This window comes from Nitrospirota bacterium (assembly GCA_040752355.1).
Taxonomy (GTDB): Bacteria; Nitrospirota; Thermodesulfovibrionia; order Thermodesulfovibrionales; family Dissulfurispiraceae; genus JBFMCP01.
Window position 1 is genome coordinate 56,113 of the sequence record JBFMHE010000007.1, and the last position, 95,072, is coordinate 151,184.

A 95,072-nucleotide genomic window follows, 5' to 3' on the forward strand; every position below is an offset into this window, starting at 1 on the left:
CGTTGCTCGGGTCTGCAGGGACATCCACGAAAACCCCGAGCACGTCTATCGCTATACGATAAAAGGAAACTCGGTCGCCGTCATCACCGACGGCACCGCAGTGCTCGGCCTCGGCGACATCGGTCCTGAGGCGGCAATGCCGGTGATGGAAGGCAAGGCGATGATCTTCAAGGAGTTCGCCGGCATCGACGCCTTCCCTATCGCCCTCAAGACGAAGGACACCGAGGAGATCATCTCGATCGTCAAGAACATCTCGACGCCCTTCGGCGGGGTCAACCTCGAAGACATCTCCGCGCCCCGCTGCTTCGAGATCGAGACACGGCTCAGGAAGCTCTGCGATATCCCGATCATCCACGACGACCAGCACGGCACCGCTGTCGTCGTTCTCGCTGCGCTCATCAATGTTGCGAGATTGATAAAGAGGGACATAAAAAAATTCAGGATCGTCATCTCCGGCGCCGGCGCAGCGGGCATGGCGAACGCCCTGATGCTTGCGAAATACGGAATCAGGGATATCGTCGTCTGCGACCGAGCGGGCGCTCTTTACGAAGGAAGGAAGGCGGACATGAATCCGTATAAGAAGGCCCTCGCGAAGATGACGAACCCGAGAAAGCTCAAAGGCAGCGTTGCCGATGCCCTGAAGGGCGCGGATGTCTTCCTCGGCCTCTCGGTCCCCAACGTCATTGCTCCCGACGACATACGGAAAATGGCGAAGGAGCCGATCGTCTTCGCCCTCGCCAACCCCGAGCCCGAGGTATCTCCCGAGGAAGCGCTGCCCCTCGTGCGGGTGCTCGCAACAGGCCGCTCCGACTATCCGAACCAGATAAACAATATGCTCAGCTACCCGGGCATCTTCAGGGGCCTGCTCGATGTGAAGGCGAAAGGCGTGAACGAAGAAATCAAGTTCGCCGCAGCCCAGGCGATCGCCCACATGGTGAAGGACGACGAGCTGCACGAGGACTACATCATCCCGAGCATCTTCGACCGCAAGGTAATCCCCGCCGTCGCCCATGCCGTTGCCGAGACGGCAAAGAGGACAGGCCTGGCGCGGCATTAAACCTTACTCCATAGAAAATCAAACGCCCGGAAGAGACGATGCTCTTTCGGGCGTTTCGATTGACGCGTTCACCCTGCTGTTTCTCGGGAGTAGGTTTAAAGAGTTTTACGACTTGCCGGTAGAACTTCGCACCATGGAGGGTATTGTCATTCCCTTCACTCTTCCTTCTTTAAAAGGCGCAAGGTTTCTTCATAGATGCGCTCTCGCGGGCCGCATCAAGCCACCCACGGCTGGCGCCCGGCGCTGCTATCGGGGAGGACGGGAGGGACGCATTGCCGGCTGATTTCGAGGGGATTGATGCCATATCACCAACGGAGGCGCCGCACGTATATCTTGGTCAGCACCCCGACAGCGTCCCCCCTTATAGTTACGACGCCCTCCTGCTCTGCAAGGCATCGTTCACCGCGCTCCTGACCTCCTCTATACGGAAAGGTTTCCCGATGAATCTGAACACGTTATACCCCGATGCTTTCTCGAGAATATCGCGGCGCACATGCGATGAAATGACGATTACCGGGATGTCCAGTCCTTCCTCCCGTACTCTCCTTAAGAGCTCCAGGCCCTCGGCATCGGGGAGGCTCCAATCGGTAATGATCACGTCGTACGTGTGGTTCGCAACCTTGTGCAGCGCCTCGTGCATCGCAAACGCCGTGCACACGGCATGCTGCTCACTGCGCTCGAAAGCCCGCTTCAAAGCAACGCACACCAGCTCCTCATCATCAACAACCAGAAGTTTTACCGTATCGCCGTCCACAACGCGCTCATCCTGATCCTTATGCGTATAGCCATCTCAAGCTGAGACATGATACGCATTTGCTCGCTCCTGATGCAAGGGCTCTCCCCTCTCTTATCGGGGAAAATCACGATTTGGTGAGAGGCGTCACATAGTCCACCGTACTGCCCGCCTTTTCCCGCCTCCCCCTCTTCAGAAATCTTCCCAGCGTCTCCCATGCCGCCGGGTTCGCGCAATGAAGAGGGTCGCCGGTGAAGATACCGACCCCCGGATACTCCGAGTAGTAGTTCCAGAAGGTCCAGTGCAGGCCCTCGCGCTCCATGATTTCCAAAAAATCGGTGAGGTAGTTGACAATACTCTCGAGTGAAGGGTTGGCATGGGCGGTGAATTCTCCCACAAAGAGCGGCGCCTTATGCCGGGTCTTGAAGTCGAGGGCATAGGCGAGCTGCCGCTCTATCTCTTGCCGGTCGATACGGGCGACCACCTCCCGCTCATGCCACGCCAGAACGATTCGCATATCGTCGTCGGCCCCTTCGGCGCGATACCACGCCGCAAGCTCGTAGGAGCCGCGCTTCACCGGCATAGGGCTGCTCCGGGCAGCGGCGCTGCCTGCGCACCGGTAAAAGGAGAGCGCATATGCGCCCGTGCGGGCCGGTCCGCGCTCCACAGAAATGCAGGAGCCCTGCAGGGTCCAGTGAAAGCCGGGGTAGTCTATCTCGAACGAACCGTTCGCCACCAGGGGCGCAGGCAGCTCTGCAGGCACGCCGTTGACGAGGAGCTCCACGTCATCGACCAGGACCGTTCCGCTGCCGCCCGGGGACTCGATGCTCACCACAACGATGTCCGCTCCTTCGGGGGGCGTGGCCGTGAGGCGGAGCTGCCGCCACTCGCCGCGTTCCCTCTCGCTCCTGCCGGGAGGGAGCGGTGAGGAGCGGGCCTCGCCTATTTTCTTCCCTGCACTGACCATCTCGCCGGGGTAGCGGGAGACGGGCCGGTCGGTGGTGGTGATATAGAAAGCGAAACGGGGCGGATAGAAGAAGTGGATGCTATAGAGGATATTCGGGTCGTCGAGACCGACAAGCTCCTTGCGCCACCCCTCGAGTATGGCCTCTTCGACGATGAGCATATGTCTTTTGTCGAGCCTGCGGATGCGCTCGGCAGCCGTACCGATAATGCGCCGGTAGTCCTCGGCAGAGGGAGGTGTACCCTCGTTCAGGAGATCGTAGCCCGCGACGACAGTCCGCCCGGCATACCTCCGCGCGATCTCCTCCCAGAGGGCGTAGAAGCGCTCCTGATATGCCTCCGAGCTCCAAAAGGAGGCCCTCCCTTCCCGGTGAACGACGAAGTCATGGGTATTCTGCATGCCCGGCGCAAGATGCATATCGAGAATCGCATAAAGCCCGTGGCGTTCACACCAGCCGAGGACCCTGTCGAGGAGCGCGAAGCTGCGCGCGTCGTAGCTGAAAGGCGCCGGCTCGAACTGCCGGTAGTCGAGGACGAGGCGGAGGCAGTTCGCTCCTGCCGCCGCCATCTTCCTTATATCGTTTTCACCGAGAACGCTCCAGGAGGGGGCGAAGTGCTTCAGCTCCACGTTGAAACCGCGCAGCATCACCGCCGCCCCACCGGCATCGACCACCCGTCCGCCCTCGATGCGCAGAAACCCTCCAGCCGCTTGCGCTAGCCCGGGGGCTGGAGGAAAGAGGAGCAGAACGATGCAGAGAAGTATGGAAATGAGGGACACATCCCCCATTTCCTGACGTGGCGCATTGATGGCACGATTAGAAAATGTTCCCATGTGCTCATAAATCCCTTTGCCGCCTTTCGTATGACGGGCAATATGGCCCAGTTGGCCCGTATATGGCCCCTTTCCCTTTGACCCCTTTATGGCCCTTCGTATCGAGTTTGTCGGGTTTATGTCGGGTTTACCCATTGCCATTTTCATGTCGGGTTTATGTCCAGTTTAAGGATTTCCTGAACTCAGGTCCCCTTCTTATACTTTCTCGATTTCCTCTTAGTAGGTTTTGCCCCATCTACTTTTTTCAATGGTATATTTGGCGCGTTTATGGCACGATTGGCAGTTGAATCCCCTGTTGTCTGATGAGCCCTTTGAGCCCTTTGTGAGCCCTTTTCATTCGGGATAGTTGATGAGCCCTTTGAGCCCTTTATGAGCCCTTTACGAGAGATGATGTAGTACGTACCCTTGCCGGTAGTTCCAATTTTACTCAACACGCCTTTCCTGACCATGTCTTCCAAATCCCTCGATGCGGTCGGTTTCGAGACGTCAAAGGCTTTTTGATAATCAAGGTTGCTCAGACGGCCGCTCGTCTTGGCAAGAATTACTGCGTGTTTTTGCCTAACATTAAGTCCAAGCGATTCGATAACCTTATCGGTCAGCCAGTCGCGCCAGACTGTGCTGGTAAACTCTCCGCCTCGCTGCACGAAATCAGGCTCAGCCAGTGCATGGGCAAGGCTCTCCCGGATCATCATAAGAGTGCCGGTGCCGTATTTCTCGATATAGCGGGCGAGAAAGAGAGCCTCGCAGATACGGGGATTTCGGGCTATGGAGCCGTGGGGCTGCCGAAGACTTTCCGGGGTGAGCGGCGGCGTCAGCGTACCGGGGTTCCATACTTCCACGCGGTCGGCAAAGACGGAAACCTGTACTGCTCCAGCCGAGACATAGTCGCGGTGAGCAATGGCGTTGACGATGGCCTCGCGGATCACATCGTGTGGTATTTCATAACGGACAGGGGCCTGAGTACTTTCAGCCCGCGTACCAACACTGCGATTGAGCTTCGACATGACAAAGTCCACTGCCATATCCACTTGCTCAAAGAGCGCGCCCTTGAAGATACGATAAAACGGTACGGGCCGCTGAATCTCAGTACCGTGGAAGTGCATACAGCGTACCTCAGAGGGCGGAAGAAAGCGCTGGGGGTCCCGGCCAAAAAGGAGTATGGCGGCGTTGGTCGGCTGATCACCACAGAGAAGATGCAGGTGCGCAAGCACTTCAGCCACGGGCGTCTTGACCGGCAGCGGAAACTGGCGCTCAAGCCTGGCCAGGCGCACAAACTCCTCAACAGCATGAGCGTCCACATCGCTGAGGGCAGCATCCTGACACGGTCTATCTTCGAAGTGTCGGGCCTGAATGATGCCGCACACCTCAAGATAATCCACAAGGCTTGAATAGAGAGCCGTAGTCAATTCGGTAATACCGGCAGATGAGCTGTTTGCCGGCTTTTGCGATCAGCACGCGCATCTTTGGATGACGATCCGCATCATGCGCGCCCTTAACGAAAACAAGCCGAACCTTGCCCTGAGCAGAAGCAAGGTCAAATTCGCGCTCTGTAGGAGAAATACCCTCGGCATCCTCTGATCCATACTCGTTTCCGAAAAGGCCGACGTACACATCGCAGTGTTCGACTTCCTCAAGGTACACGTCGTCTGCCTTCCGATCACTGGCGGGGAGGTCTTCAAACAGGAACACATCGAAATAGCGCCTGAGCAGAGCGTCGCCTTGAACAAACTCCTTCAAGGCCCGCCTTTCCTGCTGCATTTCCTTCTGAACGCTGCTTATGAAAATATTCTTATGACTGGCAGTCTGCTTCTTCATTGGTCCCTTTTCCCGTACAGCGCTTTATCCTCTTTCACCTGCATCGGCTGTTTCATGGCATTTATGGAGAGTGCGCCGATGAGCATTTGACCTTCTTTATTCAGATAACTCTCTGTCATTGAGTTTACCCATTTATATTTGAATATCATACAAGATTACCTGAGATAAATCATATTCCGTTGAGCGAATCACTAAGAAACAGCTCCAAAAAGTTCCTTGGCTGATCGCTCTCAAATTTCAGGAGTCTTACTGCAGTAAAATCGTAGTAGAACGTAGCGAAAAGGGCAGAAAATACGGGGAAAAGCAGCAAAGGCCGGAATGATAAAATCTGCCGTTATTCTCCTCACGATGAACAGCGGTGCGACGCTCTAGCGCTGCGGCGCTGCTCCCCGCTTCTGCGCCTTACTGGAGTTTTTTGAGATTCTTGAGCTGGGCCTTTGCAGTGCCGAGGGCATTCTTCACTTCGGCGTTGCCGGGGTCGAAGGCGAGGACCTTTTCCCATACGGCGATCGCTGCGTCGAGCTTGCCCTCGCGGTACTTCACCAGTCCGTTCTTGGTGAGGATCCGTGCACAGGTCCTGATCCTGCCCTTCAGGTAGTCCATGCCGAAAGAAAGCTCTCCCGCAAAACCGGCGGTATGAAAGTCGCCCTTCAGGAGCGCCGCATAGAGCGCGCCTGCCGCCTGATAGCGCTGGGTGGCGAAGACAGCATCCGCCTCTTTCCGCGTCTGCTCGACGGCCCTGATATAAGCGCTCCGCAGGGGAGCGTTTTCGGGGTGCTCCTTATAGGCGCCGTGGAGCAGCTCCAGGGCCTTCTGGTGGTTGGCGGAGGAGATCGAGCGCTGGGCAAGCGCAACGGTCTTCTGCACATCAGGCGGGTCGTCTGCAGCCGGCCCCTTGCGCATGGCGGAGCAGGAGAGCATCGACAGCGATACTGCCACGCCGAGCACGGCAGCAGCCCGGGACCGACGCCTAGTCATACAGCCCCCTGACAGCCAAGGGCTGCTCGAAGGGCGCCTCTATGGCATCAATTACACGCAGAAAGATCCTGACGAGCTCGGGATCGAACTGCTTGCCTGCCTGGAGGGCGATCTCCTCGACGGCATACTCCTTCGAGAAGCGGTTCCGGTAGGGCCTGGTGGAGGTCATGGCATCGAAGGCGTCGGCGACGGCTATGAGCGCGGCGGAACGGGGAATCTCCTTTCCTCTGAGCCGGTCGGGATATCCCGAGCCGCTGTACCACTCGTGATGGTGCCTGACCGCGGGTATATACTTGTGAAGCGACGGCGCCCTGCTCAGGATATCGACCCCGTCCTCGGGATGGCGCAGCATCTCGCGGTACTCTTCTTCACTGTGCTCGCCCTTCTTGAGGAGGATATCGTCGGGAGTTTTCAGCTTTCCGATATCGTGGAGGAGCGCGGCGATCTCGAGGTCTTCGAGCTCCTCCTGCTGCAGCCCGAGAGCGGCCCCCATCTTCACGGCGAGCCTCGCGACCCGCGTCGAATGCCCGTGCGTATAGGGATCGCGGGCATCGATCGCCGCTGCGAGCACCTTTATGGTCGACACGTACGCTTCTTCGAGGTCCTCCGCATACGCGCCGAGCCGCGCCTTCTGCTCGGTAATGAGCGCCGCCATCTCGTTGAAATTCTCGGTGAGCCTGCCGAGCTCATCCTGTGAGTACACCCTGAGCGGTTTTGCCCCTGCGCCCGTTTTAAGCTCCTCTACGCCGGAGGCGAGCTCCTTGATAGGCCGGGTAATGAACGACGAAAGAAAGAAGATGCCGATCACGCCGAGCAGCAGCGCCGCAGCCAGGCCCGCCGCAATCTTTTGATGCACATCCGCCCGCGTCTGGCGAAGGGCGGACTTATCGATACAGGTGACAACGGCGCCGATCTGCTTCCCGTTGAAGGCAACGGGGGTGACGACATCGAGGAGACTTTCGGACGAGCCGCTCACCCCGTAGACCAGCGTCCCGTCCCCCTCTCTCCTCATAACCGGCCCGCGGTTCGGCGCTGTGTAAACCTGTCCCCGCTTCTCGAGGGAGCTGTGGGCGACGATCCGCTGGTCCCGTCCGACCACAGCCACGTACGCGATATCGGGATTCGTCATCTTCACTCTCGAAACAATATGATCGACACCGAGCAGGTCCCGGGAAAGCATGCTGTAGGCGGCGAGCGCCGCGGTGCTCCTGTTCAGGGATACCGCTCTTTTGAGGAGCTCGTTTTCTATGTGCCGGTTCATACGCTGTACCGTGATGAACGAAAAGACCAGCGTCGTAAGCGCCAGCAGCGTTACAATCAGCAGCGAGAACTTGAACCGTATGTTTCCTGCGACCATGGTCCCCTTGCACCCCCTTCAGAAATAAGCGGTGCCGATCAACTTCAAACACAATAGTGTACCATGTTCCTCCGGTAAAGAGGAGGGGCAAATTACCCGTTGAGAGGAAAATGACAGGGGGGGAGATACGCGGGCGGAGGCGCCCGGCACGGCCCCGGGCAAGCGGGTGCGCGTCAGCGCTGCTTTGTCCCGAACACGAGGGTCCAGTACGTCCTGAGGCTGCTGCTCCTTGCCGAGGCGGCTCCCGCCTCTCTGAATTCGGGGCTCATGATATTCCTGCAGTGGCGCTCGCTCTCGAGCCACATGCGGACCGTCTCTTCCGGGGTCTTCGGCCCCTGCCCGACGTTTTCGCCGACAGCCGACCACCGATAGCCGAGTTGGGCGACCCGGTCGCCGGCAGACCTGCCGTCCGGCCCCTTGTGCCCGAGAAAGCCGTGCTTCGCCATGCTGCGCGAGTGCTCGAGAGCCGCACGGGCGAGCCTCTCGTCCCACCGGAGCGGCGGCGCCGGCCGGTACTGCACAGCCCCGCACTTCCGCCCCTTGCTTCGGGCGTCGTTGACCAACTCCACGACGCGCTGTTCAACGGCATCAGGCCTCGGCAGGGTCTTTACTCCACCTCCTGTGGCATCGCCCCCGACAGTGCCGCAGCCAGGGACCAAGGCGAGCATCATGACCACCCAGAAAGCGGGAATAAGGGTACGCACGCCACCGGACATATGCACCTCCTCCTTCTGCAGTCCTCGCTCCTTCATATTGTAAAGGATTTCAGCTCAGCTGAAAAGTGCTGACCGATATGATAAAATTTGTTCAACAAACCGCACACCCGGAGAGGACAATGACCGCACCTGCTGCAAGAGCTGCAGCCACGAGAGAGTGGGGGCACTATAAGACCATCGAGCTCTTCTTTCCTGTTTCGGATTTCCGCGCCTATGTTGTCGTCGATAATGTCGCACTCGGCCCGGCTATCGGGGGCGTGAGGGTCGCCCCTGATGTGACCCTCGACGAGGTAAAACGCCTCGCCAGGACCATGACCCTGAAGAACTCCATTGCCGGCCTCCCCCACGGAGGCGCGAAAGCGGGCATTATAATGGACCCCCGGAGCCCCCGGAAGGAGCACTGCTTCAGAATCTTCGCCCGGGCCATCGAGGATCTGCGCGAATATATTCCCGGCCCCGACCTGGGGAGCAACGAGGCGTGCATGGCATGGATCCATGACGAGACCGGAAGGGCATCGGGGCTTCCCGAGGAGATCGGCGGTCTCCCCCTCGACCGGCTCGGCGCCACGGGGTTCGGCCTCGCCGCCTGCGCGGAGGTAGCCTGTATCCACCTCAGGATGAATCTCAACGGCGCGAAGGTCGCTATAGAGGGCTTCGGCAGCGTGGGCAGGATGGCGGCACGGTTCCTTTCCGAGCGGGGGGCCGTCATTGTCGCTGTCAGCGATACCAAAGGAACGGTAGCCGATCCCTTCGGTATCGACATCACGAGGCTCATGGAGGTCAAGGACGCGACCGGGAGCGTCGTCAGCTACAAGCCCGCTGCGGTCAAAGAAGTGAATGCGCTGTTTGCGGAACAGTGCGACATCCTCATCCCCGCAGCCCGGCCCGATGTGATCAACAGCAGCAATGTCGACCTTATCAAGGCGAAGCTGATCCTGCAGGGTGCCAATATCCCGGCGACGAGGGAGGCGGAAGATATCCTCCATAAGCGCGGGACTCTCTCGGTACCCGACTTCATCGCCAATGCAGGCGGCGTCATCATGGCAGCCATGGAATATGCAGGGAAGACGGAGCAGGAGGCCTTCGCCGCCATCGCGGAACGCATAAAAAAGAATACCCGGCTCATCCTCGAAAGGGCCTCGCGCGAGAATGTCCCTCCCCGCGATGCGGCAGAGGCCATTGCAGGAGAACGGGTGCGGACAGCCATGGCCTACCGCAGGATCTCATAGAGGGGCGGCGCTCATGCGCCGTGAAGCATGCTCTTGATCGTGCGCATGAGCAGTTTCGTATCCAGGGGCTTCGGCATGAAGTGCAGCCCTTCTTCGCATATGCCGCGAGACGTGAGCATATCCTGCGGGTAACCGCTTACGAAGATCGCCTTGACCGCAGGATTAATCGCCCTGAGGCGCTCGTAGGCCTCTTTCCCGCTCTGCCGGGGCATGACGATATCGAAGATGACCATAACGATGCGTCCCCCCTGCTCCTCGTATTTCCTGACGGCATCCACGCCGTTCGCTGCCGTCATGACGGTGTAGCCGCATCCCTCGAGCGTCTCCTTCAGGAATTCCCGTACGGTTTCGTCGTCTTCGGCGACGAGAATGGTCTCGTCTCCCCTGACGTCCGTCTCGTCTCCCGCTGCCTCGACAGCGCACCCCGCTCCCTCACCGTCGCCCTCTGTCGCGGGCAGGCTTATTCTGAAGGTGGTCCCCCTTCCCTTCTCGCTGCTGATGGCGACCGCTCCGCCGTGCTGGTTGACGATACCGTACACCATGGCGAGCCCGAGACCGGTCCCCTTATCCTTTCCTTTCGTGGTGAAGAAGGGCTCGAAAACGTGCGGCAGATCCGCCCGGTCTATGCCGACGCCGGTATCGCTTATTGAAAGCACCATATACCGGCCGGTACGCACCCCGTGCTTCATCGCGAAATCGTCATCGATCGTTTCCGCTGCGGTCGCTATCGCCAGGACGCCTCCGGTGGGCATCGCGTCACGCGCATTGGTGATCAGGTTCATCAGCACCTGCTCGATCTGGTGGGGGTCGGCAAAGACGGGGAACTCCTCTTCCGAGTAGGAAATGGCAAGCTCGATGTCCTCGCCGATAAGGCTCTTGAAAAGGCCGGCAATCTCTTTTATTACCTGGTTGAGACTGATGACAGCGGGCTTCATGATCTGTTTGCGGCTGAAGGCCAGGAGGCTCGAGGTGAGCCGCTGCGCCCGCTCCGAAGCGTTCAGCACATGCCGGACATACCGGCCCGTCTTTTCATCACTGTTCCCGAGCATCCCGCTCAGGAGGGAAGCGTACCCGGTGATCGCTGTCAGGAGGTTGTTGAAGTCGTGGGCGATGCCCCCGGCGAGGAGGCCGAGCGACTCCATCTTCTGCGACTGCACCAGCTGCTCCTCGAGCCGCTTGCTGTCGGAGACGTCCCGATTGCTGACGCTCCTGCCCAAAAAGACGCCGTCCGCATAGATCGGGGCACAGACGTGCGAGAGCCACTTCACCTGTCCGTCCTTGGTTATGATGCGGAACTCGATCTCCTCATGCTCCGCTGCATGGAAGTCGTCCATATGCGCCCGGTAAACACCCCCGTCGTCGGGATGAACGATGTCGCAGAGGAGCGCGGGGTTGCCGATGAACTCCTCCTGGGTGTAGCCGGTAATGCGCTCGCAGGATGGGGACATGTAGACGATCTCCCGGTTCCCCTTGATCCAGTACTCCCAGTCGGTCGAGAATTCGGAGAGGGTCCTGAACTTCCATTCGCTCTCCGCGATCTTTCTCTGTGTCTTATGAATACTGCCCGAAAACCTGAGGATGCCGACCACCCCTGCAACGAGCAGGAGCAGGTGCGTAACGAGGACCGTCTTGCGCGTCCGTGCAAGCCCCTCGTAGTACGGCTGCATCGGCACCGCGATGCTCATCCCCCCGCGGATATCGCCGACCTTGTATCCCTGGTACCCGTGGCACTTCAGACAGCCCTCGACCGTCAGGTAGGGCCTCATGATCCTCATGTAGGGATGGTCGTTGATCGTGGTGATCTCGCTCACCTCATCCCTGCCCTGCTCGAACGCGGTAATCCCCTTCTGCTCCCACGCATCGGCCATGTTTTCGGGGTTGAGGGGACTTTTGCTGACCGTCCGGTTTATCGCCGGATGGGGCGACTGCTTCAGCAGGAGATCATACGCCTGCGTGGTCATCCGGAAGGGGTTGATCAAGGTGAGCCTGGCGCCGCTCGTAGTAACGATATCCCTGCTGACGTCGGCAATATAGGGGTTGGGCCGGTTTATATCACTGACCGGGGCATAGATACCGCCGAGCATGGTGTTCCACCGGCGGTAGGCAATATTATGTTCAAAAATCGTCCGCGCCTCGACACGAGCCCTTTCTATCGCCTCTTCCCTTATCTGGTAGATGTTCCACACGGCAGACACGGCCACCAGTGCTGTCCATACGCCGATAAGGCAGAGAGAGTATTTCTGGGGAAGTCCGGTCAGACTGTTTTTGAAATTCATGTCCCTAGCCGGCCCGCCCGAGTATGCTCCTGACCTTTTTCATCATCGGCCCGATCTCGAAAGGCTTTGAAATGAACTCCAGTCCCCCCTCGTAGACTCCTCTCGACGTGAGGATGTCCTGGGTATAGCCGCTCATGAAGAGCACTTTGACCGCCGGGTCGCTCGCTCTCATATGGTCGAAGACCTCTTTTCCGTTCCGGCCCGGCATAACGACATCGAGGATGACCATATCGATGCGATCCTTCTGCTCGTCATAAAGCCTGATCGCTTCGACGCCGTCCGCTGCGCATAGGACGCTATAGCCGAATCCCTGGAGGACGTCTTTAAAAAATTCACGCACCGCTTCTTCGTCTTCGGCTATCAGGATCGTCTCGGTGCCCCTGAGATCGGCTTCGGGCTCCGTCTTCTTCGCCACCGCGCTCCCCCTGCCGCCCTCCCCTTCGTATACGGGGAGATACACCTTGAAGGTCGTCCCCCATCCCTCTTCACTGTACACGCCGACAAAGCCGCCGTGCTGCTGCACGATCCCGTATACCATGGAAAGGCCGAGCCCGGTCCCCTTGTCTTTTTCCTTGGTAGTGAAGAAAGGCTCAAAGACATAGGGGATATCTTCCTTCCGGATACCCTTCCCCGTGTCGGTCACCGAAAGCACCACGTAATTCCCGGGCTTTACCCCGTGCATGCCTGCCACGGCGCCGCCGATGAACCCCGGGGCGGAAAGTTCGATAACGAGCTTTCCGCCGCCGGGCATGGCATCGCGGGCATTGGTGGCGAGATTCATCACCACCTGCTCGATCTGGTGGGGGTCGGCAAAGACGGGAGCGGTCTCCGGGCAGTTCAATATGAGCTCGACATCCTCGCCCAGTATTCGCTTCAGCAGGCCGGAGAGGTTCTGCAGCACGCCATCGAGGGCCACGACCGAAGGCTTCATGATCTGTTTGCGGCTGAAGGCCAGAAGGCTCGAGGTGAGCCGCTGCGCCCGCTCCGAGGCGCCGAGCACATGCTGAATATAGTGCCGTGTCTTCTCATCTCCCGCAGCAGGCGTCTGCTGCAGCATGGAGGCATAGCCGATGATCGCCGTCAGGAGGTTGTTGAAGTCGTGGGCGATGCCCCCGGCGAGGAGGCCGAGCGACTCCATCTTCTGCGACTGCGCCAGCTGCTCCTCGAGCCGCTTCCTGTCGGAGATGTCCCTGTTGCTGACGCGCCTGCCCAGGAAGCGGTCGTCAGCATAGATCGGGCCGCAGACATGCGACAGCCACTTCACCTGCCCGTCCTTCGTTATGATGCGGAACTCCATTTCTTCGTGCAGCGGTCCGGCAAAACTGTTCATATGCGCTTCACACATTACCCGGTCTTCCGGATGGACGATATCGCAGAGGAGGCGGTCATTCCGCATGAACTCCTCCTGGGTGTAGCCGGTAATGCGCTCGCAGGACGCGGACATGAAGATGATCTCCTTGTTCTCGCCGATCCAGTACTCCCAGTCGTAGGCGAACTCCGAGAGAGTCCTGAATTTCCACTCGCTCTCGGCGATTTCCTTCTGCTGCTTCTGCATGCGTTCATAGCCGTCGCGGAGCGCCTCGCTCATGGAGTTGAAGTGCTGCGCCAGCTCGCCGAACTCGGTCTTGTCCTGATAGGGTATGGTATGTCCCAGGTTGCCGGCCGTGATCATCCTTGTCGCGTTCACCAGCTCTCCCACGGGGCGCGTCACCTGCCTGATGAGATACCAGGAAACCGCCAGGGCAAAGGCCAGCGCGAGCAGGAGGGTGGCGAAGAGGATGACCCTCGCCTCATTGATCCGCACCAGCGCATTGCTCGTCATGGTATTGAGCCGCTGGTTTGCCGTGACCGTCATCCCGTACGCCGTGCCGATCAGCCGGTTGCCGATCGCCGCGGCATCCTGCTTGAGCTGCTCTATGTACTGCGTATCGGCTGCCGACGTGATGTAGTAGCTCAGCGTCCGCTTGTACTCGACTACCGCCTGCTGCAGCTCGGAGATGCGCAGGGCCACCTCGGCCTTGTGGTGGCAGGAGTTGCATCTGTTCACCGCTGCGTCAAGGGTAGACACATTCTGAACCGTGGCATCGAGATGCCGCCCCAGAGGGGTCTGATACGTATACAGGTCCGCCTGAACGGTCTGGATGTAGATCACCAGGTTCTGCCTGAGGTGCTCCACCTGGTAGAGCTCGACCAGGCGGTTGAGGGTATTGGTCGTGTTCGTTATATAGAACAGCGCCGCCGCCGCGCCTGCGGAGAAGAGAACGAACACGCCGAGGAGCGACAGAATGATCCTTTTTTTCATTTGTTGAGGTACTGATAGTTCTTCATATCGATACCCGCCTTCTCCGCAATATCGAAGACCGGTTTATAGTCTTCCCGTGCAGCGGGAACAAACCGCAGGGCGCTGAACTGGGCAAGCACGGCCCTGCCCTCGGGATCCTCGTTCATGCCGAGGAGCGCCTCCCTGAGCAGCCTCTTGGTCTCGGCATCCATATCCTTCCGCACGCAGAGGCCGTTCGACGGGACCGCCGGCGACGTGGCCACTATGCGCAAATCCCTCGTTATTCTCGGGTCGCTGCGCGCCAGCATGTCGAAGATGGAGTGTTTGGCGCAGCCGACATCGGCCTTCCGGTCGAGCACCGCGTAAATGGCCGCATCATGGCTCCCCGCAAAGTAGTGCCTCCTGAAGTAGCTATTGATATCGGCAATGCCGTGCTGCCGCAAAAAGGCGATCGGGTAGACATAGCCAGCGGTAGTCGCCCTCTCCACAAAGACGATGGTCCTGCCCCGCATATTGTCGACGGTCTTTATGCCGCTGTCCTTTCGGACGAAAATATAGCCGCGGTAGGTCGCCGGGCCATCGAGGTTCGCCGGGCGGGCCAGCGGCTCAACGCCGAGCTTCTGGATGGCCAGGGCGCCGGTAAAGCTCCCGAAGAAAGCACCGTCCATCCGTTCGGAGGTAAACCGGTCGATAATATTACCGTACCGGGACAGCATGGTGAACTTCACCTTTATTCCTGTTTTTTTCTCGAGGTACTCACCGAGAGGGGTGAACCGCTCGACTTGCTTGAAGACATTCTGTTCAGGGATAAGACCGATGGTAAGCGTTTTTGCATGGGAGAGACCTGGAAGCGCCGAGAGAATGAGCGCCAGGATTACAGCTGTTATCATATGCATAGACACCTCGCCGGGAAACTTTGCAAGAATCGTGCCGCATTGCGCCCCTGCTGCCGGTCACAAGACCTGCACATAACTATACTTGTTATTTGTCCTTCAGTTCAAGGGCAATTCAAGGGTTCAGCCCTTTTCATCTATTATCGTCCGTTTTCTTTATATTTTTATATAGAGCCTTGTCGCGGCTAAGGGGTATGCCGGCTCCTGCGCAGAAGGCGAAGAAGGTTGCGCAGCGCTCCTCACCGCATCGGCGGTCTCCCTTGCGAGGATTTTCGTCTATTTATTCAATGATAAAAGAGATGATCGCCTCGAAGGGGGCCTGCTGCCTTTATGGAGGCCCTCGCAGGGAAGCGGGTCTTCAGGAATGGTTCACTCAGGACGTTCAGATTCTACGCCGCCGCTGCTATCGTCGTGCTCCGCGTGCTCCTGGCCATCGGCATCCTCCGGGGGAGATTCTTCCGGGAGGGACTCATCCCTATCATCAGGAGCATAGCTGCCCTCGGGAGGGGTCTCGCCATCCCAACCGCTGTCCTGCACCGGCGCTTCCGCGTGCACCGCGACCGGCACTGACCCCACCGCCTCCTCAGCGGACTCCCCCGCACTCCGGGCCACAGCTTCGTGCTGGACAGACTCCTGTGCGTCATATGCCTCTCCGGCCTGTTCCGCTTCCGCAGGCGACACGGACGGCTCATCGGTCTGCTGCATGATCCAGATCGTGCCGAAGTCCCGGTCCTGGTATCCTCTCACCAGCTTGAGCCGCAAAAGCTCGAGCAGGGCGAGGAAGGTGACGATGATCTGGACCTTGGTCCTGTCCTCCGCGAAGAGCTCGTCGAAACGGATCGTCTGCTCCGTCTCCATCCGCTCCAGGATCAGGGCGATCTTGTCCTTGACCGTCAGGGTCTCCTTCGTGATCCTGATCGCCTCGGGAGGGGCCTTCTTGATGATCTTCTGGAGCGCGCCGAGGAGGTCGAAGATATTCAGATCGAAGAGATAGAGCTCCTCCTCGTTCTTGAGCTCCTTCTCGTCCAGGGGGGGGCGGGAAAAGACATTCGTCCAGACCTCCTCGCGCTCCCGCAGAGGGCCCGAGGCCTCTTTGAAGGCCTGGTACTCGAGGAGCTTCTGCACGAGCCCGGCCCGCGGGTCCTCCTGGTCGTCAGGGGCGATGGTCTCGTCCGGCGGCAGCAGCATGCGGGACTTGATATAGATGAGCGTCGCCGCCATCACGAGGAACTCGGAGGCGATCTCGAGGTTCAGCTCCTTCATTATTTCGAGGTATTCGAGGTACTGGCCCGTGATCTGGGAGATGGGGATATCGTAAATGTCGATCTTGTTCTGCTTGATGAGATGGAGAAGGAGATCGAGAGGGCCTTCGAATACAGGGACCTTTACACTATATGCGTTCGTTGCGTCCATCGTGTTCACAGCGTTATAGCGTTTATTGCGCTATAGCGCACGACAGCTTCCTTCCTCTGACGCTATAACGCCGTACGCACAACGCCATAAAGAGCCTCTTTCGCCATAACGCTGTACGCTCAACGCTATACCGCTTATGGTATCACCTTGTTCAGGGGGTATTCGACGATACCCGAGGCGCCGGCGCTCTTCAGCTTCGGGATGAGGTCCCGGACGGTCTTCTCGGCAATCACCACATCGATGGCATACCACCCCTGATCCGAGAGCGAGGAGACCGTGGGAGAATGCATGGCGGAGAGGAGGCTCAGCACTTTCTTGAAAGAATGCTCGGGCACGTTCATCTTGAGCCCCACCTTCTCCTCTGCAGCGAGCGCTCCCCTCAGGAGCAGCGCGATGTTCTCCATCTTCTGCCGCTTCCATTTGTCCTGCCAGGCCCTTTTATGCGCGATAAAGCGCGTGGTGGACTCGACCATCGTCTCGACAATGCGGAGGTTATTCGCGCGCAGGGAGGTCCCGGTCTCGGTCAGCTCCACGATCGCATCCGCCAGGTGCGGCGGCTTCACCTCGGTCGCGCCCCAGGAGAAATCGACCTCCGCCTTGATGCCCTTCCCCCTGAGATACCGTTTGGTATAGCCGACCAGCTCGGTGGCGACACGCTTGCCCTGCAGGTCCTTTATCGTCTTTATCTTCGAATCAGCGGGCACGGCGATCACCCACCGTACCGGTCTGAATCCCTCTTTGGCGTACCGCAGCTCCGCGACCTCGACGACATCGGCGTTCTGCTCGAGGATCCAGTCCTTGCCGGTCAGGCCGCAGTCGAGATGCCCGTCCTCGACATACCGCGCCATCTCCTGGGCCCTGATGAGCATGGAACCGATTTCAGGGTCATCGAAGACAGGATAGTAGGAGCGAGAGGATACGCTGATATGGTATCCCGCTTTCCTGAAGAGCTTCAGGGTAGACTCCTGCAGGCTGCCCTTGGGCAGGCCGAGCTTGAGCACCTTATCCGTGTTATTCATGATCGGTTTCCCCTCGCTTCGCTGCACTGGAATAATCGCATCCGCTACGAAGCTCCTATTTTAAAGGTTTGTAAAATAGCGTGTCAAATCCGGAAAAACAAATCCCGAGCTCCAAATTCCAAATCTCAAATGAATTCCGACTGCTGAAATTCCAAACCTGTTCTGGATCGTTCGAACGTTGAATCTTGTCCGGGACTTGGTGTTTGGAGCTTGGAATTTGTCTTCATTTTCTGTGGTCAATAACTCCCGGATGCTATAATATGGTGTCGTGACCGGAAAAGACCTCACAATCAAAGAGCAGTATCCCCTCGGCGGGTTGACGACCTTCGGCATCGGCGGTCCGGCGCGGTATTTTGCGGTCGTTACCAGCGAGGAAGAGGCGCGGGAGGCGCTCGCTTTTGCGAGACACAAGGGCATCGAGACCTTTGTCCTCGGCGGCGGCAGCAATATTCTCATCAGCGACCAGGGCTTTCCCGGGCTCGTGATACTGAACGGCATAAAGGGATTTACGAGCAGGCCGGCAGCCGGAGAGGATGATGAGGTGCTGGTTACCGCAGGCGCCGGCGAGGACTGGGATGGGTTCACGCGGCGCTGTATCGAGAGCAATCTGCAGGGCATCGAGTGCCTTTCGGGAGTGCCGGGAACCGTCGGCGCTGCCCCGGTGCAGAACATCGGGGCCTATGGCCAGAGCGCCGACAGCGTCGTCGAACAGGTGCGGGCTCTCGAGGTCGCTGCCGGAAGGGCTGTTATCTTTACCAACCAGGAGTGCTCTTTCGGCTACCGGAAGAGCCTCTTCAATTCTATCGCTGCCGGACGCTACCTGATCGTGGAGGCGACGTTCAAGCTGAAACAGAACGGCGCCCCTTCGGTTACCTACCATGACCTGAAGGCCGCCCTCTCCGGCCTGCCCGACCCTACCCTCCAGCAGGTGCGCGAGGCGGTGTTGAAAATAAGGGAGGGCAAGGGGCTGCTCGCCCTCGACGGCTATGAGCGTTTCAAGAGCGCGGGCTCCTTCTTCAAAAACCCGGTGGTCTCGGCAGAGCATTTCACCGGGGTGGAAGAGGCGGTCCGGAAAGCGGGAGGCTGCGCCAACTGGTCCTGGCCGCAGAGGTCGGGAGAGGTCAAGGTCTCTGCCGCATGCCTGATTCAGAGCGCGGGCTTTGTACGGGGCTTCAGAAAAGGGAACGTCGGCATCTCCCCGCGCCATACTCTTGCGGTAATTAATTACGGCGACGCAACCGCTGGGGAGGTGGCCGCCTTCGCCCGGCAGGTGCAGGAAGCGGTGCTCCGGCAGTTCGGCGTCGTCCTCAAACCGGAGGTCCAGTTCGTGGGCTTCACCCCTGATCTGCTCTGACGATTACCCGCCTGCAGCAAGCAGTTTCACATGGACGACATGTCGCAATCTATGTTATTCTGAGATGATATACCACAAACAAACCACGCTGGAGAGGCGGATTCATATGAGGCTGGCAACGGTTATAAAGGTCATAGGTGCGCCTTGCTCTTTTCACTCCCTCGTTGTATGCGTCGGACATTCGTTCCCTCCGTGCCGTTCCCTTCTGTTTGCGAACGAACATTTACCCCATTAAGGAGGCATGTATGTATAAAATCCTGGAAAAACAGGTTCTGAGCGATGTCACCAAGCTCATGGTGATCGAGGCCCCTCATGTAGCGCAGAAGGCGAAGGCAGGCCAGTTCATCATCGTCCGCATCGACGAAAACGGCGAGCGGATCCCCCTGACCATCGCGGACTTCGACCGCAAGGCCGGCACCATTACCATCATCTTTCAGGAGGTGGGCAAGTCCACCCTGCAGCTCGGCGCCATGAAGGCCGGCGATTCTGTCTCGACCTTTGTCGGCCCTCTCGGCCATCCCACCGAGATCGAGAACTTCGGGACCGTCGTCTGCATGGGCGGCGGCGTGGGTATCGCCCCGATCTATCCCATTGCCCGGGCACTGAAGGAGGGAGGGAACAAGGTCATCTCGATCATCGGCGCCCGCACCAAAGACCTGCTCTTCTGGGAGGACAAGATGAAGGCGGTTTCCGACGAGCTCCATATCTGCACCGATGACGGCTCCCATGGCCGCAAGGCGCTGGTCACCGAGCCGCTCAAGGAGGTCCTCGAAGATAAAAGCCGTGCCGTGGCAAAGGTCTGGGCCATCGGTCCGGCCGTTATGATGAAATTCGTCTCGCAGACTACCAAGCCCTTCGGCGTGCCGACCATCGTCAGCCTCAACACCATCATGATCGACGGCACCGGCATGTGCGGCGGCTGCCGCGTGCTCCTCGAAGACGGCGCGCAGTTCGTCTGCGTCGACGGTCCCGAGTTCGACGGCCACAAGGTGGACTGGGGCAATCTCCTTTCGCGGCTCTCCTTCTATAAGGAAGAGGAGAAGGCCGCAGTCGACCACTACAAGAATCATATCTGCAATCTCGATAAAGCAGTTGCTGAGGGAGGGAAATAAATGGCTGAGCTCGATACCAAACAGAGAATGAAAATTCCGAGGCAGCCCATGTTGCACCAGGACGAACACGTGCGCAGGGCCAACTTCGATGAGGTCGCCCTGGGCTATACCGAAGAGACCGCCAAGAAGGAGGCGGAGCGCTGCCTGCAGTGCAAAAAGCCGCTCTGTTCCGAAGGCTGTCCCGTCGGCGTCCTCATTCCCCAGTTCATAAAGGCGCTTCGCGAAGGCGATATGCCGAAGGCGGTCGAGGCGATGAAGGTAAAGAACAACCTCCCCGCGATCTGCGGCAGGGTCTGCCCCCAGGAGAGCCAGTGCGAAGGGAAGTGCATCCTCGGCAAGAAGGGCGAGCCCGTTGCCATCGGCCGGCTCGAGCGGTTCGTCGGAGACTATGAGCTGGCGCATCGCACCTGCCCGCTGAACGCCGCCCCCCCTACCGGCAAGAAAGTGGCGGTCGTCGGCACCGGCCCTGCCGGACTCACCTGCGCCGTCGATGTGGCGCGGGAGGGACATACCGTGACCATGTTCGAATCGCTCCATGGCCCGGGCGGCGTGCTGATCTACGGCATTCCCGAATTCCGGCTGCCGAAGAGCGTTGTCCACGGCGAGATCGACTATGCGGCAAAGTGTCTGGGCATCGAGATCCGGAGCGACCACGTCATCGGCCGCACCATCACCCTCGATGAGCTGCTCGCGGAATACGATGCGGTGTTCCTCGGCACCGGCGCAGGGCTGCCGTCGTTCATGCGTATCCCCGGCATCAACCTGAACGGCGTCATGTCGGCCAACGAGTTCCTCACCCGCGTCAACCTGATGAAAGGCTACCTCTTCCCGAACTACGATACGCCGGTAAAGGCAGGAAGGAAGGTCGCCGTGATCGGCGCAGGAAACGTCGCCATGGACGCCGCCCGCTGCAGCGCCCGCATACAGCACCTGCACGCACAACAGAACGGCACGCAGCCGGGCGAGGTGCATATCGTGTACCGCCGGTCGAAGGAAGAGATCCCCGCCCGTGCAGAGGAAGTGCACCATGCGATGGAAGAAGGCATCATCTTCGACCTCCTCACCAACCCGATCGAGATCATGGGCGACAGCACCGGCAAGGTCGTCGGCATGCGCTGCATCAGGATGGAGCTGGGCGAGCCCGACGCCTCGGGCAGGAGGAAGCCCGTTCCGATCGCCGGATCGGAGTTCGAGATGGAAGTGGATACGGTCATCATGGCGCTCGGCACCAACCCGAACCCGATCGTCTTCGTCGATGCAGAGGGGCTCGAGCGGACAAAGTACGGCACGGCGGTTGCGGATAACGATACGGGGAGGACGAAGAAGCAGCGCGTCTGGGCAGGCGGCGATGTCGTCACCGGCGCCGCCACCGTCATCAGCGCCATGGGCGCCGGCAAACGGGCTGCAGCGGATATCAACAAATTCCTCAAGGGTGAAGCGGCCTGGTAAGAAACAGCTTGCGCTACTCGTAGCGAAGGAAGGCCGCCACTGCACCGTGGCGGCCTTTCATTTTTGCGGCGAACCTGTACGTAATCGTCGGCCGCCTCTTATCGCGCTGCAGGAAACCTCCCTAGCGCGATCATCTTCCATAGCGCTGAACGACATCTTTCAGTTTCCCCGACGACTCCTTCAACCCCCGCACCCTCTCCATCTCTTCCATATCCTTTCGCCACTTGCACCAGCTCGCGTGCCCCTCGAGGCGTCCGCCGATTTCGTCCTCGGTTTTTTTGCAATACACACAGACCTGCCTGCCCTCAACAGTCTCCTTGAGGTATTCATTATGCTCTTCATGTCCGGCCATGACAGTCTCCTTTTCTATCTTCCCGCATAACTCGATTCTTTTACAAATGATACCACGTATCCATGTCTAATCCCACCGGGCCTAATCCCACAAGCCTGCACTCGGGGTAATCTGCCGCAAGCAAAAAAAGGCCCCGGCCCCTGTACAAGGGGCGGGGCGAGAGTTTATGGCAACGGTCAGGATGCCCTAGGTGATGCCGATGCTACACTACTGCCGCTATGCTGCTGCCGGAGCGACTGGCGAGGTCGCTGCGGGTGAGACCTTTGCTTCCTTGAGCCAGAGGAGCCTCGAACCGTTGATTACCGCGGCGTTGATCGACTCGATCAGCTCTCCCGGGTCGGCGTCGAATCCCTCTCTCCTGGCAAAGGGACTGAGCTCTACCTTGATCTTGGCAGCGCTCACGAGCTTTTTGGTATCGCTCTCCTTCGCTTCCTTCAGCTTGCTCCCCATCACTTTCGCGAGGGCTGCGAAAATATCACGATGCGTCTTCGCCTCTCCCGCGGGAGAGACGGCCGCGGCCACATACTTCAACCTGCCCGCATAATCGACCATGGTCCCTTCGGCTTCGAGCAGCGCTGCGGCGGGAAGGACAACGTCAGCCTGTTTCGCGAGGTCGGTCATATGGGAAGCCTGGACTACGAGGAAATCCCCTTTCGCCTTTTTCACCAGGGGAACCTCGCCGACGGCATAGAGGAATCCGTTTCCTCCGGACGCCATCTCCTTACAGGATTTCCCTTCCGGCGCCAGACCCATCATCAGTACGCCTTTTGCATTGCTCTCGACCGGGATCGATACGGCCGTGCCTTTTATCAGGCTTATGTTTGCCGCAGCAGGATAGAGCGCGGGCGAGGTGAGCACTACAGGGTTCTTTGCATCGGCGACCATGGCCGCCGCCGCTTCCACTGCTTCGCTCACCGCTGCCTTGGCAACGGCCTCTCCCAGCTTTTTGTCACTCGAGAGGCCTTTGGCGAGCAGCGCCTTGGCGAGCGACATGAGCGCCGCAGCCTCATCCTCCACCAGGCTCACTGCGGCGACAGAGGCTATCGAAGGCTCTGCTGCAGTAATGGTGATCAGCTTCGCCCCTCCCTGCACTCTCCTGCGGATTACCGCATCGAGGGCGGGCAGCACCCGCGTATACTGGCTGGGATTAAGGCCCACGAGCACGAAAAGATCAGCGGTATCCATATCGGCGCTCCCGGAGAGCAACGTTGCTGCATCGCCGTAGAGGCTTACCGTCGTATCCACATTCCTGGTCTTGACGACCTCCGCCGCGAACTGCTTGAGCGTGAGCGCGTCCTCGTTGAGCAGGCCGCCTGTCGCGACGAACCCGGCGTTCTTGCCCGCCTTCTTCAGCTCGGCGGCGACAAGGTCGAGGGCGTCCTTCCAGGTCGTCTCGACCAGGGCGCCGCCCACGCGCTTCATCGGCGACGTCACCCTGCTGTCCGCCGCTATGCAATCGAAGCCGAACCGGCCGTATGCGCAGATGAACCGCTCGGAGGAACCGTCGGCAGCTCCGGACTTAACCTTGGCGACCGAGCCCTCCTTCGTGCTGACGGTGATATCGCAGCCGTTGCCGCAGAGGAGGCAGACCGAGCTCACCTTCTCGTACTCCCATTCCCTGCCTTTGCGCGTCCGGTCGGCCTCGAGCAGGGCGTTGACCGGGCAGGCGTCGACACAGCTGCCGCAGAAGGTGCAGCCCGACTCCTGGAGCGGCTTGTCGTTGGCCGTCGCCACTTTCGAGCCCACTCCCCTTCCCATGAACTCGAGCACATTCGTCCCCTGGTTCTTGCAGACCCGGACGCATCTGCCGCAGAGCACGCAGTAGTCGGGATCGCGCTTGATGAAGGGGTTCGCCTCGTCAACGGCAAAGCCGAACTTCTTCCTGGTGAAGCTCGATTCCTTTATCCCGAAATCGTAGGCATACTGCTGGAGCGTGCAGACGCCCGCCTTGGTGCAGGTCATGCAGTCGAGCGGGTGCATCGAGAGGATGAGATCGACGACGAACTTCCTTATCTCCTGCACCTTCTCCGTATTCGTATTGACCGACATGCCCTCTTTGACCTTCGTGGTGCAGGCGATCATGGGGGCCTTCATGCCCTCGACCTCGACGAGGCACATGCGGCAGGCGCCGATGCCTTTCATCCCCTTGAGGTAGCAGAGATTGGGGATATTGATGCCGCCCCGTGCTGCGGCATCAATGAGATTTGAGCCCTCGGGGGCCGTTACCCTCTTTCCATCTATCGTAACCGTTACCATGTTCGCCATCTAACCTCTCCTCCTTAAATATGCTCGCTAACGCAGCGCCTTATACTGCTGCCGGCTCGCCCGCACCCACGGTGCCCTTGACGATCGCTCCTGTCGGGCATACCGTAATGCATTCGCCGCAGCGGGTGCACCGCTTCTGCCGTATCTCGTAGGCCGGATAATTGTTGAAATAGGGCTTCCTCTTCTCTCCGACGATAGCGCTGTATTTACAGACCTCTTTGCAGGCATTGCACATGATGCAGTCGTCCGGGGCCACGCGGTACTCTACGAGGACCGAGCATTCTCCGGCGCTGCACCGCCCCGCACCATGCTCCGCAAAGGCGCCTTTCTCCATCCACTCGAGGATGAACTTGGCCGTATCCTTGCCCTTCTTGCACATGGACGCCTCGGCCATGTCGGCGGCGATCCGCTTGAGCGCGGCGAGGTCTTCCTCGGAGCCCCGGCCCTCGGCGATCTGCTGCAGCCGGATTCTCGCCTCGTAGCTTCCGAACGCGCAGGGAAAGCACCTGCCGCACATCGGCCCGGCGAGAAAGCCGGTGATGTAGGCGAGCGCCTTCTGCACGGCGCAACTCCTCGCTTCGGCCGCGTTTTTTATATCCTCTACCTTCAGCTCTTTCTCTTCAGTCATAATACCGTCCTTCTAGTACATGTCTTCTGCCATGTAGACAATCTCGGGGAGCACGTAGGAGACCAGGTCCCGGTAGGTGATCATGCCGAGTATCCGGTCGCCGTCGACCACCGGCAGGTGCCGTCTCTTCTTGTTCGCGATGACCGATATGGCGGCGCTGATCTCTGTCGAGGCGTCGAAGGTGATGAGATCGCGGCTCATGACCTCCTCGATGGGCCGGTTGGCGAAGGACATATCCTTGCTGAAGTGGCGCACCACGTCTCTCTCGGTGAACATGCCGACGAGCCGGTTGGATTTATCGACCACCATTACGGCGCTCACGTTCCTGTCCTGCATGATCCTGATCGCGTCGGCAACCTTATGATCCTGCGTAATGGCGAATATCTCATAGGGCTTGGATGCTAAAATATCTCCCAGGGTCATCTTTGCTCTCCTCTCTATGATGTCTATGCTCTCGGGAGGTATCTTGAACTCCTCCTCGAGCTTCAGGTGGCGCTCCTTCCGGATCTTCACCGCGCCGATCGGGCACGCGTTGTAGCAGGCCTTGCACTTCGTGCAGTACGCGTGATCGATGAAGTACTTATCCCGCGTCTCCTTGACCGCATCGAAGGCGCAAGCCTCTTTGCAGAGCCCGCATCTGAAGCACTCGGCGAGATTAATGACGAAGACCCCCATGCCGCTGCAGACATTCGCCCTGCAGTAATTGTCATAGAGGTGCTCTTCGTACTCCTCGCGAAAATACTTGATGGTGCTCAACACTGGGTTGGGAGCGCTCTGGCCGAGGCCGCAGAGCGAACCTTCCTGTATGTGCTTGCCGAGATGAATCAACCGCTCGATATCGCCGTGCCGGCCCTCTCCCCTGGTAAGCCGTTCCATGATCTGGAGCATCTGGTAGGTGCCGATCCTGCAGGGCGGGCACTTGCCGCACGATTCCGAGTAGGTGAAGGAGAGGAAGTATTTCGCTACATCGACCATGCAGGTGTCCTCGTCCATGACCACCATGCCGCCCGAGCCCATCATCGAGCCCACTTTGGAGAGCGAGTCGAAATCGACCGGCAGATCGAGATGACTCGCCGGGATGCAGCCGCCGGAGGGGCCGCCGGTCTGGACCGCCTTGAACGCCCTGCCCTCGAGAATCCCGCCGCCGATATCGAAGATGATCTCCCGCAGGGTCATGCCCATGGGGACCTCCACGAGACCGGTGTTCCTGACCTTGCCCGTAAGTGCGAAGACCTTCGTGCCCGGCGAGGTTGCCGTGCCGATGCTCCGGAACCAGTCCGCGCCCTTTTCGATGATAGGGGGAACGCAGGCATAGGTCTCTATATTGTTCAGGTTGCTCGGGTAGCCCCATACACCGCCTCCGGGCTCGGAGAGGCGCGGCGGACGCGGCCTCGGGAACCCCCGCTCGCCCTCGATCGAGGCGACGAGCGCCGTGGACTCGCCACAGACAAAGGCCCCTGCGCCCTCGCGCACATCGAGGTGGAAGCTGAAGCCCGTGCCGAGAATATTCTGCCCGAGGAGCCCCAGCTCCCCGGCTTGACGAATTGCGTGCTTGAGGTTCTTGACTGCAAGGGGATACTCGTGCCGCACATAGACGAAGCCGTACTGCGCACCCATGGCATAGGCGCAGAGGAGCATGCCCTCGAAGAGGCTGTGGGGATCGCCTTCCATGATCGAGCGGTCCATGAACGCTCCCGGGTCCCCCTCGTCGCCGTTGGCGATGACGAACTTCACGCTGCCCGGCGCGCCCTTCGAGTGTTTCCATTTCTTACCGGCCGGGAAGCCTGCACCGCCTCTTCCCCTGAGGTTCGCCCTATCGACCTCTTCCAGCACCTCATCGGGGCTCATCCCGGAAAGCGCCTTTTCGAGGCCCTTGTAGCCGCCGACCGCGATATAGTGATAGATGTTCGTCGGGTCGATCTTGTCGTTGTTCCTGAGGGCGATGCGGACCTGTTTCTTGTAGAACGGAAGGTCCATCATCTCCAGGGTGGGGTCGGATTGAATGTCCTCCCGGTAGAGCGCCTGCCGGAAGGGTATCCCGTGGAGGAAGGTATGGCTCAGGAGACCCGAAGCATGCTCGGGCTTCACCCGCTGGTAGAAGATGTCCTGCGGCTCCGCCTTCATCACCGGGCCCTTCTGGCACATGCCCTGGCAGCCGGTCTTGACGATCTCGATAGCAGCGCCCCGCGCCTTTGCCTCGTTTTCGAGGGCGCTGATCACTTTGTGCGAGCCGGAGGCGGTGCAGGCAGTCCCACAGCATACCCGCGCCCGCGCCCGATCCGGTAAGAACAGTTCAGAAGCAAGCCTCTCCCTAAGCTTTTTCAAATCACCGATACTCGTCAACCGTTCCATCCCGACCCCGCTTACTGCTTCACCCTGTTGATGATCTCATCCACTTTCTGGGAGCCTACCTCGCCGAGCACCTCTTCGTTCACGGTAACCACCGGGGCCAGCCCGCAGCATCCCACGCATCCGACCGTCTCCAGGGTCATCGAGCGATCGGCTGTCGTTTCTCCCTCTTTTACCCCGAACTCTTCCTCGAGCGCCTTGAGGACCTTGGAGGCGCCTCGCACATGGCAGGCCGTGCCCACGCAGACACAGACGATATTCTTTCCCCTCGGCTTGAAATAGAAATGTTTATAGAACGATGCCGCGCTGTACACCTCGGCCAGAGGGATGTCCAGGTTCTTCGAAAGCTCCTTCAGCTTCTCTTCAGGGAGGTAGTTGTGCTCTTTCTGTATCTGCTGAAAGGCATGGATAAGCAAGCCCTTCTTCTTCTGGCCCGCGGTGAGGACGTCGCCTATGCCCCCGTAGTGTGCATCTATGTTGAGCTCCTGTGCCTTCATTCGTTCCTCCCGACTTCTCGTCTATGCTGCCCCTTTCGCTCCTAATGCCACGGCTCCGCTGTTAAAGGGGTTTAGGATAGAATTTACCATACCGGCGCAAAAGAATCAACAAAACAATAGTCATATTAAGTTTTTTAATCAGATCGTTACGTTTAGTAACGCCTAGTTACCCACGCAGGTAACATAGAGAGGGGCCGGCCTCTCGCCGGCAAACGGCAGGCACAAGCAGTAACGGCAGCAGTTAGCGGAAAAAAGAATACGCCAAAATCAGAAAAAAGGCCGCTGCGGCAGTCTCCCGCCGCAGCGGCTCAATAAAGCAAGGGCTAAAACCCGGTGCTAAAGGCCCTGATGGCCTCTCGGCCTCTCCATCTCGCGGCGCGCCGCCATGTCGAGGAGCACCTTCTCGGTGCCGAACTTGCCCGGCTCGTACTTCTTCAGCTTGAGGCCCTCCCTCGCCGAATCGATGTACTTGAGGGTCAGGGCAAGGATCTTCTCCGGATCGGGCTCGAAGTGGAATGCGCCTCTGAACCGCTCCATCCAGACCTCGGTCATGATCCTGGTGACCTCCTTGCTCGCCGACGCTATGTTTTCACCGCCGAATATGACGGGTATGCCCGAAGCAACAGCGTAGCAGCCTATCGCAACAGCCTTCTCGGACATCCACTCGGGGGCGATGCCCACTGCAGGCATGCCGCCTATCTCGTCCGAGAGACCGCCCTCGGCAGCCATGGCGCTCGCGATGGTCAGGATTCTCGAGTTATCGACGCAGGCGCCGAGATTCAGTATCGGGGGCATTCCAGTCGCTTCGCAGACCTCCCTCAGGCCGGGGCCGGCGAGCTCATACGCCTGCTCGGGCGTCACCAGGCCCGCCATGCCGCAGGCATGAGAGCCGCAGCCGGTAGTGACGACCAGGACATCCTGCCTGATGAGCTCCTTGATCAGGTAGTTGTGGACAGCCGTTGCCGGGAACCTGGTGTTGTCGCACCCGACGACGCCGGCGATACCCCTGATCCTGCCCGCCATGATCGCGTCGTTCAGGGGCCGGAAGGACGCCCTCCACTTTCCGCCGAGCATGTACTCGATATACTCGTGGGAGAACCCGGTCACCATCGTGTACTTGTCCTTCTGGTCGCGCTTGCCGTAGGTCGTCCTGTTCGGGAAGTTATCGATCGCCGCCCTGATCACGTTCCGGGCATGCTCCATTGCCCTCGACTCATCGACATAGGGCATGGCGACAGCGCCCTTTATGTGCGCCTTCGGCGATGTGGTAATGATCTTGGTGTGGAACTTCTCTGCCGCCTTGACGACCGACGGCATGATGCACTGGACATCGACGGTCATGGCATCCACCAGGCCAGTGAAGATCGCCAGCTCCTGGTTCGTGAAGCCGCCCATGGTCGGGACGCCGTGCCTGACCAGGATCTCGTTGGCGGTACAGCACATGCCGGCGAGATTGATTCCCTTCGCGCCCTTCGATTTCGCATACGCGATCATGTCGGGCTCGTTCACCGCCTCGGCCATCTTCTCGGCGAGGGTCGGCTCATGGCCGTGGACCACGACATTGACCTTGTCCTCCTCGAAGACGCCGAAGCCCGCCTCTCCCCTGAGGGGCTGGGGAGTGCCGAAAAGGATATCGGTGATATCGGTAGCGATCATCGAGCCGATCCAGCCGTCGGCAAGGGCCGTCCTGAGGCCGTGCAGCAGGATGTGATCCGCATCGATATCGACGCCGGTATGGGTGCGGTGCATCATCTCGACAATCTCCCTCTGGGCGCCGCGGGGGACGATGCCCCACTTTCTCCAGCGCTCCTGGGTCTTCTTCGGCGCCCTGCTGACGTAGCTCGCCTCGCCGCTCTGGCGGGTGAAGTCCTCGACGAACCGCTTCGCCACGTCCTTGGCGACATCGCTCACCGGCCTGCCCTCGAACTCGATGTCGAGATAGCCGGCTACTCTATAGAGCTTCCGTACGTCCTTGATCTGGTAATCCTTCGTATGGCCTTCGGCAACAGCCAGGAGGGTCATCGCCATATCGAGGCCGTGGTCGGTGTGCGCCGCGGAACCCGCAGCGATCATACGGGCGACGTTCCGTGCGACGACGGTCGCGACCGTTGCGCCGCAGACGCCGCAGACCTCTTCTTCGGCGTTCTTGCCCACGAGCCTGCAGGGCCCCATGCTGCAGAGCTTGCAGCAGGCGCCGCTGTTGCCGATGGGGCAGGGTTTCATTTTATCGGCCCTGTCGAAACAGGTCTCTATATTCTGCTCCTTGGCCCACTTCAGGATAGCAGCGGACTGGGGGTTGGCAGTGCTTGAGGTTTTTTCACCTTTCTTCTCCATTGTCAATTCCTCCTTGAATCTGGCTTAGCAGCTTTCTGTTAGTACCGCACACGCTATGCGATGATGGGATCCATCGACAATGCCGGATGTCCCGCAGCGGAGAGATGCTCCAGAAGCTTCTCCGAATCCTCGCAGATCGTCTCGTCGGCGATCATATCGAGGAAGGTGGGGATACCGATCTCATCGCACTGCTTCTGGAAATCGTCCTTGATCCTCTCCTTGAGCGACTTGGGCATCCAGACGATTCTCTTGATGCCGCCGTCGCCGTAGAGGAATTTCCTGCTCGGGATGAAGTTCACGCCGATACCCATGAAGCCGGGGGTCTGGGCGCCGCCGCCGACAGTGCCGGCGAGAGTCGAGAACTTCATGCCGATAGGGGTCATCCCGGTAAATCCTCTGTTGACGATCATGACGCCGTTCGCCTCGGGGATGATCGCGACGATGCACTCGAAGCACCCGCAGGAGGTCATGGGGTTTTCCATGATCGTATAGAGGTTGAGGGTTTCTACAGCGCCGCCGGTCGCCTTCTTCAGGTACTCGTCAACGCCGGTGAAGCGTCCGAGCTTGGCATCGATCACGTCACCTTTCTGAATAGGCTGGTTGCCGCCGGTAGGATCGATTTCGAATGCGGCCTTGCCGTCAAGCCAGTTGTAGGCGCCGCAGAGCCCGAGCCGCTCGGGAGTGATGACGCAGGCGTGGCTCGGGGCAAAGGACTGGCAGAGCAGGCAGGAGTAGTAGGTGTCCACCGCCTCGTCCGTAAGGCTTCCGAGTCTCTGGTCACGCTCCTTGTAGGCGGCCCGCGCCTCTTCGAGCTGCTTGTTGACATCGGCCTCGTTGATATACAGCTTGACCTGCACCTTGTCGACAATGGATCTGAAGCGATTGTGGGTCATAGTCGCCTGAATGAGGCCGAGGTGCTCGAGGGTGAAGCCTTCTTTCTTGGCATTGGTGCTGATTCGTACCCAGTTGATGTCGCGCTGACCCATATGCCACACGCCCTGGGCCTCGTTGATATTGGAGTGTACTTTTCTCTCGATAACGGATTCGAAGTCCTTCTGCATCTTGCGGCCCGCGACCTCGATGACCATGCCGAGGGGCAGCTTGCCGCCTTTCTCGTAGAGCTCCTGCCAGCTGTCGCCGATGACGATAACCTTGTTATCCTCGGGGATATCCTCGAGCTCGACCATCTTGACCCACTCGAAGGCGGGCGTCCGCTGGCCGCCGAACTCGATGAAGGTGTCCTCTTTCCTGATCCTCTCACCCTCGAAGGCCGGGCCGTAGGAGACCGGGATCGGCGGCTTCTCGACGATGATCTTGAGGCCCCGCAGCTCGATGCCCCTCTGGACGATCTTCGAATGGTCGAGCTCTTTGTCGACTTCCTCATAAGTACAGACGCCCGTGGGATGGATAACGGGGACATCGGTGTCGGCGATCGCAGGGAATCCCATATTGATGGCGCCGGCGCCGGTGGTCCACTTGATGTCGTCCAACGGACCGAGGGCGATCGCGAACGCGAAGACCCTGTCCTTCTGGTACTTCAGGTGCTCTTTATAGTCACCGGGCTTCTTGCCGCCGAAGATGAGGGAGGCCCTGATCGCCCAGTCGAGGGCATACAGGGTATGAATCGTGTCGGGCCCCAGCGGAACGATACGCGCGTCCCATCCGAGCTCGACGCCCTTTCTCAGGAGCTGTTTCGTAACGCTGTCGCCGTTGGATTCTCCGGAAAGGAAGGTCAGGATGTTCTTTTCCTGGAGCTCCCTTACTATGGTTACCGCGATATCGTCGGTGGGAGCCGCCCCGAGGATGGCGGCGAATCCCGGCATCGAGCCGTCGACGAGCTGGATACCGAGGTTCCTCTGGATGGTATCGGAAATGAAACCGTTATACACATACCCTGTTTCAGGGTCCTTGCAGGGCTCGAGCCCGTTGATATACCGCAGGGCGAGAATGATCTCCTCGGCGAACAGCGTAGCCATGCCGGAATCGAGGGCCTCGCCGAGATAAGGGGTCCACATCTTCTCTTCCGGCTCCGGGTGCTGCAGTTCCTTAGCAAAACCGAGGGCGGTCTTCATATCGCCCAGGGTCTTGACCGCGAATCCGGTCATTGCGTAAATCATGGGAAGGTGGAACGCGGTGTCGGGGAACTCGAACGCAAAATCGTTTCCCTTCTCCGCGATCGCCTTCTCGAGCATCTCCTCAGCCTGCGCAACAAGGGTGTTCGCGCCTCTGATGGCTGCTGTGGCAATGAGCTTTGACATCCTGACCTCCTGGAGTCTAACCTTTCTTAGGTTTATTGAGTGTTACTAACATTTTAGTATAAATTACCCGCTACCGTGCTTTCAAGAAAGCAGGCAGCCCGTTCGCCTCTCTCGGCCCCACCGTCACCTTCCAGCCCGGGAGCTTCTCCTCTATCGCGCCGCTCAGGATCGCCACATACCCGGGGATGATCAGCTCCTTGTTCTTGATCTCGTTCTCGATGCCGCTCTCCTGGAGAAAGGCGGCGATCTTCGATGCGGTGAACTTGCCCGCAGCCCAGCCGGTGAGCACCGAGAGCCCCTCGCTGTCGAGGACCGCGAGCCTGCAGGGCACCTTGCTGTTCTCGATCTCGCCCGAGACGATGAAGTAGGTGAGGGAGAAGTTCGTCGTGATGAGCAGCGGCGACTCGGGGGAGGGCTCGCCGATCTTGTAGATCTTCTGCTCCACCTGCATCGGCACCTGCGGGTCGGTGTAGATGTTCTGCCGCAGGGTGAAGAGGGCGAGGTTCTTCCACCGCTCGATGCTGTTCATGACGACGATGGAAGCGTACTTCGCCACGCCGAGCATGCCGAGGAGCAGCTCGAGCATGCGGTCGTCCCGCTGGGCGAAGGTGATCACCGGGTAGCCGACGGACTTCACGTTCTTCTTCACCGCCGCTCTCCTGATGAACGTATTCTGCTCGAGGATCTCCTTAGCGGTCCGCGCGCCGCCGTCGATCACCATGTCCTCCACGCCGAGGCCCTTGATCTTCTCGGTAAGGTCCGTGAGCTCACCGAGCCCCTTTGCGGCGACGCCGAGGGTGACCTTGTAATTCTTCGCCAGTCCTGCCAGCGCCTCTGCATTGGAAGCATTAGCGCCGTAGAGGATAGGCTTTTTGTCGCCGACGATCTTGAGCGCCGCTTCCGCAGCCGCCGCATTGCCCGTCCCGAGGATCAGGGAGACTCCCGGGGCCTTGGCGGCGATCGCCTTCACCGCGCCCTCGAACGTGCCGGCGTCGCTGGAGGCGTTGTTCACGAAGATCGCATCGACTCTCAGCCTCTGGCCGACGCGCTCGATCTCCGAGTTGAGCACCCCGTCGACGATCGTGCCGATCTCAGCCTCGGACATCGTGTCCTTCACCTCGACGGCAAAGGCGCAGGGGTTCACGAACTTCTTTTCGTGCCTGAAGAGGACCGTCTCCTCGCCCATCTTCATCGCCTTGTCGCCCGCGCCGAGCGTAATCGGCCGCACGGGAGGAGCGGACGCCTCGCCGAGAATCCTCTTCGCCTCTTCGGAGACGTCGGGGCACGAATCCAGCGTCGCCTGCCGCTGGGCGAGCTTCATGGCAAAGGCGAGACAGGTCGGGTGCCCGCACTTCTTGCAGTTGGTTTTCGGAAGCAGCTTGAATATTTCAACGCCTGACAGAGCCATATAGTCTTACCTCCCTTACATTAATTCGTCGATGAATTTTTCGACGGCCTTGACCGCCTCGGGATGCCGCATGATGAGCAGCTCGGCGCCGGCCATCATCAGCGCGCCGGCGGTGGTGACTTCCCAGGCGATGCTCCGCTCCTCGAGCGAGCCGCCTATCGGGAGGTCGGCCTCGGAGGCCTGGGCCTCTTTCACCTTCCACGCATAAAACCCTACGTCGGCGAGCATCGGCTGCTGCATGGTCACATCGTTCTGGGTGAGCGCCGCGAGCCTGATGCGCTCCATGACCGAGTAGGTGTATTCGAGGCCGTAGCCCAGCGCCGACGACATCGGGTCGGTGAGTATCTTCTCTTTATCGAACCCCATCTGGGTGATGAGGATGTTGAGCTGCTTGGAAAGGTTGATATCGAGCTCGGACATGGCGATCAGTTTGTGGTCGTTCGCCATCGCCGCGGCAGCGATCGTCTTGTAGTTGGCCTCCTGGGCCTTGCCGATGACGCAGTTCTTTCCCTTCGCTGCCTCGGCGACGGCGACGAGCACCGCCGAATCCTTTTCGACGTGGTTGCTGCCGAGGATGATCAGGGGAACCTTGATCGCGGCGAGGACATCCTTGACGGTCTTTGCAGCGTCTTCCGGCGACCGGTTGTCGCGGTCGGGATGGGTGCCGACGAGCCTGAGGGTGATCGCCTTCGCTTTCAGCTCGTTCTGGCAGTACTGGGCCCACTTCACCGGGTCAGCCGATACGGCGGCGTACGGCTTCTTCACCATGTCGGGCCAGTCTTCGGGAGCTACATCCTGGACTTCATACGCAACGAGCGGCCTGTTGGGCACATTCCCTTCGAAGGCATGGAAGGGGAGCACATTCTCTCCGCCGATCCTGGCAGCGCCCTCGGTGCCGATGGTAACCTCATACACTTTTCCTGAGTACGTCTCTTTCGGTGCAGCAAAAGCCATGGTAACCTCCTACATTTCGAGATAGGAATGTGCGTAAAGGGTGTTGCCCGTTATCACATCGATGGTTTTTACGGTCTCGACCACCTCATGCGGGTCGGCGATCGCCGCCGTCAATCCCTCGTACATGAGCAGCGCGAGATAGTATTTATTCAGAATGGGTCTGAGCGGCTTGGGACAGCCGTTCGATATATTGCTGAGGCCGACGACGGTCTTCATCGGAGGGTCATTGAGCTCCTGGAACATCTTGATCGCCTGAACGACCTTGATGGCCTGGTCCTGCGTCGTGGCGATCTGGAGCACGAGGGGATCGAGGTAGAGGTCCTCGAGAGGAAGGCCGTACTCCATGGCGCGCGCCATGATCTCCGAAGCGATGGCGGCGCGCTCTTCGGCATCGGCGGGAAGGCCGCCTTTTCCTACGGTGAGGCCGATGACCTGGCAGCTGTACTTCGCGCCGAGCTCGAGGATGGGAAACCGCTCGGGGTCGTTGGAGGTGGAGTTGATGAGCGCCCGTCCCCATTCATTATTATGGACCTTGAGACCCGCCTCGATCGCCTTGAAGTTCGTCGTATCGAGGCAGATGGGCAGCGGCACCACCTCCTGGATGGTGGTCACCATCCACTGCATCAAATCTTCTCCCCCGTCTTCCGCAGGGCCGATATTCGCATCGATCATGCCCGCTCCCTGCTTCCACTGGTTCGTGGCTATCTCTTGAATAGGCCCTTTGTCCTTCTTCATCATAGCCTCCCGGACCCGCTTGGCTATAATGCTCAACTTCTCCCCGATTACCAGCATCTCTCTTCTCCTTTCCGTTGCAGAATATAGTTTGTTCAAACAAAATCGTTGAATATTAACGAAAATATAAACGATTAATGTATCACAAAACGAAACCGTATTGTCATGAGTTTATTTTATGCATCTATAAACGACATCCGGCATGCTCGGGGGCCTTCGCCGTATAAGGGCGCCCTTACGCTGCCTACGGTATCTGCAACGACTGGAGAATAGAATAGAGCGCTTGTACCGCCCTGGCATCCTCGGGGAGCTCGAAGACCGGCTTTCCCTCCAGGTCGTACTTGAAGATCATTTCATCCTGGGGGACCAGCCCCGCCACCACGACACCGGCCTTCTCGGCCATTTTCCTCAGCTCTTCGCCTTCGTATCCTATCACCCGGTTTATGATCAGCACTCTTCTTTCTACCTCGAGCTGCAGCTCATCGACGAGCCTGTTGATCCGCTCCGCGGTCATGACGCCCTTTACCGTCGGGTCGCTGACGATGATCAGCAGATCGACCCTGTGCGTCGTCCTCCGGCTCAGATGCTCCATGCCCGCTTCGTTGTCGATGACCACATAGGGATATTTCTCGGAGAGCAGATCGGTGTATTTCCGGATGATGTTATTGGCGGCGCAGTAACAGCCGGGACCTTCCGGCCTCCCCATCACCATGAGATCAAAACCCTTCGCCTCGATGATGGATTGCTGCACCTGGTAGTCGAAGAGCTGCTCCATCGACATGCCGCCCGGCCTGTCGCCGCCGCCCCTGACCGCCTGCAGGGACTCTTCTCTCAGGCTCCCGATGGTCGCATGCACGTCGAGTCCGAGGGCCTCATTCAGGCAGGCGTTGCTGTCTGCGTCCACGGCGAGGACAGGACCTCTCCTCCTGCTCACCAGATATTTGACCACGAGCCCGGCGAGGCTCGTCTTTCCTGTTCCTCCCTTGCCTGCAAAGGCTATTGTGAAGGCCACCTCTGAGCTCCTCCTGGAAAATGCGCTCTCTACGGTTTTTACCGGCAGGATACAGTTATGCGTGCGACGCAACTACAGCGACAGCTATCTGTCTCTGCCTTCATTACTATGTTCAGCCTTTGACTTTCAATGCAGCACGATCAAGCCGGAAGGGCTGCCCTACTCCATACGCTCCAGGATTCCGGGCAATTCGAACATACTTTCTATTATAAAATCAGAACCACGTAAAAAGTCCAATGTTTTGTAACCGTAGGTAACACTCACGGTCCTGATCCCTGCCGCTTTCCCCGCCTCGATGTCGTAATTACTATCGCCGACCATGACCGCATCACGAGCATTAATACCAAATCTATCAAGGACATAGAGAATAGGCAGCGGCGAGGGCTTCCGCTCCTCCGTCGTGTCGCTACCAACAATTATATCAAGGTACTTAGCAAGTGCCAACTTTTCAAGAATCTTGACGGAGAGCGCCTCCCGCTTGTTCGAAATCACCGCTTTCCGGCAGCCCGTCAACTGTTCCAGGGTCTCCCGTACGCCGGGATAGACCGTCGTCTCGTCCACGAGATGCTCCGCATAGTACGCCAGAAAACGGTCAACAAGCGCATCACGACCGGCGTTAAGGTGTTCTTTAGCGATGACCTTCTCCATCAACCGGGTAACCCCTTCCCCGATGAGGCCGATGGTCTCCTTGACCGTGAGCGGTTGAACACCGTACGGCGCTATGGCATGATTGACGGCATTGGCGATATCGCGGCTCGAGTCAACAAGAGTTCCGTCGAGATCGAAGATGATGAGCTCAATCGGCATCCTTATACTGTAATAAAAAGGAGCGGCAAAGCTCAATCGCCACGGTCTCCCGCCGCGCTCTCCCGATAAAGGCGCAAGGGGCTTGAGTAAATGACTCTGGAAATGTAATATAGGGGAACTATGCTCCACAAGGACTATGGAACCTTCGGGCTCGTCTCGGTCTCACGGAAGAAAGCCCAGAAGATCGCCAGGATCGTCATCGCAGCGCTCGTCTCTGTTGCCGCAGCGTTTCTTCTCTTCCTCTATGCACAGTAACGCAGGCGCGCACGCTCGCTCGCGATATCGCCTTCTCCCCGATCCGCACGCTCCCGGAGCGCCCTCCGGCGAGAGCCCGCGCGCTGCCGCCACGGCGGAGCGAGGGCATACCGTTCGACAACCGTCATGGCGGAACTCATCATCATAGGCGGCGGACTCGCCGGAAGTGAAGCAGCGTGGCAGGCCGCAAGACAGGGTGCGGAGGTCGTGCTCTTCGAGATGCGCCCCCTTCACATGACCGAGGCGCACCGGACACCGCTCCTCGGCGAATTGGTCTGCTCGAATTCGCTCCGCTCGCAGGAGCTCGCCACCGGTCCCGGGCTGCTGAAAAAAGAGCTCGAAATCGCCGGCTCCCTGGTCATGAACGCTGCACGGGCGGCTGCGGTCTCCGCCGGCTCGGCGCTCGCCGTCGACAGGACGCTCTTCGCCGAATTCATTACGAAGTCCCTGGAGCGGCATCCGCGCATCACCGTCGTCAGAGAGGAAGTGAAGGAGATACCCGGCTCCCTCGCGGTCCTCGCCACCGGGCCGCTCACCTCGGGAGCGATGGCCGAGGCGTTGCGGTCGCTCGTGGGCGGAGAGTATCTCTACTTCTACGACGCCGTGGCCCCCATCATCGACGCCGGGAGCATCGATTACGGAAAGGCCTACCGGGCCTCGCGCTACGGCAAGGGGGGCGATGATTACGTCAATTGCCCGATGACCAGGGAGGAGTACGAGCGCTTCTACGATGCCCTGCGTGAAGCCGACACCGTACACTGCCGCGCCTTCGAGGACATCAAGGTCTTCGAGGGCTGCATGCCGGTCGAGGTGATGGCCGAACGGGGAAGGGACACCCTCAGGTTCGGTCCGCTCAAGCCGGTAGGGCTTCCCGACCCGCAGACCGGGAAGATCCCCTATGCCGTGGTGCAGCTGAGGCCCGAGAATAGAGAGAAGACGGCGTACAACATGGTGGGGTTCCAGACACGGTTGAAGTGGCCCGAGCAGAAGAAGGTCTTCAGGCTGATCCCGGGCATGGAGCAGGCGGAATTCCTGAGGTTCGGGAGCATGCACCGCAACACGTTCATCAACGCTCCCCTGCATCTCGACAACGACCTTACCTTCAAAGGCAGAGACACGCTCTACGGGGCAGGACAGATCACCGGGGTAGAAGGCTATATCGAATCGACCGCCATGGGCCTTCTTGCAGGCGTGCATGCGGCGCGGAGGCTCCGGGGCAAGCCGGCGCTGCTGCCGCCGCGGGCCTCGGCACACGGGAGTCTCGTTGCCCACCTCACCGGGTCCGATCCCCGTCTCTTCCAGCCGAGCAATATCAATTTCGGGCTCCTCCCTGCCGGCGACGGGACGATCCTCGGAATACGCGATAAAAAAATGCGGCGCGCCGCGATGGCCGACGTTGCATTACGGGAGTGGTCCGCGTATAGTTATACCATGGGACTCAATGGAGAGCCCCGGGCTCCCGATAAGTAATAGACTGCAGCCGGCCGGCACGGCGGCAGCAGGAGACGAGACCGCGTAATGGAAAAGAAGAGACGAAAAGACAGGATGCCCGCCCGGACCCGGGGCGGGGTTTCCGAGAGGGTGATGGAGCAATACGTTAAAAAGTTCCTTACCCATCTCGATGTCGAACGGGGCGTGTCGCCGCATACGCTCCGGGCGTATAAGCGGGATCTGCGCGACTTTGCCGCGTACTGCCCGGCAGACCCCGAGCGCATCGATATGATCGATATCCGGGGTTTTGTTGCGGAACAGATCATGAGGGGCAAGGGAAAATCGACGGTGGCGCGCAAGCTGGCGACGCTGCGGTCGTTCTTCACCTATCTCTATCAGGAAGGCTATGTCGCGGTCAATCATGCCAGGCTGGTGCCGACGCCCAGAGCGCCGAAGCGCCTCCCCAACTTCCTCTCCGTTGACGACGCCTTCGAGCTCGTCCAGACGCCCGAGGGAATGGGGCTCATCCCGGTCAGGGACCGGGCGATTCTCGAGCTGCTCTATTCGAGCGGTCTCCGGATAAGCGAAGCAGCGGGTCTCGCCATCGACGATGTGAATTTACGGGAGGGTCTCGTAAAAGCCCGGGGAAAGGGTAAAAAAGAGCGGATCGTGCCGATCGGCGAAAAAGCGCGCGATGCCTTGAAGTCGTACCTGATCGAGCGTATGCTCTTCAGAAAGAAGAGGGCACTTCCCGCCGACGACAACGCCTTCTTCCTGAACCGGAACGGCGAGCGGCTGACCGACCGCCAGATGCGGCGCATCGTCGTCAAGTATGCCCGGCTCATCGGCATCAACGGCCAGATCGGCCCGCATACCCTTCGCCACACCTTTGCGACCCATCTGCTGGTGGGCGGCGCTGACCTGAGGTCCATCCAGGAGCTCCTCGGCCACTCGTCGCTCTCGACCACGCAAAAATATACGCATCTCGATATCGGGCACCTGATCGATGTCTACGACAAGGCGCACCCCCTCGCCGACAGAGAGGGGCCTAAGGCTCCGCCGCCGAAGACAAAAAATCCGTAGGGACTTGGATTTTGGGTCTGCTGTTGGTTTAGAATTGAGAGAGCAGCGTTTCGCACTGGAGGAATTAACGATATGTTTCACGGCACGACCATTCTCTGCGTCAGGCGCAACGGCAGCGTTGCGATTGCGAGCGATGGGCAGGTCACGATGGGGAGCACGGTAGTGAAGCACAATGCCAAGAAGATCAGGACGATGTATAATGACAAAGTCCTTGCAGGCTTTGCCGGGGCGACGGCGGACGCCTTTACGCTCTTCGAGAAGTTCGAGTCGAAACTCGAGGCGTACCGCGGGAACCTCACCCGCGCGGCGGTCGAGCTCGCCAAGGAGTGGCGTACCGACCGCATATTGCGGAGACTCGAGGCGCTGCTGCTCGTCGCCGATGCGGAGCACACGTTCATCCTCTCGGGAACGGGCGATGTCATCGAGCCCGAAGGCGGGGTCGCCGCCATAGGCTCCGGCGGGCCCTATGCGCAGGCATCGGCCCGGGCGCTCTACGAGAACACCGGCCTTCCCGCCGTAGAGATCGTCAAGAAGGCTATGGAGATAGCTTCCGATATCTGCATTTACACGAACAAGACCGTAACGATAGAGGAGTTACATGGATAAGTTCACCCCGAAAAAGATCGTCGCCGAGCTCGACCGGTTCATTATCGGGCAGGACAGGGCCAAGCGGGCCGTCGCCGTTGCCCTGAGAAACCGGTGGCGGCGGCAGCAGCTGCCCGAAGACCTGAGGGACGAAGTCCTGCCGAAGAATATCATCATGATCGGACCGACGGGCGTCGGCAAGACCGAGATCGCCCGCAGGCTCGCCCGGCTCGCGAACGCCCCCTTCCTCAAGATCGAGGCATCGAAGTTCACCGAAGTCGGCTATGTGGGCCGCGATGTAGAGTCCATGATCAGGGACCTCATGGAGATCAGCCTGAACATGGTGAAGACGGAGCATATGGAGAAAGTACAGGAGAGGGCGAAAGTGCTTGCCGAAGACCGGGTGCTCGACCTCCTGCTCCCTGCGCCGAAATTCGCCCGGGTCACGACCCCCGACGACCAGGAGCGCGAGGCCTACAGCGATACGCGCGAGCGGCTGCGCGCACAGCTGCGGGAAGGAAAGCTCGACTCCCGGCATGTCGAGGTCGAAGTGAAAGAAAAGATGATGCCCTTCGGCGTCGTCTCGAACGTCGGCATGGAAGAGCTCGAGATCAATCTCAAGGAGATGCTCGGCAATTTCCTGCCCGAGAAGGCGAAAAGAAAAAAGGTCAAGGTCTCCGAAGCGCTGGCCATGCTCACCCAGGAAGAGGCGGGCAAGCTCATCGACATGGAGAGGGTGACCAGGGAGGCGCGCGAGCGGGTCGAGCAGGCGGGGATCGTCTTCATCGACGAGATCGACAAGATCGCGAGCAAGGGGAGCGCCCACGGTCCCGACGTCTCCCGCGAGGGAGTGCAGCGGGACCTGCTGCCTGTTGTCGAGGGCTCGACCGTCAATACCAAGCACGGCCCGGTCCGGACGGACCATGTCCTCTTCATTGCTGCCGGCGCGTTCCATATCGCCAAGCCCTCCGATCTCATACCGGAGCTCCAGGGAAGGTTCCCCATACGGGTCGAGCTCGAATCGCTCGGCAAGGATGATTTCGTAAGGATCCTCACCGAGCCCTACAACGCGCTCATCAAGCAGTACGTTGCCCTGCTCGAGACCGAAGGCCTCACCCTCGCCTTCAGCGAGGATGCGATCGACGAGATCGCGACGATCGCGGTAACGGTCAACGAGAAGACGGAAAATATCGGGGCACGGAGGCTCCACACCGTGCTCGAGCGGCTCCTCGAGGAGATTTCGTTCAATGCGCCCGATATGGGCAGGCAGACGCTGGCCATAGACCGGCCATACGTGAGACAGCGGCTGTCGGATGTCGTCAAGAATGAGGATCTCAGCAGGTATATCTTATAAACCGGAAGACCGGGACACGGGGACGCGGGGACGCGGGGAGTGTACTGCTTTCTGCCTCTTCTCATCCCCGTCTCTCCGTCTCTCCGTATCCTCCCTACTTCTTGCCCTGACCCTCGCCTCGTGCTCTTCCGTCCGCCATGTCGCTCCGCCGGAAAGTGCTACGTTCACCCCTGTTGAGCAGGCCGAGAGCCAGGAACGCCCTTCGGGCTTTCAGGAGCTCAAAGGGACGCGGCGGGAGTGTGTCGCCTCGTGGTACGGCCCCGAGTTCCACGGCAGGCCCACCTCGTCGGGGGAGCGCTTCAACATGCATGCGCTGACCTGCGCTCATAAGGAATTCCCCTTCGGGACAAAACTGAAAGTCATCAACACGAAAAATAAAAAAGAGGTGGAGTGCGTCGTCAATGACCGGGGCCCCTTCATCGCCGGACGGGAGCTGGACCTCTCCTATGCCGCAGCCAAAAAGATAGACCTGATCGGAGCGGGAATCCAGACCGTTATTATCGAGCCCCTCGGAAGAGACCTGCGCTATGCGAAATATATCCGCTACGGCGTAATGGATACGACGCTTACCCTCCAGGTCGGCTCCTTCAAGGAGGCGGTGAATGCAAAACGCCTGAAGATGGCCCTGGATATGAAGCATAAAAGCGTCTATATCATGGAGGCCGACATCGGCGGCACAAAATACTTCAGGGTAAGGATCGGCAAGTTCACCAGCAGGGATGACGCCGTCGCTCTCGGCAAGGCTCTTGCCGACGAGGGGTATACTATCCTGGTGACGAAGTTCGAGCAGCAGCTGTAATAAGAGATCATTGCTGAGCAAGGGAGCGGAAATGGAGAAACTGGTCGAAAAGGCGCAGATACTGATCGAATCGCTGCCGTATATACGGAACTTCTACGGAAAGACCTTTGTCATAAAATACGGGGGCGCGGCGCAGGTCGAAGAGGCGCTCAAGGATTCCTTTGCCCAGGATGTGGTCCTCCTGAACTTCATCGGCATCAAGCCGATCATCATCCACGGCGGCGGACCGCGGATCAGCCAGACCATGAAGAAGATGGGCAAGGAGCCGGCCTTTGTCCAGGGGCAGCGGGTAACGGACAAGGAGACCATGGACATCGTCGAGATGGTCCTGGGCGGCCTCATCAACAAGGAGATCGTCGCCCTCATCAATAACCACGGCGGCAAGGCGGTGGGTCTCAGCGGCAAGGACGGGGGCCTCATCAGGGCGAGGAAAAAGCTGCTCAGGAAGACGGCCGGGACCGGCGGGGAAGAGGTGATCGATATAGGGCTGGTCGGCGAAGTAGAAGCCGTTGCTCCCGATATCATCGACGCCGTCGAGCAGGGGGGATTCATCCCCGTCATTTCGCCGATAGGCGTCGGCAGCAAGGGGGAGGCCTATAACATCAATGCGGATTACGTCGCCTCCGCTATCGCCGCAGCGCTGAAGGCGGAGAAGTTCATTCTCCTCACCGATGTTCCCGGCATCAACGACAAGAAGGGCGACATCATCTCGACGGTCCACAAAAAAGAGGTGAAGAAGCTCATCGACAACGGCACGATTACCGGAGGAATGCTCCCGAAAGTGCAGGCCTGCACGCGCGCTATCGATGCCGGGGTGCGGAAGACCCACATCGTCGACGGGCGGGTCCCCCACTGCCTTCTCCTCGAGATATTCACGAAAGAGGGGATAGGAACCGAGATCGTAGGGTAGGCGCACGGCGCGGGAGCCGTCCGCTACTCGAAGACGACCCTGTTCTTGCCCTCCCGCTTCGCCCGGTAGAGCCGATCGTCGGCGGCGACCAGCAGATCGTCGGGCGAGGTGCCGTCCTGGGGAAAGGTCGCGACACCGAAGCTCGCCGTCAGAGAGGCCCTCTTCTTCTTCGGGAGCTCGATCGCCTGCTGCTCGATCCTGCTCCGCAGCCGCTCAGCGGCGTAGGACGCGATACCGCTCGCCGACTCCGGCATGATGACGATGAACTCCTCGCCTCCGTACCGCCCTGCGATATCGGCCCTCCTGACATTGTCCGTGATCATCTGCGCGATGGCCCTGAGCACGGCATCGCCGGCCGGGTGTCCGTACGTATCGTTCAATCGCTTGAAATCGTCGAGATCGAGTATCACCACCGAGAAGCTCTTGTCGAGCCGTTTGCTCCGCTCGATCTCCTTGACCAGGAACTCGTGGATGAAGCGCCGGTTGTAAAGCCCGGTCAGGGGGTCCGTGGTCGAGAGCCTGATGTCTTCGGTGATGTCCCTGATAATGAGCTGTATCCTCCCGCGCTCCGCCTTCCCGTCGGTCTTTATGAAGAACCCCGAAAGCTCGTAGATCTGGCTGTCCTTCCTGAAGCGCACATCCTCCACGGTGCCCGACCTGCGGAGCCCTGAGCAGATCTTCTCCCAGGTCTTCACCGGTATGAGGCGGGTGACCGGCCTGTCGATGAGCTTTCTGCCGAACCTCGCCAGCACCATCTCGTTCACCCATGCCACCAGGTGCTCCTTGCGCGCGTCGCTCACCTCGATCATCATCTCGGGGAGGAGGTTCAGCACGTCCTTTGCATGGCGCAGCTTCCGTTCGAGGAATTCGCTGTAGTCCCCCTCCAGATTCCGGAGCACGTCCTTGATGGTGATAATCCCGAGGGCACGGCCTTCTTCGTCGTTGACGACCACCCTCCTGATATCACGGTCGTTCATCGCCGCGACGACATCGACGAGGGTCGTCGCCGGGTCGACGGCGATGACCGGCTTCGACATATAGCCGCTCACTTTCCTGGCAAGCGGGACCCTCCTGGCCGCCAGCTTGATGATGTCCTTCTCGGTGATAATGCCGACGGCCCTGCCGCTCTTTACCAGGGGGACGGAGCTGATCTTGTGCTTCACTATGATCTTCAGAACATCGTTGAGCGCTGCATCGGGAGGCGCGCTGATGAGAGGCTGCAGCCGGTCGAGGAGGTGTCGGACCCTGATCGCGGCCCGGTAGAAATCGTTTTCGAGATGCCGGAGCATGTCTTTCTGGGTGATCACGCCGAGAAAGTCGTTCTCCTCGTCGAGGACGATCATTCTCCTGATGTTGTTGTCGATCATCAGGTTCAGGGCGTAGCCGATCGTACGGTCGCTCTTCGTCGTGATGAGATGCTTCCGCGCATGCTGCTCGGCAGTCTCGTCGAGGTCGACGCCGTTGAAGAGGAGCTCGACGATATCGCGCTCGGTGAGAATGCCGAGGGGCTTCCTCCCGGCGAGAACGACCACGACCCCCTTGTCATTCTTGTTCATCAGCTCGATGAGAGTCCTCAGGGAGGCGTTCCGCCTGACGGAGAGATCCTTTTTCTCGACGATGGAGCCAAGCAGCAGGCTGATCATGTATGAGCCCTCTTCGGTGAGGTCGCGGCGCGGCATCGCTGCCCGTCCGTGCGGCCTATTATAGCAGAAAGCCTTTCACGATACCCAAATTCCTGCGGTCGTCCTCCTCGTCTTTCCTGGGTGTTTCGAGGATGAGGGGAATCCCTGCGAAGGCCGGGTGGTTGACGAACGTCCGCAGCCCCTCCCTGCCGATCGCGCCGTCGCCGATGTGCTCGTGCCGGTCGACGCGGGCGTTGAGCCCCCTCTTGGAGTCGTTGAGATGAATGAGCTGCAGTGCGCCGTGCCCCGGATGCCGGGATACCTCTTCGGCAAGGGCCGCAACACCGTCCGCACGCGTGAGGTCATATCCTGCGGCAAAGGCATGGCAGGTATCGATGCAGATACCGCCGATGAGACCGCTGCCGGCGCCGTTCACGATCTCGGCGAGCTCCTCCATCGAGGAGGAGATATCCCCGCGCTCCCCGGCGGTATTCTCCAGGAGCAGCCGGGACCTCCAGCTCCCTCTCCGCGCAACCTCTTTCAACGACGCAATCGCCCGCTTGCGGGCATTATCCGGCTCGTCCTGCGATGCGCTGCCGGTATGGAGGACCACGTACTCGGCGCCGAGCGCATCGGCGAGGTCCATCTCCTGCGCCAGGAGCGCCATCGACTTGTCGAGGACATCGCTGCTCACTGCAGCGAGATTGATCAGGTAGGAAGTATGGACATAGACGGGACGGATGTCATATGCCTTTCTCAGTTTTCTGAACTGCCGGACAGACTCTTCAGAGAGCGCACCGGCGTGCCACTGCCGCGGATTATGGGAGAATATCTGCATGGTGGTGCAGCCGAGCTCTTTCGCACGCTCCACCGAGAGATGGACGCCGCCTGCTATGGAGGTATGGACGCCGAGGCGCCTGCGGGTAGCCGCCATAAATTCCTCTTTTATACGAGGGTCAGCATTCAAGAATTATGATTGCTCCCTTCATTATAGCAAGCTTAATGCGGCTCATGCGGAGAGATCATCTCTGATTCAGACCTTTACTCTCTCCCCGGATACCCGTTCCTCTCAGGAAAGCCGAGCTCCGTTAAGAAGCTTGACAGCATAGCATATGTCATATATCATATATATGCACGGAGGGGTAGGTCATGAAGAGGACGACCATATTCGCTGAAGATGATTTACTGAGAGAGATCAAGGAAATCTCAAAAGACGAGGACCGGAGTGTGGCTGAGGTAATACGGGAGGCCATGGTCGTTTACGTCGCGCAGAAGCGGCGCAAGGCAAGAAAACTCTCGTTCATCGGTATCGGCGACAGCGGCAGGAGAAGCGTTTCGGAAAGGCACGAGGAGCTCCTCTGGAAAAAGGATTCAGAATAGATTCCGTCCTTCTCGATACAGGCGTCGTCTACGCCCTTGCAGACAGAAAAGACTCCTGGCACAAGCAGTCCGCAGCCTTCATAAGCGGGTTCAAGGGCAGGATCATCGTCCCGTCCTCCGTAATCCCCGAGGCATGTCATCTCCTGAATACCTATCTGGGCCGGATGGCTGAAAATGAATTCATCAGCTCCCTTATAAATAAAGCAATCACCATCGAACACTTCACCGCTCGCGATCTTGTGCGGGGTCTTGAAATCATGATGCAGTACAACGATCTCAATCTCGGCTTCACGGACGCCTCGATCATCGCCATATCGGAAAGGCTGAAAATACGAAAGATCCTGACTACGGACAGAAGGCATTTCTCGGCAGTGAGGCCGGAGCACTGGGATTCTTTCATCTTATTGCCGTAAAGAGCGGCTCTCGAGTAACCACGCCCTGCTTTCCTTGACACCCCAATATCTTTAGTGGTAACTTGTAGTTTATGCCGATCGAGTATAAAGATACCCTTAATCTACCACAGACCGACTTCCCGATGCGGGCGAACCTCAGCCAGAGAGAGCCCGAGATACTCGGGTTCTGGGCGGAGAAGCGCGTCTACCAGAAGCTCCAGGAGAAGAACAGGAATAACAAGAGCTATATACTGCATGACGGGCCGCCCTATGCCAACGGGAACATCCATATCGGCCATGCCCTGAACAAGATACTGAAAGACATCATCGTCAAATACAAGTCCATGCAGGGCTTGTATGCCCCCTATGTCCCGGGCTGGGACTGCCACGGCCTCCCGATCGAGCTGCAGGTCGACAAGATGCTCGGCGAGGAGAAGAAACGCGGCCCGGTCCTCGAGGGTGATAAGGTCGATGTGCTCCGCAAGCGGCAGCTCTGCAGGGAGTACGCCGACAAGTATGTGCACATCCAGCGGGAAGAGTTCAAACGCCTCGGCGTCTTCGGCGACTGGGACCGGCCTTATCTCACCATGTCGTACGGCTACGAGGCTTCGATCGTACGGGAATTTTTCCGCTTTGTGAAGAACGGTTCGGTCTATAAGGGGAAGAAGCCGGTCCATTGGTGTCCCTCCTGTGTCACGGCACTTGCCGAGGCCGAGGTGGAGTACGCGGAGAAAGAGTCGCCGTCGATCTTCGTCCGCTTCCGGGTCCTCGACGAGGATGCGGCGTCGTTCCTTCCCCAGCTGAAGGGAAGGGATACCTACATCGTCATCTGGACGACCACGCCCTGGACGCTCCCGGCGAACCTCGCCCTTGCGGTGCATCCCGACCTCGTCTATGTCGCGGTAGAGGACGGCAACGAGGCGCACCTCGTCGCCGAGGACAACCTTGCGCAGTTGAAAGAGCGGCAGGTGGTCAAGGGCGAGGTGACCGTCAGAGTGACGGGAAGCGCGCTGGAAGGCATGCGGGCGCGCCATCCCTTTGTCGACAGGGAGTCGAAGGTCATCCTCGGCGACTTCGTTACGGTCGGCGAAGGCAGCGGCATCGTACATATCGCTCCGGGCCATGGTGAAGACGACTATAACGCGGGGCTGCGGTACGGCCTCGACATCTACGCGCCGGTGGACGACAGGGGCAGGTTCACCAAAGCGGTCCCGCAGTTCGAGGGCCAGTTCGTCTTCAAGGCCAATGACGCCATCATCGAGACCCTGAAGGAGCGGCACGCCCTCCTCGGCGTCCAGACGATACGCCACTCCTATCCGCACTGCTGGCGCTGCAAGAAGCCGGTCATCTTCAGGGCCACGGCGCAGTGGTTCATCTCCATGGAGCACGGCGATTTGAGGGGCAGGAGCCTCAAGGAAATAGAGCGTGTCTCATGGATACCCGCCTGGGGAAGGGAGCGGATCTACGGCATGGTCTCGAACAGGCCCGACTGGTGCGTTTCGCGGCAGCGGGCGTGGGGCGTCCCGATCACGCTCATCACCTGCGACGACTGCGGCGCTTTTGTGAATGACGAAAAGCTCTTCGATGCCATCGTAGCGCTGACCGAGCAGCAGGGCGCCGACGCCTGGTTCAGGCTGGACCCCGCGGAACTGCTGGGCAAGGATTATACCTGTCCCGGATGCAGCGGCAGGTCCTTTAAAAAGGAGATGGACATCCTCGATGTCTGGTTCGACTCCGGGGTGAGCCATGCTGCGGTGCTGGAGCGGGATGACCGCCTCTCGTGGCCGGCCGACCTCTATCTCGAGGGGAGCGATCAGCACCGGGGCTGGTTCCAGAGCTCGCTGCTCGCCAGTGTCGGCACCCGGGGGAGGGCGCCCTACAACACCGTCCTGACCCACGGCTTCACCGTCGACGGACAGGGAAAGAAGATGTCCAAGTCGCTCGGGAATGTCATCGCGCCCCAGGAGATCATCAAGGCAAACGGCGCCGAGATCGTCCGCCTCTGGGTCTCTGCAGAGGATTACCGCGACGACGTGCGCCTCTCGAAGGAGATCATCACCCGGCTGACCGAAGCGTACCGGAAGATCAGGAACACCGCCCGGTACCTCCTCGGCAACATCTACGACTATGACGGGAAGGACTACAGCGGGAGTCTCCTCGAGATCGACCGCTGGGCGATGAGCAGGCTGCAGGGCCTGACCAGGAGGGTATCGGCCGCCTATGAAGAGTTCGACTTCCACGAGGCGTTCCACTCTCTCTACAACTTCTGCGTTGTGGACATGAGCTCCTTCTATCTCGACATCCTCAAAGACCGGCTCTACACCTTCAGAAAGGATTCCGCCGAGCGCCGGGCCGCGCAGTGGGTCCTCTACCGGATGGTGACCGATATGACGAAGCTCATGGCGCCCATACTCTCCTTTACCGCGGAAGAGATCTGGGGATACCTTCCGAGCAGAGACGCGGAGAGCGTCTTCCTGTCGCCGTTTCCGTCCGCCGAGAAGCAGTTCCTCGACGAACGGCTCGAGGAGCGCTGGGAAAAGCTCATCGCCATGCGGGATGAGGCGAACAAGGCCCTCGAGATAAAGAGGAAAGAGAAGGTCATCGGCAACTCCCTCGAGGCAAAGCTGGTCCTTTATCTTTCCGATGAGGACCTGCGGTTCTTGGAGGGATACCGTGACTTCCTTCCCGCCCTCTTCATCGTTTCCGAGGCGGAGCTGAAGCCCGCTGCGGAAAGGACCCCTGATGCCTACCAGAGCACAGAAATGACGGGTCTCGCCATCACGGTTGCACGCGCTGCGGGTGAGAAGTGCGAGCGGTGCTGGAACTGGAGCACCAAGGTGGGCGCCTTCAAGGACCACCCGGAGATCTGCGACCGGTGCCACCGCGCCCTCTCATGAAGCGCCGCGGCCTCCTGCCCTTCCTCGCCGTCGCCCTTGCGGTGGCGGCTCTCGACCAGATAACCAAGCAGCTCATCGTGACGCATCTCGGCCCCTTCGAGGTGATAGAGGTGACTTCCTTCTTCACTATCGTCTACGTCGAGAATACCGGCTCTGCCTTCGGCATGTTCAGGAGCCTGGGCAACGCCTTTTTCATCGCCGCGGCGGTCCTCGCCATCCTCTTCATCGGGTGGCTCATGGTCAAGGACAGCGACCACCGGCTGATCCTCTCCCTGGTGCTCGGCGGAGCTGCCGGGAACCTCATCGACAGGATACGGTACGGCCATGTCGTCGACTTCCTCGACTTCCATATCGGCGGCGTCCACTGGCCTGCATTCAATGTAGCCGACTCAGCGCTCACCATCGGCGTTACCCTCCTCATCATCACGATGCTCTTCCCGCCCTCCCGGAAACGCTAGGGTGTGTACGACTTAGTAAAGGTTCTCCTGCCCCTGCCGATAATAGAGGTGATCTGAAAGGTGCAGTTCGGGGGAATCGGACGGTGGGCGACCGCTTTACAAAAAGCTCCGAAGCAGGTAAAATGCATGCGATGCATGATCAGAAGGCAGAGGCTCTTTTCACCAAAGGGCTGAACGAGCTGCACCAGGGGCACACCCTTGCCGCCCTCGCCTCCTTTGAACGGGCGCTCCAGATCGAAGACAATCCCGACTACTACTCCTACCTCGCCTATTGTGTCGCGAAGGAGCGGGGCCAGATACGGAAGGCGATCTCCCTCTGCGAAGAGGCGATACAGAAGAGCCCGCACAACCCGGTCCACTATCTCAATCTCGGACGGGTCTACCTCCATGCCCAGAACAAGGAGTACGCGGTCGTCATCTTCCGCGAGGGACTGAAGTACGAGAAGAGCCAGGAGATCATCGACGAGCTGAACCGGCTGCACACGAGAAAACCGCCGGTCCTCCCCTTCCTGCCCCGCGACAATCCGTTCAACAAGTACCTCGGTATCGTCCTCAGGATTCTCCGTATCCGGTAGCCGCCTGCCGCCGGGTAATTTTTCCTTGATTTGCCCCGAATCATGTGCTATAAAGACTATAACGTCACCTGGACAGGGGATAGGGGGACTCCGTCATACTGTACCGGTCTTATGCCACCATGCAGCCGCCGGCGCTGACCATAGGAGAAGCTGAAAAACTCTTTGTTAAGGGGCAGAGCGCCTTGCAGAGGGGGCGCACCCTTCCTGCCCTCGCCTGTTTCGAAAAGGCTCTGGAACTTACCGATACCCCTCTTTATCGCTCCTACCTCGCCTACTGCATAGCAAAGGAGCGGGGACAGCTTAAAAAAGCGGTTTCCCTCTGTGAGGAAGCGATAGAGAGCGAGCCGCGAAATCCGGTGCATTACCTCAATCTCGGCCGTATCTACCTCCATGCGAAGAAGAAGGAAGAAGCGGTCTCCATTTTCAGAGAGGGGCTCAAGCACGAGATGCACGAAGAGATTATCGATGAGCTGCAGCGGCTCGTCTCGAGAAAGCCGCCGGTCTTCCCCTTCCTCAAACGAGAGAACCCCATCAACAAGTACATCGGCCTCGTCCTCAGCACGCTCCGCCTGAGATAGCTATCAGCTATCAGCTATCAGCCATCAGCATTCAGCTCTCAGCTCTCAGCTTGTCTCCCACTTCCCACTTCTTACTTCCCACTTATCCCCCCTCGATTGACTGCGTTCCGCTGCCGTGATATGCTTGAGTCATGCCTGAAAAGACAATAGAATCAATTAATATCAAACGAATCGAGATCCTCGATCAGGCGGGTGAGACGGACGAGGCGCTCATGCCCTCCCTCGCCGAAGCCGATATCAGGTGCCTCTATGAACTGCTCGTCCTTTCGCGCGCCTTTGACCAGCGCGCCCTGAGCCTCCAGCGGGAAGGGCGGCTGGGCACCTATGCCTCCATCCTGGGGCAGGAGGCCTCGCAGGTCGGCAGCGCTTATGCGCTGGAACAGCAGGACTGGGTATTCCCCTCTTTCAGAGAGACGGGAGTGCATATAGCGCGGGGCTATCCTGCCGAGCTCCTCTTCGCCTACTGGGCAGGCGATGAGCGGGGCATGCAGGCGCCCGAGGGCCTCAACATCTTCCCCATATCCATTGCCGTGGGCACGCACATACCGCATGCCGTGGGTGCTGCGATGGCGATAAAGTACCGCGGCGAGAAGACCGCGGTGGCAGCCTACTTCGGCGACGGCGCCACCTCGAAGGGGGACTTTCACGAGGGATTCAACATGGCCGGCGTGTACCGGCTCCCGGTCGTCTTCATCTGCCAGAACAACCAATGGGCGATCTCGATCCCCCGCGAGCGCCAGAGCGCTGCCAGGACGCTCGCACAAAAGGCGTTTGCCTATGGGTTCGAAGGCATCCAGGTCGACGGCAACGACATCTTCGCCGTCTATAAGGTGACCCGTGACGCCCTCCGGAAGGCGCGCGACGGAGGCGGCCCCACCTTCATCGAATGCCACACCTATCGTATGGCCCACCATACCACGGCCGATGATTCGACACGCTACCGCCACGACCGGGAGGTCGAGCTATGGAAGCCGAGAGACCCCCTTGCGCGGCTCCAGTCGTTCATGGAGAAGAAAGGCCTCTGGACCGAACAGTACCGGGCGGAAGCAGAGGCCCGCGCAAGGACGATCATTGATGACGCCGTAAAGAAGGCCGAGGCGATGCCGAGGCCCGATCCCGGCGATATGTTCACCTATACATACGCAGCCCCCTCCAGCCGCCAGAGGCGGCAGCAGGGAGCGCTCTGATATGCCGGCGCTGAACATGGTCCAGGCGATCAACCTCGCGCTCAGAGAGGAGATGCGGCGCGACAGGTCGGTTGTCGTCCTGGGAGAAGATGTCGGCAAAGACGGCGGCGTCTTCCGCATCACTGACGGCCTGCTCCCGGAGTTCGGCGAAGAGCGGGTGATCGATACCCCGCTTTCGGAATCGGGGATCGTGGGCGCTGCCATCGGCATGGCGGTCAACGGCATGCGTCCCGTGGCGGAGATACAATTCATGGGGTTCATCTACCCTGCCATCGACCAGATATTCTCTCACGCGGCGCGGATCAGGTCCCGCTCGAGGGGGAGGTTCTCCTGCCCCCTCGTGGTGCGGACGCCCTACGGCATCGGCATACGGTCCCCGGAGCTCCACTCCGAGAGCTCGGAGGCGCTCTTCTGTCACATGCCCGGTATAAAGGTGGTGGTGCCTTCGACGCCGTACAACGCGAAGGGGCTGCTGGCAGCGGCTGTCCGCGATCCCGATCCGGTGATCTTTCTCGAATCGACGAGGCTCTACCGGCTCATCCGCGAGGAGGTCCCCGAGGGAGCGTATACGCTCCCCCTCGGCAAAGCCAGGATCGTGCGGGAAGGGAAGGAAGTAACGGTCATCTCCTGGGGCAGCATGCTTCACAAGACGCTCCAGGCAGTCGATGGCCTCGATGCCGAGGTCATCGACCTGATGACCCTGAACCCTTTCGATGAGGAAACGATCACGGGATCGGTCAAGAAAACCGGCCGCGTGGTGATCGTCCATGAGGCGCCCAAGACCGGCGGCTTCGGCGCCGAGCTCTCGGCAACCATAGCCGAGGATGCGATGCTCTTCCTGAAGGGGCCGGTCCTGCGCGTCACCGGGCCGGATGCGGTGATCCCGCTGCCCAAGCTCGAAGAGCGGTATGCGCCCTCCCCCGAACGGATACGCAAAGCGCTCGAAGAAATAATGCGCTACTGAGACAAAAATTCCGGACCCCGGCATCCGGGCTCCAAGCGCCTTGGAAATGGTGATGTGGAGTTTAGAACGAAACGAAGAGGAGCGACAGTATGCCATTCACGTTTGTCCTGCCCGATCTCGGAGAGGGCATCACCGAAGGAGAGGTCCGGAAGTGGCTCGTCAAGGAGGGCGATGCGGTCGAGGAGCACCAGAATATCCTCGAGGTCGAGACCGACAAGGCGATCGTAGAGGTCCCTTCTCCCCGGCGGGGCAGGATACTGAGCCTCTCGAAGCGCGAGGGCGAGGTCGCGAAGGTCGGAGAGGCCCTGGTCCTCATTGCCGGGGAAGGGGAAGAGCCCGAGAAGAAGCCCGAACGACCCGAGCGAGAGGAACGGACGAAGTCCGTCTCTGTCGTCGGCGTTCTCCCCGAAGCCGAGCCCGAACGAGAGATACGGGCCGCACCGGCTGTCCGCGCCCTGGCGAAGGAGCTCGGGGTGGAGCTCGAGGGCGTCAGGGGATCGGGGCCGGACGGCAGCATTAAGGAAGCGGACGTGAGGACCGCCGCCCGGAGAGCGAAAAAGGCGGAGGACCTCTACGGCCCCTCCGAGCGGGTCCCGCTGCGGGGCATGCGCAGGACGATCGCCAAGAACCTCGTCACCTCCCAGAGAATGACCGCCTTTGTGACGGGCATGGACGAAGCGGACATCACCGAGCTCTGGACCCTTCGCGAGCGGGAAAAGAGACCGCTCCAGAAGAAAGGGATACACCTCACCTTCATGCCCTTTTTCATCAAGGCGGTGCAGCACGCGCTGGTTGAGCATCCTTATCTGAACGCCTCGGTGGACGAGGAGCGTGAAGAGATCGTCATGAAAAAGTACTGGAACATCGCGGTCGCTGTCGATACGCCCGACGGCCTGATGGTGCCGGTGATCCGGAATGCGGAGAAGAAGACGATCCTGGAGCTCGCCGCCGAGATCCAGAGCCTCAGCAGCAAGGCGCGGGAGCGGAAGATCGCGCTCGAAGAGATGAAGGGGAGCACCTTCACCATCACCAATTACGGACACTTCGGCGGCACCTTCGCGACGCCTATCATCAACTATCCCGATGTGGCGATCCTCGGCGCCGGCAGGATCAGCGAAAAGCCCTGGGTAAAGGACGGACAGATCGTGATACGGAGGATACTCCCCCTCTCGCTCACCTTCGACCACCGGGTCACCGACGGGGTCGACGCTGCGCAGTTTCTCACCACGGTGATCGGCTATCTCGAAGACCCTGCGCTGCTGTTCATAGAGAGTTCATAGGGAGAGCTCAGAGGAGCGCGCATGCATTCTCTCGATCCCCTTTTTGAGCCCCGGTCCATAGCCCTGATCGGCGCCGCCCATACCGAAGAGAAGCTGGGCGGCATCATCCTGAAAAACCTCCTCAGGTTCAGGGGAACGGTCTTTCCGGTGAACCCCCGGTATGGTGAAATGATGGGGATGAAGACCGTTCGTTCCGTTGCGGAGCTCCCCGATGCGCCGCTCGATGCGGCGATCATCATCAGGCCCGCAGAGGAGGTGCCGGGAATCCTGAAGGAACTGGCGGGCAGAGCGAAGAGCGCGATCATCGTCAGCTCGGGCTTTGCAGAGGTCGGCGAGACCGCGCTGCAGGACAAGGTGCAGCGCATCGGCAGAGAGGCGGGAATACGCCTGCTCGGGCCGAACTGCATGGGCATCTTCAATCCCCGCCACCGCCTCGACACCTTCTTCATCTCCTACGAGAAGCTCAAGAGGCCGAAAAGAGGAAACGTGGCGGTGCTTTCGCAGAGCGGCGCTATCATGAGCTGCCTCTTCGACTCAGTACGGGCGGCCAACACCGGCATATCGAAGGCGATAGGCTTCGGCAATGCCGTCGACATCGATATCCCCGAGCTCTACGAGTACCTTTCGCATGATGCGGCAACGGAGATCGTCGTCTCCTACATCGAATCCCTGGGCGACGGGCGGGGGTTCCTCGATGCCGCGCAGAGGCTCTCGAAGCGAAAGCCTCTCGTTATTCTCAAGTCCGGCAAAGGCGCGAGCGGCCAGGCCGCCGCCTATTCCCATACCGGACGGCTCGCGGGACGCTATGAGGTCTTCACCTCCCTCCTTCAGCAGTTCGGCATAAAGGAGGCGTACGACTTCGACGAGCTCATCGATGCCGCAAAAGCCCTGTCGTACCAGCGCCCCGCGAGAGGAAACCGCGTCTGCATCGTGACGAACGGCGGCGGCTCGGGCGTGCTCGCTGCCGACGAGTGCATGCGGCAGGGGCTCGAGGTGGCGAGGGTCTCGGAGAGTACCCTGAAGCGGCTGCGAGAGCGCTTCCCGCCCTTTTACGGGATGAATAACCCCATCGACCTCTCCGCCCAGGTAAAAGACGAGGACTATACGACCGCGCTCGGCGAAGTGCAGGGGGAATACGACGGGTTCATCATCATAGCCCTCACCGGCGTCGCGGGAATCACCCCGCGCCTGGCGGAAAGAATCAAAGAGTTCAAGGCAGGAACGGACAAGCCGCTCGTCGCCTACACGGCGAACGAGACATCGAGGGCGTTGAACCGGTCCCTCGAACGCTCCGGGATACCGGTCTACCCGTCGCCGGAGCGGGCGGTGCGGGGGTTGAAGGCCCTGCTGGGAGCATAGATACTGCAGTACGAATATAACCCTCGTCGCAAAAGCGGAACAGTGAGGTGATCCGTATGGCCGAATTAGGAAGAATAGAGAGACCTGCCGTCGAAGCGTATACCGGCAAGAGAAAGCTGTACTGCGTCCCCAACGTCCTTCCCTTCAAGGACGCGCCCGACGAGTATAAAGGCCTCGTCGAAAAGTACTGGAATGAAGTCGCCGAACACATCGATAGGCTCGAAGCTGCGGGCAAGGTGAACAAGATATTCTTCGAAGGGATCATTGCGGAGGGCGAGGAAGCCTTCGAGGCCCTCGCTTCCATCAACGAGCAGGCGCTGACCATCGTTAAAAAGAAGGTCGGGGAAGGCGCCGCACTCCTGCCTCTCGAGAGAGAAGAGATATTCGCCCCCTTCATCGATTGGGCGAACTGCCTCAACATCGTGCGGACGCAGGAGGTCTTCGACAAGCTCTTCGCGTTCTACAAGGAGGCGGCGGAGAGGCGGATACAGGCTATCCAGCAGGTGATAGAAGACAACATCGCCGGCAGCGAAGCGGGCCTGCTCATCATCCGCGATGACGACCGCATGAAGCTCCAGTTCAACAAGGAATTGGAAGTGTTCCTCGTTACGCCGCCGGCATATGACGACATCATCACGTGGGTCAGGGAGAGGATGCAGGAGGGACAGGCGTAACCGGTCATCGTGCGCTGTCCCCCGTCGCAACCACATCGAAGGCATTCATCTTCGAAAGGGTCCGCTTGCCCGACAGCCTCAGCATGACGACAAGCGCCGCGTAGGCAAGCGACCCTACGAGCGCCACCCTGACCAGTCCTGTCCAGGTATCGAAGAGCACGCCCCCTCCTCTCGCCCCCCTTGCCAATCACCGCATAGCATAATTGTAGGATACGCCGACCCGATATGCAACGCTCCCCGGGAAGACCGTTACCGCACGCGCTCAAGGAGCGTCGAGGAACGCCCCTCGCCCGGCGCCTTGACATAATGACTACAAGTTAAGTAGAATGTAGCCTCAAAACAAATAAGGAGCGGCTGCGATGGAATCGGTGGGGATACGAGAACTGAAGGCGAAACTGAGCGGGTATATCGAGAGAGCGCGCAATGGCGAACGGATCGTTGTCACCGATCACGGCGAGGAGGTGGCGATGATCGTTCCGCTCTCGAAAGAGCGGAGGGCGATCACCGCGCTGGTGGCGGCGGGCAGGATACGGTGGACAGGAGGGAAGCCCGAGGGCGTCGCAGGGATCGCGCTCAAGGGGAAGCCCCTCTCGGAGACCATCCTGGAGGAGCGGCGGTGATCCTCTATCTCGGCACGAGCAGTCTCGTAAAGCTCTATGCGCAGGAGCCCTACTCCGATCTGGTGAGGGAGTGGGTCAGGGAGGCAGAGATCGTCGCGACCTGCCGCGTCGCCTACACTGAAATCATATCCGCTCTCGACATACGGTTCACCAGCAAGGACCTCACGAAGAGCGATTACGACCTCCTCGTCAAGGGGATCTCCCGCGACTGGAGCAGGCTCGCCGTTGTCGATTTCGACGAGCTCGAGGCGGGCCGGCTGGTCAAGAAGTATGGGCTGCGGCGTTTCGACGCGATTCATCTGTCGGCCGCGAAAATCATCAAAAAGGCGCAGGCCGGCCCCTCGCTCTCCTTCTCTTCAGCTGACGAAAGGCTCTGCGGGGCTGCTGCCGCGGAAGGGCTGAGAGTCCTGTATTTCGATTAATCCCTCTCCGTTCAGGACCCTGCTGCGTGCCCGCGGCATACGGGGAGAAGACAGGGAGGGCACGCCGGGCAGCTGCCGAACCGGGGCAGCCCCCGCTACGCAAGAGGGCGCCTCCGCGCAGCGGATGCCTCAAGGAGGAACCATATGTCGGATTTTTATCAAACAGGCGTAGTCGCCACCTTTCATAGGCTCGGCAGGCCCAACCTGGAGAAGATCGAGGCGGAGCTTTCATGGTATGCCTCGGCCCGCCCCCTCGCCCTCGTGCTCCCCTCCCTCTACAGCGAGCTCCAGGGAGAGGCGCTCAAGGGAATCGTGCGGGAGCTCCGGGAGGTCGGCTACGTCAAGGAGATTGTCGTAACGCTCGGCCCCGCCTCCCGCGAGGAGTTCGAGCACGCGAAACGCTTTTTCTCGGTCCTGCCGCAGAAGACCAGCATCGTATGGAACGCAGGCCCGCGCCTCAGCGAGATCTATCAGGCGATAAAGGAGGCCGACCTGCACATCGGCGAGCCGGGCAAGGGGAGGTCTGCCTGGATGGCCTACGGGTACATTCTATCGCGGCAGGAGTTCTATGCCATTGCCCTGCACGACTGCGACATTCTCACCTACAGCCGCGACCTGCTGGCGCGGCTCTCCTATCCCGTGGTCAATCCCAATCTCGGTTACGACTTCTGCAAGGGCTTCTACAGCAGGGTCACCGACCGCCTGCACGGCAGGATGACGAGGCTCCTCGTTACCCCGCTCATACGGTCGATCCAGCGCATTCTCGGCGGCTACCACCCCCTCCTCGCCTTCTTCGACAGCTTCCGCTATCCCCTCGCCGGAGAGTTTTCGATGGATATCGATATGGCGCGGGTCAACAAGATACCCGGGGATTGGGGACTCGAAGTAGGGGTGCTCGCCGAGGTCTACCGGAACACCTCGCTGCGAAGGGTCTGCCAGGTCGACATAGCGGAAAACTACGAGCACAAGCATCAGGCGCTCTCTCCCGACGATGCCTCGAAGGGGCTCCACAAGATGGCGGTGGACATATGCAAATCGATCTTCCGGACCCTGGCCTCGGAGGGGATCGTCTTTTCGAGCGGGTTCTTCAAGACGCTGGTCGCAGCCTATGTGCGGACCGCCCAGGATATGCTCAAGCGGTACGAGGATGATGCTGCGATCAACGGTCTCTTCTTCGACCGGCACGAAGAGAGCCTCGCCATGGAGACCTTCACCAACGGCATCCGGAAAGCGGCGGAGATCATTACCGAGGACCCTCTCGGCGTGCCGCTGATCTCGAGCTGGGACAGGGTGACCTCGGCAATCCCCGATATTCTCCCGCGGATCCGGACGGCAGTCGAAGAAGACAACGCTTAACCTGCAGGAGAAGCAAGAACGACCCATGATCGATTTCGGTGCGCTCAAACGATGGGGTTTCATCCTGGCGGCCCTCGTGATCGTGATCGCCGCCGGCAATGCCGCCGCCCTCTGCGTTACGGGACAGACGAAGATGCGCGAAGGGCCGGGCAATCACTACAAGGCAAGGTGGGATATATACGCGTTCACGCCGGTGGTGCGCGTCGGGACATCGCTGTCAGGGGAGTGGTATGCGGTGCGCGACAGCGACGGCGATGTGGGGTGGGTCCGGAAGCGGCTGCTGACGTCCCGGTACCGCTGCGCGGTTGTCACAGCTGACGAGGTGAATGTGCGCACCGGTCCCGGTACGCGCTATCCCCTCAGCGCTGCGGGAAAGGCGATGAAGTACTATTCCTACCGGGTCGTGCAGCAGAAAAAGCAGTGGGGCAAGCTCTCGGACGAGTGGGGAAACCGGGGATGGGTTCACCGGGATTATCTCTGGATACAATGAGAAGGAGTTCATGACGAGGAGGAAGCGGTTATGAGGATCGCTGCAGCGGTGCTGGCAGTCATGAGTGCGATTGCGGCAGCAGTATGGTACGGCATTCCGGTGGTGATCGAGAGGGAGACGGCGGATCTGCGGCAGCGGCTGGAGCGCATCGAGGCCTTTATCAGAAATGAGGAGGAAGCGCGCAAAGCCGCTGTGCTGCCCCCTGATGCGGACGCGCAGAAAATCCTCAAGGCGGTCAACGCCCTCGCCGCACGGACCTCTTCCCTTGAGCGTTCCGTGACCGCACAGGCGGCCGCTGCCGAGGAGACCCTCCAGAAGCAGCGCGAGGCCAGGGAGACAGCGCTCAAGCAGCAGGCCGAAGCTCTCGAGAGCCTGAAAAAAGAGACCGCGGGTGCCCTGCAGCGGATATCGTTCGAGGCGAAGCTGGCGGCGGTAAGGGGGCATATTGCAAAGGCGCGGACGGACCTGCTGTCGAAGAACGTCACGACGGCCAGGAACGAGATGGAGCTCATCGACGCCGCCCTGGAGCGGATGAAGACCGCTGCCTCAGGAGAAAGGAAAAAGAGCATCGAGGAACTGCAGGCGACGCTCAGAAAGGCGCGGGAGGAAGCCGATGCCAACCTGTCCGCTGCGTTGAGCAGAATCGATCTGCTCTGGCATGAGACGAGCAGGATGCTGATGAGCAGCCTCTAGAGTATTCATGTGTGGTGCACAAAACCGCTGAGGAGGAACGGGGAGAGCAATGAGAAGAGCGGGTGCAAAGGCCGTCCTTGTCGCAGCCATCCTGCTGATGCTGCTGGGCGCCATTGATATGGTGGAGATGCCGGAGAGAGAAAGGGGTGAGGAAGGGGCCTACCGTGAGATAAGCGGCACCGTCGAGCGCGGCGAGACGCTCTTCACCATCTTCATGCGCAGCAAGCTGGATAGGGGGGAGCTTTTCAGGCTGCGCGAGGCCTCTGCCTCGGTTCACCGGCTGCGGGAGCTCTACCCGGGCCAGCCCTACAAGATCGTTGTCGACGACGACAACCAGGTGCATGCCTTTATGTACTGGATCGACGATGACCACCTCTTGGACATCAGGCGGAGCGAGTCCGGCTTCAGCGCCGAAAAAAAAGCGATCGCGTACGAGCGGCGGGTCCTCCAGAGAGGGGCGTCGATCACAAACAATCTCATCTCCTCTCTCGGCGAGACCAGGGAGGATGAGCTCCTCGCGCTCAGGATCTCGGATATCTTCGCCTGGGATATCGACTTCTCGACCGACCTCCAGCCCGGCGATTCCCTCAAGATCGTCGTGGAAGGGCTCTACCGTGAGGGAATATTCAGGAAGTACGGCGACATCCTCGCCGCAGAGATGGCGAATGCGGGCACGGTCTACCGCGCCTACCGGTTTGAACGGAACGGCGCTGCCGACTACTACGATGCCGGGGGAAGACCCCTCAAGAGAGCGTTCTTGAAAGCTCCCCTCAGCTTCCGGCGCATCAGTTCGGGGTTCTCGCGCAGCAGGCTCCACCCCGTACTGAAGATCTACCGGCCCCATCACGGCATCGATTATGCGGCGCCGGCAGGCGCCCCGGTCTCGGCGGTCGGCGACGGCACGATAGCCTTTGCCGGGCGCAAGGGACAGTATGGGAACCTCGTGATCGTGCGGCATCGCAACGGATTCGAGACCTGCTATGGGCATCTGTCCGGGATAGAGAAAGGGATACGGAAGGGCGTCCGGGTCGGGCAAGGGGCGGTGCTCGGCTATGTCGGCGCAACCGGTCTCGCGACAGGCCCCCATCTCCATTACGAAATACGGCGCGGCGGCAGGCCGGTCGATCCGTTGCGGGTGGACATGCCCCGGGGAGAAACCATTCCCCGCCATCGGGCACATGCGTTCAGCCGCTTCAGGGACAGCATGGAGAGGCGATTCGCATCGATTGCCGCCCCGCTGCCGCAGCCGGCGCAGGGACACGGGGGAGGCGACAGCCTCTTCGCGACCCGCAGCTCCCCTTGATGCCTGCCGTCGGGAGCAGGGCAGCACGAAGAAGGAGGGATCAATGGAGACGACAGCGCCGTTCGAGTTCAAGCAGTACGTGAGCATTCTCAAGTCCACCGGGAGGAAAGCCGGTACGCTCAGGGAGTTGAGAGAGGCGATTGCCGCAGTAAGCAGCAAGTCGCTCTTCCATCATACCTGCCAGTATTTCGTGAAAGGCCATGCCCTCGAGTATACCAACGACTTCGCCCACTGGGCGGGCGAGAGCCTCGAAGAGCGGGCGCTGGCCGAGCAGCTCTCGAATATCGACTCCTATGCCTTCACGCATATCGACGACCTCAGGGCTGCGCTGCTCTCGGTGATCGACGACTACCTGCTGCGCTTCCCCGAGCCCCGTGCAGCGATGGCCGGTGATGCGTTCCACTTCAACGAGACCGTCTCGTTCGTCTTTTCCGCAGGGATCAGGGTGCAGAACCTCGCGGAGTTCCTCATCGCCCTGCGCTACCTCGATCCCAGCGCGCTCTATTACCACTTCCACGAGGCGCGGGTCCGCCTCGGCAGCGACGACCTCTCGGCATGGGTCGAGGCCGCTCTCGGCAGGGAAGGGCTCGCGCAGAAGATCCGGGCCATCGACCCCTTCATGCACAGCATCGAGGGCATCAGGGAGCTCCTCGTCGAAGCGGTGGAGGAAGAGGTCCGCAGGGGCATGGAGGTGCTGTGATGCTGCTCGACCGGTACTCCGGAATTGCCCCCAAGGGCGATCTGCTGCTCCTCCGGAAGCTCGGGGAGCGCCTTCAGGGAAAGACCTTTCTGCATGTGAACTCCACCCGGAGCGGCGGCGGCGTGGCCGAGATCCTGCAGCGCATGATCCCCCTCATCCTCGATCTCGGCATTACGGCCCGCTGGGAGGTGATCGAGGGAGACGACCGCTTCTTCGATATCACCAAGAAGATGCATAACGCCCTGCAGGGCAACCCGGAGCGTTTTACCGAGGCTATGTGGTCGCACCATTACGAGGTGAACCGGCATAATGCGGAGCATCTCGACCTCGGGGCCGATGCGGTGCTGATCCACGATCCCCAGCCTGCGCCGCTGATCGAGTTCAGAAAGGGCGGCCGGTGGTTCTGGCGCTGCCACATCGATGTATCGAACCCCCTGAAAGAGGTGCGGGACGCCCTTCAGCGCTACTGCGCGCGCTACGACGCAGCGGTCTTCTCGGTCGCGCGGTTCGCCCAGGCGCTGCCGATCAGCGAGTTCATCATAGCCCCGTCCATCGACCCCCTGAGCGACAAGAACAGGGAGATGGACGACAGCGAGATACGCGCGGTCCTCGAACGGCTCGGGATCCCCGCGGACCGGCCGATGATCCTGCAGGTCTCCCGCTTCGACCGGTTCAAGGACCCGATCGGCGTGATTCAGGCCTACCGCATGGTGAAGAGGTACAACGACTGCATCCTCGTCCTCGCCGGCAGCCCCGCCACGGACGACCCCGAAGGAGCGGCGGTGCTCGACGAAGTCACGGCGTACGCCTCTGACGACCGCGACATCTACGTGCTGCTCCTGCCCCCCTTCAGCGACCTCGATATCAACGCGCTGCAGCGCAGCGCCACCGTGATCTTCCAGAAGTCGCTCAAGGAAGGGTTCGGCCTGACGGTCTCGGAAGCGATGTGGAAGGGGAAGCCGGTCATCGGCGGCGCGGTGGGCGGCATTCCGCTCCAGATCGTCCACGGCGTCACCGGGTTCCTCGTCCACTCCGCAGAAGGGGCGGCGTTCAGAGCACGGCAGTTCCTCAATAACCCCGGCATGGTGAAACGGATGGGGGAGAAGGGAAAGGACTATGTACGGAAGAACTTCCTTATTACGAGACAGCTGAGGGACTATTTATCGGTATGGTACCGGGAGGAAAACGGCCGGAAAGAAGTGATGGAGCTCTGATATGAAGATATCCATTCGCCTTATCGTCTCTCTTGTGGTGGTGAGCGCTCTCGTCGCCGTGGCCTTTTCATTCTACCAGGCGAACGAGGAGAAGCACCGCCTCATCACCGAGCTGGAGCGGAGGACTATCGTCCTTGCCGACAGCCTGGAGGAGTCGGTGGTAAGCCTGATGCAGTCGGCGTCCACCGCGCGGCTGAACCGCCTGGTGGTACGGTTCGGCAATCGCGAGCGGCTCAAGGGGGTCGCCCTGTTCGACCGGCAGGGCGCTGTCGTCGCATCGACGCCGGAGCTCAGACCGCAGATCCCGCATCCCTTTCCCGCAGCGGTGCGGTCCATCGCCGGCAGCCAGCCCGTCAGCAGCTTCATGGATATCGACGGGAAGAATGTCTATGTCTACACCGTCCCGCTTCCGGCGGAAGAAAAGGTCAGCGGGACCCTCGCGTTGTTCCACGACGCGTCCTATATCGATGTACGGCTCAGGGAAATATGGCACTACAATTTTCTCCGCTTCCTGATCCTCACCGCCCTGATCGTCTTTATCACGCTCGTCGTGGTGCGGTGGAGCATCACCGGTCCGATCGCGCAGATTGCGGAATGGATGAAGGAGCTGCGGACAGGAAAAGGCAGGGTCGAGCACTCCTCGATACTGCCGAGGGGGGATGTCCTCGCTCCCCTCGTCTCCGAGGTCACCCATCTCGCAAAGAGCCTCGCGGTCGCGCGCGCAAAGGCGGAGGAGGAGGCCAGGAGGCGCGTGCAGATCGATTCGCTCTGGACCGCCCAGCGCCTGAAAGAGCATATGCGCATCGAGCTGAGCGGCAAGAAGCTGTTTCTCGTCTCGAACCGCGAGCCCTATATGCATGTAAAGGACGGAGGCCTGGTGCGGTGCATCGTTCCGGCAGGAGGGCTGGTGACCGCCCTCGATCCGGTGATGCGGATATGCGACGGGCTCTGGGTCGCCCACGGCGGGGGCAATGCAGACCGCGAAACGGTCGGCGCGGGCGATACCCTGCGGGTGCCGCCCGAGAGCCCTTCGTACACGCTCAAGAGGATATGGCTCTCGAAGGAGGAAGAGCAAGGGTACTATTACGGGTTCTCGAACGAGGGGATATGGCCGCTCTGCCACATCACGCATACCCGTCCGACGTTCCGGCTGGAGGACTGGGTGTATTACCAGAAGGTGAACGAAAAGTTTTCCGAAGCCCTCCTCGCAGAGATAGCCGGCGAAGAGTCGCCCCTGATCCTGATCCAGGACTACCATCTCGCCCTCCTTCCGCTGCTCATCAAGGAGAGGCGGCCCGATGCGCGGGTGGCGCTCTTCTGGCATATACCGTGGCCGAACCCCGAAGCGTTCGGCATCTGCCCGTGGCAGCAGGAGATCCTCATGGGCATGCTCGGGGCGGATATCGTCGGCTTCCACATACAGTTCCATTGCAACAATTTCCTTGATACGGTCGACCGGTTCCTCGAATCGAAAATCGATTGGGAACAGTTCTCCGTCACCCGCGGCGGCCATACGACCCAGGTGAAGCCCTTCCCCATAAGCGTCCGCTTCGACGGCGTTACCGAGAAGGCGGCCGCAGTGCAGGAAGCGCTCCCGCTCAAGGAGAGTCTTCTCAAGGAGATAGGAGTATCCGTACGGTACCTGGGCATGGGCGTGGACCGTATCGACTACACCAAGGGAATTCCCGAGCGGTTCAGGGCGATCGAGCGTTTTCTCGAAAAGCATCCCGAATTCATCGGCGCCTTCACCTTCGTGGAGCTCGGCGCTCCGAGCCGGACCCACATCAAGCGGTATCACGACCTGATAGCTGAGGTGGAGGAGACGGTGAACAGGATCAACTGGCGTTTCGAGGTGAAAGGGTGGAAGCCTATCGTCCTCCTCAAGGCGCATCACAGCCACGAAGCGATCAGCCGGTTCTACCGCGTGGCCGACGTCTGCATGGTGACCTCCCTGCACGACGGCATGAATCTCGTCGCAAAAGAGTTCGTCGCCTCCCGCGATGACGGGGACGGCGTACTGATCCTCAGCCGGTTCGCCGGCGCATCGAGGGAGCTGACGGAGGCGCTTATCGTGAACCCCTACGACATCGAGGAGATGGCGGACGCCGTTTATCTCTCGCTCACCATGGAGCCGAAACAGAGAGCGGAGCGGATGTCCCGTATGCGCACGGTGGTGAGGGAAAACAATATTTACCGCTGGGCCGCGGACCTGATCACCGCCCTTGCGCGCCTCCGGCCATCGGGTGAGATGGAGTGAAGGATAGGGGAAGAGGGGTCAGCATCTGCGTCGGCGGGAGCCCCGAAGCCGACTATTGCCTGAAGAGCCGGGATGAGGTGGCGCTCGTCCTTGAACGGCTCCTCGCGGTGGGGGGCGATCAGAACAGCGGGACGCCGCAGCGGTAACGCGATGGGCGATATCACGTTGCGGAAGGAGCTGATGCAGCAGCTTGAAGCCATAGGACGGGCTGAGATTCTTATCGGTATTCCGAGCTATGACAATGCGCACACCATAGCGCATGTGGTGAAGGCGGTGCAGATCGGACTCGCCAAGTACTTCCCCGACAAGAAATCGGTAATCGTCAATTCCGACGGCGGATCGAAGGATGGCACCATGCAGGTCGTCCGTGATACGACGATCGACGATCTGCAATCCATACTGCTCCGTCATCGCGTGGAGCCGGTCCTCAAGATCGCTACCCCCTATCACGGCATCCCCGGCAAAGGCAGCGCCTTCAGGACGATCTTCGAGATCGCAAAGGCGCTCGAAGTGGACGCCTGTGCCGTGGTCGACTCCGACCTGAGGAGCATCACGCCGGAGTGGGTCGAGCTCCTGATCAAGCCGGTCGTGGAGGGAGGATTCGATTATGTCGCCCCGCTGTACCACCGCCACAAGTACGACGGCACCATCACGAACAGCATCGTCTATCCCCTCACGAGGGCCCTCTACGGCAAACGCATACGCCAACCCATCGGGGGGGACTTCGGATTTTCGGGGAGGCTCGCCTCCTTTTATCTGATGCAGGAGGTGTGGGAGAGCGATGTGGCGCGGTACGGTATCGACATCTGGATGACCACGACCGCCATCGCCAACGGGTTCCGGGTCTGCCAGTCCTTCCTGGGCGCAAAGATACACGACCCGAAAGACCCCGGCGCCGATTTGAGCGCCATGCTCTACCAGGTGGTCGGCTCTGCCTTCGACCTCATGGAGACCTACGCTCCTGTCTGGTCCCGGGTGACCGGCTCGGAGCCGGTGCCGACCTTCGGGTTCCAGTACACGGTGGGCCTCGAACCCGTTGCGGTCAATGTCGACCGGATGATCGACAAGTTCAGGCTCGGCGTGAAGGAGCTGGCGGGACTGTGGCAGGAGGCACTCCCGTCCGGGGTCGTGGAGGAGCTGAAGGAGCTCGAACAGAAGGGCAGGGAGGAGTTTTCTTTTTCCGACGGCCTCTGGTCAGAGATCGTCTGCCGCTTCGCCCTGGCCGTGCGCGAGAAAAGAGTCTACAAAGAGCATCTGCTCAGATCGATGACGCCGCTCTATATAGGCAGAACCGCTTCGTTCGTCCTCGAGACGGAGGAGAGCGGGGCCGCCGAAGTAGAGGAGAGGATCGAGCAGCTCTGCAGGACCTTCGAGGAGATGAAGCCCCTGCTTATCGGGCAATGGGAGCACAAGGAAGGCCGCGAGGAGTGAGATCGTATGATCATCCGGCCGACAATTGCAGATCGACTATTTTCAGGAGGGACACATGATACCTGGTGTTGAACGGTTCATAATAGAGCCGGCAGAGCGATTTCTCGAAAAGGTGGCGCTCTTCCTGCCGAACCTCTTCTCATCGCTGCTGATCCTGGCCGTCGGCGCCTGCGCAGCGTGGCTGACAAAGCATATCGTGCTGCGCATACTCCGCATGATGAAGCTCGCCGAGCTTTCGGAGCGTTCCGGAGTGGAGGGCCTGCTCCTCAAGGGGGGCATCCGTGAGCCCTTTGCCGCGGTGGCGGGCAGGCTCGCCGGCTGGCTGGTTTTCTCCATATTCATTCTGATATCCCTGAGCACGCTCACGGTCCCGGCCGTAGAGCGGCTCCTCGAACGGATGCTCCTCTATCTTCCCAATCTTTTCGTTGCGCTCGCCATCGTGGTGATCGGCGTGCTCCTCGCCAACTTCTTCGGCAGGGCGGCGCTCATCGCGTCGGTCAATGCCGGGCTGGCCATGGCGGGACTGATCGGCAAGACGGTAAAGCTCGCTGTCTTCCTCTTCACGCTTTCGGTCGCCCTCGAGCAGCTCGGGATCGGCAAGGAGACGGTCCTGCTCGCGTTCGGCATACTGTTCGGGGGCGTCGTCCTGGCGCTCGCCCTCGCCTTCGGCCTCGGCGGCCGGGAAGCCGCGCAGTCGTACATCGAGAAGAAACTTTTCTCCGAAGAGGAGAGAGATGATATTCACCACCTCTAACTGCCCGGGGCCGGCCGGATGAAACAGAAGCTCGACCGTCTGCTCCTGCTGCTCTCGAAGGTCAGGGCCGACGAGCAGACGGCGCTCATTATCCTGTCGCTCGCCATCGGCATGCTCGCCGGGGTCGCCAATATCGTGTTCCGTACGGCTATGGAGTTTGTACACGAGACCGTCTTCATCGGCGGCTCGAAACTACTCCGTATCGACGAGGGCGGGGGATATCGCGCCCTGCTGCCGCTGCTCCCCATGACCGGAGCGCTCCTGCTCATTCCCTTTTCGCTGCTCTTTCCCCGCGAGGTGAACGGGTACGGCTTCCCGAAGTTCATCGAGGCCGTGAACCTCCGCGGCGGCGTCATGAAAGCGAGGAGCATATTCCTGAAGACCGTCGGCCCCGCGCTGACCATCGGTTCGGGAGGCTCCGCGGGAGTCGAAGGACCTATCGCCATAATCGGCGGAACGATCGGGTCCGCAATCGGCCAGTTCTTCAGGCTCTCGGGAAACCGGATGAAGCTCCTCGTCGCCGCCGGTTCCGCAGGCGCCATCGCCGCCACCTTTAACGCCCCGATCGCGGGCATACTGTTCGCCATGGAGGTGGTGCTCCTCGGCAACTATGAGCTCTCGTCCTTCGCCGCCATCGTCATCTCGTCGGGCATAGCCACCTTTGTGTCGCGGGGATACTACGGCGCCACTCCCGCCTTCTCCGTGCCGCAGTACGACCTCGTCAGCGCTGCGGAGATACCGCTCTACCTCCTCCTCGGCATAATCATCGGGGTTATTGCGGTGGTGTATGTAAAGGTGTTTCACCGGGTGAGCGACGAATTCGCCTCCGCGAGGATGCCCCTGCAGCTGAAGCCCGTGCTGGGAGCCTTTATGGTAGGGAGCTTCGGCATATTTTTCCCCCACATAATGGGCAACGGGTACGGGTATATCGAGGAGGCCCTCTCCGGGAATATCGTCCTCCCGGTCATCGCGCTGCTCGTCCTCCTCAAAATCGTCGCGACAGCGGTGACGCTGGGGTCAGGGGGAGCCGGAGGGGTCTTCGCCCCTGCCCTGTTCATAGGCGCGATGACCGGGGGCAGCTTCGGGGCTGTCGTCCACCGGCTCTTCCCCGCACTGACGGCGTATCCGGGCGCCTACGCCACGGTCGGCATCGGCGCCTTCCTCGCCGCCGCGACGCACGCCCCGCTCACCGGGATATTTCTCCTCTTCGAAATGACGGGAAACTATAAGATCATAATTCCCCTGCTCTTCGCCTCCGTGGTGGGGACCGTCGTCGCCAAAAGGCTCTCTCCCGACTCCATCGATACCGTGGAGCTCAGCAGAAAGGGGATAGCCCTCCATTTCGGCATGGAGCGCTCGACGATGGGCAGGATAAAGGTGAGCGACATCATGAGGCGGGACGTTATACAGGTCAACGAGCATGCCCTTCTGAAAGACGTGATAGCGCTCATGGTCGACCATGAACGCTTCTATATTCCGGTTACCGATGATGCGGGCGACATGCGGGGGATCATCTCTATTCAGGATATCCGCCACGTACTGTTCGAAGAGACGGTGAAGGAGAGGGTCAGGGTCGATCAGATACTGACAGAGCACGTTATCACCTTGCTCCCCGACGATGACCTCAATACGGCAATGAGGAGGTTCTCCCTGAAGGATATAGACGAGATCCCGGTCGTCGCTGCCGGCGATTCACGCCGGGTGGTCGCCATGGTAGGAAGGGGCGATGTCATCTCGGCGTACAACCGGGAGGTCCTTAAAGAAAAGGCGTAAGGGGAATATCCCGGCGCATGTCTCCTTCGCCGGGCGAGGCGGGCGTGCACCGGTCCGTTAACGCCTTAAGCTCTGGGGAGTCCCGCTCACCATCCCGCCCCCTTCGTTTCAGCCAGAGGCATAGCTATCCCTAGCCTTGCACTGCCGGCTTACGCGCCGCAGCACTTCTTGTATTTCCTGCCGCTCCCGCAGGAGCAGGGGTCGTTGCGGCCGACCTTGGGAGCCGGGCGGACCACCGGCTTGGGAGGAATCGTCTTTCCGCTCACGAAGTACCATGTCCCTGCCTCCTTTTCGAACGTGGAAAGCTCGTGGTGTTCTCTTGCAGTACCATCTTCGGAATAGGTGACCACGAACTCCACCTGGCCCTCGTGATCATCAGGCCCGCCGCCTACGGTCTTCACGATCTCTATCCCGTGCCACTGAGCGCTCTCCGCCCAGGCGCGGGTGCTCCGTGCATCATAGTCCGACCGGTGGCCGGGATGGAGAGAGGCAAAGATATACTCCAGCTCTTTTTTCACATAAGCGCTGTAGCGGGAGCGCATGAGCTGCTCTGCGGTCTCCGCAGGACGCTCGCCTTGTATGAGGGGGCGGCAGCAGGCATCATAGGCTGTATTCGATCCGCACGGGCACGTATCCATAACAGGCTCCTTACAAGAATTCTCCGGGATTATAGCACACGCAGCCGCTCCATGAATCCCCGAGCGCGTCAACGCCGTCATTTGCCGAACTCCCGCAGCTTCAGCTCTTTTCTCTTTATCTTGCCGCTTACCGTCTTCGGCAGGTCGGCGGAGAACTCGATCTTCCTCGGGTATTTATAGGGCGCGGTGCTCTTCTTGACGAACTCCTGGAGCTCCCTGGCCAGTGCGTCGGAGGGACTGTACCCCTGGGTCAGGACGACAAAGGCCTTGACCACCTCGCCGCGCACCTCATCGGGGCTCGCTACCACCGCTGATTCCTTTACCGCGGGATGCTCGATAAGAATACTCTCGATCTCGAAAGGACCGATACGGTATCCTGCCGAAAGGATGATGTCGTCGTCCCTGCCGACGAACCAGAAATAGCCCTCCTCATCTCTGTACGCCCGGTCTCCGGTCATGTACCACTGCCCGAGGAGGGTGCGCGCCGTGGCCTCCGGGTTGCCGAGGTACTCCTTGAACAAGCCGGCCGGCCGCACAGGGGCTGCCTGAATCGCGATCGCTCCCTCCGTTCCCGCCGGAACAGGGACACCGCTGCCGTCGATGACCGCAACGGTAAAGCCGGGCACCGGCACGCCCATCGACCCCGGTTTGACCGGGAGGCACCTGAAGTTGGCGAGCACGTTCACGGTTTCGGTCTGGCCGTAGCCGTCGTAGATGTACCGTCCTGTCCGCTCCTTCCACAGCTCGAGCACCTCGCTGTTCAGCGGCTCCCCTGCAGCGACGAAGTGGCGCAGCGTGCGGAAAGAAAATTGTTCGGCAGCCTGTATCTCCTTGACCATCATCCGGTAGGCGGTCGGGGGACCGCAGAAGGTCGTGACCGGGTACTTCTGCATCGCCTCGAGAATAACGGGCGCATCGAATTTGCCTTTCCGGTAGAGCGAAAAGACGGCAGCGCCCCGGTGCCAGGGCCCGAAGAGGCTCGACCATGCCGCCTTTGCCCACCCCGTGTCGGAGAGGTTCCAGTGGAGGTCGCCCGGCCTGAGGTCGAGCCAGTAGGCGCCGGTGAGCATATGGGCAAGAGGATAGGACGCCTGGGTATGGAGGACCATCTTGGGCTGCCCCGTCGTCCCCGAGGTAAAATAGATGAGCGCGGGGTCGCTGCTCGGGGCCCGCTCTCCTTCGAAGGCCACCGCTTTTTCCCGCACCCTGAGGTAGTCGTACCACCCCGGCCGCTTGCCGATACTCAGCAGCAGGGGGGGCGTCTCGACCGCGCTCATCGCCTCTTCGACCTTCGGGGCGCTCTCTTCCGTTGCGATGACCGCCTTGATATCCGTTGCCGAGAGGCGGTACGCGATGTCTTTCGGCGAAAGGAGCGTCGTTGCGGGGATGGGGAGCGCATTGATGCGCATGAGCGCGAGCATGATCTCCCACCACGCGGGTATGTTCGGCAGCATGACCAGCACCTTGTCGCCCCGTTTGACCCCGAGCGTCCTGAAAGCGCCGGCGCCTTTCGAGGAGAGCACTTTCAGCTCATCGAAAGTAAACTTCCGCTCCGCAGCGCCGTCGGTCCAGAAGAGCGCGCAGCGGTCTCCCCACCGGTCGAAGACATCGAGGGGAAAGGAAAAGAGCGAGGGCACCGGGAGCGAGAAGGTCCCGTACTCTTTTCGATAGTCGCTCATGTTCGGCGCTGCATCCATGGTCACCCATAGTACCATATTTGCCTATCGGGTCGTCAGCCGCGAGGGCTTGGGAGACCTGCCGGCCTGCGCTGCTGTTATAATTAAAGCAGATGACCGCCGCCGACCTGATAAAGACCATCGAAGGAAAGACCGCTATCGGCGAGTACGAGACGAAGGCGCTTCTCGCCGCTCTCGGTCTTCCGGTTCCCAGAGGCAGTTATGTAGCCGGGGAGGAAGAGCTTCCGCGCCCGCTCGCCCTCTCCTATCCGCTCGTCGCGAAGATCGCGTCGCCCCGGATCGCCGCGAAGAGCGAAGTCCGCGGCGTCAGGCTGGGCATTGCGGATGAGGAGGCGCTCAGGCAGGCGGTCGATGAACTGAAGCGGATCGAAGGCGCCGAGGGGGTACTGATCGAAGAGATGGCGCCGCAGGGGGTCGAGGTGATCGCCGGCGGCATCATTGATCCCCAATTCGGCCCGGTGGTGATGTTCGGTCTCGGCGGTGTCTTCGTCGAGCTGTACAAGGATGTCGCCTTCGGGCTCGTCCCGCTGGGGGAGGAAGAGGCCCTCCGGCTGGCAGCGCGCATCAAGGGATACCGCCTCCTGCAAGGCTACCGCGGCGCTCCGCCGGTCGATATGAATGCCCTCGCCCGGGTGCTGACCGCTGTCTCGGAGATCATCGCTACCGGCAGGATCGAAGAAATCACGCTCAATCCCGTCGCGCTCTATCCCGACGGCGCGATGGTGCTCGATGCGAAGATGGTGGTGAGGCAGATCTAGAGCGGACCTCAGCTGCCGAGCCCGTACTTCTTTCTCACCTCTTTGGTCTTTCCGCAGGTGTACTCTCCCTCGGGGCAGGGTGCGTGGAGACAGCCGGGACCCGCCTTCGAGAAAATGACGGGTGAAATCTCTTTTACCAGGGCCAGCATCCGTTCTGCCATGGCGCGGATCTCCCACTGCGCCCGGTTGCAGCAGCGCTGCCGGAAAAAGTGGAGCAGCTCCCGCGCATTCATGGTGACCATGATCTTTGTTTCCGCTGCATTGGGCAGAACAAAGCGCGCGTCCTGGTTTGCGGCCTCCCCTTGTATGCCGCGCTCGTTCAGTCTCTTCACCAGATGACTATAGGCCTTCTGCGCCTCGGCCATGAACGATTCAAAGTACTCCCTCACCTCGGCATCCTCCCGGACCACGGGCGGAATAACATAATCAAAGCCCTTCTCCTCGCTGACGTACCGCTGCGACTGCTGGCTGTACGACGCGAGCCGATGCCTGACGAGCTGGTGGGAGCAGGCCCTCGATATGCCTTCGACGGCGAAGGTGAAGGACGCGTGCTCGATAGGGCTCAGGTGGCCGATCTTCATCAGCTTTTCGACAAACGCTTTCTGGTCCCCGGCTTCTATCTTCTCTCTCAGCGCGGTAATATCCGCCGGGCTGTAACAGAGCTTCGCCGCCATAGCTACCGTCTCTTCGGGATTGGGGGTGTGCTCTAAAAGAATGACCTTCAATCGCGCTTCGGACATGCGGGGATTATACTTGCTCCGAAAAGGCTAATGCAAGGGAGGCAGGCGCTCCCTGCGGTTATGCAGCAAACGGATGATAGGCGAGCTGCGATTACTTCCCCATGATCTGAATGTACTTGGCGATGCCGTTCCTCGTAATGATGCCGCTTATGGAGCCGCGCTCCATGACGACGAGCCGTCCCTTGTCCTCGCTGATCATCAGCTCGAGCGCCTTCATGGCATCGCTCTGCGCGGGAATCTCCCACCGCCGGTCATGGGGGACGAGGATCTCGCCGACCGTCGCAGTCCGCCACCGCTCGCGGGGCACGTCCTTTACTTCTTTCAGGGATACGAACCCGAGGAACTCGCCGTTCCTCATTACCGGAAACCCGCCGTAGCCGTACCTGAGAAAGTAGTCGTTCACCGCCTCTTCGATGACCGTGTCCGGAGGGATGCGTACGAAATCCCTGACCATGATGCTCTCCACCGCGACGCCGCGCAGCGTCTCCTGGAGCCCTGCCTGCTGGTAGCTCGCCTGCGCCGCGGTATAGAGAAACCAGCCGATCAGCATGAACCAGAGGCCGCCGGAGAGGCCGCCGAAGAGCGAGAGGACCCCCAGGATGATGAAGAGCAGGGCGATCTTCTGTCCGTAGCTCGAAGCCGTGCGCGTCGCGCTGTAGAAATCTTTCGACCGGTTCCACAGGTAGGCCCGCACCACCCGTCCTCCGTCCATGGGGAACCCGGGGATCAGATTAAAAATGCCGAGGACGAGGTTGATCTGGGCAAGATAGATGAAGAGCGCCCTTACCACGCCGCCGGGGACGAGGGTATAGGCCGCGTAAAACACCAGTGCCAGGGCAAAGCTCGCCAGCGGACCGGCGACCGCCATCCTGAACTCCACCTTCGGGTCGGGAGGCTCCCCCTTGATCTGCGAGACGCCGCCGAAAATGAAAAGGACTATGCTGGATATGGGCAGCTTGTATCGCAGGGCGACGAAGGAGTGCGAGAGCTCGTGCAGCGCCACGGAAATGAAGAGCAGCAGCGCTGCTATGGCGCCGCTCGCCCAGTACGACCCTGCGGCGAGATCGGGCACGGCCCTGGGAAAATAGAATGACGACAACGACCAGGTGAGCAGCCCGAAGATGATGAGCCAGGAGAAATGGACTCTCAGGGGAATGCCCATGATCGTGGCGATCTTGAGCGATCCCGATTCGAGGGGAGCAGCCATGATCCCTCCTCAGAAATAGCACCTGCCGCTATCTCAATCAGACAACCGCAGCAGCTAGAGCTTCCCTTTTGTGGACGGCAGTCTCCTGCCGTGCTCGTCCCGTGCAACCGCCTCCCTGAGCGCCCTGCCAAAGGCTTTAAACACGGCCTCGAGGATGTGATGCATATCGCGGCCGTACTTCACGGTGATGTGCAGGTTCATCATGGCGTGGTTGCTCAGCGCCCTGAAGAAGTCCTCGAAGAGCGAGACCTCGAGCCCTTTCAGCGTGCCGCGGGGGGGCTTGACGTTATAGACGAGATAGGGCCTGCCGCTCAGATCGATGACCACCTGGGCGAGACTCTCGTCCATGGGGACAGTCGCCTCGCCGTAGCGCCGGATGCCCTTCTTCTCCCCGAGGGCCTTTTTGACCGCCTCTCCCAGGGTTATGCCGAGGTCCTCCATGAGGTGGTGATAATCGACCTCGATGTCACCCGTCGCCCGTATCTGCACATCCATCATGCCGTGAAAGGCAAAGAGGGTGAGCATATGGTCCAGGAAGGGGATGGAGGTGTTCACTTCGCAGGATCCCTTGCCGTCGAGATTAAGGACAGCGGCGATGTCCGTCTCCCTGGTGGTACGCTCGATCTTTGCCTTTCTCATCGTCTCCTCCTGATGTCTTTCACCTGAGTATAATAGCCGGGCCGCCGGTCCTTGTCAATGCAGCAGCCGGAAACGGGGGGCCGCCCTCCGACGGGGGGGAACGGCACCGCCTCCGTTCAGCGGGAAGAGCCAAAAAGCGTTATACCTCAAGCAATTCAGACCTTCTTTTTCTTGACAGACCCCTGTCTGAATTGCTAAAGTATAAAAAACTACTCTAGAGAGAGGGGGGGAGACAGCGTGCCCTCTGTAAAGGTCAAAGATTCGGAATCGTTGGAGTCCGCGCTCAAGCAGTTCAAAAAACAGTGCGAACGGGACGGCATCCTTTCCGATGTCAAGAAGAGAGAGCATTACGATAAACCGAGCATCAAGAAGAAAAAGAAGATAGTGGCTGCCCGCAAGAAAGCCGCAAAGCGCACACGGTCATTCTCGCGCTAGCTGCACACCCCTTCGGCAGGAAGGAAGCAGAGGGCAGCGGCGGATATTCCCTTCTCTGCAAAATACTGATCGACAACAGGAGCCGGGGCCGGGATAGTGATGAGCACCTTCCTCCAGGGATTGGACGCAGACCTTAAAGAAGCCTTGAAATCGCGTGACGAGCTGAAAGTCTCGGCAATCAGGATGATCAAGGCCTCTCTCAAAAATAAGGAAATCGACAAACGGGGACCGCTCACGGACGATGAGGTCGTGGCGGTCCTGTCCACCCTCGCGAAACAGCGGAGGGAGTCGATCGAGCACTTCACGGCAGCGGGAAGAACCGACCTCGCCGACCGGGAGCAGCGGGAACTGGCGATCATCCAGTCCTACCTCCCCCGACAGCTTCCTCCCGAGGAGCTTGACCGCATCATCATCGCGGCCATCGAGGAAGCGCACGCAACATCGCCGAACGACATGGGCAAGGTAATGAAGCTGCTCATGCCGAAAGTCAAGGGAGCTGCCGACGGAAAAGTCGTCAACCAGCGGGTCAAGGAGCTCCTCGGTACCGCTTCGTAGCTCCCGTTTCCGTTTTACTGCACAAGCGTCTGCAGCAGGGGAGTTTCATTCATCCGCCTCATAAAAAGCGCTCATAGTACCGTTGCCGGGAATAAGCACTCGACATAACCGGCCTCCCTCTGGTAACCTGATATAATGAGCGGAAGTACGTAAAAAAAACACGCATCGGGGAGAGTATGAAGAATACAGGTGCCATGAAGTCCGACGCGCTCATCGATGATATCAAGGCGCGCCTCGATATCGTCGATCTCGTCTCCGAGCATGTCGATCTGAAGCGGGCCGGTCAGAACTACAAAGGGCTCTGCCCGTTTCACACCGAAAAGACCCCCTCCTTCATGGTCAGCCCCTCGAAACAGATATTCCACTGTTTCGGCTGCAGCAAGGGGGGCGATATCTTCGCCTTCGTGATGGACTATGAGAACATGACCTTCCAGGAGGCGCTCTCCCATCTTGCGGGCAAGGCGGGGATATCGCTGGAGCGCATCAAGGGCGGCTCGTCCGCGGCTGCTGCACTGAAGGAGGTCCTGTATGCGCTCAACAGGGAGGCGATGCTCTTCTTTCAGCGCCTGCTGGCCTCATCCGGGCAGGCCCGCGCCTATCTGGAGGAGCGCGGGCTGAGCAGCGGAACGGTAGAACATTTCGCTCTCGGCTGCAGCGCGGGCGACCGCGACGCCCTCCTCTCCCACCTCAAGAAGAAAGGCTTCTCCCCGGAGCAGATAAAGGCCTCCGGTCTCGTGCATTTCGGGGAGCGCGGCGCCCATGACTTCTTCCGGGAGCGGGTGATGTTTCCCATCAGCGACCTCCAGGGGAAGGTCATCGCCTTCGGCGGCAGGACCCTCTCATCGTCGAAGAGCGTTCCCAAGTACCTCAACTCTCCCGACAGCCCGATCTTCAGGAAGGGAGACACCTGCTACGCGCTGCACCATGCGAAGCAGGCGATCGTGCAGAAAAACTACACGATCATCGTCGAAGGCTATCTCGATGCGATCACCTGCCACCAGCACGGCTTTCTGAACACGGTCGCGCCGCTCGGCACTGCCCTTACCGCAGGCCATGTGCACCGGCTCAAGCGCCTCTCGAGCAACGTGCTCCTCCTCTTCGACGGCGACACCGCGGGAGCGGCAGCGGCGAAGCGCTCCCTCGAGCTCATCTTTGCCGAGGCAATGACGGCAAAGGTGCTCATGCTGCCGACGGGCGAGGACCCCGATACGTTCCTGCGCACCTATGGGCCGGAGCGTTTCAAATTCGCCCTGAGCAAAGCGGTATCGCCGGTGGAGTTTCTCATGAAGCTCTACGGGAAGAAAAAAATCGAGGCGGCAAAGTACGCGCTCTCGCTCATACCGGCCTGCCCGGACGCGCTCCTCAGGGACGAGACCCTGCGCGAGATAGCGAGCTGGTCGGGACTCAACGAGCATGCCGTCCGCGAGGAGCTGAAGAAGATCAAGCCGAAGCCGCTGGCGAGCCCCTACGGGGCCCGCTCCTCTGCCGGCGATGCCCGTCAGGAGCTGCAGCCGAAGAGAGAGCGGAGAGATGAAGAAGAAATACTCCTGAACATCGCCCTTTCACTGCCTGAAAAGGCGCCAAGCATAGTACGTCGCCTCAATCCCGACACCATGGAGGATACCCTTGCACGACGAGTCTTCGAAAAGATGAGAACCCTCATGTCCGATGACGAAAGCACTTCCTCTCTCACCGAAAGACTCCTCGCCCTGTGCGGAAACGAGGAGCGGGCGCTCATAACGAAGCACGCCGTAGCTCCCCATATCGACCAGCAGTATGTCGATCGCAATATCGAGGACTGCCTGGATAAGGTGCTCCTCAGGGGCATCGAAGGACAGATCAAGGCGGCGGAGCGGGACGCCAGGGAGACAGGGGATACGAAGCAGTTGCACGCCCTCATAACCGAGAAAAGAAAGTTATTGCAGAAGATAGCGGATACTGCGCAGCGGTAGAATGTCAGCAAAGACAATGAAAGGAGGGATTCTTGAAAGAGCAGTTCGGCATGTACAATGGCGGATTCAATAAGGAAGATGCGGGACTTACCGGAACGAGCATCGAAGACATAGAGATGTTTGAGCATACGGAGCCGATCGAGACCGAGGGTGCGCGGGATTCGCTCGAGCAGGAGTACGACCCGCTCAAGGCCTACCTCAAGGGCATCAGCCTCATCCCCCTCCTCACCAAGGAAGGAGAGATCGAGGTAGCGAAGCAGATCGAGGAGTGCAAGCTGAAGATAAGCGGCACGCTCTTCACCATTCCCTTCGTGCTCAATAAGCTGGTCACGCTCGGAAGGCTCGTCGAGAAGGGCGAGGCGCCGATCGAAGACCTGGTGCAGGATGTCGAGGAACTCGAAGAAGAGGACCTGCTCTTCGAGAAGGAGCGGTTCACCGGGCTGACCGAATCGATCAGCACCCTCTTCACCAAGCGCAGGCGTCTGCTCAAGGACGGCGGGCTCTCCCTCGGGAGCAAGGCGCCTTCGGCAGCGAAGAATGCGTCCGTCACCCGCTCGCTCGGCAACAACAAGCAGCAGATCCTGCTCAAGGTCAAGGAGCTGAACCTGAAGGAAGATGTCATCAACGCGTTTTCGGGCGAGCTCAAAAGCCTGAGCACCAGTCTCGAATCGCTGCACGAGCAGCTCGCCAGGATCAGGAAGACTCCCGGCAAGGCCGCCCCCTGCAAGAGGCTCCGCGAGGAGATCAAGAAGCTCGAGGCGAACATCGGCCTGCGCACCGCGGAGATCAAGAAAGTGGTGAGGGAGCTCGACCAGTCGGAGCTGGAGCTGAGCAGCGCCAAGGGACAGCTGGTGGAATCGAACCTGAGGCTCGTCATCAGCATTGCCAAGCGGTACATGGGCAAAGGGCTGAGCCTCGGCGACCTCATCCAGGAGGGGAATATCGGCCTCATGCGCGCGGTAGACAAGTTCGAGTACAGACGCGGATACAAATTCAGCACCTATGCCACCTGGTGGATCCGGCAGGCGATAAGCAGGGCCATAGCCGACCAATCGAGGATCATCAGGATCCCGGTGCATATGATCGAGAACATAAACAAGATCAACAAAGTGACCAAGGAATTGGTGCAGGAGCTCGGCGTCGAGCCGACCCCCGAAGAGATCGCGAAGCGGTCGAAGATACCGGTCGACAAGGTCAAGAATATCCTGAAGATATCGAAGGAGCCGATCTCGATCGAGACGCCCATCGGCGAAGAGGACGACACCATGCTGAAGGACTTTATCGAAGACAAGTCGAATCTCTCGCCGCTGGATGCCGTGATCCAGGACGACCTGAAGGTGCATATCCATAAGATTCTCTGCACGCTCTCTCCGAAAGAGGAGCTGGTCATTCGCAAGCGCTTCGGCATCGGGGAGGAGAACCCCCATACCCTCGAAGAGGTGGGACAGGCCTTCGACGTCACCCGCGAGCGCATCCGGCAGATCCAGGTGAAGGCGATACGGAAGCTGAAGCATCCGTCCCGGAGCAAGTGGCTCCGCCACTTCCTCGGCAGCTCCTAAGAGAACGCTTGACTAAACGACGGAGGGGAATATATAGTAAAAGACTTAAGACTTTGGAATCTAAGATTAATCAGATTCCGCCGCCGCGCACGACAGCGCGGCGGGGCATGAGGGCCCATAGCTCAGTTGGTAGAGCTACCGGCTCATAACCGGTTGGTCCCAGGTTCGAGTCCTGGTGGGCCCACCAGCAGCATCAGCGCAGCGGGCGATACGGCGCGTGCCGTTTGCCGTACGCGAGAGCGCCCGGTGCCGCGGGCAGGTAAAGGGAGGTGTTGGTGAACGAGCAGTTGAGACTTCTTATCGAGTTGCAGAAGCTGGACACGTCTATCCTCGCCGCGCGGATGGAGATCGATGAGATCCCTGGCAGGGTCTCCGCCGGAGAAGGGCCGCTGAAAAAGGCCGAGGCCGCCTCCGAGCAGGCGAAACAGGGCCACGCCGCCCTCGAACAGAAGAAGAGGGACAAAGACCGGGACATCGAGGACCTCAACGAGAAGATAAAGAAGCTCAAGCAGCGGACCGCTGATATCAAGACCAACAAGGAGTACCAGGCGCACCTCAAGGAGATAGAGCGGGCGGAAAAGGATCTCAAAGCCGCCGAGGACGACTCCCTCTCCCTCATGGATGCGATCGAGCAGTCGTCGAAGCGCCTTGCGGCCGAGAGCGCCTCTCTCGCGGGAGAGAAGGCGAAGGTGGATGAACTAAAGAGGCAGCTCGACGAGGAGGCGCAGCGGCAGGAAGCGTCGCTGAAGAAGCTCAAGGGTGAGCGGAAGAAATATATCGACGCCCTCGACAGCGACCTCTACGCTCTCTACATGTCGATCATGAAAGCCAGCCGCGGCCTCGCCGTGGTTGAAGCCAAGAACGAGGTATGCCAGGGCTGCAATCTCCACATCCCGCCCCAGTTCTTCGTCGAGCTGAAGCGCAACGACGAGATCACCCAGTGTCCCCAGTGCAGGCGGATACTCTACTATCCCGGCAACGGGGATACTCCGCAGGAGCCCCAGCCCGAGCACCACGCCCCGGCAGCAGACACCGGCAGCGAGTGAGCCGTTGAGCTCCTCTGCAGGCGGCCTGTCCATCTCCGTACCGACACTCTAAAATCAGCGCTACCACTTTGTTTACTTATAACTATTTTTTATGCTAGTATAATAAGTCCTATGGCGATGGAAGATCATAAATTAAAGGTTTTTTGCACCGTAGCCGAAACAAAGAGTTTCTCCAAGACGTCTGAGATCATTCACCTGACCCAGCCGGCGGTGAGCCTCCAGATCCAGGCGCTCGAGGAGCTCTACGAGACGAAGCTCTTCGACCGCTCGAGCAACACCATCAACCTCACCCCTGCGGGAGAGGTGCTCTACCGGTACTCCAAGGACATCCTTTCCCTCTACGCGGAGCTCGAGAAGGAGATCGGAAAGATCACCGGCCTGATCAAGGGGAGCATCACGGTCGGCGCGAGCACCACGATCGGGAACTACGTCCTGCCGAGCGTCATCGCCGACTTCAAGAAGAATCATCCCAAGATCAAGATAAACGTCCTCATCGGCAATACGAAACGGGTGCTGGATCTCCTGAACTCGGGGGTCATCGACCTGGGGCTCGTCGAGGGAGAGACCTCGCGCCACAAGATCAAGGTCGAGACGCTGCTTACCGACGAGCTTGCGCTCATCATTCCGCCGATGCATCCCTGGGCAAAGAAAAAAGTGGTCTCTATCCTCGAGATCACCAAAGAGCCCTTCATCATCAGGGAGGAGGGCTCGGGCACGCGGCAGATGATCGAGAAGTATCTCGCCTCCCACGGCATCAAGGTGGGCGATATGCGCATCGCCCTCGTCCTCGGCGGGACCGAGTCGATCAAGGAGGCGGTCGAGAGCGGCATGGGCATCTCTATCGTCTCGCGGTGGGCCGCGCGGAAGGAGATCAAATACGGCAGCTTACGCTTCGTCGTCACCAAGGAGGAAAAGATCCTCAGGGAATTCTCGCTCCTGCTGCCCAAGAACGCTGTCGTCTCCCATGCTGTCGATGAGTTCCTCTCGTATGTGAAGAGTTACCCCTACGAAGCCCTGCTCGCCGACGCCGCAAAAGTCTAAGCCGCTCATCCACCCTCTCGCACCGTCACGACCCTGCAGTCCCGTCACGCACCTCGAGCCAGGGGAAGAGCGGGTCCGCCGCCTCGATCCGGCCCAGCACGGACGCGTCGATCCCGTTGCCGCAGATCATCGAGAAAATCCGGTCGAAGCGCTCCCGGTGCACGGCTATCCTGCCTGCAGCATACGCTGCAGCCCTGTCCCGCTCCATGAGGAATGCCCAGTCGCTCGCCTGGGCGAGGAGCGCCTCCCGTACCGCCTGGTTGATCGCCCGGTCCATCAGCGCCGTCGTCCGCTCTTTCCCTGAGCGCGGGACGCTGCCCTCCTGCTGCCGGACTGCCGGAGCCCGCCGTGCGCGCTCGATGAGGCGCTCCACGCGCTCGGCCATCCGGTGAAGGTGCCGGTAGATCGTGCGGTTCTGCTCGCCGATCCAGACCGCGTTGTAACCGCCCTCTCCCCAGCTCGACGGCGCAGGCTCGACAGCCGGCGAATCGCCCGGCGCATTATCTCCGCCTCTTCGCCGGAACAACGCGAGGGGCGTCTCGAGGCGAAACGGCAGTGCGCGCTCGCGGGCGGTCCGCACCACGCCGTCGAGCCACTCCACGCCCTCGAACCACCAATGGCCGAAGAGCTCAGCATCGAAGGCGGTAAAGAGCACCGGAGAAAAGGAGAACGCCCCGAGCCTGCCGAAGTCCGCAGCACGCTCGCCGACAAAGTGCGCCGCGTGCTCCGCCGCTCTCCCTATGGCAGCACACCGGTCATACGGCATCTTGTCCGCGCCGGCGCCGGTGATGCGATGGTACTTCAGACCGGTGAACGACGGGATGCCGATGCCGGTAAACGCCTCGACGAGGGGTGAAGGGAGATCGAACCCTATGTCGCGGTAGAAGTCGCGATACCAGGGGTCGCCCGGGTAGCCGCGCGAGGCGCACCAGACCTGCTGAGCGGCCCGGGTGTCCCGTGCGAAGGCAACGGCGCCGGACGGCGTGGTTACGGGCCGATAAATGCTGAAGCGCGGCCGCGGCCGTCCGTGCACGACACCGTGCGCTTCGAGAAAGAAGTAATCGATCCCCGCCTCTTTGAGATACGCATCGAGCCCCCTGAAGTAGCCGCACTCAGGCAGCCAGAATCCCCGGGGGCGCCTGCCGAAAGCGCGGCGGTAGCTCCCGATGCCGACAGCGATCTGCCGGCGCACTGCTCCGGGATAGTGCTCATAGGCCGGCAGGAAGGCGTGGGTTGCAGAGGTCGCGACGATCTCGATATGCCCTTCATCCTGGAGCTTTCTGAACGCCGCGACGATATCGCCGGCATACCGGTCCCGGTAAAGCCGCCGCATCTTCTTCAGCCGGGCAGCGTAAAGGAATGCCGCCGGCTCGAACGGGGTATGCCGCGTCCTCCTCTTCTCCGTCCCGGCAAGCTCAATCAGATTATCGAGGTGGCGGAGAAAGCGGATCCTGAGGAGCTCGTCATCGAGCATCTCGATCAGCGGAGGGCTCAATGAAAAAGCCAGCTGCGGACTGATGCCGTCCTCCACCTGGCGCTCGAGCATGTCGAGCAGGGGGAGGTAGGTTTCCCAGAGCGCCTCATAGAGCCAGGACTCCTCCAGCGCGTACTCGTATTCGGGATGGCGTACGTACGGCAGGTGGGCATGGAGGAGGAGCAGCAGCGAGCCCTTCACTGCACCACGATCATGCCGGCGCCGGGGACTACCCTGCCGATAACCGAGAAGAAGAGCGACGATGACTCGAAGTGGCGCAGGCCCTCCTCGGGAAGGGTCAGCAGCAGGCCTCCCGATGTCTGGGGGTCGGCGAGCAGGAGCTTATCCTCTTCGGTCAGCCCGGGGGCAAAGGCTGCCTTGCCATCGACGAATTTGAGGTTGTTATAGGCGCCTTCGGGCAGCATGCCGCTGTCGATCATAGCCGCCACGCGGTCGAGGACGGGGATGCGCCGCCGTTCGAACACGAAATCGACGGAGGAGCCTTTCACCATGGCTGCCGCATGCCCGAGCAGCCCGAAGCCGGTGATATCGGTGCAGGCCGCAGCCCCGGCAGCCAGGGCAGCTGCCGCTGCGCGGTCGTTCAGCGTCAGCATCCACGCCACCGCAGGCCCGATCTCCTCGTCCGAGAGCTTGCCCCCTTTGAGGGCCGTCGTGAGAATGCCGATGCCGAGCGGCTTGGTGATGACGATGACCTGTCCCTCCCGCGCGCCCGAAACCTTCAGTATGCGCTCCCGGTCGACGACACCGGTCACCGAGAGCCCGAACTTGATCTCCGTATCCTCGAAGGTATGGCCGCCGAGGAGCATCGCCCCGGCGCTCCTGAGCGTATGCACCGCGCCCCTGAGGATCTCCCCCAGCACCGCCGGCTCGTAATCGCAGGAAGGGAACCCCGCCACCGCCAGGGCGGACCGGGGCGTCCCTCCCATTGCATAGACGTCGCTCAGCGAATTGGCCGCGCTTATCGCCCCGAAGGTGAAGGGGTCGTTGACCACGGGCGTTATCACATCGACCGTCTCGACGACCGCGATGCCGTCGATAAGGTGAACTCCCGCGTCATCGCCGGGACCGACAATAAGGGAAGGATGCTCCACTGAATGGATATCGACGAGAAGCTCTTCGAGGTCCGCCGGACCCATCTTGCCTGCTCAACCGGCAGCCTTGACTCGCTCTGTCAGCCTATACGTCATAGTGAATCGTATTATACTTCAACACCGGAGAGCAGTAAAGCCGGGTGCTCCTGCCGGCAGCGGTATGGAACCAATTCCATAGCTATGGAACTGACTCTATACCCGTCCGCGCCGTTCCCGGCAAACCCCTTTGCAAATCAAGGCGGAACCGCTGGTACCGTTCTTGCTTCAGCCCTCTTATCCGCTCTCACCATCATTAAACTATGACGATAAGCACCGAACAGCACTGCCCGGCCGTTCCCGCTGACGGGGGGGTATCCGCCAGTGTCCTGATCGCCGACGACGACAGGACAAACCTGGCCATTCTCGCCAGCCTGCTCGGCCAGCAGGGATACACCATCGACACCGCACAGAGCGGTGCAGAGACGCTCGCGAAGATCGACGCGGCGATGCCCGACGCCATCCTCCTCGATGTGCTCATGCCGGATATGGACGGGATCGAGATATGCAAGCGTCTCAAAGACAAACCCGAGACGCGCTCCATCCCCGTCATCATTCTCACCGCGTTCGGGGACAAGGAGACCAGGATACGCTGCCTCAATGCAGGGGCGAACGATTTCCTCACCAAGCCCATCGACCACGCCGAGCTGCTCATACGGCTGAAGAACCTCCTCGAGCTGGGGACCATCGACCGCATCAAGAAAAGCAACGAAATGCTCAAGGCCACCCTCGAGGCGATCGAGAATGCGCGGAGGGAGTGGGAGAAGACCGTCGACTGCATCGACGATATCGTTATGCTCATCGACGAAGGGAACCGCATCGTGCGCTGCAATACAATGCTCGCGACCCTCACGGGAATATCCTGCGATATGCTGGCGGGAGAACGGTGGCAGGAGGCGCTCGAGCGGAGCGGGATCACCGCCTCCCCGGATCATCCCGGTACGGACGAGCTGTTCCACCCGAGCGGGCGGTGGTTCTACTACAGCCTCTCTCCGGTGAAGAACCGCATGCCGTCGGACGCCTTTGCCGCGGTCGTCATCCTGCATGATATTACCGAGCGCAAGGCCCTGAGCGATCAGCTCCACCAGACCCAGCAGCTGGAGCGGGAACTGCTCGAGAAGAAGAACAGAGAGCTCGAAACAGCCTACCGCGAGCTCAAGGCCGCGCAGTCGCAGATACTGCAGCAGGAGAAGATGGCCTCCATAGGGCAGCTCGCCGCAGGGATCGCCCACGAGATCAATAACCCGACCGGCTTCATCATGAGCAACCTCAACTCCCTCGAAAAATACCGCGAACGGCTCTCGGCGTTCATCGCGGCGCAGGCGGAAGCGCTCGAGCAGCTCTCTGCCGGCGCTCCCGCGAGCGCCTCCGCGCTCCGTGCAACGATACAGGAACACCGGGAGGCCCTCAAGATCGACCATGTACTGAGCGATGCCGAATGCCTCATAAAGGAGTCTCTCGAGGGCGCCGACCGGGTCAAGAAGATCGTCCAGGACCTCAAGAGCTTTTCACGGGTGGATGAGCAGGAGCACAAGATGGCGAGCATCAACGAGGGGCTCGAGAGCACCATCAATATCGTCTGGAACGAGCTCAAGTACAAGGCGGTCCTCGAAAAATCCTACGGCGATATCCCCCTCACCCGGTGCAACCCCGGCCAAATGAACCAGGTCTTTATGAATATCCTGGTCAATGCAGCCCACGCCCTCGAGCGGCAGGGCGCCATCCGGATAACGACCCGGCATCGGGACCGCAGCATTTATATAACCATCGCCGATTCGGGCTGCGGCATCGCCCCGGAGCACCTCCATCGGATCTTCGAGCCCTTCTTCACCACGAAGGAGGTCGGGAAAGGGACCGGCCTCGGGCTCAGCATCGCCTACGATATCGTGAAGAAGCACAACGGCGACATCCGGGTCGAGAGCACGGTGGGTACGGGGACGGTCTTTACCATCAGGATCCCCGTTATCGACGGATAGCATGAGCCGGAAAACGAAGATACTCTGCGTCGATGATGAACAGAATGTCCTCAATGCATTGAGGAGGCTCTTTCTCGACAGCGATATGGAGGTCCTCACCGCGACCTCCGGCCGGGAGGGGCTCGGCATCCTCGAGCAGGAGGCCGTGCAGCTCGTCATCTCCGACTACCGGATGCCCGGCATGAACGGCGTGGAGTTTCTCAGGGAAGTACGGCAGCGATGGCCCTATATCGTCAGGATCGTACTCTCGGGCTATGCCGACACGGCGTCGATCATCTCCGCCGTAAACGAAGGCCAGATATACAAGTTCATCCCCAAACCCTGGAACGACGACGAGCTCGCGATGATCGTGTCCCATGCGCTGGAGCGCTATGCGCTCCACCGGAAGAACTTCGAGCTCACGGTCGAGCTCGAAAAGAAGAACCACGAGCTGCTGCAGCTGAACCACGAGCTCGAGAAGCTCCTCGAGGAAAAGTCCGCCCATCTCGAGTTCAGGAGCAGGGCATTGGCGCTGCAGCAGAACATCCTCGAATCCATACCGGTCGGCATCGTCGGCATCGATGCAGGCAACGTGGCGGCGCTGTGCAACGCGTTATGGCTCGCCTTTACCGGAACCGGCTGGGGGCTTCTGGGCCAGGATATCACCCAGGGGCTCTCCGGTGAGCTGCAGCGCTTTGTCGATGAAACGAGGGCGGCCGGCGCTGCAGTACGGAAGACCGCGCTCCGCGGGGTGGAGGGCACACTTTCAGGGATGCTTATGGACAACGGAGATGGCCAAAAAGGAGTGATCGTCGTTTTTATTCCCGACAACGCAGCTGCGGTCATCGGCAAAGGAGGGACCGCCGTCCTCTCCCGGGCCCGGCAGTCCGCGCCGGCGCCGCAGCTGCGCTGCCGAAATTCCACCGAAGGAGGAGCATGCCATGACTCAGGACAAGATACTTATCATCGATGATGAGCCCCCGGTGCTGGCATCCTTGCGGAGGGCTCTTTCCGAAGAGCCGTACCGGGTGCTCACCGCGGAGAGCGCGGCTGCGGGGCTGGAGCTGCTCCGGCAGCATACGGCGAAAGTGGTCATATCCGACGAGCGGATGCCGGGCATGTCCGGCTCCGAGCTCCTGACAGCGGTGAGGAACCAGTTTCCCTACACCGTGCGGATCATCCTCACCGGCCACGCCGATGCCGGCGCGGCGATGAGAGCCATCAACCAGGGAGAGATATACCGGTTCATCACCAAGCCCTGGAACGACCTCGAGCTCAAGCTGCTCATCCGTTCGGCGATCGAAAAGTATAACCTGGAGGAGGCGAACCGGGGGCTGATCATCAAGAATTACAACACCCTCTCCCAGATCCTCCGGGTAATCGATCCCGAGACCGAGTATGTCTGCCAGTGCTCCCGGTGCCAGAAGACGATCGATATGAAGTTCCACTTCTGTCCCTTCTGCGGCGCGCACCGCCGCGACCTCTGCCGCTCCTGCAGCATGCCGGTCGAGGCTGCCTGGATGGTCTGCCCCTTCTGCGGGGCAGCGCAGCAATGAGGAAAGGCTGCTGTTGACATGTTGACATTTTTTTTTGCTTTTAGTATCATAAACGAGGATTTCGCCCCTTAGAATTCCTATCTTGCGACAAAAAACTACAACAATCCAGGAATTTGCCAGGGAACTAGCCAAGCAGTACAAGACGGGGTCCTTAGCTGTTCCGCAGTGCTCCTCCCCCAAAGAGGGATAATCCTAAATAAATGCACATAAAGGCGCAACTCAGGTAAAACTCAAAAGCAACCCACGGGCCCGCAACGATACGTGCAGCTCGTTACAAGGTGAGCGTTTATCATGACAACCCAGAGAGGTAGAAAACAGATGGAAAATTACATCTCAATTTCTGAATTAAAAGAGAAGACCGTTGACGAGCTTACCGCCCTCGCCAAGGACCTCAACGTCGAGGGGGCTTCGGGGCTGAGGAAGCAGGAGCTCATCTTCGCCATTCTCCAGGCCCAGGCCGAGAAGGCGGGAACGGTGTACGGGGCGGGGGTTCTCGAGATTCTCCCCGACGGCTTCGGCTTCCTCCGTTCCCCCGACTACAGCTATCTGCCGAGCCCTGACGATATATACGTGTCCCCTTCGCAGATCAGGAGGTTCGGCCTGAGGACCGGCGACTTCGTCTCCGGACAGATCAGGCCGCCCAAAGAGAACGAGCGGTACTTCGCCCTCCTCAAGGTCGAAAGCATCAACAACGAAACGGTCGAGCACAATGTAAGCCGTCCGCTCTTCGACAACCTTACGCCCTACTACCCGACGGAGAAGATCAACCTCGAGTATGACAGCAGCGACTTCTCGATGCGGGTCATGGACCTCATCACGCCGATCGGCAAGGGGCAGCGCGGGCTGATCGTCGCCGCGCCGAGGACCGGCAAGACCATGCTCCTCCAGTCGATCGCGAAAGCGATCAAGAAAAACCACAAGGAAGTGCACCTTATCATACTGCTGATCGACGAGCGGCCCGAAGAGGTGACCGACTGGAAGCGGCAGGTCAGCACCGCGGAGATCATAAGCTCCACCTTCGACGAGCCGCCGCAGCGCCACTGCCAGGTCTCCGAGATGGTTACCGAACGGGCGAAACGCCTCGTCGAAGGGAAGCGGGATGTCATCATCCTCCTCGACAGCATCACCCGCCTCGCGCGGGCGTACAACGCCATAACCCCCACGAGCGGCAAGGTGCTCTCCGGCGGTCTCGACGCCAATGCCCTCCAGCGGCCGAAGCGGTTCTTCGGCACCGCCCGGAGCCTTGAAGAGGGCGGCAGCCTCACGATCCTGGCGACCTCGCTCGTCGACACCGGCAGCAGGATGGACGATGTCATCTTCGAAGAGTTCAAGGGCACCGGCAATATGGAAATACATCTCGACCGGAAGCTGGTCGACAAGAGAATATTCCCGAGCATCGATATCAATGCTTCGGGCACGAGGAAAGAAGAGCTGCTGGTCGACAAGGACGTACTGAACAAGATGTGGATTCTCAGGAAGGTCCTGAACCCGCTCAGCACGATCGAGAGCGTCGAGTTCCTGCTGAGCAAGCTGAAAGGCACCAAGCACAACAGAGAGTTTCTCGAGATGATGAACAAGTAAGACAGCGTGTCGTCCGCTGCCGGCGGCAGACGGGCAGCCGGATGCGATGCGTGGTACGCTATGAGCGATGGCCTATAATCGAGAGACCGACGATCACTGTTTTGTCTGCGGCACGGCGAACCCCTGCGGTCTGCAGCTCCGCTTCAAAGCCGATGGCGGCAAGGTCGCCGCGTCCTTCACCTCTTCCGCCGCGCACCAGGGGTACAAGGGCCTCGTGCACGGCGGCATACTCGCCTCGATCCTGGACGAGGCGATGATACAGGCGGCCCTCCTTCGCGGCCTCTCCCCGGTTACCGCCGAGCTCTCCGTACGCTTCACCAGCCCGCTGCGGGTCGGTGAGCGCGCCCGTGTCGAGGCCGAGATCGTCACCGGCGGCACGAGACTGCTCAAGGCCGCTGCGCGGCTCTTCGGAGCGGACGGCGGCGCCATTGCCGAGGCGCAGGCCAAATTGATAGTATAGAGTAATGAAAGGCTACTTTCTCATCGTCGGCACGCTCGTCTTCGTCGTATCCGGCCTTATTACGCTCAATATCTTCTTCCAGCAGTCGCTCCAGATGGAGATCGCCGAGCAGTTCAACCGCCAGCAGCTCCTGCTCTCCCGCTCCATCGCCGACAACATAGAATCGCATCTCCAGCACGAGAAGGCGGAGCTCCTCCTGATCTCCCGTATCCTCTCCGAAGTCGATATCAGGAAGAACCCCTCCCTGCTGCAGGAGGAGATCACCCCGGCGTACACCAAGCTCACCAATACCGGCATCGGGCTGATTGACGCGGAGGGGAGCCTCCTCTTTTTCAAAGGGGACCCTGCGCTGGTGAGACCCGTCGTTCCCGCTATGCTCGGAAAGGCCCGGGAGGCCGGTCCGGGCGGCACTGCGCTGCTCGAGTCCGCAGGCGCCCTCTTCACCCTGGCGCCGCTCTACCGGCAGCAGCGGCTCGAGGCCGTCGTCTTCTTCTGGACCAGGATCGATGCTATCGCGCATACCTATGTAAGCAGCATCAAGTCCGGCAGCAGGGGATATGCATGGATGATGGACAGGAGCGGCAACCTCCTCTACCATCCCACCCAGCCCGACATGGTGGGGAAAAACCTTTACAAGGCGGATGCCACCTGCTTCAAGTGCCACCTGAGCTTCGATCTCGAGAAGAAGATCATCGAGGGCAAGACGGACAGCTTCGGGAGGCACATCGCCCCCTCGGGAGAGGACAAGATCATCGCCTTCTCCACCGCCCAGTTCGGCGGCCTCACCTGGGTGATCGCCATCTCGTCGCCGTATTCCGAGGTGACCCGCACGACCCGCAACAGCATGGAGATCTATTCCTACCTGATCATCTCCATCTTCGTGACCACGAGCATCGTCTCGGCCATGCTCATCGTGTTCAACAAGAAGAGGATCACGGCGGAGTCGGTGGCGCGGCGCAAGGAAGAGCTCGAGCGCTATGCCGTCGAGCTCGAGGAGCGGGTGAACGACCGGACCGCGGAGCTCGCAGGCGAAAAGGAAAAGCTGAACACGATCGTGAGCGCCATCGGCAGCGGCATCGTGCTGATCACCAGAGGGGGAAGGATACAGTGGACGAACCAGGCCTTCGCAGAGATGGCCGGCGGGGACATGGTGGGAAGGACCTGCGAGGAGGTCTGCCGGGACTGCACCATGCTCGAAAACTACGACAGCGATGATATCGACACCGTCATCGTCTCGAACCTCTTCGGCAAGAGAGACAAGTTCTTCCAGGTGACTACGGCGCCGGTGAGAGGGGCGGACGGGGAGCTGCACGGCTACATCAGGCTCATACAGGACGTCACCGAGATCAAGAAGATGGAACAGCAGATCATGCACTCCGAAAAGCTCGCTTCCATCGGCAGGCTCGCGGCGGGCATCGCCCACGAAATCGGCAACCCCCTCACCTCCATCTTCTCCTTTGTCCAGATCCTCAGGGAGATGGAGGAGGACTCGTTCAAGCGGGAAAGCCTCGAGACGATCTATTTCCATATCAACCGGATCTCGGAGATACTGAAGCAGCTCTCGGGCTTCTCGAAAATGCCGGCCAGCGGGGGGATGACGAGCGCCTGCTCGCTCAACGAGATCATCGAGACCTCGGTCAATCTGATCCAGTACGACAGGAAAGCGAAGAGCACTGCCATCGTCAAGGAGCTCGCGCCGTCGCTGCCGGATGTCGTCTGCGACTCCAACCAGCTCTCCCAGGTGTTCGTGAACCTCACGCTCAACGCCATGGACGCCATGCCCGACGGCGGCACACTCACCGTACGGAGCTTCCTCGAAGACGGCGCCGTCGTGGTGCAGTTCCGGGATACCGGGACCGGCATCCCGAAAGAGGACGTGAACAAAATTTTCGACCCCTTCTATACGACCAAGGAGAAAGGGACCGGGCTCGGGCTCGCGGTCAGTTATAATATAATAAAAAAGATGAACGGGACGTTGACCGTCGAGAGCGAGCCCGGGAAAGGGACGACCTTCGTTATCTCCCTTCCGGTCAAAGGAGCATGAAGCCGAAGATACTCATAGTGGACGACGAGCAGGACATCTGCAAGGCCCTCGCCTTCCTGCTCAGACGGGAGGAGTATGAGGTCGTCACTGCTGCGAGCGGCGAGGAGGCCGTCGAGAGAATCGCCGGGGAGAGCTTCGATGTGATCCTCACCGATCTCAAGATGGGCAAGGTCGACGGCATGGCGGTCCTCGAGAAGGCGAGAGAGCTCGCGCCCGACACGCCGGTGCTCATCATGACCGCGTTCGCTTCCATAGAATCCGCGGTCGAGGCGATGCGCAAGGGCGCGGCCGATTATATCGTCAAGCCCTTCCATAACGAGGAGATCCGGCTGACCATCAGGCGGGTGCTCGAGCAGAAGCGGCTCATGACCGAAAACATCGCCCTCAAGCAGCAGATCAGCCAGCGACTGGATGCCTGCAGGGAGTTCGTTGCGAACTCCGAGTCGATGATGAAGATCGTCGAGACGCTCGAGAAGGTGATCCCGACGAAGAGCACTATCCTCATACTGGGTGAAAGCGGAACCGGGAAGGGACTGGTTGCCGAGCTCATTCACTGCAACAGCCCCCGGCGGGACAAGCCGTTCATATCGATCAACTGCTCCGCCATTCCCGAAGGGCTCCTCGAATCCGAGCTCTTCGGGTACAAGCGGGGCGCTTTCACCGGCGCGGTAGCGGACAAGCTGGGGCTCATTCCCCTTGCCCACCAGGGCACCCTCTTCCTCGATGAGATCGGGGACATGCCGCTTACCCTCCAGGCCAAGCTCCTGAAGATACTCGAAACAGGAGAGGTCTATCCCCTCGGCGATACGAAGCCGAAGGTGGTCGATATACGGCTCGTCGCAGCGACCAACGCGAACCTGGAGCAGCGGGTCAAGGAGGGGAAATTCCGCGAAGACCTCTACTACCGCCTCAATGTCATAGAGATAAACATCCCCCCCCTCAGGGAGCGCAAGGACGATATCGAGATCATCGCCCGCCATTTCCTGAAGAAGTTTGCGGAGGTCCACCAAAAACCGGTCAAGGGCATCGACAGCCAGGCGCTCGCTGCATTGCTCTCCTACTCCTGGCCCGGCAACGTGCGCGAGTTGGGCAATGTCGTCGAGCGTTCGGTCGTGCTCGCCGGGGGAGACCTCATTACGGTGGACGACCTGCCCGACAAGCTGAAAAAGACCGGGCAGGAGCAGGAGAGCGCGCCGCTCAAGGCGTACCTCGGCGACTATGAAAAAAATCTCTTGATAAAGATGTACCAGGCCCACGGCAAGAGCAAGGAAGAGACCGCCAGGGCTCTCGGCATAGACCTGGCGACGCTCTACCGGAAATTCAAGAAGTACGGGATCGAGGCCGAATGAAGAAGGCGTTCTATATCGGCGCGGCGCTCGGCGCCCTCCTCGGAGCGGTCGTGGCCCTGAGCATGGACCTCCTGCTCGGCCAGAGCCTCGGGAGCGGATGGAGCGAGGCGGTCGCCAACGACCTCAACCGCCTCTTCAATACCACCTTTCCTCACGACCATATCCTCGTCCTCTTCGGCGTCGTCGTCGCCATCGGCATCATCAGCGCCTTCGGCGCCTTCATCGGCGGCGTCTGCAGCGTCATGGTCGCCCGCCTCTTCATGATGCTCGCCAAAGAGGAAGAGGAATAGCGCCGCTCTAGAGAGGCGCCCCTGAGCCAGGGCCTCCCTTCGACGACCGCATCATGTCGTTTCTCGCTTCCTTGACCGCTCCTTCGAGGGCTGCATAACACTCGTTCAAGTGCAGAACAACATCAGCCGTTCGCCCCTTTCGCTCCCGAGACGTTTCGATCCGGGCCAGCTCGGTCAGCAGCCCTCGTATCCGGGTGACGGCGCCGATAATGCCGAGGGCCTGATCGATCGTCATCTCGTTCTTGCTCAGCACGCTCTCTGACTCCCGGAAGAGCTCCTCCAGGACGCAGCATACGCTCTCGACGTCGTTTGAGGCATTGATCTTCCTGATTATCTCGTGCACCAGCCGACCTCCTATCTCTGCTGCGCTTCAGCCTCCTCAGCATCCACTTGCATGCCGCAGCCGTCGTGCACCAGGGCAAGCTCGCCACCGGAAAAGATTTTATCGATGTCGAGTATGATGACGAACTGGTCATCCCGCTTCCCCATACCTTTGATGAAACTGTTATTAAGACGGGTGCCGATCCTGGGGGCGGGCTCGATGCTCTCCGGCTCCAGCTCGATCACCTCCTGCACCGAATCAGCCAGCGCCCCCAGCACCGTGGTCTCGCCGTCTATTGCAACCTCGACGATGATACTGCAGGTAGTGACGGTCCTCTCGGTCCTGCTCATCCCGAACTTCAGCCGCATATCCACCACCGGCACTACTGCCCCCCTCAGGTTGATCACTCCCCTCATGAAATCCGGGGTCTGTGGCACCTTGGTCACCGACGTGAAGTCGAGCACCTCCCTGACCTTGGCGATCTCTACCGCAAAGACCTCGCCATCCAGCGTGAAGGTGAGATACTGCGCAATGTCTGCTATCCTCTCTGCACTCATATGCCCCTCCCTAGAATTTCTCGAATGCGTCGTCCAGGTGGTCCCCTCCGTTGCCGCTCATCTTCAGGGCAACCCCGGCACGGCTGCCGCTCCTTTCCGCTGCATGCTGCTGAGGGGCATGCGTGATAGGGGCCATCTTTGCCTTTTGCGGCCCCTTTGAAATCCCTTTCGGTGCAGCAGGAATAGACTGCCTTCTGGCC

87 protein-coding genes, 1 tRNA gene and 1 pseudogene (1 of these 89 running past the window's edge) are annotated in these 95,072 nt (G+C 60.1%); 52 read left to right on the forward strand and 37 right to left on the reverse strand.

What is annotated here, in order from left to right:
- Window positions 1-1,057 carry the 3' portion of an NAD-dependent malic enzyme gene (locus tag AB1805_06720; GenBank protein MEW5745110.1) on the forward strand. 350 nt of this gene lie to the left of the window's left edge, so only the last 1,057 of its 1,407 coding nucleotides appear in the window; its start codon lies beyond the left edge, outside the window; it ends in the stop codon at window positions 1,055-1,057.
- A 367-nt stretch (window positions 1,058-1,424) separates the two neighbouring features.
- Here AB1805_06720 and AB1805_06725 read toward each other — a convergent pair whose 3' ends face one another.
- From AB1805_06725 to AB1805_06755, 7 genes are all read right to left on the reverse strand, one after another.
- A complete protein-coding gene (locus AB1805_06725) occupies window positions 1,425-1,811 on the reverse strand; it encodes a response regulator (GenBank protein MEW5745111.1) in 387 nt (128 codons plus the stop codon).
- 106 nt (window positions 1,812-1,917) lie between these two features.
- Entirely contained in the window at window positions 1,918-3,426 is a 1,509-nt protein-coding gene (locus tag AB1805_06730; GenBank protein MEW5745112.1) for a cellulase family glycosylhydrolase, read from the reverse strand.
- Between the two features lie 341 nt (window positions 3,427-3,767).
- Window positions 3,768-4,883, reverse strand: coding sequence for an ATP-binding protein (locus AB1805_06735; protein MEW5745113.1), 1,116 nt, complete (start codon window positions 4,881-4,883; stop codon window positions 3,768-3,770).
- A gap of 67 nt (window positions 4,884-4,950) precedes the next feature.
- Window positions 4,951-5,400: a DUF4062 domain-containing protein gene (locus AB1805_06740; GenBank protein ID MEW5745114.1), complete on the reverse strand. Its 450-nt coding sequence runs from the start codon at window positions 5,398-5,400 to the stop codon at window positions 4,951-4,953.
- 402 nt (window positions 5,401-5,802) lie between these two features.
- Window positions 5,803-6,378, reverse strand: coding sequence for a tetratricopeptide repeat protein (locus tag AB1805_06745; GenBank protein ID MEW5745115.1), 576 nt, complete (start codon window positions 6,376-6,378; stop codon window positions 5,803-5,805).
- On the reverse strand, window positions 6,371-7,735 hold the full coding sequence (locus AB1805_06750) for an HD domain-containing phosphohydrolase (protein ID MEW5745116.1): 1,365 nt from the start codon (window positions 7,733-7,735) through the stop codon (window positions 6,371-6,373). The genes AB1805_06745 and AB1805_06750 overlap by 8 nt, the downstream gene beginning before the upstream one ends.
- Window positions 7,736-7,908: 173 nt before the next feature.
- Window positions 7,909-8,451: a CAP domain-containing protein gene (locus tag AB1805_06755; GenBank protein ID MEW5745117.1), complete on the reverse strand. Its 543-nt coding sequence runs from the start codon at window positions 8,449-8,451 to the stop codon at window positions 7,909-7,911.
- A 119-nt stretch (window positions 8,452-8,570) separates the two neighbouring features.
- Between AB1805_06755 and AB1805_06760 the strand changes: the two genes are divergently transcribed.
- The gene (locus AB1805_06760) at window positions 8,571-9,680 is read left to right on the forward strand and encodes a Glu/Leu/Phe/Val dehydrogenase (protein ID MEW5745118.1); all 1,110 of its coding nucleotides are present in this window, start codon (window positions 8,571-8,573) and stop codon (window positions 9,678-9,680) included.
- An 11-nt stretch (window positions 9,681-9,691) separates the two neighbouring features.
- Here the strand turns inward: AB1805_06760 and AB1805_06765 are convergent, their stop codons facing one another.
- The 5 genes from AB1805_06765 to hisG form a co-directional block, all read right to left on the reverse strand.
- Entirely contained in the window at window positions 9,692-11,956 is a 2,265-nt protein-coding gene (locus tag AB1805_06765) for an ATP-binding protein (protein ID MEW5745119.1), read from the reverse strand.
- 4 nt (window positions 11,957-11,960) lie between these two features.
- Entirely contained in the window at window positions 11,961-14,258 is a 2,298-nt protein-coding gene (locus AB1805_06770) for an ATP-binding protein (protein ID MEW5745120.1), read from the reverse strand.
- Window positions 14,255-15,127, reverse strand: a complete 873-nt coding sequence (locus AB1805_06775; GenBank protein ID MEW5745121.1) for a phosphate/phosphite/phosphonate ABC transporter substrate-binding protein — start codon at window positions 15,125-15,127, stop codon at window positions 14,255-14,257. The genes AB1805_06770 and AB1805_06775 overlap by 4 nt, the downstream gene beginning before the upstream one ends.
- 372 nt (window positions 15,128-15,499) lie before the next feature.
- Window positions 15,500-16,543: a segregation/condensation protein A gene (locus AB1805_06780; protein MEW5745122.1), complete on the reverse strand. Its 1,044-nt coding sequence runs from the start codon at window positions 16,541-16,543 to the stop codon at window positions 15,500-15,502.
- A 134-nt stretch (window positions 16,544-16,677) separates the two neighbouring features.
- A complete protein-coding gene (gene hisG / locus AB1805_06785) occupies window positions 16,678-17,562 on the reverse strand; it encodes an ATP phosphoribosyltransferase (GenBank protein MEW5745123.1) in 885 nt (294 codons plus the stop codon).
- A 268-nt stretch (window positions 17,563-17,830) separates the two neighbouring features.
- Between hisG and AB1805_06790 the strand changes: the two genes are divergently transcribed.
- The 3 genes from AB1805_06790 (at window position 17,831) to gltA (ending at window position 21,477) form a co-directional block, all read left to right on the forward strand.
- The gene (locus AB1805_06790) at window positions 17,831-18,916 is read left to right on the forward strand and encodes a UDP-N-acetylmuramate dehydrogenase (protein ID MEW5745124.1); all 1,086 of its coding nucleotides are present in this window, start codon (window positions 17,831-17,833) and stop codon (window positions 18,914-18,916) included.
- 245 nt (window positions 18,917-19,161) lie between these two features.
- The gene (locus AB1805_06795; GenBank protein MEW5745125.1) at window positions 19,162-20,028 is read left to right on the forward strand and encodes a sulfide/dihydroorotate dehydrogenase-like FAD/NAD-binding protein; all 867 of its coding nucleotides are present in this window, start codon (window positions 19,162-19,164) and stop codon (window positions 20,026-20,028) included.
- 27 nt (window positions 20,029-20,055) lie between these two features.
- Entirely contained in the window at window positions 20,056-21,477 is a 1,422-nt protein-coding gene (gltA, locus tag AB1805_06800) for an NADPH-dependent glutamate synthase (GenBank protein MEW5745126.1), read from the forward strand.
- 130 nt (window positions 21,478-21,607) lie between these two features.
- Here the strand turns inward: gltA and AB1805_06805 are convergent, their stop codons facing one another.
- The 12 genes from AB1805_06805 to AB1805_06860 form a co-directional block, all read right to left on the reverse strand.
- A complete protein-coding gene (locus AB1805_06805) occupies window positions 21,608-21,829 on the reverse strand; it encodes a hypothetical protein (protein ID MEW5745127.1) in 222 nt (73 codons plus the stop codon).
- A 216-nt stretch (window positions 21,830-22,045) separates the two neighbouring features.
- Entirely contained in the window at window positions 22,046-24,094 is a 2,049-nt protein-coding gene (locus tag AB1805_06810) for a molybdopterin-dependent oxidoreductase (protein ID MEW5745128.1), read from the reverse strand.
- Between the two features lie 40 nt (window positions 24,095-24,134).
- Entirely contained in the window at window positions 24,135-24,722 is a 588-nt protein-coding gene (locus AB1805_06815; GenBank protein ID MEW5745129.1) for an NADH-ubiquinone oxidoreductase-F iron-sulfur binding region domain-containing protein, read from the reverse strand.
- A 12-nt stretch (window positions 24,723-24,734) separates the two neighbouring features.
- Window positions 24,735-27,074 (reverse strand): NADH-ubiquinone oxidoreductase-F iron-sulfur binding region domain-containing protein, encoded by a 2,340-nt coding sequence (locus AB1805_06820; GenBank protein ID MEW5745130.1) that lies wholly within the window; start codon window positions 27,072-27,074, stop codon window positions 24,735-24,737.
- A gap of 11 nt (window positions 27,075-27,085) precedes the next feature.
- Entirely contained in the window at window positions 27,086-27,568 is a 483-nt protein-coding gene (locus tag AB1805_06825; protein MEW5745131.1) for an NAD(P)H-dependent oxidoreductase subunit E, read from the reverse strand.
- A 336-nt stretch (window positions 27,569-27,904) separates the two neighbouring features.
- Window positions 27,905-29,902, reverse strand: a complete 1,998-nt coding sequence (gene cooS / locus AB1805_06830; GenBank protein MEW5745132.1) for an anaerobic carbon-monoxide dehydrogenase catalytic subunit — start codon at window positions 29,900-29,902, stop codon at window positions 27,905-27,907.
- Between the two features lie 53 nt (window positions 29,903-29,955).
- Window positions 29,956-32,160, reverse strand: coding sequence for an acetyl-CoA decarbonylase/synthase complex subunit alpha/beta (gene acsB, locus AB1805_06835; GenBank protein ID MEW5745133.1), 2,205 nt, complete (start codon window positions 32,158-32,160; stop codon window positions 29,956-29,958).
- A 70-nt stretch (window positions 32,161-32,230) separates the two neighbouring features.
- Window positions 32,231-33,568 carry an acetyl-CoA decarbonylase/synthase complex subunit gamma gene (acsC, locus tag AB1805_06840; GenBank protein MEW5745134.1) on the reverse strand — a complete coding sequence of 446 codons (1,338 nt, stop codon included), beginning with the start codon at window positions 33,566-33,568 and terminating at the stop codon, window positions 32,231-32,233.
- Between the two features lie 15 nt (window positions 33,569-33,583).
- Window positions 33,584-34,522, reverse strand: coding sequence for an acetyl-CoA decarbonylase/synthase complex subunit delta (locus AB1805_06845; protein ID MEW5745135.1), 939 nt, complete (start codon window positions 34,520-34,522; stop codon window positions 33,584-33,586).
- 9 nt (window positions 34,523-34,531) lie between these two features.
- Window positions 34,532-35,314, reverse strand: coding sequence for a dihydropteroate synthase (locus AB1805_06850; protein MEW5745136.1), 783 nt, complete (start codon window positions 35,312-35,314; stop codon window positions 34,532-34,534).
- Between the two features lie 184 nt (window positions 35,315-35,498).
- On the reverse strand, window positions 35,499-36,266 hold the full coding sequence (locus AB1805_06855) for a carbon monoxide dehydrogenase (GenBank protein ID MEW5745137.1): 768 nt from the start codon (window positions 36,264-36,266) through the stop codon (window positions 35,499-35,501).
- A gap of 159 nt (window positions 36,267-36,425) precedes the next feature.
- A complete protein-coding gene (locus AB1805_06860) occupies window positions 36,426-37,073 on the reverse strand; it encodes an HAD-IA family hydrolase (GenBank protein ID MEW5745138.1) in 648 nt (215 codons plus the stop codon).
- Between the two features lie 120 nt (window positions 37,074-37,193).
- Between AB1805_06860 and AB1805_06865 the strand changes: the two genes are divergently transcribed.
- The 7 genes from AB1805_06865 (at window position 37,194) to argB (ending at window position 43,490) form a co-directional block, all read left to right on the forward strand.
- Window positions 37,194-37,328, forward strand: coding sequence for a hypothetical protein (locus tag AB1805_06865; GenBank protein MEW5745139.1), 135 nt, complete (start codon window positions 37,194-37,196; stop codon window positions 37,326-37,328).
- Between the two features lie 126 nt (window positions 37,329-37,454).
- Window positions 37,455-38,798 (forward strand): methylenetetrahydrofolate--tRNA-(uracil(54)-C(5))-methyltransferase (FADH(2)-oxidizing) TrmFO, encoded by a 1,344-nt coding sequence (trmFO, locus tag AB1805_06870; GenBank protein ID MEW5745140.1) that lies wholly within the window; start codon window positions 37,455-37,457, stop codon window positions 38,796-38,798.
- 48 nt (window positions 38,799-38,846) lie between these two features.
- Entirely contained in the window at window positions 38,847-39,842 is a 996-nt protein-coding gene (gene xerA / locus AB1805_06875) for a site-specific tyrosine recombinase/integron integrase (protein ID MEW5745141.1), read from the forward strand.
- Window positions 39,843-39,914: 72 nt separating this feature from the next.
- Entirely contained in the window at window positions 39,915-40,448 is a 534-nt protein-coding gene (hslV, locus tag AB1805_06880) for an ATP-dependent protease subunit HslV (protein ID MEW5745142.1), read from the forward strand.
- Window positions 40,441-41,781, forward strand: coding sequence for an ATP-dependent protease ATPase subunit HslU (gene hslU, locus AB1805_06885; GenBank protein ID MEW5745143.1), 1,341 nt, complete (start codon window positions 40,441-40,443; stop codon window positions 41,779-41,781). Before hslV ends, hslU begins: the two co-directional genes overlap by 8 nt.
- Window positions 41,753-42,580 (forward strand): septal ring lytic transglycosylase RlpA family protein, encoded by an 828-nt coding sequence (locus AB1805_06890; GenBank protein ID MEW5745144.1) that lies wholly within the window; start codon window positions 41,753-41,755, stop codon window positions 42,578-42,580. Before hslU ends, AB1805_06890 begins: the two co-directional genes overlap by 29 nt.
- Before the next feature lie 31 nt (window positions 42,581-42,611).
- Complete coding sequence (gene argB / locus AB1805_06895) at window positions 42,612-43,490, forward strand: acetylglutamate kinase (GenBank protein MEW5745145.1); 879 nt, start codon at window positions 42,612-42,614, stop codon at window positions 43,488-43,490.
- Window positions 43,491-43,513: 23 nt separating this feature from the next.
- On the opposite strand, the gene AB1805_06900 is transcribed toward argB, so the two are convergent.
- Window positions 43,514-45,133, reverse strand: coding sequence for a diguanylate cyclase (locus tag AB1805_06900; protein MEW5745146.1), 1,620 nt, complete (start codon window positions 45,131-45,133; stop codon window positions 43,514-43,516).
- Window positions 45,134-45,191: 58 nt separating this feature from the next.
- The gene (locus tag AB1805_06905) at window positions 45,192-46,046 is read right to left on the reverse strand and encodes a deoxyribonuclease IV (protein ID MEW5745147.1); all 855 of its coding nucleotides are present in this window, start codon (window positions 46,044-46,046) and stop codon (window positions 45,192-45,194) included.
- 215 nt (window positions 46,047-46,261) lie between these two features.
- Here AB1805_06905 and AB1805_06910 point away from each other — a divergent pair, with 215 nt between their 5' ends.
- The 11 genes from AB1805_06910 to AB1805_06960 all read left to right on the forward strand — a co-directional run bounded on the left by AB1805_06910 (window position 46,262) and on the right by AB1805_06960 (window position 56,856).
- The gene (locus AB1805_06910; GenBank protein ID MEW5745148.1) at window positions 46,262-46,492 is read left to right on the forward strand and encodes a ribbon-helix-helix protein, CopG family; all 231 of its coding nucleotides are present in this window, start codon (window positions 46,262-46,264) and stop codon (window positions 46,490-46,492) included.
- Window positions 46,489-46,905 (forward strand): PIN domain-containing protein, encoded by a 417-nt coding sequence (locus AB1805_06915; protein ID MEW5745149.1) that lies wholly within the window; start codon window positions 46,489-46,491, stop codon window positions 46,903-46,905. The genes AB1805_06910 and AB1805_06915 overlap by 4 nt, the downstream gene beginning before the upstream one ends.
- A 71-nt stretch (window positions 46,906-46,976) precedes the next feature.
- Window positions 46,977-49,781 (forward strand): isoleucine--tRNA ligase, encoded by a 2,805-nt coding sequence (gene ileS / locus AB1805_06920; GenBank protein ID MEW5745150.1) that lies wholly within the window; start codon window positions 46,977-46,979, stop codon window positions 49,779-49,781.
- Window positions 49,760-50,239: a signal peptidase II gene (lspA, locus tag AB1805_06925; protein MEW5745151.1), complete on the forward strand. Its 480-nt coding sequence runs from the start codon at window positions 49,760-49,762 to the stop codon at window positions 50,237-50,239. Before ileS ends, lspA begins: the two co-directional genes overlap by 22 nt.
- 122 nt (window positions 50,240-50,361) lie before the next feature.
- Complete coding sequence (locus AB1805_06930) at window positions 50,362-50,814, forward strand: tetratricopeptide repeat protein (protein ID MEW5745152.1); 453 nt, start codon at window positions 50,362-50,364, stop codon at window positions 50,812-50,814.
- A 119-nt stretch (window positions 50,815-50,933) separates the two neighbouring features.
- Window positions 50,934-51,392: a tetratricopeptide repeat protein gene (locus AB1805_06935; GenBank protein ID MEW5745153.1), complete on the forward strand. Its 459-nt coding sequence runs from the start codon at window positions 50,934-50,936 to the stop codon at window positions 51,390-51,392.
- Window positions 51,393-51,523: 131 nt separating this feature from the next.
- Window positions 51,524-52,579, forward strand: a complete 1,056-nt coding sequence (gene pdhA / locus AB1805_06940) for a pyruvate dehydrogenase (acetyl-transferring) E1 component subunit alpha (protein MEW5745154.1) — start codon at window positions 51,524-51,526, stop codon at window positions 52,577-52,579.
- 1 nt (window position 52,580) lies between these two features.
- A complete protein-coding gene (locus tag AB1805_06945) occupies window positions 52,581-53,543 on the forward strand; it encodes an alpha-ketoacid dehydrogenase subunit beta (GenBank protein ID MEW5745155.1) in 963 nt (320 codons plus the stop codon).
- Window positions 53,544-53,632: 89 nt separating this feature from the next.
- The gene (locus AB1805_06950) at window positions 53,633-54,823 is read left to right on the forward strand and encodes a dihydrolipoamide acetyltransferase family protein (protein ID MEW5745156.1); all 1,191 of its coding nucleotides are present in this window, start codon (window positions 53,633-53,635) and stop codon (window positions 54,821-54,823) included.
- 21 nt (window positions 54,824-54,844) lie between these two features.
- The gene (locus AB1805_06955; protein ID MEW5745157.1) at window positions 54,845-56,182 is read left to right on the forward strand and encodes an acetate--CoA ligase family protein; all 1,338 of its coding nucleotides are present in this window, start codon (window positions 54,845-54,847) and stop codon (window positions 56,180-56,182) included.
- A 56-nt stretch (window positions 56,183-56,238) separates the two neighbouring features.
- On the forward strand, window positions 56,239-56,856 hold the full coding sequence (locus tag AB1805_06960) for a hypothetical protein (protein ID MEW5745158.1): 618 nt from the start codon (window positions 56,239-56,241) through the stop codon (window positions 56,854-56,856).
- 22 nt (window positions 56,857-56,878) lie between these two features.
- Here the strand turns inward: AB1805_06960 and AB1805_06965 are convergent.
- Window positions 56,879-57,016, reverse strand: a pseudogene (locus AB1805_06965) (DUF421 domain-containing protein).
- Between the two features lie 199 nt (window positions 57,017-57,215).
- On the opposite strand from AB1805_06965, the gene AB1805_06970 reads away from it, so the two are divergent.
- The 13 genes from AB1805_06970 to AB1805_07030 all read left to right on the forward strand — a co-directional run bounded on the left by AB1805_06970 (window position 57,216) and on the right by AB1805_07030 (window position 69,869).
- On the forward strand, window positions 57,216-57,476 hold the full coding sequence (locus tag AB1805_06970; GenBank protein MEW5745159.1) for a type II toxin-antitoxin system prevent-host-death family antitoxin: 261 nt from the start codon (window positions 57,216-57,218) through the stop codon (window positions 57,474-57,476).
- A complete protein-coding gene (locus AB1805_06975) occupies window positions 57,473-57,898 on the forward strand; it encodes a type II toxin-antitoxin system VapC family toxin (protein ID MEW5745160.1) in 426 nt (141 codons plus the stop codon). Before AB1805_06970 ends, AB1805_06975 begins: the two co-directional genes overlap by 4 nt.
- 144 nt (window positions 57,899-58,042) lie before the next feature.
- A complete protein-coding gene (locus tag AB1805_06980) occupies window positions 58,043-59,254 on the forward strand; it encodes a glycosyl transferase (GenBank protein ID MEW5745161.1) in 1,212 nt (403 codons plus the stop codon).
- 25 nt (window positions 59,255-59,279) lie between these two features.
- Window positions 59,280-59,744 (forward strand): SH3 domain-containing protein, encoded by a 465-nt coding sequence (locus AB1805_06985; GenBank protein ID MEW5745162.1) that lies wholly within the window; start codon window positions 59,280-59,282, stop codon window positions 59,742-59,744.
- Window positions 59,745-59,774: 30 nt separating this feature from the next.
- Window positions 59,775-60,437 carry a hypothetical protein gene (locus AB1805_06990; GenBank protein MEW5745163.1) on the forward strand — a complete coding sequence of 221 codons (663 nt, stop codon included), beginning with the start codon at window positions 59,775-59,777 and terminating at the stop codon, window positions 60,435-60,437.
- Between the two features lie 49 nt (window positions 60,438-60,486).
- Window positions 60,487-61,740 carry a M23 family metallopeptidase gene (locus tag AB1805_06995; GenBank protein MEW5745164.1) on the forward strand — a complete coding sequence of 418 codons (1,254 nt, stop codon included), beginning with the start codon at window positions 60,487-60,489 and terminating at the stop codon, window positions 61,738-61,740.
- Between the two features lie 43 nt (window positions 61,741-61,783).
- Complete coding sequence (locus tag AB1805_07000) at window positions 61,784-62,440, forward strand: DUF5752 family protein (GenBank protein ID MEW5745165.1); 657 nt, start codon at window positions 61,784-61,786, stop codon at window positions 62,438-62,440.
- A complete protein-coding gene (locus tag AB1805_07005; protein MEW5745166.1) occupies window positions 62,440-63,654 on the forward strand; it encodes a glycosyltransferase in 1,215 nt (404 codons plus the stop codon). Before AB1805_07000 ends, AB1805_07005 begins: the two co-directional genes overlap by 1 nt.
- Before the next feature lies 1 nt (window position 63,655).
- Entirely contained in the window at window positions 63,656-65,911 is a 2,256-nt protein-coding gene (locus tag AB1805_07010; protein MEW5745167.1) for a trehalose-6-phosphate synthase, read from the forward strand.
- Complete coding sequence (locus AB1805_07015) at window positions 65,908-66,057, forward strand: hypothetical protein (protein MEW5745168.1); 150 nt, start codon at window positions 65,908-65,910, stop codon at window positions 66,055-66,057. Before AB1805_07010 ends, AB1805_07015 begins: the two co-directional genes overlap by 4 nt.
- Window positions 66,058-66,091: 34 nt before the next feature.
- Window positions 66,092-67,342 carry a glycosyl transferase family 2 gene (locus tag AB1805_07020; GenBank protein MEW5745169.1) on the forward strand — a complete coding sequence of 417 codons (1,251 nt, stop codon included), beginning with the start codon at window positions 66,092-66,094 and terminating at the stop codon, window positions 67,340-67,342.
- 55 nt (window positions 67,343-67,397) lie between these two features.
- Window positions 67,398-68,096, forward strand: coding sequence for a hypothetical protein (locus AB1805_07025; protein ID MEW5745170.1), 699 nt, complete (start codon window positions 67,398-67,400; stop codon window positions 68,094-68,096).
- Window positions 68,097-68,114: 18 nt separating this feature from the next.
- Window positions 68,115-69,869, forward strand: coding sequence for a chloride channel protein (locus AB1805_07030; GenBank protein ID MEW5745171.1), 1,755 nt, complete (start codon window positions 68,115-68,117; stop codon window positions 69,867-69,869).
- A 149-nt stretch (window positions 69,870-70,018) separates the two neighbouring features.
- Here the strand turns inward: AB1805_07030 and AB1805_07035 are convergent, their stop codons facing one another.
- Window positions 70,019-70,507 carry a YchJ family protein gene (locus tag AB1805_07035; GenBank protein MEW5745172.1) on the reverse strand — a complete coding sequence of 163 codons (489 nt, stop codon included), beginning with the start codon at window positions 70,505-70,507 and terminating at the stop codon, window positions 70,019-70,021.
- A 77-nt stretch (window positions 70,508-70,584) separates the two neighbouring features.
- Complete coding sequence (locus tag AB1805_07040) at window positions 70,585-72,222, reverse strand: acyl--CoA ligase (GenBank protein ID MEW5745173.1); 1,638 nt, start codon at window positions 72,220-72,222, stop codon at window positions 70,585-70,587.
- Between the two features lie 74 nt (window positions 72,223-72,296).
- Between AB1805_07040 and AB1805_07045 the strand changes: the two genes are divergently transcribed.
- Window positions 72,297-72,962, forward strand: coding sequence for an acetate--CoA ligase family protein (locus AB1805_07045; protein ID MEW5745174.1), 666 nt, complete (start codon window positions 72,297-72,299; stop codon window positions 72,960-72,962).
- Between the two features lie 8 nt (window positions 72,963-72,970).
- On the opposite strand, the gene thyX is transcribed toward AB1805_07045, so the two are convergent.
- The 3 genes from thyX to hisB all read right to left on the reverse strand — a co-directional run bounded on the left by thyX (window position 72,971) and on the right by hisB (window position 75,548).
- Window positions 72,971-73,702, reverse strand: a complete 732-nt coding sequence (gene thyX, locus AB1805_07050) for an FAD-dependent thymidylate synthase (GenBank protein ID MEW5745175.1) — start codon at window positions 73,700-73,702, stop codon at window positions 72,971-72,973.
- 91 nt (window positions 73,703-73,793) lie between these two features.
- A complete protein-coding gene (locus AB1805_07055; GenBank protein ID MEW5745176.1) occupies window positions 73,794-74,909 on the reverse strand; it encodes a site-2 protease family protein in 1,116 nt (371 codons plus the stop codon).
- Between the two features lie 54 nt (window positions 74,910-74,963).
- Window positions 74,964-75,548: an imidazoleglycerol-phosphate dehydratase HisB gene (gene hisB, locus AB1805_07060; protein ID MEW5745177.1), complete on the reverse strand. Its 585-nt coding sequence runs from the start codon at window positions 75,546-75,548 to the stop codon at window positions 74,964-74,966.
- 237 nt (window positions 75,549-75,785) lie between these two features.
- On the opposite strand from hisB, the gene rpsU reads away from it, so the two are divergent.
- The 7 genes from rpsU to AB1805_07095 all read left to right on the forward strand — a co-directional run bounded on the left by rpsU (window position 75,786) and on the right by AB1805_07095 (window position 82,136).
- Window positions 75,786-75,983: a 30S ribosomal protein S21 gene (gene rpsU / locus AB1805_07065; GenBank protein MEW5745178.1), complete on the forward strand. Its 198-nt coding sequence runs from the start codon at window positions 75,786-75,788 to the stop codon at window positions 75,981-75,983.
- Window positions 75,984-76,082: 99 nt separating this feature from the next.
- Complete coding sequence (locus tag AB1805_07070) at window positions 76,083-76,538, forward strand: GatB/YqeY domain-containing protein (GenBank protein MEW5745179.1); 456 nt, start codon at window positions 76,083-76,085, stop codon at window positions 76,536-76,538.
- A 176-nt stretch (window positions 76,539-76,714) separates the two neighbouring features.
- Window positions 76,715-78,490, forward strand: coding sequence for a DNA primase (gene dnaG / locus AB1805_07075; protein MEW5745180.1), 1,776 nt, complete (start codon window positions 76,715-76,717; stop codon window positions 78,488-78,490).
- Between the two features lie 32 nt (window positions 78,491-78,522).
- Window positions 78,523-80,049, forward strand: coding sequence for an RNA polymerase sigma factor RpoD (rpoD, locus tag AB1805_07080; protein MEW5745181.1), 1,527 nt, complete (start codon window positions 78,523-78,525; stop codon window positions 80,047-80,049).
- Between the two features lie 111 nt (window positions 80,050-80,160).
- A tRNA-Ile gene (locus AB1805_07085) sits at window positions 80,161-80,236 on the forward strand.
- 88 nt (window positions 80,237-80,324) lie between these two features.
- Window positions 80,325-81,095, forward strand: a complete 771-nt coding sequence (locus tag AB1805_07090) for a C4-type zinc ribbon domain-containing protein (protein MEW5745182.1) — start codon at window positions 80,325-80,327, stop codon at window positions 81,093-81,095.
- Window positions 81,096-81,206: 111 nt separating this feature from the next.
- The gene (locus AB1805_07095) at window positions 81,207-82,136 is read left to right on the forward strand and encodes a selenium metabolism-associated LysR family transcriptional regulator (protein MEW5745183.1); all 930 of its coding nucleotides are present in this window, start codon (window positions 81,207-81,209) and stop codon (window positions 82,134-82,136) included.
- Between the two features lie 25 nt (window positions 82,137-82,161).
- Here AB1805_07095 and AB1805_07100 read toward each other — a convergent pair whose 3' ends face one another.
- Both AB1805_07100 and selD read right to left on the reverse strand, forming a co-directional pair.
- Complete coding sequence (locus tag AB1805_07100; protein ID MEW5745184.1) at window positions 82,162-83,811, reverse strand: 1,4-alpha-glucan branching protein domain-containing protein; 1,650 nt, start codon at window positions 83,809-83,811, stop codon at window positions 82,162-82,164.
- The gene (gene selD, locus AB1805_07105) at window positions 83,808-84,767 is read right to left on the reverse strand and encodes a selenide, water dikinase SelD (GenBank protein ID MEW5745185.1); all 960 of its coding nucleotides are present in this window, start codon (window positions 84,765-84,767) and stop codon (window positions 83,808-83,810) included. The genes AB1805_07100 and selD overlap by 4 nt, the downstream gene beginning before the upstream one ends.
- 254 nt (window positions 84,768-85,021) lie before the next feature.
- Between selD and AB1805_07110 the strand changes: the two genes are divergently transcribed.
- From AB1805_07110 to AB1805_07145, 8 genes are all read left to right on the forward strand, one after another.
- Complete coding sequence (locus AB1805_07110) at window positions 85,022-86,734, forward strand: response regulator (GenBank protein ID MEW5745186.1); 1,713 nt, start codon at window positions 85,022-85,024, stop codon at window positions 86,732-86,734.
- A 1-nt stretch (window position 86,735) separates the two neighbouring features.
- Window positions 86,736-87,686: a response regulator gene (locus AB1805_07115; GenBank protein MEW5745187.1), complete on the forward strand. Its 951-nt coding sequence runs from the start codon at window positions 86,736-86,738 to the stop codon at window positions 87,684-87,686.
- Complete coding sequence (locus AB1805_07120; GenBank protein MEW5745188.1) at window positions 87,655-88,269, forward strand: response regulator; 615 nt, start codon at window positions 87,655-87,657, stop codon at window positions 88,267-88,269. Before AB1805_07115 ends, AB1805_07120 begins: the two co-directional genes overlap by 32 nt.
- A gap of 330 nt (window positions 88,270-88,599) precedes the next feature.
- Window positions 88,600-89,850 carry a transcription termination factor Rho gene (gene rho / locus AB1805_07125; GenBank protein MEW5745189.1) on the forward strand — a complete coding sequence of 417 codons (1,251 nt, stop codon included), beginning with the start codon at window positions 88,600-88,602 and terminating at the stop codon, window positions 89,848-89,850.
- Between the two features lie 67 nt (window positions 89,851-89,917).
- Window positions 89,918-90,310 carry a PaaI family thioesterase gene (locus tag AB1805_07130; GenBank protein MEW5745190.1) on the forward strand — a complete coding sequence of 131 codons (393 nt, stop codon included), beginning with the start codon at window positions 89,918-89,920 and terminating at the stop codon, window positions 90,308-90,310.
- 4 nt (window positions 90,311-90,314) lie between these two features.
- Window positions 90,315-92,354: an ATP-binding protein gene (locus tag AB1805_07135; GenBank protein MEW5745191.1), complete on the forward strand. Its 2,040-nt coding sequence runs from the start codon at window positions 90,315-90,317 to the stop codon at window positions 92,352-92,354.
- Window positions 92,351-93,703, forward strand: coding sequence for a sigma-54 dependent transcriptional regulator (locus tag AB1805_07140; GenBank protein MEW5745192.1), 1,353 nt, complete (start codon window positions 92,351-92,353; stop codon window positions 93,701-93,703). Before AB1805_07135 ends, AB1805_07140 begins: the two co-directional genes overlap by 4 nt.
- Window positions 93,700-93,993, forward strand: coding sequence for a hypothetical protein (locus AB1805_07145; GenBank protein ID MEW5745193.1), 294 nt, complete (start codon window positions 93,700-93,702; stop codon window positions 93,991-93,993). The genes AB1805_07140 and AB1805_07145 overlap by 4 nt, the downstream gene beginning before the upstream one ends.
- 7 nt (window positions 93,994-94,000) lie before the next feature.
- Here AB1805_07145 and AB1805_07150 read toward each other — a convergent pair whose 3' ends face one another.
- From AB1805_07150 to AB1805_07160, 3 genes are all read right to left on the reverse strand, one after another.
- The gene (locus AB1805_07150) at window positions 94,001-94,336 is read right to left on the reverse strand and encodes a hypothetical protein (protein ID MEW5745194.1); all 336 of its coding nucleotides are present in this window, start codon (window positions 94,334-94,336) and stop codon (window positions 94,001-94,003) included.
- 11 nt (window positions 94,337-94,347) lie between these two features.
- On the reverse strand, window positions 94,348-94,872 hold the full coding sequence (locus tag AB1805_07155; protein MEW5745195.1) for a chemotaxis protein CheW: 525 nt from the start codon (window positions 94,870-94,872) through the stop codon (window positions 94,348-94,350).
- Window positions 94,873-94,882: 10 nt separating this feature from the next.
- Window positions 94,883-95,072: hypothetical protein (locus AB1805_07160; protein ID MEW5745196.1), on the reverse strand; the 190-nt coding region annotated here is incomplete at its 5' end.

Excerpts from the sequence above, each read along its gene's own strand:
- AB1805_06740 (MEW5745114.1), bottom strand. The coding sequence starts at position 5,400 with ATGAAGAAGCAGACTGCCAGTCATAAGAATATTTTCATAAGCAGCGTT.
- AB1805_06745 (MEW5745115.1), bottom strand. The coding sequence starts at position 6,378 with ATGACTAGGCGTCGGTCCCGGGCTGCTGCCGTGCTCGGCGTGGCAGTA.
- AB1805_06750 (MEW5745116.1), bottom strand. The coding sequence starts at position 7,735 with ATGGTCGCAGGAAACATACGGTTCAAGTTCTCGCTGCTGATTGTAACG.
- AB1805_06755 (MEW5745117.1), bottom strand. The coding sequence starts at position 8,451 with ATGTCCGGTGGCGTGCGTACCCTTATTCCCGCTTTCTGGGTGGTCATG.
- AB1805_06760 (MEW5745118.1), top strand. The coding sequence starts at position 8,571 with ATGACCGCACCTGCTGCAAGAGCTGCAGCCACGAGAGAGTGGGGGCAC.
- AB1805_06765 (MEW5745119.1), bottom strand. The coding sequence starts at position 11,956 with ATGAATTTCAAAAACAGTCTGACCGGACTTCCCCAGAAATACTCTCTC.
- AB1805_06770 (MEW5745120.1), bottom strand. The coding sequence starts at position 14,258 with ATGAAAAAAAGGATCATTCTGTCGCTCCTCGGCGTGTTCGTTCTCTTC.
- AB1805_06775 (MEW5745121.1), bottom strand. The coding sequence starts at position 15,127 with ATGATAACAGCTGTAATCCTGGCGCTCATTCTCTCGGCGCTTCCAGGT.
- AB1805_06780 (MEW5745122.1), bottom strand. The coding sequence starts at position 16,543 with ATGGACGCAACGAACGCATATAGTGTAAAGGTCCCTGTATTCGAAGGC.
- hisG (MEW5745123.1), bottom strand. The coding sequence starts at position 17,562 with ATGAATAACACGGATAAGGTGCTCAAGCTCGGCCTGCCCAAGGGCAGC.
- AB1805_06795 (MEW5745125.1), top strand. The coding sequence starts at position 19,162 with ATGTATAAAATCCTGGAAAAACAGGTTCTGAGCGATGTCACCAAGCTC.
- gltA (MEW5745126.1), top strand. The coding sequence starts at position 20,056 with ATGAAAATTCCGAGGCAGCCCATGTTGCACCAGGACGAACACGTGCGC.
- AB1805_06805 (MEW5745127.1), bottom strand. The coding sequence starts at position 21,829 with ATGGCCGGACATGAAGAGCATAATGAATACCTCAAGGAGACTGTTGAG.
- AB1805_06810 (MEW5745128.1), bottom strand. The coding sequence starts at position 24,094 with ATGGCGAACATGGTAACGGTTACGATAGATGGAAAGAGGGTAACGGCC.
- AB1805_06815 (MEW5745129.1), bottom strand. The coding sequence starts at position 24,722 with ATGACTGAAGAGAAAGAGCTGAAGGTAGAGGATATAAAAAACGCGGCC.
- AB1805_06820 (MEW5745130.1), bottom strand. The coding sequence starts at position 27,074 with ATGGAACGGTTGACGAGTATCGGTGATTTGAAAAAGCTTAGGGAGAGG.
- AB1805_06825 (MEW5745131.1), bottom strand. The coding sequence starts at position 27,568 with ATGAAGGCACAGGAGCTCAACATAGATGCACACTACGGGGGCATAGGC.
- cooS (MEW5745132.1), bottom strand. The coding sequence starts at position 29,902 with ATGGAGAAGAAAGGTGAAAAAACCTCAAGCACTGCCAACCCCCAGTCC.
- acsB (MEW5745133.1), bottom strand. The coding sequence starts at position 32,160 with ATGTCAAAGCTCATTGCCACAGCAGCCATCAGAGGCGCGAACACCCTT.
- acsC (MEW5745134.1), bottom strand. The coding sequence starts at position 33,568 with ATGGCTCTGTCAGGCGTTGAAATATTCAAGCTGCTTCCGAAAACCAAC.
- AB1805_06845 (MEW5745135.1), bottom strand. The coding sequence starts at position 34,522 with ATGGCTTTTGCTGCACCGAAAGAGACGTACTCAGGAAAAGTGTATGAG.
- AB1805_06850 (MEW5745136.1), bottom strand. The coding sequence starts at position 35,314 with ATGCTGGTAATCGGGGAGAAGTTGAGCATTATAGCCAAGCGGGTCCGG.
- AB1805_06860 (MEW5745138.1), bottom strand. The coding sequence starts at position 37,073 with ATGCCGATTGAGCTCATCATCTTCGATCTCGACGGAACTCTTGTTGAC.
- AB1805_06865 (MEW5745139.1), top strand. The coding sequence starts at position 37,194 with ATGCTCCACAAGGACTATGGAACCTTCGGGCTCGTCTCGGTCTCACGG.
- trmFO (MEW5745140.1), top strand. The coding sequence starts at position 37,455 with ATGGCGGAACTCATCATCATAGGCGGCGGACTCGCCGGAAGTGAAGCA.
- xerA (MEW5745141.1), top strand. The coding sequence starts at position 38,847 with ATGGAAAAGAAGAGACGAAAAGACAGGATGCCCGCCCGGACCCGGGGC.
- hslV (MEW5745142.1), top strand. The coding sequence starts at position 39,915 with ATGTTTCACGGCACGACCATTCTCTGCGTCAGGCGCAACGGCAGCGTT.
- hslU (MEW5745143.1), top strand. The coding sequence starts at position 40,441 with ATGGATAAGTTCACCCCGAAAAAGATCGTCGCCGAGCTCGACCGGTTC.
- AB1805_06890 (MEW5745144.1), top strand. The coding sequence starts at position 41,753 with ATGAGGATCTCAGCAGGTATATCTTATAAACCGGAAGACCGGGACACG.
- argB (MEW5745145.1), top strand. The coding sequence starts at position 42,612 with ATGGAGAAACTGGTCGAAAAGGCGCAGATACTGATCGAATCGCTGCCG.
- AB1805_06900 (MEW5745146.1), bottom strand. The coding sequence starts at position 45,133 with ATGATCAGCCTGCTGCTTGGCTCCATCGTCGAGAAAAAGGATCTCTCC.
- AB1805_06905 (MEW5745147.1), bottom strand. The coding sequence starts at position 46,046 with ATGGCGGCTACCCGCAGGCGCCTCGGCGTCCATACCTCCATAGCAGGC.
- AB1805_06910 (MEW5745148.1), top strand. The coding sequence starts at position 46,262 with ATGAAGAGGACGACCATATTCGCTGAAGATGATTTACTGAGAGAGATC.
- ileS (MEW5745150.1), top strand. The coding sequence starts at position 46,977 with ATGCCGATCGAGTATAAAGATACCCTTAATCTACCACAGACCGACTTC.
- AB1805_06930 (MEW5745152.1), top strand. The coding sequence starts at position 50,362 with ATGCATGCGATGCATGATCAGAAGGCAGAGGCTCTTTTCACCAAAGGG.
- AB1805_06935 (MEW5745153.1), top strand. The coding sequence starts at position 50,934 with ATGCAGCCGCCGGCGCTGACCATAGGAGAAGCTGAAAAACTCTTTGTT.
- pdhA (MEW5745154.1), top strand. The coding sequence starts at position 51,524 with ATGCCTGAAAAGACAATAGAATCAATTAATATCAAACGAATCGAGATC.
- AB1805_06945 (MEW5745155.1), top strand. The coding sequence starts at position 52,581 with ATGCCGGCGCTGAACATGGTCCAGGCGATCAACCTCGCGCTCAGAGAG.
- AB1805_06950 (MEW5745156.1), top strand. The coding sequence starts at position 53,633 with ATGCCATTCACGTTTGTCCTGCCCGATCTCGGAGAGGGCATCACCGAA.
- AB1805_06955 (MEW5745157.1), top strand. The coding sequence starts at position 54,845 with ATGCATTCTCTCGATCCCCTTTTTGAGCCCCGGTCCATAGCCCTGATC.
- AB1805_06960 (MEW5745158.1), top strand. The coding sequence starts at position 56,239 with ATGGCCGAATTAGGAAGAATAGAGAGACCTGCCGTCGAAGCGTATACC.
- AB1805_06970 (MEW5745159.1), top strand. The coding sequence starts at position 57,216 with ATGGAATCGGTGGGGATACGAGAACTGAAGGCGAAACTGAGCGGGTAT.
- AB1805_06980 (MEW5745161.1), top strand. The coding sequence starts at position 58,043 with ATGTCGGATTTTTATCAAACAGGCGTAGTCGCCACCTTTCATAGGCTC.
- AB1805_06985 (MEW5745162.1), top strand. The coding sequence starts at position 59,280 with ATGATCGATTTCGGTGCGCTCAAACGATGGGGTTTCATCCTGGCGGCC.
- AB1805_06990 (MEW5745163.1), top strand. The coding sequence starts at position 59,775 with ATGAGGATCGCTGCAGCGGTGCTGGCAGTCATGAGTGCGATTGCGGCA.
- AB1805_06995 (MEW5745164.1), top strand. The coding sequence starts at position 60,487 with ATGAGAAGAGCGGGTGCAAAGGCCGTCCTTGTCGCAGCCATCCTGCTG.
- AB1805_07000 (MEW5745165.1), top strand. The coding sequence starts at position 61,784 with ATGGAGACGACAGCGCCGTTCGAGTTCAAGCAGTACGTGAGCATTCTC.
- AB1805_07005 (MEW5745166.1), top strand. The coding sequence starts at position 62,440 with ATGCTGCTCGACCGGTACTCCGGAATTGCCCCCAAGGGCGATCTGCTG.
- AB1805_07010 (MEW5745167.1), top strand. The coding sequence starts at position 63,656 with ATGAAGATATCCATTCGCCTTATCGTCTCTCTTGTGGTGGTGAGCGCT.
- AB1805_07020 (MEW5745169.1), top strand. The coding sequence starts at position 66,092 with ATGCAGCAGCTTGAAGCCATAGGACGGGCTGAGATTCTTATCGGTATT.
- AB1805_07025 (MEW5745170.1), top strand. The coding sequence starts at position 67,398 with ATGATACCTGGTGTTGAACGGTTCATAATAGAGCCGGCAGAGCGATTT.
- AB1805_07030 (MEW5745171.1), top strand. The coding sequence starts at position 68,115 with ATGAAACAGAAGCTCGACCGTCTGCTCCTGCTGCTCTCGAAGGTCAGG.
- AB1805_07035 (MEW5745172.1), bottom strand. The coding sequence starts at position 70,507 with ATGGATACGTGCCCGTGCGGATCGAATACAGCCTATGATGCCTGCTGC.
- AB1805_07040 (MEW5745173.1), bottom strand. The coding sequence starts at position 72,222 with ATGGTACTATGGGTGACCATGGATGCAGCGCCGAACATGAGCGACTAT.
- AB1805_07045 (MEW5745174.1), top strand. The coding sequence starts at position 72,297 with ATGACCGCCGCCGACCTGATAAAGACCATCGAAGGAAAGACCGCTATC.
- thyX (MEW5745175.1), bottom strand. The coding sequence starts at position 73,702 with ATGTCCGAAGCGCGATTGAAGGTCATTCTTTTAGAGCACACCCCCAAT.
- AB1805_07055 (MEW5745176.1), bottom strand. The coding sequence starts at position 74,909 with ATGGCTGCTCCCCTCGAATCGGGATCGCTCAAGATCGCCACGATCATG.
- hisB (MEW5745177.1), bottom strand. The coding sequence starts at position 75,548 with ATGAGAAAGGCAAAGATCGAGCGTACCACCAGGGAGACGGACATCGCC.
- AB1805_07070 (MEW5745179.1), top strand. The coding sequence starts at position 76,083 with ATGAGCACCTTCCTCCAGGGATTGGACGCAGACCTTAAAGAAGCCTTG.
- dnaG (MEW5745180.1), top strand. The coding sequence starts at position 76,715 with ATGAAGAATACAGGTGCCATGAAGTCCGACGCGCTCATCGATGATATC.
- AB1805_07095 (MEW5745183.1), top strand. The coding sequence starts at position 81,207 with ATGGCGATGGAAGATCATAAATTAAAGGTTTTTTGCACCGTAGCCGAA.
- selD (MEW5745185.1), bottom strand. The coding sequence starts at position 84,767 with ATGGGTCCGGCGGACCTCGAAGAGCTTCTCGTCGATATCCATTCAGTG.
- AB1805_07110 (MEW5745186.1), top strand. The coding sequence starts at position 85,022 with ATGACGATAAGCACCGAACAGCACTGCCCGGCCGTTCCCGCTGACGGG.
- AB1805_07115 (MEW5745187.1), top strand. The coding sequence starts at position 86,736 with ATGAGCCGGAAAACGAAGATACTCTGCGTCGATGATGAACAGAATGTC.
- AB1805_07120 (MEW5745188.1), top strand. The coding sequence starts at position 87,655 with ATGACTCAGGACAAGATACTTATCATCGATGATGAGCCCCCGGTGCTG.
- AB1805_07130 (MEW5745190.1), top strand. The coding sequence starts at position 89,918 with ATGGCCTATAATCGAGAGACCGACGATCACTGTTTTGTCTGCGGCACG.
- AB1805_07135 (MEW5745191.1), top strand. The coding sequence starts at position 90,315 with ATGAAAGGCTACTTTCTCATCGTCGGCACGCTCGTCTTCGTCGTATCC.
- AB1805_07140 (MEW5745192.1), top strand. The coding sequence starts at position 92,351 with ATGAAGCCGAAGATACTCATAGTGGACGACGAGCAGGACATCTGCAAG.
- AB1805_07145 (MEW5745193.1), top strand. The coding sequence starts at position 93,700 with ATGAAGAAGGCGTTCTATATCGGCGCGGCGCTCGGCGCCCTCCTCGGA.
- AB1805_07155 (MEW5745195.1), bottom strand. The coding sequence starts at position 94,872 with ATGAGTGCAGAGAGGATAGCAGACATTGCGCAGTATCTCACCTTCACG.